Genomic DNA, 114,474 nt, shown 5'->3' on the forward strand with positions numbered 1-114,474 from the left:
GGCAAGGAATACGAAAAGCCGGCCTGGGCGCTCGACGATGTCGAGGTGGATGGCCACTCGCTGCCCATCATCGAACGCGAGGTGCTGAGCAAGCCGTTCTGCCGCCTGCTGCGCTTCAAGCGCTTCAGCGACCATGTCGAGCTGATCGGCACGATGAAGCAGCAACCGGCCGTGCTGGTGGTGGCGCCGTTGTCTGGCCACCACGCCACGCTGCTGCGCGACACCGTGCGGACCCTGCTGCGCAACCACAAGGTCTACGTGACCGACTGGGTGGACGCGCGCATGGTGCCGCTGGAAGCCGGCGCGTTCCGGCTTGAGGACTACATCGCCTACATCCAGGAATTCATTCGCCACATCGGTGCCGAGCGCCTGCATGTAGTGAGCGTGTGCCAGCCCACCGTGCCGGTGCTGGCGGCGGTGTCGCTGATGGCGTCCAACGATGAGCCCACCCCGCGCTCGCTGGTGATGATGGGCGGGCCGATCGATGCGCGCCGCAGCCCGACCCAGGTCAACAACCTGGCGACCGAAAACGGCATCGAGTGGTTCCAGAACAACCTGATTCACACCGTGCCGTTCCCGTATCCGGGCCATGGCCGTCAGGTGTATCCAGGCTTCCTGCAGCACGCCGGCTTCCTGTCGATGAACCCTAACCGGCACGTGATGTCGCACTGGGATTTCTACACCGACCTGGTCAAGGGCGACCTGCAGGATGCGCAGGCGCACCGCCAGTTCTATGACGAATACAACGCCGTGCTGGACATGCCGTCGGAGTACTACCTGGACACCATCCGCGTGGTGTTCCAGGAATTCCTGCTGCCGCAAGGCAAGTGGAAGGTGGATGGCCAGCTGGTGATGCCGTCGGCAATTCGCAACACCGCATTGCTGAGTATCGAAGGCGAGCTGGACGACATCGCCGGCCTGGGCCAGACCGAAGCCGTGCACGATCTGTGCACCGGCATCGACGCGGCGCACCGTCGCCACCTGGTGGTGGAAGGCGCCGGCCATTACGGCATCTTCAGCGGCCGTCGCTGGCGTGAGGTGGTGTACCCGCAAGTGCGCGAGTTCATTGCCCGCTACGACGCCGACCCGGTTGGCAGCCGCGACCCGGCCACCGTCACGCCGATCCGCAAACGCGGCAAGCGCGCCTGATCGCCGCCGTAGGCGCTCCCGGTCTTTCGATCGGGAGCGCTTTTTTATGCCTTTTTTCTAGCAACACTTCCGCGTGAGCGCGTTGGTCTGCAGCATGCGTTTGGCTGCTGTTGATCGGGCTTCACAGTGCATGGTTGGTCGCGCATGGCCTGCAGACTGATCGCCTGGTTCTAGCGTCCATCAAACCATCGTAGCGGCGCTGGCTGCGTTGTCGTTCGGGGCACGTGCACCGAGGATCACTGCCCTGCACTGCAGGTCGCCCGTGGCCTTGCCGTAAAAACACGTCAACAGCGACGGCAATCATCACGGTGATCCAGGCATTGGCACTGCCGTCGCAAGCGCCATCGCACCTCTTCGCCGAATGCGAAACGACCTCACGCGCGAATGCACTCAGCCCTCGCCGCTCTTGACCAACAGATGCTTGGCCAGCATGCCGTGCAAGCTGCCAAGTCCACGCGCCAGGTGCAGCGTTGCGAACAACAGCAGGACGCCGAGCACGCACACCGGCACCGACAGCCATCCACTCGCATACGCCGTGTCGCCGAAGGAAAACAGCACGCCGGTATCCAGCAACGCCAGCAGCGGTGCTGCGGCAAAGCCCAGCGACAGTGACAACAAGGTCACGATCACGGTGAAGTAGATGCTGCCCAGCGGCAGCATCAGCAGGAAGTACAGCATCGTGCTCCAGGTGCGCGCGTCGGTGAACATTGCGCCGATGCGCTGCAACCAGCTACCCGGGATGCCCGGATGTGGCGGCCGACGCGGCATGCGCACGCCCAACAGGGTTTCCACCACCCGCCCTTCCACCAGCGACAGCAGCCGCACCGAGCCGAAGAACAGCACCAGCAGCGGCACGCCAATGATCAAGATCAGCAACCCTGCCGACAGACTCGCACCGGTGACCACCCAGCTGAAATAGAACACGCCGGTGACCAGCGACAACAGCAGATAGAACAGCGCGCCATAGGTACGCGGATCGGCGGCCACGCCGAAGAAACTGCCGATCCACGAACTCCGCTTGGGCGGCAGTGGCGAGCGCAACGCACGTGTCACTGTGACTTCGGTTTCGCGGTAGATCTCGGCCACTTCGTCGGGCGCGCCGTAGCTGCCGGCCACACCGGCAATCACCTCGGCCTCGCTCTTGCCGGCTTGCTCGGCCAGTTCGGCGCGCAGGTATTCCTCGGCGTCGTAAAGCGCGTCCTGAATCATCGCCGGGTCCGCGCCGGCCAACGCGTGACGCAACTGCGTGAGGTAATCGGGAATGGTGGTCGGCAGCGGACGCGGTGGCGTAATCGTGTTCATGAGTGGGTCCCTTCCAGCACAGAGTCGACGGAATCGCGGGTGGCACGCCAGGCGGCCGTCCACGCGCGCAGGCAATCACGCCCGGTTTCGGTAATGCGGTAATAACGACGTGGCGGGCCGGACGCCGATGGCTCGACATGGCTCTGCAACAGCCCGGCCCCTTCCAGGTTGCGCAGCACCGGATACAGCGCGCTCTGCTTGCCGCTGAGCACACCGTCCAGCCGCTCCAGCCGCTTGGCGATGAGGTAGCCGTACAGCGGCGCATCGGCCTGGGCCAGCACCGCCAGCAACGCCAACGACACCGTGCCGGCGCTGAGCTCCTTCTGAAATTTCTTCAGATAAGCATCCGGATCGTTCATTGCCACCTCCGCACTAGGTCGAAGGCAATGCTATGTAGAAGTTGGGTATAGCGAATGTGCCGATAGTCATGTGGCGGGAATCGGGAGTGGGGAATCGGGAATCGCAACGGCGGTACACGTGATCTGTCAGTCGCGCGGCAAATCCACGCTTGTGATGTTCTGACGCATACGCGCTTTATGTGCGTAGGGCCCGCTTTCTTTTTAATCAGTCGACCTAGGCGACGACTGCACGCCTTTGCAATTCCCCATTCCCGATTCCCCATTCCCGATTCCCGGCCTGTCGCGCTCGCATTGCCAAACCCAAGTACGTTCATGAGCTTAGAACCTTTGGGTTACTGCCTTTCCTGTACGGCTCCACTACAGTCGGTGACCCCTGTGCCGATAAACCTCGCTCAGGTGGTTTTCACTTTTTGATGGGGTAACAAGATGCGATTTGCGCGTTCGGCACGGCCGTCCATGGCTGACACTTCCTTTGGCGCCACCAAGTGCCTGTGCCTGGCGATCGGGTTGTCGCTTCCGGGCGTGAGCGTTGCGCAGCAGGCGCAGACAGCCGCGCCCGCGATCGAACAGCCGCAGGCCGAACCGGCCAAGACGCCGGCACCGCCCGCCCCCACCGGTTATCCGCTGGAAGCGCAGGGCTGGGGTGCCAAGCAGGGCGGCAACATGTGGCAGGTGCGCTGGGCCGAAGACTGGTCGTATCTGAAAGACCCCTCCAAGCGGAAGAGCCCGTTTGATCCGCTCAAGTTCATTCCGTTGAGCGAGTCCGGCGATGTGTATCTGACGCTCAACAACGAACTGCGCGTGCGCAGCAACACCGTGACCAACCCCGGCCTGATTCCGGGCAGCCACTCGCAGCAGCAGTATCTGTTCCGTGCGTTCTTTGGCGCCGACCTGCACGTGGGCGAGCACTTCCGTCTTTACACGGAACTGGCCCATGGCAGCCTGGACGGGCGCAATGAAGGCGCCAAGACCGGCACGCAGGAAAACAACGCGATCCTGCAGCAGGTGTTCTTCGACGTGAAGGGCCAGGTTGCCGAAACCGACCTCGGCCTGCGCGTTGGCCGCCAGGTGTTTGTGGACGGGCCGACCACCTTGATGGCACTGCGCGACAACACCGACATCTTCGTGACCTTCAATGGCGTGCGCGCCTGGGCGATCGGCGAGAAGACACGTGTGGACGTGTTCGATTTCAACTTCAACCTGGATGGCACCGAGGGTTTGGGCGATGACCGCATCGACCGCTCGCGGCATTTCCGCGGCGTGGTGGGCGGCTATCGCCTGCCGACAGCCAAGCCGATGTATCTGGAGCCGTTCTTCTATCAATTTCGCAACGACAACCAGGTGTGGGGCCGCCAGACCGCCGAAGAAAATCGCAATTACTACGGCCTGCGGTTGTGGGGCAACGTGGGCAAGCTGCGCACCGATTCGTTCGTGACCGTGCAGCGCGGCAGCTTCGGCGGACGCGACCTGCGCGCCTACATGGCCAGCACTTCCAATGCCTGGACGTTGAGCGACAGCGGCTGGAAACCGCGCCTGGGCTTCCATAGCGAAATCGCCTCCGGCGGCGGTGGCACCTCCGGCACCGGCACCTTGCGCAACAACAATTTCCTCTACGGCAACACCATCTATTTCAGCTGGGCCACGTTCTTCGGCCCGGTCAATCTGGTGACCGCCGCGCCCACATTCACCTTCTCGCCCACCTCCAAGATCACCGTGAATCTGGAGTGGGAAACCCTGTGGCGGCAGACCACCAGCGATGCCATCTACAACAACCAGGCACGCGCCTACGCACGCACGCAGAACACCGGCGAGCGCCGTATCGGCACCATGCCGCGCATCAACGCCACCTGGAACATCGACCCGAACTGGTCGGTGACCTTCCGCGCCGAGCATCTGATGGCCGGCCCGGCACTGGAAAAAGCCGGCTACGGCGACTCCACTTTCGTGATGGGCTGGTTGAACTTCCGCTTCTAGGCAAGCGCGGCGCACCGCCGCACGATGCTGATCACACCGCGCAGCCGCCCGGAGCATTCCTGGCGGTTGTTGCGTGATCGGCAGCAGCGTTGCCTGGCGATGAGCAACACGGGCGCTGCGGTGATCGCCACGCAGTGCGCGTCAGCAGCGCGCTTGCACGCATCGATACCGAAGCCACGCAGTGCACGCACTGCCGCGATTCACTGTAGCGATACGGCCGGTGGATTCGCCAAGGCACTGCCGGCCATCGGGAACTGCAGGATCGCTTGCGTATGGCGCGCATAACGCGGCACCTGCACGGTCTGCCCTTGCGCTGCAATCGTGATGGCATGTGCTGGCCGCACCAGTTCGTCCGGGAGCTCCTGCAGGCGCTGCACGAGCGGGCGCGCATCAGGGTGCTCGCGTAGCCACAGCACCACGCCAATCAACCGCATCGCCGCGGCAGTGTCCTGCAACTGACGCTGATAATGCCACCATCGCTGTACTGGGCGTCCGCCAACACACACCCGACGGCGTTGGCCACGCAGGCAACATCCTTCGCAGGCGGCGGCGCCAGGGCACTGCCGTCAACCCGTGCATCCTGCACCAGCTGCTTGCGTACGGCATCGCTGCAGGCCCAGGTGTAGTTGGGCGCTGTCAGTGCACGCGTGCGCTCGGCATCGAAAAACAGCACAGCGCGGTCGTACCAACGCTGCGCGCGTTGGTCCATTTCGCCGTGCATTTGCGCATATACCGCATCGACGATCCTGGCCTCGCCATGCAGCGCGCCACACAGGCTGCTGTCCTCGACGCGCAACGGTGCAAACGCGCTGGCGCACTGCGCCGGCAGGGCCACGTTGACAGGCAGTTCGCTGAGCATGCTCGCAAACAGGTCGGCATTGCCGCGTAACATCGCTCCACCAATCATCGTGACGATCAAACTCTCGTCGCTGCGCAACAACACGCGCGCCACCTGTGCATCGCTGCAGACAGCGGCCACCGCCTGCGCCTGGCGCCCCTGCACGAAGTCCAGTGCGTGCTGGGTCATCGACAACGTCAATCCCTGCAGTTCCGGCAGCGGCGAGTCGATACGGCGAGGAAACGGATCGCGGTAGTAGGCATGCTGCGAGAAACTCGCCATACGTGCCAGCAACGGCGCCTGTGGCGCCAGCGCAGCGGCATAGCTGCGCGATTGCGCTCGCACCTGGGCCAGGCATCCGGACGCGGCCCAACTGCACTTGGGCGGCGCAGTCGCCGGCCACGCCGGCGCGCGGGGATAGCGGCTCAGTTCACTGCGAAATCCGCTTGCGACCGGGGTGCGCTGGAAGCGCTGCAGGTCGCGCGCCAGCACCGCTGCCTGTTCCTCATTTGGAATCGTGTACGGCGATGCCCACAGCGCGACAAACAGATTGGACCCCGCCGGCGGCGCGGGCCGTGGCTGACGCAGTTGCGCCAGCGCCTGCTGCTGGGCCTGCGGGATCGGCCAGCGCGCCGAGAGCGCATAGGCTCCCACCAGCAACGCAACCACCACACCCACCGACAGCAGGGCCCATTTCAAGAACGTTGCGAGCATGGCAGCCACCTTCCCTGGAGAAGGCTGGCATCTTGGCGGGGGCCACCTACCGGATGCGTTTGCCCGAATGGCGGCTGTACCGCACCACGCTACCGACGCGAACGCGCCACGCGCTGGCCGAACCACACACCCACCGGCCGCAGGCGAATGCCTACAATGCGCGCATGTCTGAATCCTCTGCTCCGCATCGTCCGTCCGTGCAACGGGTCTTCCTGACCGGCCTGCTCACCTTGCTGCCGGTCTGGCTGACCTGGGTGGTGGTGAAGTTCGTGTTCTCGCTGCTGTCTGGCATCAGCAGCCCGTGGGTGGTGCCCTTGTCCGGACGCATTGCGGCCTCGTTCCCGCATTACCTGGGCTGGATCACGGCGCTGTGGGTGCAGAACACCATTGCGCTGATCGCCACGGTGGCGGTGATCCTGTTCGTGGGTGTCCTGAGCCGGCGCGTGATCGGCCAGCGGCTGCTGCGCTGGTTCGAAGCGATCATGCGGCGCATTCCGTTGGCCAGCGTGGTCTACGACAGCGCGCGCAAGTTGCTGGACATCCTGCAGACGCAGCCGGGTAGCACGCAACGTGTGGTGCTGATCGACTTCCCGCATCGCGATATGAAATCGGTCGGCCTGGTCACCCGCGTGATCAAGGAACAGGGCACCGGCCGCGAGCTGGCCGCCGTCTATGTGCCGACCACGCCGAACCCCACCTCCGGCTATCTGGAGATCGTGCCGGTGGAGCTGCTCACGCCCACCGACTGGACCGTGGACCAGGCGATGAGCTTCATCATTTCCGGCGGTGCCGTGTCGCCGGAGACCGTTCCATTCACCCGGACTGCGGACCGCTGACGCCATGACACACGTGCGTACCCTCGACGATCGTGCGGTACGGCTGTTCATCGCGCTGGCGGCGTTCTTCTGCGTCAACGCCGCACTGGCCGAGTTCATCGGCGTCAAGATCTTTGCGCTGGAAGACACCCTCGGCATCGCGCCATTGAACTGGAACCTGTTCGGGCAGACCGGCTCGCTCAGCTTCACCGCCGGCACCTTGCTATGGCCGGTGGTGTTCATCATGACCGACACCATCAACGAGTTCTTCGGCAGCCGCGGGGTGCGTTTCATCTCATGGGTGGCGGTGGGCCTGATCGGCTACGGCTTCGTGTTCGCGTTTGCGGCCATCGCGCTGGCACCGGCCGGCTGGTGGGTCACCGCCGCGCAGAGCCAGGGCGTGCCGGACTACCAGGCCGCCTTTGCGGCGGTGTTCGGGCAAGGCCTGTGGACCATCGGCGGCTCGCTGGTGGCGTTTCTGTTCGGGCAGTTGATCGATGTGTCGGTGTTCCACCGCATCCGCCGCGCCACCGGCGAAAAACACGTGTGGTTGCGCGCCACCGGCTCCACGGCGGTGTCGCAGCTGGTGGACAGCTTCGTGGTGATCTATATCGCCTTCGTGCTGGGCCCACAGCACTGGTCGATCGACCAGTTCCTGGCGGTGAGCACGCTCAACTACCTCTACAAGATGGGCTTTGCGATCGCGCTGATTCCGTTGCTGTATCTGGCGCGCCGCGCCATCGGCGCCTACCTGGGCGCCGAACGCTCCGAACAATTGCGCGAAGAAGCTGCCGCCGATTGAGCCAGGCGGCTGCGACGAGTGACCGAACCTGGCGTCGTCAACGCTTGCAGCACAAGCCGTGCGGCACGTTATCGCACCGCAGCATTTATTCCTCACGCGGCGCCCTGCCCGTGCCGTGCATGAATTGCACGCGCGGGCCATGACCCTGGTGGCTGGCCGTAACGGTGCGGATCGGGCAAGCTCCCCGCTCGCTTGTTTCCGGAGCCGGTAATGCCGCTTAGCTTTTCCCGCCTGCTGTCCCTGGCCATGGCCGCCGTGTTGAGCCTGTCGCTGGCCGCACCGGCCGATGCAGCCAAGAAGAAGACCGGCAAGGCACAGACCTCGCAAACGCGCGCGAAGGCGGGCAAGGCCAAGAAGTCCACCAAGCCGGCCAGGAGCACCAAGGCCAAGGCCAAGCCACGCGCGGTGGTGGCACCGGTGGTGCAGAGCAAGGCACAGCAACTCACGCTGCTGTACGACCAATACTGGGATGCCTCGCTGAAGCTCAACCCGTTGCAGGCCACCTTCCAGGGCGAGAGCCGCTACAACGACCAGCTGCCCAACTTCCTGTCGCCTGCGTTCCGCCAGCAGTCGCACGACTTCACCACGCTGTGGCTGGCCAGGGTGGAGGCGATCGGCCCGGATGGGCTCAGCGGGCAGGACCTGCTCAGCTACCAGATCTTCGTGCGCGATGCGCGCAGCGCCCTGGCGGCCGAGCAATTCCCGAGCTGGATGTTGCCGATCAACCAGTTCTACAACATCGCCAGCATTGCGGTGGTCATGGGCTCGGGCACCGGCGCGCAGCCGTTCAACACCGTCAAGGACTACGACAACTGGTCGCGCCGCGCGCTCGGCATCCCGGACCTGTTCGACCAGGCCATCACCAACATGCGTGCGGGCATGCAGGCCGGGGTGGTGCAGCCCAAGGCCTTGATGGAAAAAGTGCTGCCGCAGCTGGACGCCATCATTGCGCGCAGTGCTGAAGAAAGCCTGTTCTGGGGGCCGATCCGCAACCTGCCCGCCGACATGCCCGAGGCCGACAAACAACGCATCACGGCCGAGTACAAGCGGATGATCGAGTTCCGCATCATGCCGGCCTACCGCGCACTGCGCGGCTTCATCGCCACCGAATACCTGCCGGCCTGCCGCGACACCGCGGGGCTGGCCGCGCTGCCCAACGGCGCCGCCTGGTACGCCTACGACGTGCGCCAGAGCACCACCTCCGACCTGACCCCGGCACAGATCCACCAGACCGGCCTGGACGAGGTGGCGCGCCTGCAGGGCGAGATCCAGAACGTGGCCAAGCAGGTCAAGTTCCGCGGCAACCTGCCCAAGTTCTACAAGTTCATGCAGACCGACAAGCGCTTCGTGTTCCGTAGCGAGTCCGAACTGCTGGACGCCTACCGCGGCCTGCAGAGCCGCGTGCAAGCCGCGGTCCCCCGCCTGTTCGCCACCCAGGGCATCCCGGCCCTGGACGTGCGCCCGGTGGAGCCACAGCGCGCGCAAGCGGCGGCCAGCGGCTCGTACATGCGCCCCAACCCGCACGACAACACGCCGGGCATCTTCTACGTCAATACCTCCAACCTGCCCGCGCGCCCGCGCTGGGAGGGCGAAAGCCTGTTCCTGCACGAAGGCGTGCCGGGCCATCACTACCAACTCGGCCTGCAGCAGCAATTGACCGACCTGCCCAAGTTCCGCCGCTTCGGTGGCGAGACCGCCTTCATCGAAGGCTGGGGCCTGTATGCCGAATCGCTGGGCCGCGAACTGGGGCTGTACCAGGACCCGTACAACTACTACGGCTACCTGCAGAACGCGCTGCTGCGCTCGATCCGGCTGGTGGTGGACACCGGCCTGCATAGCCAGGGCTGGACCCGCGCGCAGGCCATCGACTACATGTTGCAGAACTCGGCCGTCACCCGCGAAGACGCCGAGGCGGAAGTGGACCGCTACCTGGCCATTCCCGGCCAGGCGCTGGCCTACAAGGTCGGCGAGATGAAGATCAGCCAGTTGCGCGAACAGGCGCAACGCGAGCTGGGGCCGCGCTTCGATGTGCGTGCCTTCCACACCGAAGTGCTCAAGGACGGTTCGGTGCCGCTGGAGATCCTGCAGGACAAAGTGCAACGCTGGATCGCCACGCAGAAAGGCTGAGCACGCTCAGCCAGCCGTACGCGCCGCCACCAGTGCGGCGATGTCGGCCGGCGTGGTGCGGCAGCAGCCACCAATCAAACGCGCACCGGCCGCATGCCATTGCGCGCGTTGCGTCGCCAGTGAACACGCCACTGTGGTTCCCGCATGCCAGCGCTTGTCGCTGGCGTCGTAGTGCTCACCGGAATTGGGATACACCACCAGCGGCAAGCTGGTGAGCGCGGCCAGCGACTGCAGCGCGGCGGTGACCTGCTCGATCGCAATGCAATTGATGCCCACCGCGACCACCTGCGGGCACGCGTCCAGAGCCGGAATCACTTGCGCCAGTGGCGTGCCATCGCTCAGATGCGCGGCATCGCGCAGGGTGAACGAAAACCACGCATGCACCTGCGGGAACTCCTCCAGCAACAGGCGCAGCGCGGTGATCTCACTGGCCGAGGGCAAGGTTTCGCAGGCCAATAGGTCCACGCCGGCATCCACCAGCGCCGCGATGCGCGGGCGATGGAAGTCGAGCATCTGCGCCACCGGCAGCGCGTAGTCGCCGCGGTATTCGGAACCATCCGCCAGATAGGCGCCATACGGCCCCACCGAGCCGGCCACCCACAGCGGCGCCGCCTGCGGATGCGCGGCCAGGTGGTCCGCGCGCGCCTGCGCCGCCAGCGCCACGCTGCGTGCGATCAACGCCTGCGACTGCGCCAGGCCCAGTCCGCGCGCGGCAAAGCCCTGCGGCGTGGCCTGGTAGCTGGCGGTGATCGCGCATTGCGCACCGGCGGCGAAGTAGTCGCGGTGCACCTGGTAGATCAGTTCCGGCTGCTCCATCAACACCCGTGCCGACCACAAGGCGTCGTTGAGATCACAGCCGCGCTGTTCCAGTTCGGTGGCCAGCGCGCCATCCAGCACCACCTCACCGTCGCGCTGCAAGACATCACTGAAGGGCGCACCTGCGCGCGGTTGGCGGGGCACAACGGTCATGGACGCACTCTCCGGGCTGCAAGCCTTTGGGTCACTGCATGGGCGCCGTAACACAGCGCCACAAAGGGAATCCCGCACCACAGCGCAATGCGCTGCTGCGGGTCAAACGCCAGCCCAGCGCAGGCCAGCACGCACAGCGCGCCACCAATCAGCGGCGTCCACGGATACCACGGCGCGCGGTAGGCCAGGCTGTCCAGTGCGATGCCGTCACGCAGCAGCTGGCGGCGGAAACAGTAATGCGAGGCGCAGATGCTCAGCCACACCACCACCACCGCAAACCCGGAGACTGCAGAAATCGCCACGAACACGGTGTCGGCCGCGTACACACCGGTCAGCAGCGCCAGCAGCCCGCCAAGCATGCTCAGCACCAGCGCAGGCAGCGGGATGCCACGCCGGGTCAGCCGCGCAAAGCGTGCCGGCAAGGTGCCCTCGTTGGCCAACGACCACAGCATGCGGGCCGCCGCATACAACCCGGAGTTGGCCGCCGACAGGATCGCGGTGAGGATCACCGCGTTGAGCAGACCTGCGGCATACGGAATGCCCAGCAGCTCGAAGGCGCGCACGAACGGGCTGGTCTCCACCGCCGCCGCGTGCGCCGGCAGCAACGCGGCCAGCACCAGCACGGTGCCGACGAACAGCACCACCAGACGGATCAACGTGGCGCGGATCGCCAGCGGGATTGCGCGTGCAGGCTGTGCGGTTTCGCCGGCTGCGATGCCGATCAGCTCGGTCCCGGAGAAAGCGAAATTCACCGCCACCATTGTCATCAGGATCGGCACGGTGCCGTGCGCAAACCAGCCATCGGCGCGCAGATGGCGCACTCCCGGCGCCGGGCTGCCGTCGGCCAGCGGCAGCCAGCCGACCACTGCCGCGCCGCCCAGCACGATGAACACCACAATGGTCACTACCTTGATCAGCGAAAACCAGAATTCGCCTTCGGCAAACCAGCGTGCCGACACCATGTTCAAACTGAAAATCAGCACGCAGAACAGCAGGCACCACGGCCACGCCGGGCTGTGCGGAAACCAGTACTGCATGCAGAACGCGGCAGCGGTGAGGCTCGACCCCAACGCCACCGTCCAGGTGAGCCAGTACAACCAGGCCACCACGTAGCCGGTGGCAGGCCCCAGATAGCGCGCCGCATACACATGAAACGCGCCGGTCTGCGGCATCGCCACCGCCAGCTCGCCCAGGCACTGCATCACCAGATACACCACCAGCGCGCCGATCAGGTACGCCAGCACCGTACCCAGCGCACCGGTGCTGGCGATGATGTAGCCGGTGTTGAAGAACAATCCCGTGCCGATCACACCGCCCAGCGACAGCATCACCAGATGGCGCACCTGCATGCTGCGCTGGAACTGCGGTGCGTCGGTGGACGAGGGCTCGGACATGCGTGGTTCTGATCGGTGGCGCCCCATCCTGCCACGCACGTGCAGGCGAGCACAGCCATGCGATGGTGAGCTGTGACGTGGCCCTGCCGCTCAGCGGCATGCGGGTATCCTGACGACTCGTTTTTGCCAGCTTGCCGCCATGCCATCCTGTGATCGCACTTACCACGCGGGCTCCCGCATCATCGATGCCCTGCCGCTGCCGCGCGCAGTTGAATCTCTCAAGATCGGCGCGCTCCGTGCTGCCGCTGCCGCGCGCTCCATCGAGCGCAAACGCCTGCGCACTGAACGCTGCGGCCTGTCGATTCTGTCGCCACTGGTTATCGCGCCGCAGGCCACCGCCAGGAGCGCCGCATGATGCTCGCCGGGATCCACCACGTCGCGATCATTGCCGGCGATTACGCACGTTCCAAGCAGTTCTATTGCGAGATCCTCGGCCTGCGCGTGCTCGATGAGCATTACCGGCAGGCGCGCGACTCCTGGAAGCTGGACCTGGCGCTGCCGGACGGCGGGCAGATCGAGCTGTTCTCCTTTCCGGGCGCACCCCTGCGCCCCAGCCGCCCGGAGGCGCGTGGCCTGCGCCACCTGGCCTTCCGCGTGCAGGATCTGGATGCGGCCGTCGCCCATCTCAACGCGCACGGCGTGGTCACCGAAGACATCCGCATCGACGAGTACACCGGCCGCCGCTTCACCTTCTTTGCCGACCCGGACGACCTGCCGCTGGAGTTGTATGAGTGGCGTGAGGCGAGTGCCGATCGCTGCTGAAGCAGCACACGGAAGGTTGTGAGCCCCGCCGGCCGGGTACGGTCGCGCCCGCCAGGCGCACCGACTTGGATGAATGCATGCCGCAGCGCGGCTTTCCGCCTCCATACTCCACGGTATACATTCGCGATCAGGCCGCCGACGGTGGCCACTGCACTCCCTGGGAGGGGACACATGCGCAAGACCTTCAAGACCCTGATCGTGGCCCTGCCGCTGGCCGCCGCCTCGCTGCTGGCCCAGGCCGCCGACTCGCCGGTGGGCCGCTGGAAGACCATCGACGACGAAACCGGCAAGCCCAAGTCAGTGGTGCAGATCGAGCAGGCCGCCAACGGCACGTTGAGCGGCAAGGTGGTCGAGATCCTGCAATCCAACCATGGGCCCAACCCCACCTGCGACAAGTGCGACGGTGCGCTCAAAGGCAAGCCGATCAAGGGCATGACCATCCTGTGGGGCCTCAAGCCCGACGGCACCGCCGTGTGGGGCGGCGGCTCGGTGCTCGACCCGGCCAAGGGCAAGACCTACAAGGCCAAGATCACCCTGACCGACAGCGGCAAGAAACTGCAGATGCGCGGCTATGTCGGCATTGAAGCCCTGGGCCGCACGCAGACCTGGATTCGCGAGTAAGCCAGCGGGCATAGGAATCCCGGTGGCGCGCAAGGCGCCACCGTTTGAATCGCAATGCGATCCAGCAGCCAGCGGAGCGCAGCCTGAGACCGGCAGCCGTGCAGTAGACGCCAACCAGCGCGAAGTACACCGATCTTCTGCCACCCGCAGATCTGGCGATCCGCCATCGGCGTGTCACTGCAGATGACTCCAACTGCCTAGTACCCAATCGCCTGGGATGAACCGCTCGGACGCAGGACGTCCGCGGCTGTTCGCTAGCGGATCCTTCGCGCGCCACGCGTAGCCCCTGCTTTATGTCGCGAAGAAGAAACGAAGCACCATCCCGATATACGAAACAACAGCACAACGCGTGCTTGTCAAGCGAGCACAACAGTGAGATGAATTAACCACTGGTTAACCAACCATTGAGGTTTTCATTGCGGTGACGCAAAGCGCTCCCGCATCACTTTGTCAGTTTGGAGAGAGAGCATGACCCATCACACCTGGCGGCTGACGCCGGCGCCGCTGAGCCTGGCCCTGGCTGCCGTGCTGTCCGCGTTTGCAGCCACGGCAACTGCGTCTTCGCCCGATCCGCAGACCACCGCCGACCAATCCGCTCCAGATCAGGCTGGCAACGCGCCGGACGCCAAGCAGCTCGACAGCGTCATGGTGACCGGCTCGCGCATCGGCCGGGTTGGGTTTGATTCGCTGGAACCGGCCACAGTGGTGGGCGCCGAATATATCCAGGGGTACGGCTTTACCAATATTGCCGACGCACTGTTCATCCAGCCCAGCTTCGGGGCTGGCGCAACCTCCCGCGGCGACCAGTCAGGCTACGGCGCAGGTGTCAATTTCATCGGGCGCTTCGGGCTGGGCTCTAACCGCCAGCTAACGTTGGTCAATGGCAGGCGTTTTGTGACCTCCAACCCGCCAACCGTGTTCGGTCCAGCTGGCGGCGGCACGCAGGTGGACCTGAATGTCATCCCGACCATCCTCATCGACCAGGTCGAGACGATCGGTGTTGGCGGTGCACCCACTTACGGCTCGGATGCAATTTCCGGTGTCAGTAATCTGATCTTGCGCAAAAATTTTGACGGTGCCGAAGTCCGCATGGGCTATGGGCTGACCGACCGCGGCGACAACGAGCGCTTTAACTATTCCGCCCTGCTTGGCAGCAATTTTGGCGAGGGCCGCGGCAACATCACGATTGCGCTGGATGCCGACAACAGCCAGGGCGTGCTCGGTACCGCACGCCGTTTCTACCGTGATGCCTACTCGACCCGCGCAAACCCGTCCGCCAGCGCGATCGCCAATTTCCAGCCTGGCCGCACGCCGGCTAACGACGGCCGCGTGAATCCTGGCATTGGCTTCAACACCGGCCCCAACGATGGCATCCCCGGACGCGTGTTGATCCGCAATCGCCGGATCAGCGACATGACGTGGGGTGGACTGTTGTTCCCGTCCGATGCTGGAACCGTGCGCGACGCCAGTGGTCAGCTACGCGGGTTTGGCGCCAATGAAGATCAATTCGTGCAGTTCGATCGCAACGGAAACCTGGTCAACTACAACCCCGGCACCAACTTCGGCATCAGTGATGCGTCAGGCGGCGACGGCGTGAACCTGCAGGAAACTACGCAGATCATTTCCGATCTGGATCGCAAGACGGTATTTGCACTCGGCAACTATGATTTCACTGACCAGGTCTCCGGTTTCTTCGAGGCCTCGTTCTACACCTCCACCGCACGCGAACTGGTGGACCAGAACGTTTACAACGCCGCTGGCTTCGGCGTTGGCTCCGTGGATGGCAGCGGCGATCAAAGCGGCTCGCTCAACTTCAACATCAACAACCCGTTCCTCACCGAACAGAATCGCCAGACGCTGCAGAACCTGGGCGTGGAGGACTTCGTTTTGTCGCGCTCCTCGCGCGACCTGGTGCAAAACCAGTCCAGCACCGACACCAACCTCTGGCGCGCTGTGGTTGGCCTGCAGGGCAGCTTTGATGCAGCAGGCCGCGGGTTCAACTGGGAAGCCAGTGTCAACCACGGCGAAGGCAACTTCGACTACTACAACGACAACCTGATCCAGCAGAACTTCATCAACGCGATCAATGTCACCCGCAATAGCGCCGGGCAGATCGTCTGCGACAGCAGCGCCGCAGGCACAACCGTCGATCCGAATTGCGCCCCCTTGAATTTGTTCGGCGAAGGCGTGGCCTCACGTGCCGCACGCAACTATGTGATTGCCCCGACCCACGCCGAAGCACAGATGAAGCAAACGGTCTTCAATGCCAACATCACTGGTGCAATCATCGACCTGCCCGGCGGCGAGTTGCGCTTCAATGCAGGGTACGAGCGCCGCAAGGAAGAAGGCAGCTTTACGCCCAGCACCTTCGAACGACTGGGCCAGGGCCGCTCGGTTCCCATCGCGGCCGCATCGGGTGAGTTCACCACCAATGAATACTTCGGCGAGATCCTCGCGCCGCTGGTGAATCCGGACGCCGGCATTCCCGGCCTGCACCGGCTGGACCTGACCGGCAAGATTCGCCGGGTCGAAAACACGGTCAACGGCTGGTTCAGCGCCTACACCTATGGGCTGCAGTACGAGCCTTTCCAGGGCGTCCAGTTGCGCGGCAACAAGACACGTTCGTTCCGAGCGCCATCCATCGCCGAGCTCTATACCAGCCAGCAGCCTGCGTATTACTTCATCCCCGAGCCCTGCAGTGCTGCACAGATTGGCAGTGGCCCTCGCCCAGGCGTACGCGCGCGCAACTGCCAAGCGTTCTTCGATTTCTACACCAATGCCGATCCTGCCTCGTTCGAAGAGGCGCCGAGCAGCCAGCTTGGCTCGGTCAGCGGCAATACACGCTTGCAGAACGAGCAAGCAGAATCGTGGACCGCCGGTATCGTGCTGCAGCCGGAATGGGTCAAGGGTCTGCGGATCGCGGCGGACTGGTACGACATCCAGATCACCAACTCGGTCACCACCCTGTCGGAGGAGGACATCACCTCAGGCTGCTTCGATAGCGACACCTTCAATGCCAATGACGTGCCCAACGCGAACAATTTCTGCAGCCTGATCACGCGCAATCCACAGACCGGGGTCGCCAACAGTATCCGGACCGAGTACACCAATGGCCCATACACCAATTTCCGCGGCTGGACCGCCGAAGTGAACTATCGCTTCGATCTGGCCGATGTGGACTGGGGCAAGGGCATCGTTGACCTGAGCTTCTACGGCTACTTCCCCAAGACCCTGGAAAGTGCCGCTGCGCCCGGGATCCCGCCGGACGAAGCGGTTGGCGAGATCGATAATCCCAAGCGTCAGTTCCAATGGAACGCGCGTTACATGACGAGCCACTGGAATCTCGGCCTCAGTGCCAATTACTCCAGCAGCGTGGTGTATGACCTCACCGATACCGTTGAGACACGCGCCCCACTGGGCGTCCCGAGCTATACGTCCTACGACGCAAACGTGGGCTACGCCTTCGATACGCACACCAGCGTCAATCTCGCAGCGCTGAACGTGACCGACAAGCTGGTCGCCTTCCCCAACGTCTACGACGGCCTGGGCCGGCGTTACATGTTCACGTTGAATCATCGTTTCTAGCAGTGGGAAGGCCCCAGCCACCCGGGGAATAACGCCCGGGTGGCTGGCGGTCGGGGCTGCCGCTCCCGGCAGTGGGCTGCGGCGCCTGGACCCGTGCGCAGCCGTGCGATAATCACGTGTCCCCCGCATTACGCCCGCCATGACCCGCACCGCACTCGTCACTACCGCCCTGCCCTATGCCAATGGGCCGCTGCATCTTGGCCATCTGGTCGGTTATATCCAGGCCGACATCTGGGTGCGCGCGCGCCGGTTGCGCGGCGACAAGACCTGGTTCGTCTGCGCCGATGACACCCATGGCACGCCGATCATGCTTGCGGCTGAAAAGGCGGGCGTCACGCCGGAAGCCTTCATCGCCAACATCCAGGCCAGCCATGAGCGCGATTTCGCCGCGTTCGGGGTGACCTTCGATCACTACGATTCGACCAATTCGCCGGTCAATCGCGAACTCACCGAAGCCTTCTACACCAAGCTCGAGGCCGCCGGCCATATCAGCCGCCGCTCGGTGGCGCAGTTCTACGATCCGGCCAAGGGCATGTTCCTGCCGGACCGCTACATCAAGGGCATCTGCCCCAACTGCGGCAGCGCCGACCAGTACGGTGACAACTGCGAAGTCTGTGGCGCGACCTATGCGCCGACCGAGCTGAAAGAGCCCAAGTCGGTGATCTCCGGCGCCACGCCCGAGCTGCGCGATTCGGAGCACTTTTTCTTCGAAGTCGGCCATTTCGACGGCTTCCTGCGGGAGTGGCTGGATGGCGACGTGGCATTGCCGGGCGTCAAGGCCAAGCTCAAGGAATGGCTGGATGCCGAAGGCGGCCTGCGCGCGTGGGACATCTCGCGCGACGCGCCGTATTTCGGTTTCCAGATTCCCGGCCAGCCCGGCAAGTATTTCTACGTCTGGCTGGACGCGCCGATCGGCTACCTGTGCAGCTTCAAGACCCTGTGCGCGCAGATGGGCGAAGACTTCCAGGCGCATCTGGCGGCCGGCACGCAGACCGAACTGCATCACTTCATCGGCAAGGACATCGTCAATTTCCACGGCCTGTTCTGGCCGGCGGTGCTGCATGGCACCGGCCACCGCGCGCCAACCCGGCTGCACGTCAACGGCTACCTGATGGTGGACGGCGCCAAGATGTCCAAGTCGCGCGGCACCTTCGTGATGGCGCGGACATTCCTGGATGTCGGCCTGGAGCCGGAGGCGCTGCGTTATTACTTCGCCGCCAAATCCTCCGGTGGCGTCGACGACCTGGACCTCAACCTGGGCGATTTCGTTGCGCGGGTGAACGCGGACCTGGTCGGCAAATTCGTCAATCTGGCCAGCCGCTGCGCCGGCTTCATCGGCAAGCGCTTCGACGGCAAACTGGCCGACGCGCTGCCCGATCCGGCGCAGTACGCGCGCTTTGTCGAGGCACTGGCGCCGATTCGCGAAGCCTACGAGCGCAATGACCCGGCCAGTGCGATCCGCCAGACCATGGCGCTGGCCGACGAGGCCAACAAGTACATCGACGACACCAAACCGTGGGTGATCGCCAAGCAGGAAGGCGCCGATGCGCAACTGCAATCGGTGTGCACGCAGGGCCTGAACCTGTTCCGCCTGCTGGTGGCCGCGCTCAAGCCGATCCTGCCGCGCACCGCCGCCGAGGCCGAGGCCTTCCTGTCGGCACCGATGACCAGTTGGGAGGACGTGAGCCGCCCGCTCACTCGCCATGTCATCCAGCCCTACACCGCCCTGTTCACCCGCATTGACCCCAAATTGATCGACGCCATGACCGACGCTTCCAAAGACACGATGGCCGCACCTGCGGCACCGGCTGCGACCACCGCCAGCGCTGAAAAGGTGGCCAAAATCGATGCAAAAGCGGCTACGCCGGCCAATCCCCCCGCCTCCGTCGCGAATCCAGGTCTTATTGGCATGGACGATTTCGCCAAGCTCGATCTGCGCATCGGCAAGGTGCTGGTGTGCGAAGCGGTGGAAGGCTCGGACAAGCTGCTGCGCTTCGAACTGGATGCCGGCGAGCTGGGCAAGCGCCAGATCTTCTCGGGTATCCGCGCAAGCTACGGCGAACCTGAAACGCTGGTCGGCCGCAGCGTGGTGTTCATCGCCAACCTGGCCCCGCGCAAGATGCGCTTCGGCATCAGCGAAGGCATGATCCTCTCGGCCGGCTTCGACGGCGGCGCCCTGGCGCTGCTGGACGCCGATGCGGGCGCACAGCCGGGGATGCCGGTTCGGTGAAGCAGGGAATCGGGAGTGGGGAATCGGGAATCGCAACGCACGCGGCCCTGTCCCTCACGCCTGCTCGGCTTCCACAGTGCAACGCAGCGCGAACGACACTCTGACAGCAGACGACGCATTTCCCACTCCCGAATCCCCAATCTCCGCCCCAATGCAACTCGCCCTGTTCGATTTCGATCACACCGTGACCACCTGCGACACCTACGCGCGGTTCCTGCGCCAGGTGGCCAGCCCGGAACAGCGGGCGGCGGCACGGTGGCAGGTGGGGCCCTGGGTGGCGGGTTATCGGCTCGGGCTGGTGTCGGCGCCGCGCCTGTGCGGGCGGGTGACGCGGCTGGTGTTCACGGGCCGCGCCCTGGACGAGATGCAGACGCACGGCGCCAGCTATGCACGCACCGACCTGCCGGGCGTGTTGCGCCCGGAGGTGATGCGACGCATCGACTGGCACCAGGCCCAAGGCCATGAGGTGGTGCTGGTCTCGGCATCGCTGGACCTGTACCTGCAGCCGTGGTGCACGCAGCATGGCCTGTCGCTGATCTGCAACCAGCTGGAGCACGCGGCCGGCCGGCTCACCGGCCGCTACGCCGATGGCGATTGCGGCCCGCACAAGGCTGCGCAGATTCGCCTGCGCTACGCACTGGCGCAGTACGACTGTGTGCATGCCTATGGCGACAGCCGCGAAGACCGGCCCATGCTCGCACTGGCGCAGCAGCGCTGGTACCGCGGCCAGCAACTGCACTGACACGCCGCGCAATGCCCACCTCGCTCCCCACGCTGGTCGAACGTCTGGACCGCCTGTTGCCGCAGACCCAATGCGGCCAGTGCGGGTTCGACGGCTGTCGCCCCTATGCGCAGGCGATGGCCGAGGGCAAGGCCACGATCGACCACTGCCCGCCCGGCGGCGATGCGGGCGCGCGGGCGCTGGCGCAGGTGCTGCAGGTGCCGGCGCGCCCATATGACCGCAGCCGCGGCACCCATCTGCCCCCGCAGGTGGCCTGGATCGTGGAAGCCGATTGCATCGGCTGCACCAAGTGCATCCAGGCCTGCCCCGTGGATGCCATCGTAGGTGGCGCCAAGCATATGCACACGGTGATCGCCCCGCTGTGCACCGGTTGCGAGCTATGCGTGCCGGCCTGCCCGGTGGATTGCATCGAGCTGCGTGTAGTCGGTTAAGCGCAGCGGTCGAAAACGGCCGCGCAGGTCCGCAGGCATAGTCCGCGCCTATTCGACGATGTCCGCGCCCTGGCCGCCAACGGCGATGCCGAGCAGACGGAAGACGGAATGACGGCATCGCCCAAGCGCATGAACCACGCGCCCCAGGGCCCTCTGCGCCTTCGCCTCTACGTGGCGACACGTCGTCAGATCCCCGAATGCCGAAGGGCACTGAGTGAAGCCGGGGGTGGCGAGACCCACATCGCTGAACGCGGTTGTTCGCCCGCTCCAGGCATCAGTATCAGCACCAGTTCCCCACCCCCGCCAGCCTGCCCGCGTCACCCCGACGACACCACGCACCGGCCACGTGCGCCGATCACTGTCACAGACGCTCGCCGCCCGCTCATCCTCCGACGTCAGGAACCCCCTGACGCCTCCCGCCGCATCCGTGCTGCGGACGCGCTCGTATCAGGTCAGGACTGTCATCGAGGAACGCGCCGATGCGCCTGCCCGCCGCCGTTACCAAGCTCGCCACGCTTTGCCGCCCCACACCGCCGTTGCTGCTATTGGTGCTGGCCTGCCTGCCGTTGGGCGCTGCCGCCGCGGTCACCCGCGTCGACGGCGATGCCTTCGATGGCGACAGCGGTGCGCTGCGCTACCGCGAGTCGCATTGGCTGCTCGATGACGGCGGGCGGTTGGTGCTGTACCGCTGCAAGGACGGGCAGCCTTTCGCGCGCAAACAGGTCGATGGCGGCAGCAGTGCGCCCAATTTCAGCCTGGTCGATGGCCGCGATGGTTATCGCGAAGGCGTGCGGCAGCGCGACGGTGTGCGCGAGATGTACCAGCAGCTCCCGGGCAAGCCGGAACGCCGCACCGCACTGCCGGCGACCGAGACGCCACGCGTGATCGATGCCGGCTTCGATGCGTATCTGCGCACGCACTGGGCCGCCCTTGGCAGCGCTGCGCAGCAGGTGGAATTCGTGTTGCCCAGCCTGCAGCGGCAACTGACGTTCCGCGTGCAACGCATCGGCGAAACCGCCGGGCAGCGCCGCTACAAGGTCAGCCTGGATGCCTGGTATGGCGCGGCGCTGCCGGCCCTGGAAGTCACCTACGCCATCGCCGACAAGCGCCTGCTCGAATTCCGTGGCGTGGGCAATCTGCGCGATGCCAATGGCCGCTATCCGCGCGTGCGCATCGTGTTTCCCGACACACCGGCGCAGCCGGCCAACGCCGAGTCGCTGCGCCAGGCCCGCGAGCAACCGCTGGTTGCGCGATGCGACGTGCCGTGAGCACCGCCGCCCTCTTCACACCCGCCCACACGCGCTTGCGTACAACGGCCCGGGCAGCCCTTTCCCCTGCAGGAGCATCGTCATGGCCAAGGCCTATCTCTGGATCAACGCAGTGCTCTATGTCGTCCTGGCGATCTGGTGCACCCTCTCGCCAAGCAAGACCGCCACGGCGGTGGGCTACACGCAGCTGTCGCCGGCTGGCCAGTCCGAATACCTGGTCATCTATGGCGGGCTGCAGTTGGGCATGGCCTTCCTGTTCGGCTATTTCGCCTGGATCGATCAACCGCGCACCGGCCTGCTGGTCGCACTGGCGTTCTACGTGCCCATCGTGCTGTTCCGCACCGTCTCGCTCTCGCGCCTGTGGCCGGTCTCCGCGCCAACGGTGGCACTGGCGGGTGTGGAAATCCTGCTGCTGCTCGCCGCCGTGCTGCTGTGGTTCAAGCACCGATGAAAGACTCTTTCGGCTCAGTCCGGTACGATCGGCGCCACCTCCGCCAACGCCCGACCGCATGAGTGCCATTCCTGGCCACGACGACGATGAGACCGGACGCCTGCTCACCGCAACGGCGGGCGGCGACCGCCACGCCTTCGAAGCGTTGTACCGGCAAACCTCGCCCAAGCTGTTCGGGGTGTGCCTGCGCATGATCCCGCAGCGCGCCGAAGCCGAAGAAGTGCTGCAGGACGTGTTTACGCTGATCTGGCACAAGGCCGGGCAGTTCGACCCGAGCCGTGCGCGCGGGCTGACCTGGCTGGCGATGATTGCGCGCAACAAGGCCATCGACCATCTGCGCGCCACCGCGCCGCAGCGCCGTAACGTGGCGTTGGACGATGCCGGCGAACTGCGCTCGGCCGATGCCTCGCCGTTGGAGCGCGCCGAACGCCTCACCACGCGCCGCCGCATCGATCACTGTCTGGCCGAACTGGAACCGCCACGCAGCGAGCTGATCCGCACTGCGTTCTTCGAAGGTATTACCTACGAAGAACTGGCCGAGCGCACCGATACGCCGATTGGCACGGTCAAAAGCTGGATCCGCCGGGGTCTGGCCAAACTCAAGGCATGTCTGGAACGATGAGCACGCCCTTTCCCATCGACCAGGAACCACCCCGCGACGTGCTGGCCGGCGAGTATGTGCTGGGCCTGCTCAGCGCCGACGACCGTCTGGCCGTTGAGCAGCGCATCGCCACCGATGCGCAGTTCGCGCAGGCAGTGGCGCAATGGCAAGAACATCTGGCGCCGCTGCTGGAAGAAATCGCCGCGGTGACACCGGCCGACCAGGTCTGGACGCGTGTGCGCCAGGCACTGGGCTTCGACACACCGTTGCATGCGGTGCCCGCATCCGGCGTGCAGGCAGCGGCGCCACCGGCATCGGTTCCGCTATGGAACAGCGTGCGCTTCTGGCGCTGGGCCAGTGCCGGTGGCCTGGCCACTGCAGCGGTCTGTGTGCTGGCCTTGCTCAGCGTGCGCACCCCGCCGACCGCGCCGCCGTCTGGCCCGGTGCAGAACACGCCGATCGTGCAGACACCGCCGGCCAAGCCCCCGGTCACTCCGCCGGCAACCGGCATTGCGATGACCTCCACACTGGCCACCGCCGATGGGCGCCCAGGCTATGTGGCGTTGATGGATGCCGACAAGCAGGTCATCACCGTGACGCCGCTGGATCGCACCGCCACCGCCGGCAAGGTGCCGGAATTGTGGCTGATCACCCCCGATGGCAAGGCGCACTCGATGGGCGTGTTCGACGACCAGCGTGCGCGGCGTGCGTCCATCCCGGCGCCGTTGATGCCGATGCTCAGCAACGAGGCGATCCTGGCCGTCACCCTGGAACCACCGGGTGGTGCGCCGGGCGGCGTGGCCACCGGCACCGTGGTGGCCAAGGGCGGCATCAGCACGTTGGCCATGGCGCCTTGATCGCCTGAGTGCAGCGGCATCCGTCAAAGGATGCCGCTGGCAGCGTCATTGGCAAACACCTCGCGCGCCGTCGTCCAGCAGCACGGACCATGCCCACGCACGGCATCGTTCGAGCGAGCTGCTGCACCTGCGCACCGTCAGTGCCTGCCTCGCAGCCGTGCAGCCGTGTTTCTTCTTCTGGCAAAGCAGACTCGTCCGCGCGCACGCACTTTGCGCGGATGTTTTTGTGTGCGCCGCCACGCGAATCGCTTGCGCTCCCAACCGTAGACGCCGGATGCGTGCGACGATCAAGCGGACTGGTGCATCTGTTTGTCGGCAGCATCCGTAAAGGGTCCCATCCACCACGGAGAACCATGCGTGCCGAGCTCTGGACTCGACCCCCGCGTCGCACCCACGCCCCACCCCGCCCCCCCGCCACAGCGCGCGGACAAGGCCCGGCGGTTCGGCAGCCTGCGTCGCTGGGTGGATTCGCAAACCGACGAACCGCTGGACGAAGCCCGCGCGGACCGCATCGACTGGCTGCGTGCGCTGCCGTTCATCGCCTTGCACCTGGCCTGCTTTGCGGTGTTCTGGGTCGGTGTGTCGTGGTTCGCAGTGGGCATGGCCGTGGCGCTGTACGCGCTGCGCATGTTCGCGCTGACCGGGTTCTATCACCGCTATTTCTCGCACCGCGCATTCAAGACCTCGCGCGTGGTGCAGTTCGTGTTCGCCGCGATCGCCGCCACCTGCGTGCAACGTGGGCCGCTGTGGTGGGCCGCACATCATCGCAACCATCATCGCCATACCGACACCGGCCGTGACCCGCATTCGCCGGCACAGCACGGCTTCTGGTGGAGCCATACCGGCTGGTTCCTGACCCCGCGCAATTTCCGCACCGATTGGGAAGTGATTCCGGATCTGCGCCGCTTCACCGAACTGCGTTTTCTGGACCGCTTCGACATCGTGATGCCGGTGCTGCTGGCACTGGGACTGTACCTGCTGGGCGACTGGCTGGCGGCTGCAGCGCCTGGCCTGCAGACCAGTGGCGTGCAGTTGCTGGTCTGGGGCTTCGTGCTGTCCACGGTGGCGTTGTTCCATGCCACCTTCACCATCAATTCGCTGGCGCACCGCTTCGGCAGCCGACGCTTCGACACCCGCGACGACAGCCGCAACAACTGGCTGCTGGCGCTGCTCACCTTCGGCGAAGGCTGGCACAACAACCATCATTTCTTCCCCGGCTCGGCGCGCCAGGGCGTGCGTTGGTGGGAATACGACATGACCTGGTACGGGCTCACGGTGATGTCGTGGGTGGGCCTGGTGTGGGATCTCAAACCGATGCCCGCCATGCTGACGCGACGCGCCGGACGGGTGGCGCGATGAGCGGTGGCAGGATCGCGGTGGTCGGCAGTGGAATCGCTGGCCTGGGCGCCGCATGGCTGCTGTCGCGGCGTTACGAAGTGACGCTGTTCGAGGCCGCCGATTATCTCGGCGGCCACACGCACACCCACGACATCCAGCTGGAGGGCCAGCGTTACGCGGTGGACAGCGGCTTCATCGTGTTCAACTCGCAGCACTACCCCTTGCTCACCCGGTTGTTCGCCGAAATCGACGTGGCGTCGCAGTCCACCACCATGAGTTTTTCGGTGCACGATGCGCGCAGCGGGCTCGAATACAACGCCGGCTCGCTGGGTGGGCTGTTCTGCCAGCGCCGTAACCTGCTCAGCCCACGCTTCTGGGGCATGCTGGCCGACCTGCGGCGTTTTTACCGGCAGGCGCCTGCGGTACTGACCAGCGACGAGCGTTTCAGCACGCTGGGCGAGTACCTGCACCGGCATGGCTATTCGGACACCTTTCGCGACCAGCACCTGGTGCCGATGGCCTCGGCGCTGTGGTCCTCGCCCTCGCAACGCATTCTCGAATTTCCGATGGGCCAGTTGATCGGCTTCATGGCCAATCACCACATGCTGCAGATCAGCGGACGGCCGCAGTGGCAGGTGGTGCGCGGTGGTTCGTCGAGCTATGTGCGCGCGTTGCGGCGGCGTTGGCAGGTGCAGGAACGCCTGTCCACGCCGGTGCACGCCGTCCGCCGGGCCGGCAATGGCGTGGTCGTGACCTCGTTGCGCGGCGACGAGCACTTCGACGAGGTGGTGCTTGCCTGCCATGCCGACGATGCATTGGCCCTGCTCAGCGATGCCACGCCTGCCGAACAGCAGATCCTGGGCGCCATCACCTACCAGAACAACGACACCGTGTTGCACACCGATGCCAGCGTGCTGCCGCGCGACCGCCGCGCCTGGGCGGCCTGGAATGCGCACGTACCGGCCGACCCGCAGGCGCCGTGCACGGTGAGCTACTGGATGAACGCGCTGCAGTCGATCAACGCACCGCAGCCGTTCATCGTCAGCCTCAATCGTGACCAGGACATCGCACCGGAGAAAGTGCTGCGCCGCATGCGCTACCGCCACCCGGTGCAGAACGCCGCCGCACTCGATGCGCAGGCACGCAAGGCGCAGATCCAGGGCCAGCGGCACACCTGGTTTGCCGGCGCGGCGTGGGGCTTCGGCTTCCACGAAGATGGCCTGCGCAGCGGCGTGGACGTGGCACACGCACTGGGAGTGCCGTGGTGACCCAGCTGCTGCGCGAAGCGATCACCGATGCCGTTCCACTGCCGCCCACCGAGGGCGGTGGTGCCGGACGGCTGCACGGCCCGTTGCGCAGCGCCATCTATACCGGCTGGGTGCGGCACCGCCGTTACGCCCCCAAGCCGCTGCAATTCCGCTACCGCCTGTTCCTGATGTATCTGGATCTGGCCGAGCTGGAGCACGTCTTTGCACGCCGCTGGCTATGGTCGGTGGGCCGCGCGAATCTGGCGCAGTTCCGCCGCAGCGACTACCTGGGCGACCCGCAGGTGCCGCTGGACCAGGCCGTGCGCGACTGCGTGCAGGCGCACACCGGCGACCGCCCGGACGGTGCGATCCGCCTGCTCACGCACCTGCGCTACTTCGGCCATGTGTTCAATCCGGTCAGCTTCTACTACTGCTTCGACCGCCACGACGGGCTGCGCTGGATCGTGGCCGAAATCACCAACACGCCCTGGCAGCAGCGCCACACCTATGTGCTGCCGGTGGCGCAGGCGCGCAGCCATCGCGATGTGCATGCCTGGCGCTTCGATAAACGCTTCCACGTGTCGCCATTCATGGGCATGCAGCACCACTACGACTGGCGCTTCAGCGTGCCCACCGAACACCTGCGCGTGCACATGGATGTGCTGGATGCCATCGACGCCACGCCGCAAGCCCCTGCGCAGCAGGCGCGCCGCTTCGATGCCACGCTGGTGCTGCAGCGCCAGCCGCTGACCGCAGGCACGCTGGCGCGCACGCTGCTTGGCTACCCCTTGATGACCGTGCAGGTGGTGCTGGCCATCCATTGGCAGGCACTGCGCCTGTGGCTGCGCGGCAATCCCATCCACGATCACCCCACTCCGCCTGTGCGAGAACGCTCATGAGTGCCACCTCCCTGCCCGACACTGCCGCGCCGCGCGCGGCCTCGTGGACCGATCGTCTGTTGCGCAAGCGGCTGCTGGCCACACTGGGCGACCTGCGCGATGGGCAGCTGCAGCTGCATGAAGCCGATCGCGTCACCACGCTCGGCAATGCCAGCGGCGTGCAGGCGCTGCAGACCCAGTTGCGGGTGACCGACCCGCGCTTCTATCGGCAGGCCGCGCTCAACGGCAGTGTCGGCGCTGGCGAGGCCTACATGGATGGCGATTGGCAGTGCGACGATCTGGTGACGCTGATGCGCCTGCTGCTGCGCAACCGCGACCGACTGGACGCGATGGAGACCGGCACCGCCCGCCTGGGCGGCTGGGCCATGCGCAGCCTGCATACGCTGGCACGCAATACGCGCAGCGGCAGCCGGCGCAACATCGCCGCGCATTACGACCTGGGCAACCCGCTGTTCCGGTTGTTCCTGGATGCCAACCTGATGTACTCTTCGGCCATCTTCGTCGACGGCGAAGAAGCGCAGGGCGAGGCGGCGCTCGAGCGCGCGGCCACCCGCAAGCTGGAACGCATCTGCGAAAAGCTGCGCCTGGGGCCGCAGCACCATGTGGTGGAAATCGGCACCGGCTGGGGCGGGTTTGCGCTGCATGCCGCACGCGAACATGGCTGCCGCGTCACCACCACCACCATCTCGCGCGAACAGTTCGAACTGGCCACCCAGCGCATCGCTGCAGCCGGCTTGAGCGAGCGCGTGACGGTGCTGCTGCGCGACTACCGCGACCTGGAAGGCCACTACGACCGCGTGGTGTCGATCGAGATGATCGAGGCCATCGGGCACCAATACCTGGACACCTACTTCGCCAAGGTCGGCAGCCTGCTGACCGACGAGGGCGAGGCGCTGATCCAGGCGATCACCATCGAAGACCATCGCTATGCGCAGGCACTGCGCTCGGTGGACTTCATCAAGCGGCACATCTTCCCGGGCAGCTTCATTCCCTCGGTGGCGGCCATGACCGGCGCCATCGGCCGCGCCAGCGATCTGCGCCTGTTCAATCTGGAAGACATCGGCCCCAGCTATGCACTGACCCTGCGTGCGTGGCGGCAGCGCTTCATGGCGCAACTGCCGCAGGTGCGCGCACTGGGCTACGACGAGCGCTTCATCCGCATGTGGGAGTTCTATCTGGCCTATTGCGAAGCCGGTTTCCTGGAACGCTCGATCGGCGATGTGCATCTGTGGTTGAGCAAGCCGGGCGCACGTCCGCCGCAGTTCGTGCCCGGGTTGAGCAGCGCCGCATGAAGCAGCTGGGCAACTACGTCGGCTTGCAGGTGCTGTGGCTGGTGGCGGTCAGCTCAGCCGCGCGTGGGCGGGTGTGGCCCACGCTGCTGGCGTTGGCGCTGTTTGCGCTCTACCAACTGTGGCCCACGCGGCGCGCGCGCGGCGACTGGCAGTTGCTGCTGGCCGCCATCGCACTGGGGCTGTTGCTGGACACCACACTGGCCGCAGGCGACTGGGTGCGCTACGCCGCGCCGTGGCCGGGCAGCGTGCTCGCGCCTGCGTGGATCCTGGCGCTCTGGCTGGGATTTGCGCTCACGCTCAATCATTCACTGGCAACGGTCATGCAGCGCCCGTGGCTGGCGGTTGTGCTGGGCGCGGTCTTCGGGCCGCTGTCGTACTGGCTGGCCGAGCGCAGCTGGCAGGCCATCGAATTGCTGGCACCGCAGCGCAATGCGGTGCTGGCGCTGGCGATTGGCTGGGGCGCGGCCTGCGGCCTGCTCTCGCTGTATGCCCGCCGCCTGGCACGCCCCGCCTTTGAACCCATCGCTGGAGACCCGCAATGACTGTCTGGCCGCTGCTGCATGTCGGCGTGTTCGCCGCCGTGGTGATGGTGTTGGGTTGGCTGTGGCAACGCCGCAGTGGCAACGCCGGCCCGGTGGACGTGTTGTGGGCGGGCTGCCTGGCGGTTGCTGCGCCCTACTGCGCGTGGATGTCCGATGGTGCGCTGCTGCCACGCGTGCTGGTGGCGGTGCTCGGCGGCGTGTGGGGCGCACGGCTTGCCTGGCACCTGGGCGTGCGTGTGTTCGGCGACCCCCACGAGGATGGCCGCTACCGCGCCCTGCGTGAGCACTGGAACGGCGATCAACGCAAGTTCCTGGGCTTTTTCCTGGCCCAGGCGGTGGTGGTGGTGCTGTTCTCGGTGCCGTTCCTGGCCGCAGCCAGCAACCCGAACCCGGCATGGAGCGTGTGGAGCAGCCTGGCGATTGTGGTGTGGTTGATCGCCGTCGGCGGCGAGGCGCTGGCCGACCGGCAGTTGTCTGCGCACAAGGCCAACCCGGCCAATCGCGGCAAGACGTGTCGCACCGGGCTCTGGCGCTATTCGCGGCATCCCAATTACTTCTTCGAATTCGTGCATTGGTTTGCGTATCTGGCCCTGGCGGTCGGTGCGGGGCCGTGGCCGGTGGCGCTGTGTGCGCTCGGCCCGGTGGTGATGTTCGTGTTCCTGTATCGCTTCACCGGCATTCCCTATACCGAGCAGCAGGCACTGCGCTCGCGTGGCGAGGACTACGCCCAGTACCAACGCAGCACCAGCGCATTTTTCCCGCTTCCCCCTTCATCCTGATTCGCCTGGAGAGTCGCATGTCCACTGTCACCATCCCGCCCTCCGCGCATCCCGAAGAAGGCTTTGCCACCCGCCTGGCCGAATCCGGCGTGCTGCCCGATGCCGCGTTGCGTTACGGCATCCGCCGTCTATGCGCGCAGCGCCTGCTGGACGAACGCCGCGATGGCGCCGATGCCAGCGGCGAGCGCCAACGCGCCTTCATCGACAGCCTGCGCGGCAGCGCCATCGCGATTGAAACCGATGCTGCCAATCGCCAGCATTACGAGCTGCCGCCGCAGTTCTTCACCCTGTGCCTGGGGCGGCGCCTGAAATACAGCAGCTGCTACTGGGACGCGACCACGCCGGACCTGGACGCGGCCGAACTGCGCATGCTGGCGTTGTACGGCGAGCGCGCCGAGCTGGCCGATGGCCAGCGCATCCTGGAGCTGGGCTGCGGCTGGGGCTCGCTCACCTTGTGGATGGCCGAGCGCTATCCGAATGCCAGCATCACAGCGGTGTCCAATTCGCGGCCGCAGCGCGCGCATATCCTGGAACAGTGCCGCGTGCGCGGGCTGAGCAACGTGCAGGTCATCACCGCCGACGTCAATGCGCTGGCACTGCCCACCGACAGCTTCGATCGCGTGGTCTCGGTGGAAATGTTCGAGCACATGCGCAACTACCGCGAACTGCTATCGCGGATCGGCAGCTGGCTGGCGCCGGGCGGCAAGCTGTTCGTGCATATCTTCTGCCACCGCGACCTGGCCTACCCGTTCGAAGTGGCCGGCGAAGACAACTGGATGGGGCGGCACTTCTTCACCGGCGGGCTGATGCCGGCGGCCGATACGCTGCTGCAGTTTCAGCAGGATGTGGTGATCGAACAACGCTGGGTGTTGTCCGGCGAGCATTACGAAAAGACCGCCAATGCCTGGCTGGAAAATCAGGACCGGCACCGCGAACAGATCATGCCGCTGTTGCGGCAGACCTACGGCGAGGATGCACAGCGCTGGTGGCAGCGCTGGCGCATGTTCTGGCTGGCCTGCGCGGAGCTGTTCGGCTATGACGAAGGCCGCGAATGGGGCGTGGCGCATTACCGCTTCGCCAAGCGCTGACCTGCGCCGATTGACCAGCTCGGTCAGTCGGCAGCCATGCTGCCGACCGGCCCGCAGCGCGATGCCGCAGCACCGCGCGCAGTGATTGATCAGCCAATCAGCTCGTTGCTGCGGTGATCACGATCTCCACCTTCCACTCCGGGCGCGCCAGCTTGGCTTCCACGGTGGCGCGTGCCGGGGTGAAGCCATGCGGCACCCACTCGTCCCAGGCCTTGTTCATGCCGTCGAAATCGGCGATGTCGGCAAGAAAGATTTCCGCACGCAGAATCTTGGTCTTGTCGCTGGCGGCCATCGCCAGCAGCTTGTCGATCTCGGCCAGCACCTGACGGGTCTGCCCGGTGATGTCTTCGCTGGTGTCGTCGGCAATCTGCCCGGCGAGGTAGCACACGCCGCCATGGACGGTCATTTCGGACATACGCGGGCCGGTATCGAATCGCTGCAGCATCTTCAGGCTTCCTACGGTTGGTTGACCCGGGCATTGTCACGCGAATGCGATGAACGTGCAGCGCGTGCCAGCCAACTGCCCACCAGCGTCAACCAGATCACGATCAGCACGATGGCGGTCTTCTGGCTGATGCCGCGTGGCGCGGTGTGCACGCTCACGTTGAACAGCAAGACCGCAAACGCAACCAGGCCCAGGCCGAAGGCCGGCACGAAGCGGCTGCGCCAGCGTGGGTCGTTGCGGAAATACCACGACTGCAGCAGCAGCCCGGCAATCACGCATAGAAACGCGGCCTGCGCGGACAACAGATGCACCATCAGCGCCGCGTTCGGCGCCAGCGTTGGCATCCAGCTGTCGCCGATCGCGACTGCGCTCAGGCCTAGTGCTGCGGCCCAGAACAAGCCCAGCACGGTGCGGCTGCGCGCGTTTGGCATCAGCGCGGCGTGCAGGCCCAACGCCAACCACGCCATGCTCGCGGCCAGCACGCAATAAGCGGTGCGCAGTACCAACCCGTAGGGCCCGTGCAGATACAGGCTCAGTTGCGCGCCCACCCAGTCCAGGTCGGCGCGCATCAGTTGCAGGGTCAGCACCAGCGCGACGAATGCCACGCCAACCACGGCGGCGGTACTGCCGGCATGCGCGCTCCAGCGCGGCGGCGCGCCTGGCACGGCCTGTGCATCAGCTCCCCTGCCTTGCGCCACCTCACGTTTCAACATCCTGTCTGCACCTTCACTGCATCGCTTTGCATCGTTTCGTTCCAACCGCACGCATGCGCCCGTTTGGCCTATGATGCGCGCGGCCGTCCAGGGCCGACAATGTGTCGGCCAGATCGAACCCTGTGTTCACCCTCCACCGGCGCCCACGCGACCACGCTACATGCATTCCAACGTTGTCCGGCCCATGCAGATCCTTCGCACTTGCTGCCTCCGCGGCGCGTGCGCACTCCCCTCCTTTCAGCAGATCCCGTTGCCCCCATGACGGATACCCCCGTGCCTTCCGAAGCGACCGCCAGCGGCTGGCGCCGTGCGCTGCCCGTGATCATCAGCCTGGCGATCCTGGCCATGGCGCTGCACGCGCTGTCCTCGCAATTCACCGATCACGGCTACCGCCAGATCCGGCAGGCGTTCCGCGCACTCGGCGCCGGCCAGATCGCGCTCACCTTGCTGCTTGGCCTGAGCAGCTATGCGTGCCTGGTGGGCTTTGACTGGGTGGGCCTCAAGCGCACCGGCAAGCGCCTGCATCCGGCGCGGGTGGGCATCACCGCCTTCATGGCGCACGCGGTGGGCCAGACACTGGGCTTTGCGGCACTCACCGGCGGCGCGGTGCGCCTGCGCGGCTACGGCAGCGTGGGGCTGACCCTGGCCGAGATCGGCCAGGTGGTGCTGATGAGCACGCTGGGCTTCATCTTCGGCGCCTGGGTGCTGCTCGGCATTGCGCTGATGCTGGAACCCGAAGCGGCGGCGCGTGCGCTGCCGATCGCCGCCGAAGGCATTCGCATCGCCGGCATCGCGCTGCTGGCCGGTTACCTGGCGATGCTGGTGCTGGTGGGCCGGCACGGACGCGAATTCGGCATCCGCAGCCATCGCTTCTGGCTGCCCGACCGCACCACCGTGCTGGGCGTGACAGCGCTCAGCGTGGTCGAACTGGGCCTGGCCGCGGCGGCGTTCTACGTGCTGCTGCCGCCCGATCCGGGCACCGGCTATTTCGGCTTCATCGGCATCTGGCTGGTGGCGGTGGTGGCCGGGCTGATCTCCACCGTGCCGGCCGGCCTGGGCGTGTTCGAGTGGAGCCTGCTCAAGCTGCTGCCGCATGTCACCCCGGCGGCGGTGTTGGCGGCCGCGCTGGCGTACCGGGTCACGTATTACATCGTGCCGTTGCTGATCTCGGTGGCCATGGCCGCGGCCACCGGCCTGCGTGCACCGGTGCGCGCCAGCGCCAGCACCGCACGCACGGTGTGGAAGACCTTGCGGCCGTGGCTGCCGCAGATCCTGGCCTTGGCGGTGTTTGCGGTAGGTGCGGCGCTGGTGATCGACGGCACCCTGCCCACGCCACGCGCACGTCAGGAGGTGGCGCCGCTGCCGCTGATCGAGACCTCGCACCTGCTGGTCAGCCTGGGCGGCATGCTGCTGTTGCTGATCGGCCAGGGCCTGCAACGCCGCAGCCATTCGGCCTGGGTGCTGGCACTGGGCGTGTGCGTGTTGCTGCCGCCGCTGTCGCTGCTGCGCGGCAGCCATATCTCCGTGTCGCTGTCGGCCGCACTGGCCGCAGTGGCATTGTGGGCGGCACGCCGGGAGTTCTATCGCCAGGGCGCGCTGCTGGACGAAGCCTGGTCGTGGCGCTGGCTGAGCAATCTGGGGCTGGTGCTGGTGGCCACGTTCTGGCTGCTGTTCTTCGTCTACAGCCATGTCGAATACAGCAACGACCTGTGGTGGCAGTTCGCCACCTCGGCCAATGCGCCGCGTGCGCTGCGTGCGCTGCTGATCCTGTGCGTGGGCGTGGTCCTGTTCGGCACCGCACGCCTGTTGCGCGGCGGTCGCCGGCCAATGCCGCCAGCCGATGCGCAGGCCCTGCAGGCCCTGGCACCGGTACTGGCCAGCAGCACTGACACCCAGGCCTGCCTGGCGCTCACCGGCGACAAGGCGTTCCTGCGCGATGAGAAGGGCCTGGGCTTTGTGATGATGCAGCGCTACGGCGGCTCGCTGATCTCGATGGGCGACCCGGTCGGGCCGCCGGAGGTTGCGCGTGCACTGATCTGGCGCTTCCGCGAAGAGGCCGACCACATGGGCCTGCGCCCGGTGTTCTACCAGGTGGGCGAAAAATACTGGCAGACCTATCTGGACATGGGCCTGACCCTGGTCAAGCTGGGCGAAGAAGCGATCGTGCCGCTGGAGGGCTTCACCCTGGAAGGCCGCGACCGCGCCGACCTGCGCCAGGCCTGGAACCGCGGCAAGCGCGGCGGCCTGAGCTTCCGCATGCTGCAGCCCGAACGGGTGGATGCGGTGATGGCAGAGCTGGGCGAGGTCTCCGAGCAATGGCTGGACGAAAAGGCCGGAGAAGAGAAAGGCTTCTCGCTGGGCAGTTTCGACCCGGACTACCTGCGCCGGTTTCCGGTGGCGGTTGCCGAGGCGGAGGGCAAGATCGTGGCGTTCGCCAATGTGTGGTGCGCGCCGGCCGGCGGGGAGTTGTCGGTGGACCTGATGCGGCACAGCGCGCAGGCACCCAAGGGCACCATGGATTTCCTGTTTATCGAGCTGTTCCTGTGGGGCCATGCCAACGGCTACACGCGCTTCTCGCTGGGCATGGCACCGCTGTCGGGCCTGGCCGAGCATCGGCTGGCCGGCCGCTGGAATCGCTTCGCCAGCCTGGTGGCGCGGCATGGCGAGCGTTTCTACGGATTCAGCGGGCTGCGCCGCTTCAAATCCAAGTTCGCACCGACCTGGCGCCCACGCTATCTGGTCGCGCCCGGCGGCATGCATCTGCCCGCCGCGCTGCTGGATGTCACTCGGCTGATCTCGGTAGACCCGGGCCGGCAGGACTGACGCGATAACTGACCCGCGCACCGCGTGCGATCACGCGGTGCGCTGCCCTGCTCGTTACGGTTTCGACAGCGCGTGCAGCTGTTCCATGATCACCTTCGCCAAAGTCGCGTAATCGCCCTTGAAGTGATGATCGCCCGGCAGCACGACGCGCTTGGCCGTCTCCGCCGGCAGGCTTGGGCACAGCGCGTCTTCATCGTCCTGGCCGTAAATGCACACGGTGATGCCAGGCGGCAGGCGCTGCACTTCCGGGGCGATCGGCAAGCCGTCGTCGTCCGACCCCAGCCAGTTGCTGACATGGAACTCGTAGTCGGCCAGCTTGCCAACCGACAACAGCGCGGTCATGCGCAGGTTTTGCTTGGTGGGTGCGGGCAGCTTGTTGATGGCCGCCGGCAGCACGTCGGCACCTTGCGAGAAGCCGATCAGCACCACCCGCCGGCGCTGCCAACGCTGCGCATAGAACCGCGCGATGCGGTCCAGGTCGGTGGCGAATCCTTGCGGCGTGCGTTCGCTCCAGAAGTAGCGCAGCGAATCCAGGCCGACCACCGGAATGCCCTGCGCCACCAGCGCATCGGCAACCTCCTCGTCCAGCCCCGCCCAGCCGCCGTCACCGGAGACGAAGATGGCGAAGGTGTCGTCGTCGTTGTCGCCATCGCCCCGGGCCGGCAGTTCGACCACGGGCAGGTCTTCCAGGCCACCCGGCGGTGGCGGCAAGGCCACGCCTTTCTGCTCGCCCAGCGAGCGCGCCGCTGCGCGTAGCCCCGGCAAAATATCGCCCTGCTTGGAGCGCCGGAATGTCCGGGCCTGCGGAATCTGCTTGAGGAAGGCGTCTTCGGCAGTGGACGGGCAGCGCGTGCCCTGGCTGCTGGCAAGCACCCACGGAATCTGCAACGGCGCCGGCACCAGGCTGTTGCTGCCCGGGCGCACGCCCGGCTGGCAGATCGCCTGATCGGACACCGCCGCCGGGCACAGGCCGTCGGTCAGCACGCCGGCGAGCGTGTGCGGCTTGGCCTGCGCAGCGATCGCGTAGGCCAGCGCGGCGCCTTCGCCATCGCCCACCAGCAGCGGCAGCCGATAGGTAGGGATGTGATAGAAGGCCTGCAGGTAGCGCGAGAAGTTCTCCACATCGCCCACCGAGAACGCGCAGGTGCCGCCATCCTTGCGCACCACGCCATACAGATGCGCGGTATCCACCAGCGCCACCATTGCACCGTCGGCACGCAACGCTTCGGCCTGGGCCTTACGGGTGGCCGTATTGCCGTCGCCGGCCAGCCAGATCACCACGCGTTGTGGCTCGCCCTTGGGCATCAGCACCGGAATCTGCTCGAAACGCCCGTGGCTGACCGCCTGCGGTGCCTGTGCGGCGGCCATGCCGGAGAGCGCCACTGCCGCCGCGCCGCAAAGCGCGCTCCACATCTCAAGTCGTCGCATGTCGCACCATCGGGAAGAGTGGGCCAAAGATAATCGTTCCACGTGCTGCCGCGAAGCGCGTTGCTTCGCTCACGGCGCAGCCGCAGGCTGGCGTGCTTGCCAGGCAGCCAGCGCAGCGCGGTAACGCGCCAGCTCCTCGGCGTACAGGTCATGCACGCACAGGGGGCAACCGCTCTCGCAGCACTCGTTGGGGCCCGGCGGTTGCGGCGGCTGCGGGCGTGGATCGTGGTGAGAAGAAGCGCCGTCGTGCATGTGGCAAGTGTACCGCGCACGCTGACTGGGCCTTGGAACGCTCACGCAACGGAGCGAGCAATCATCAGGCGGGTGCGCACAGCGCGGCGGAAGCCAAGCGTGCGGGGAAGTGAGGATTTCGAACGCAGCCCGCGCCCGCCCGGAGGCTGCGCAATCGTGTTGATCGCTGCGTTTAGCCTAGCGGCCCAGCCGTCGGCGCAGGTTGGCACGCGCGGCGGCATCGCAGCGCGCGTGAAAGTCATCGCTGAGGAAGATGCGCGGGCGCTTGAGCAGCCCGGCCAGGAAACGGCCGCGGTTGAGCCGGAACAGCAGGCTGGGCACCACCCCACGGTATTCCTCGGCAATTCCGCGGTCGTAGGCGTCGAAGACCTCGGCCGGCGCAGCAAGAATGGCCATATCGCAATCCAGGAACAGCGCCGCGTCGGCATCCACGTCCTGCGGCTGCAGCTGGCCGTGCCGGGCGGTGAGCAGGATCAGCGCCTGGACCCGGGCCAGGTCCACCGGCGCCTGCGGCCACCATTGCGGAATACAGGCCAGCGCCCAGTCGGCCGAGCGGGCTTCGTTGTCGCTGCGGCCGGGCACGTACACCGCATCGTGGAACAGCACCGCCAGCCACACTTCCACCGGCTGCTGCCATCCTGGCCCTGCCGCAACCTCGGCGTAATGCTGCAGCACGGCCCGCACGTGGCCGAAGTGGTGGTAGGCGCGTGGCGGCGTGGCATAGGCCTGTTCCAGCGCGGCCAGATGGTCAGGCAATAACGGAAGCGGTGTGGAGTCCATGCGCGCAGGCTAACGCGTTGATGCCGGCGTGCACATCAGCGCAGTGACCAGCGCCCTTCGATCTGGTAACGCGACTGGCCAAGAAAGCTGCGCACCAAGGCGAAGTCGGTGACGGTCCAGCGCAACGGGTCGCAGCGGCGTTGCGGCAGCGACTGATTGCAGTAGAGCAAGGTCATGTGCGGGGTGTATTGCGCATCGCCGGCAATGCCCACGTGCGCCAGTTGCCGGCCCAGCGCGCCTTGCAGGTCGTACAGCCCGCGCACCTGCTCTTCGCCACGCAACACGCACGGCAGTTGCGAGCGGCGCCCGCCGAATGTGCCCACGCGGTCGAACTCCACCTCGAATGGTTGCTGCGCCACGCGTTCGGCCGCCTGGCTGGCACGCGCCACCAGCGATGGGGGCAGGCCGCCGGCGTAATCGCCCAGATGATGCAAGGTGACATGCAAGCGCTCCGGCGCCAGCGGCTTGCCTTCGACCAGCCCGGCCTGCAACAGCGCACTGCCGATCTGTGCGGCATGCGTGGCAGTGGCGGCATCGGCCATCACCGCAAAAAACAGGCGCTCGGTGGTCTTTTCTTCGCCCAGGCCCAGCGACAGCTGCGCTTCGGCGGAGGACAGGTACAGGAATTGCTGCTGCATGGGATCAATCCACGACCGCGGGCGCCGGCCTGCCTGAACAAGGGCGGCGGATACTAGCAGAACCGCTCACGCTGCAGAACACAGGGCGTGTTGGTGCTTGCTGATGACAGCGCTGATGCTGGGTGACTGGGGTCGTCAACGCATCGACACGCGCAACGTAGATGACGCGACGTGCCACATCGCCTGCGTCACCCAAGGCGAGCGACGTGCGCGCTGCGCATCGACAAAGTGCTGCCGGCCATACGCGACACATGCCCGTAGCACTGCTCGTACCACGCAACAACTCAGGACAACTCGCCAGCACCCACACAAAAAGAAACGGGCAGCTCGCGCTACCCGTTTCCGCCTCTATCGTTGACTTCCCGAAGCTGCACCATGCGGCGCATCCGGTCACGCCGTCGTATTACGCAGCGCTCTTCATTGCGTGCTTGCGGTTGCGCATGACGTCATGGCAAGCGCGCACTTCCGGCAGCAGGCGCAGCGCGGCATCGCGTGCGGCAGCCGGGGTGTCCTGGTCGGCGATGGTTTCGTCGAACGCCTTCAGCAGGCGGTCTTCGGACTCTTCCAGCTCGGCCACGTAGCCGTACTTGGTGTCGCCCAGCGTGGCGCGCACCTTGCCGTAGAACTGCTGCATGCTGCCGACCATGGTGCCGTGGGTTTCCGGCTTGCCGCCGACCGACGCAACCACGCTGCTCAGGTTGCTGACGATGTCGGACTTCACGCCTGCAATGCGGCGGAACAGCGTTGCCAGTTCGGCATCTCCCACCTTGCTTGCGGCTTCTTCGTAGAAGTCCTTGCCATCGCGGGAAATGGCGATCAGGTCGTTGAGGCTATGCTCGGTCTTGCTCTGGATGCTCATATGTCACTCCTGTGTTGCAGGTGGTCCAGCGCTGCGCACGCTCGTTACTGTGATGCGCTGCGGCGGAAGAAAGGGGTTTCAATCTTTCCGTGTCACTGCGGTGTCGCTGTGTACGGCCTCATCCTGGTCTTGCCGCCATAAGCCGTGTGTGAGTGATTGCCCCGCTGTCCTCACGCGGCCGTGCCTGCCATGAACATCGATTCATTCAATGCAAGCGGCCTGGACTGAAGTGATATGCATCAGCCGTCCTTGGGCAATTTGCTGGCCCACATGTTGTCGACCAGATTGGGATAGCGCCGCCCCGCCGCATCGGCGCGCGCCTTGGCTGCAGCCTTCTGTGCATCGCTCAACGGCGTGCTGCCGGTACGGCGCTTGGGCGCTGCACGCGTCCAGGGTGGTGGAGTCGGAGTGGTCACCGCGGCACGCTCACTGTGTTGGAAACCAGCAGTCTCGGCAGCGCGCCGTGAGCTAGCCGTGCAGCGCTGCATGTGCGCGTTTGCAACTGCGCGGCGCCATATCGCATGCAGCGCCGCTGCGACTTAGAGCAGCTATCAAAACTACTGCGCAGCCGCCAGGTTTTGTTAGACGCTCTTAGTAGCTGCCTGCCAGCGCGCGCTGGCGACGTTCCTGCCACACCGCGCAGCTGTAGACCAACAAACCGCCCAGTGCGGTGGCCGCACCGACATAGCCGGTGGAGGTCCAGCCCCACCCCGCCGTGATCGCCATGCCCCCCAGCCACGGCCCCAAGGCGTTGGCGGTGTTGAACGCGGCATGATTGGACGCGGCGGCCAGGGTTTGCGCTTCTGCGGCCACGTCCATCAACCGGGTCTGCAGGGCCGGCGCCAGTGCGCCCATGGTGCCGACCGCCACGATCGACACGAACACCCAACTGCTCGACAACGCCGCCAACGGGAAGGTCAACATCACCACGATCGACCACACCAGCAACACCGGCACCGCGCGGAACTGCATGCGGTCGAACAACCACCCGCCAAGGATGCTGCCGAGCACGCCGCCTACGCCGAAGGCCGCCATGGCCAGCGGAATGCGCGCAGGCGCCACACCGGTCACGGCGGTAAGCGTGGGCGCCAGATAACTGAAGACGCAGAACATGCCCGAAAAACCTACCGCGCCAATTGCCAGCGCAAACCACACCTGCGGCTGATTGAACGCGCGCATCTCGCGCAGGGGTTGTTGGCGCGGTTCGTCCGGTGCCGGCGGCAGCAGCACCGCAACTGCAGCGACCGTGCCCAGCGCAATCACCGACACCGCCGCATACGCCCAACGCCAGCTCAGGCTCTGGCCAAGCCAGGTGGCCAATGGGTTGCCGACCAGCAGCGCCACACTCAGGCCCAGCAACACGCGCCCCACCGCAGTGGCGCGCTGGTTGGGCGGGCTGATCGACGCCGCCACCAACGAGGCCACACCGAAATACGCCCCATGCGGCAGGCCGGCAATGAAACGGCACAGCAACATGGTGTGGTAGCTCGGCGCCAATGCGCTGGCCAGGTTGCCCAGCGCATAGAACACCATCAGCAGCAGCAACAAGGTGCGTCGCGGCCAGCGCGCACCCAGGATCGCCAGCAGCGGCGCACCCACCACCACACCCAGTGCGTACGCGCTGATCACATGCCCCACCTGCGGCTCGCTGATGTGCAGCCCGTGCGCAATCTGCGTCATCAGGCCCATCGTGGAGAACTCGCTGATGCCGATGGCAAACCCGCCCATCGCCAGTGCCAGCAGGATCAGCACGTAGTCACGGCGAGGCACGCGCGGCGTTGAAGCATCGTTGGAAGACATGCCCGGGTCCACAATGGCGAGCCGCCCATTATTGTGCAATGCAGCATCTAGCGAAAGGCGCGCCATCGCCTTGGTTCAGCACATGCCTCGTGACACATCACAGAATGCGCTGAAACACGTTACAAAAGACGCACTGTCCCATCGGTGCAGCCTCGAATACAGATCAGTCCGCCACCATCGCTGGGAGGCCTACGTCATTGGCAAGATCGCGACGTACGCATTTTCTCCTTCAACCTGGCGACCGATGTCCACTTCCACTCCTTCCCCGTTGTTTTCGCCGGTGCGCCTGGGCGCGCTGGATCTATCCAACCGCGTGATCATGGCGCCGCTGACGCGCAACCGCGCCGTTGCTGGCGCAGTGCCGTCGCCGCTGGCGGTGGAGTACTACGCCCAGCGCGCCACTGCCGGCCTGATCATCGCCGAAGGCACCCAGATCAGCCCGCTCGGTCAAGGCTACCTGGATACCCCCGGCATCCACACGCCCGCGCAGGTCGAAGGCTGGCGCGCGGTCACCGATGCTGTGCACCGGCAGGGCGGCAAGATCGCGCTGCAGCTGTGGCACGTGGGCCGCGTCTCGCACACCAGCCTGTTGCCGCCGGGCGAAGTGCCGGTGGCCCCTAGCGCCATCCGCTCCACCGGCAAGACCTTCACCGCGCAGGGCTTTTCTGATGTCTCCGAGCCGCGTGCACTGGCGCTGGAGGAAATTCCCGCGCTGATCGAGGACTACCGCGCAGCCGCGCGTAACGCCATCGACGCCGGCTTCGACGGCGTGGAAGTGCACGCGGCCAACGGCTACCTGATCGACCAGTTCCTGCGCGACGGTTCCAACCAGCGCACCGATGCCTACGGCGGCGATATCGAAAACCGCACGCGCCTGCTCACCGAAGTGGTGCAGGCCATTGCCGACGAGATCGGCGCCGAGCGCACCGGTGTGCGGCTCTCGCCGGTGACGCCGGTGTATGACATGCACGACTCCGACCCGCAGGCCTTGTTCGAGCGCGCGGTGGAGCGGCTGAACCTGATCGGCGGGCTGGCTTTCGTGCACGTGATCGAAGGCGCCACCGGCGGCCCGCGCGACAACATCGCCTTCGACTACACCGCACTGCGGGCCAAGTTCGATGGCGCATGGATCAGCAATAACGGCTATGACAAGGCGATGGCCGAACAGGCGATCAGCCGTGGCGACACCGATGCGGTCTCCTTCGGCCGTGCCTACATTGCCAACCCGGACCTGGTACGCCGCCTGCGCGAGGACGCGCCGCTGGCGGAACCGAACCAGGCCACGCTGTACGGCGGCGGCGCCGAAGGCTACACCGACTACCCGGCACTGCCGGCGTAACCGCACCGCTGCCCGGTCGCCACGAGTGGTGATCGGGTAGCGGCGTTTTTTCTTTGAGCAGCCGCAGCCGAGTGTTGCCGCTGCAAACAAACGCAGCAAGTCACAAGCACACGCGCGCGTGGCTCATCGACACAGATGACTGCGATAGCGCTGATCGCGCGCCGGTGCCGTTACGCATGCACGACAACACCGGGCGGCAACGCCGGTGCCACGCCCAACCTGCACACGCTGCGTCGCAACGCGCACGGTGGACACCGACAGCGCATGGCAGACCGCACCTGGCTCCCGCGCCCTTCAACCGTCGTCTTCGCACCGACATCAGCAACCAACAGCGCATCGCCTAAAGCGCCACCACAACCTGCGCGCACATGACGCACACGCGCAGCCCGGCTAGGATCGTGCGACATGATTTTCGGGAATGCCCATGCGCCGCCTACTCCCTGCCCTGCTGTTGTGTGCACTGTTGTTCTGCGACCAGGCAGCTGCGGTGCCGTTCTGGGGCGCGCGCCAATCCAGCCCTGCCGAAACCCCGCCGGGCCAGCTCAAGCCCGGTGAATGGATCTGGGGTGGCGTGAGCAAGGGCTGGGGGCCGATGGCGGTGATCGTCAGCCTCACCGAGCAACGCGCCTATGCGTATCGCAACGGCATCCTGATCGGCGTGTCCACCATCAGCTCCGGCAAGCCTGGGCACGAGACGCCTACCGGCGTGTTCACCATCCTGCAAAAGGACAAGGACCACCGTTCCAGCATTTACAACGCCGCGCCCATGCCCTACCAGCAGCGGCTCACCTGGGATGGCGTGGCGCTGCATGCCGGCGGCCTGCCCGGCTATCCGGAATCGCATGGCTGCGTGCATCTGCCGTCCGAGTTCGCCCGCCTGCTGTTCGACAACTCCAACATGGGCATGGTGGTGGTTGTGGCGCAGGCCGGGGTGGATGCCGATGCGGTGGTGCACCCGCGCGCGCTCAGCCCGATCGACCCCTCCACCGGTGCACAGCGCCCGCTGTTGCCGCTGCCCAGCGGGCAGACCTATGCCTGGCAGCCCGAGCTTGCGCCCACCGGGCCGATCTCGATGCTGGTCAGCAGCAGCGACCAGCAACTGGCGGTGTATCGCAACGGGGTGGAAATCGGCCGCGCCCGCGCGGTGCTGCACGCACCTGCCGATGCCGCGCCACTGGGCACGCAGGCCTTCATCGTTGGCCAGGGCTTCTTGCCCGGCGAGGTGCCAGGGCTGCCCGGCGTGCGCATGCCCAACTGGATGCGCATCGGCATTCCCGGCAGCGCAGCGGCCGCTGGGCAGGCGCTGGATGCGAACACCATCGCGCGGCTGCAGGTGCCGCCGGCCTTTCTCGCCAACCTGCTGCCGCTGCTGACGCCGGGCGTGGTGCTGGTGGCCACCGATCAACACATCCTGCCGGAGACCACTGGCGGCAAACTGCAGGTGCTGGATTCGGATCCGCCGGAAGCACCCTAGCGCGGGCAATGGCCGGTGAGAATCGCCGGGATACCTCGACCTACGGCGTACCGGAATGACGCACGGCATGACCGAAGCGACATCGGTCGGGGTGCGCACGTAGTCGCCTTCGACGAAGTTGCAGCAGAGCACACCGAGCGGCGTGGTGGCGAACTCGCCTACGGCAGTCAGCGGCTTATCGACTGCCCCGATAACGCGCAAGCGGCGTGGCGTCCGACCAACCGAATGGTTGGAACTTCAGTAAGAGCGGCTAACAAAACGTAGCGAGCAGTCGTCAGGTGGGTGCGGACCGCGCGGAGGAACCGGAATGTACGGGGGTACATGCCGATTCCGAGCACTGGCCGCGCCCGCCTGGCGGCTGCGCAGTCGTTTTGATAGCTGCTCTAAGTCGTTGCGCGTGCCACCCTGCAGCTCAAGGCCGCGATCACTGCCACGGTCGCCGCGCTCAACGCCGGCTTGGCCGCCGCGAACGATCCAGCGTGACTCTGCACATCGCGCCACAGCATGCGCCAAGCAGCACGCTCCCACGTGGTAGTCAGGCAGCGGATGCGCAGCGGCGCACGCACGCTTCGCCGTGCCTCCAGACCGCTAAATACGCCACCGTTCTCCTCCCCAACCAACGCTGCAGTCGCGATTGCCACACCGGCGCAGCGCGGTAATGATGCAGTCACTTCATTGCCAAGGATGTGCGTGATGCGCCAACGATGGCTCGCCCTGTTGTGTGCCGCGTTGTACGCGGCCGCGTCGCCATCGCGCGCCGATGAGATGCGCCCGGCTGCGCCCGACGCCACTTGCCTGGATGCACGCCAGGTGGCCGAACTGCAGCAGGCCGATGCCCGCACGTTGGCGGTGACCGGCCAGCAAGGCCGCCTGTTCCGCCTGCGCCTGGCCGAGGACTGCCCCGACATTGCCAACCAGACCGGCGCGTCGTTACTGGCTGCGCATGGCTGGGTCTGCAACGGCGCGGCCGCGTTTGTGGGCACCGGCACGCAGCGCTGCGCCATTACCCAGGTGGAACCGATCGATGCACGGACATACGCCAGCATCGCGCGTTACCGCGCAACCGATGGCACCGCCACGCTGGATCCGGTGACCGTCCGGCAGAGCCGCCGCCGCAACTTCGCCGGTTCTTCCAGCTATTGTTTCAATCCCAGCATGCTGCGCTCGTGGTCGGAGGACCCCGATGGCCTGCTGGTCGAAGTCTCCGCGCGCCATCCCTGCACACACCGGTACTACCGTGTGGAGCTCCTGGACAGTTGCCGTGAGCTCAGCGGCGCGCCGCCCATCCAGTTTGTTTCCGGCATGGGCATCAATACCATCTGCGGCAATCCAGGCGACAAGGTGACCGTGCTCGACGAGCTCAGCCTGGCCGGCGCGGCGGCCGGCTCCGGCCAGCAAGGCGAGTTCGCCACCAGCCGCGGCGGGATGCTCGCCCGCCTGCGCCAGAGCTGCACCATCGCAGCGGTGTATCCGCGCGATTGAGTCGTCCAACGTCGCGATATACACCCGCCGACGTAGGAGCGCGCTTGCGCGCGATGGAGCGTCACCGGTAACACCCCATCGCGCGCAAGCGCGCTCCTACAACGCGTTCCAGATCCAACAAGCGCTCTAGATCGCGGCTCAGGCCTTGCGCAGGAAGCAGGTCTTCAGCACCAGACCCTTGATCTTGTCGGAGTTGCCTTCGATGTGCTCGGCATCGTCCTCGACCAGGCGGATATTGCGGATCACCGTGCCCTGCTTGAGCGGAATCGACGAGCCCTTGACCTTGAGATCCTTGATCACGGTGACGGTGTCGCCGGCGTCGAGCACAGTGCCGTTGCTGTCGCGCACGACCACCGCGTTAGCGGGCGCCTCGGCGGCGCTCCACTCGAAACCGCAATCGGCGCAGATCCACAGCGCGCCATCGGCATAGGTGTTGTCCAGACTGCATTGCGGACAGGCGGGCGCGGTGGACATGGGCTTCCTTACGAACACAAAGAGGGCGTGGATTGTAGCCGCAGCCTGCCGCGATCACGCATCGGCCACGGCAGCGGCGCGATAGTGCGTCGCCTCCCCCGGTTGTCGCAGGTTGCCCGTGTCCAGCAAGCCCAGTGGTTCGCATCTGGTCGTCTACGTGGCGTTGGCAGGCAATCTGGCCATCGCCGTGGCCAAATTCATCGCCGCCGGCATCTCCGGCAGCTCGGCCATGCTCAGCGAAGGCGTGCACTCGCTGGTGGACACCATCAATGAAGTGCTGTTGCTGTACGGCCTGCGCCGCGCGGCACGTGCGCCCACGCCCACGCATCCGTTCGGCTACGGGCGTGAGCTGTATTTCTGGAGTTTCATCGTGGCGCTGCTGGTGTTCGCGATGGGTGCCGGCGTTTCGCTGTACGAAGGCATCGTGCATCTGCGCAATCCCGAACCGGCCAGCAGCCATTGGCTGGCGTATAGCGTGCTGGGTGTGTCGATCGTGTTCGAGGGCATCTCGTGGGTGGTGGCGTTTCGCGAGTTCCGCGCCAAGAAGGGGCGCATGGGTTATTTCCAGGCGTTTCGGCAGAGCAAGGACCCCAGCACTTTTACCGTGCTGCTGGAAGACAGCGCCGCGCTGGTCGGCCTGTTCATGGCGTTGCTGGGCGTTGCCGGCGCGCAGCTGTTCAACATGCCCCAGCTCGATGGCATCGCCTCCATCGGCATTGCCTTCGTGCTGGCGTTCACGGCGTTTCTGCTCGCACGTGAGACCAAGGGCCTATTGATTGGCGAACCCGCACATGCGCACGTGACCGACTCATTGCTGGCCATCGCCGCAGCCGATCCAGACGTGCGCGCGGCCAATGGCGTTCTCACCATGCAGATGGGCCCCAACCAGGTGGTTGCAGCGCTCAGCGCCGAATTCGAAGACAGCCGCACCACGCCGCAGATCGAAGCCTGCATCGGCCGCATCGAAGCGGCGGCCAAACAGAAACATCCCGAAGTCACCGCCCTGTTCGTCAAGCCGCAGACGCCGGAAACCTGGTGTGCACGGCGTGCGCAGATCGAGCGCGGCGCGCAGGCCGAGTAGCGCAGACGCTTGTGCACCAAGCTGATCCTGCCGTAACCCGCACGCGCGGTCGCGGTTGCATCGGCTGTATCGATTGCCTACCGTTGTGGTGCGCCATCGTCTCGCATCGTGATCTGACCGATGCACTCCCCTCGTACTCAATCAATGGAGGTTTCCCATGGAAATCACCCAGGGTCGCGTTGCGACCATTCACTACACCCTCTCCGATGACAGTGGCCAGGTGCTCGATCGCTCCACGCCCGACACCCCGCTGAGCTATCTGCACGGCGCCGGCAACATCGTGCCGGGCCTGGAACAGGCACTGGACGGCAAGCGCACCGGCGACACGCTCACCGCCGATGTCGCGCCGGAACAGGGCTACGGCCCGCGCCATGCGCAACTGATCCAGCACGTGCCGCGCGAAGCCTTCCCGAGTGACGTGGACGTGGTTCCGGGCGCGCAGTTCGAAGCGCGCACCCAGCAGGGGCCGGTGATGGTCACCGTCACCGAGGTCGGCCCGGAGCAGGTCACCGTGGACGGCAATCACCCGCTGGCCGGGCAAACCCTGCATTTCGCCGTGGAAGTGACCGCGGTGCGCGAGGCCACCACCGAAGAACTCGACCAGGGCCACGTCACCGACATCGCCGCCTGAGGCGCTGCGCCGCGCGCCAGTGGTGCGCGGCGCTCCCGCCAGCGTAGGCCGCAGACCGGCCGTGAGGCCTGCCGCAACGGCAGGCAGGCAGCCGTAGTAAAGTGCGCGGCCCGCTCACAGGCGCGCCCGCATGAAACTCGGCATCGACTTCGGTACCAGCAACTCCGCCGCGGCGGCCATCGTCGACGGCAAGGTGGTCCCGGTGCGCTTTGGCGAGGCATTGCAGTTCCGCACCACCGTGTATTTCCCCGAGATCATGCGTGACCCGGACGATTTCAGCCTGACGCCGGCGCTGGAATACGAACTCGAACGCCTGATCGATGCCGGACGCCGCGACGCGGCCGCCGCCGGGCGCAGTCCCAGCCAGGACAGCCTGCGCCGCGACGCCCTGCGGGTGGTGCGCCGGCAATGGATGGAAGAACAAGTACGTGCGCCGCGCAGTTCCGCGGCATTGCTGCAGAACGCGGTCTATGGCGACGAAGCGCTGGATGCGTATTTCCTGGAAGGCGAAGGCAACCTGGTGCAGAGCCCCAAGTCGATGCTGGGCTACAACCTGCATCCGCGCGCGCGCCAGACCATTACCGGCATTGCCACGCATGTGCTGGAACACATCCGGCTGACCGCCTCGCAGCAATTCGATCACAACATCCGCAGCGCCACGCTGGGCCGCCCGGTGCAATTTCGCAGCTCCATCGGCGAGGCCGGCAACGCGCAGGCGCTGGAGATCCTGCAGACCGCAGCGATCGCCGCCGGCTTCGACCAGGTGGATTTCCTCGAAGAACCTGCGGCCGCAGCAATGCATTACCACGTCAGCCATGCCACCCGGCACGACACGGTGGTGGTGGATATCGGCGGCGGCACCACGGATGTCGCGCATGCCAGCGTGGGCGGCAGCGCGCCACCGCAGGTGCACCGCGCGTGGGGCATCGCGCGCGGCGGTACCGACATCGACCTGGCCTTGAGCCTGGCCGCCTACATGCCGTTGTTCGGGCGCGGCATCACGCGTGTCCCGGCGCATCACTACGTCGAGGCGGCAATGGTGCAGGACATGACGCGCCAGCGCGAATTCCGGCTGCACAAGTATCAGGACGTGCCTGCACCGTTCGACCGTCGCCTGAAGGCCCTGCAGGACACTGGCAATACCGCGCGTCTGTACCGCGGCGTGGAAGCCTGCAAGATTGCGTTGAGCGAGCACGACCGGCACAGCGCAGCGCTGGAGTTCATCGAGCGCGACCTGACGGTGGACGTCGACGCGGCCGCCCTGGTCGGGGCCGCTTCCAGTTACCTGCGTGAACTGGAAGGCCTGTTGGCCCAGGTCAACGCAGACCTGAGCGCCGCGCCGGAAACGGTGTTCCTGACCGGCGGCATGTCGCGCGCCGGCTATATCCGCGACACCGTGGCAGCAGCGTTCCCGGCCTCGCGCCTGGTCCATGGCGACCCTTCGTTCGGCGTGGTGCAAGGCTTGGCCTGGGCCACCGCGAGTGCCGGCGAGGCCCAGCCCACAGTCGTTTAACGGAACTCTACATCACCCCGACTAGACTGCGCGGTTGCTGCCGGACGCACCGCCGTCTTGCCTGCAAGGCACGCTCCGCCGTGCCGCCGTGACCACGCACCGAACGTGATCGCACTCTTCGACACCGCTTCCGCGCGCGCACCCTAGCCGCACGCGGTGTCCTTGCACTTCCCCGCTACAGGAGGCCACATGGCACGTCCCGCGACCAAGCAGAAATCCCAGCCCAGCATCGCTCGCAGCGAAGGTAAGTCGCAGCCGCTCAGCCGTGAGCGTATCGCTGCCGACATCGCCGCGTTTCGCAAGACCGGCGGCCGGATCGAAGTGCTCACCACCAACTTCGGCCCCGCCCGTAACGACGGCGACAAGAGCGCCTGAGTTCGACCGACGTGCTGCCCTGCGGGGCGGCACGTCGTGCTGCACTGTCATGCGAGGTTGCCGGTGCCACAGGCAGCTGCCCTCAGCGGATCTGCAACACCTCAGTTGCCGTAATCGACCCGCACCGAGCCGGAATGCGACTCCAGTTTGATGTCGCCATTGCCCGCGCCCAGTGTCGTTTTCAGGCTCTTGCCTGGGCCGTACTCCGGCCGCTCGACCCGCCCGGCCACCGCGCGGATGTCGCCGCTGAAGACCTCTATGTTCAACGCCGCCGATACCGTGCGCGGCACGCCCAGCGCGATCTCTCCGCTCACACTTTCCGCCGCGATACTGCCGCCCGGCGCCAGGCCTGCCACCTTGAGCCCGGTTGTGCCGGATACGCTCTGCGCACGCAGCTGCGCCACCTGCCCGGTGCTGAGGTTGATATCGCCGGACACCGACTCGGCACTCACCTGGCCACTGGCACCGCTTGGCGCCGCGATCTCGCCGCTGACAGTGCTCAGGTTCAAACGCGTGGTGGCCACGGTGCTGCGCACATCGCCGCTGACCGACTCCAGACGCGCTTCCTTGGCGCGCCCGGCGGCCACCACCTCGCCGCTGACCGACTTGAGCTGCAGCCGCGCCAGATCGATCTGATCCACATCCAGACCGGCGCTGACCACCTCTGCCTGCAACACCGCGCCGCGCGGCACCCGCAGTTCGAGCTGCGCCCCGTTGCCGTTACGGCTGCTGCGCGGATAGATCACCTCGAACTGCAGCCGGTCGGCACTTTCATTGACATCCAGCCGCTGGCCCGGCCCAAGCGTGCCGGTCAACGACACCTCGTCGCGGTCCCAGCCACGCACGCGTACCTGCCCGGCGATGTTTTCAATCTCCACGCGCCCACCGCGCGCCAGTGGATGGGTCTGCTTCACCGCAGTCTGGGCCGCGGCGGGCAGTGCGCAGACGGCGCTCAACAACAACAGGGATAAGGTGGCGTAGCGCATGGGTGGCTTCCTCAGCTGGGGACGTAGGCCTCGCCCTGTGCGGCGAGACGGGTCAATTGCAGGCGCTTCGCATAGGTGCGCTGCAACTGCGACAACAAAAACGCAGAGCGCGGGCTCTGCACGATGGCGGTGTGGATCGACTGCGCGCTGCGGTCCAGCTCGTTCAGTGCCGGCAACAATGCAGCCGGCGCCTGCTCCACGGGAACCGCCGCGATGGCCTGCTGGTATTGCCCGGCCAGGGCCTGCGCCTGCATCACCAGCGCTGGCGGCGCAGCTGCATGGGCTGGCGCGGTCGGCAGAGGCTTAAGCCCAGGCGCGATGGCGATCACTCCCAGCGCAGCCGCGAGCGCAAGGCCGGCCGCTGGCCACTGCCATGCGCGGCGCTGCCGGCGTGGTGCCAGCGCCGCGACCGTGTCGCCCGGCGGCAGTGCGGCGGCAATGTTTTCCCACAGCTGCGGCGCCGGCTGGCGCTGCGTGGGCAGGGCCTGCAGGCGCGCGACCAAGGCCGCATCGTCGGTGCCGGATGGAGGAAGGGATTGGGTCATACGGGTTCTCCCAGCCGCGCACGCAACAGGCCGCGTGCGCGATGCAGTTGCGCCTTGGAACTGCCGACCGCCATCTGCAGTTCTTCGGCGATTTCATGATGTTTCCAGCCCTCGATGTCGTGCAGCACCAGCACCGCGCGCGCGCGTGGCGGCAGCGTCTCCAGCGCGCGCTCCAGATCCATTTGGGTGGCCTGGCAGGACGAAGCACCGGGAATTGCCGCGAGCAGTTCGCCGTCGGCATCGTCGAGCTCGTGATCGCGCGAATGTGCGCGGCGACGCAACTCCATCAAGGCGGTATTGACCGCCAGCCGATGCAGCCAGGTGCCCAGGGCACTCTGAAAGCGAAACTGCGGCAAGGCCTTCCAGGCGGCGATGAAGGTCTCCTGCAAGGCATCGTCGGCGCGTGCGGCGTTGCCGCCGCACAGCCGCCACACCACCGCATACAGGCGTGGCGCATGGCGGCGGTAGATCGTCTCGTACGCCGAACGGCTGCCTGCCGCGGCTGCACGCGCCAATGCCGCATCGTCGCGGTCGGCGGAGCTGTCGCAAGCGGGGGCATCGGGGGGCACGGTGGTATCGAGCATAGCCAGTTCGATGCAGCGGGCAGCAAAAAGGTTTAAGCGCAGGCATCAACGCGACTGCGCAATCGCCAGACAAGCGCGGCAGACGCCCGAAATCGGCATCTCTCCCCGTACACGCCAGTTCCTCCGCACCGCCCCCACCCGCCTGGCGATTGCTCACTACGTTGGTTCGCCGCTCTACGCCCGGCGCAGCCATTTTTCTACCGGAGTTCTAAACCTTTCTGGCGCAGGGCGCATCGAAGGCTTCGATTGCACAGCGCCGCGCCGCTGTCTGGGCAGCCCCGCCCTGGCGTTATCGGAGATCCGCATGACCCTCATCGTTGGCTTGCTGCTGAGCCTGTGCCTGACCCACTGCCCTGGCCCGCTGCCCACGACCGCCTTACGCCTATCGCTCAGCCCACAGCGCGTGGAAGCCTGCGTGCTGCCCGCAAGCAGCGCTGCGACACCACGCTGTGTGCACGTGCCGTCGCCCAGTCACTGGGGCGCCGTGCGCACCCTGCGCGACAGTTGGCAGGCCGTGTTCGATCTCCGGGAATATCAGGCGATGCATCTACAGCGACGGTAATGCACTGCCAAGACCCGACACACATAACGAAGGGCACTCCTGCCGCATGACAGCGGTTGCAGAGGCCATCCCAGGCCCACGACCGCAGCGCTTCACGCGTTTGACCATGGATCACTGCACCACGCAGCACACGCAGATGAGCGCGCATTTAGAGCGGCTGACAAAACGTAGCGAGCAGTCGTCAGGTGGGTGCGGACGGCGCGGAGGAACCGGAATGTACGTGGGTACATGAGGATTCCGAGCACCGGCCGCGCCCGCCTGGCGGCTGCGCAGTAGTTTTGATAGCTGCTCTTAGCCCACGCACCCATTGCGCAGGGAGTAGCCCGTTACACTAGGCGCCCCCACGTATCCGCTTGAGCTGATGGCTGCACCAGACCCCCTTCCCGCGATGATCCGTAGTCTGTTGCCGCACTGGAACCCGCAGTGGCTGGATGTCGCAGTGCCCGCCGTCAAGATCGTCGTGATCCTCGCCGTCGCAGGCCTGATCCGGCTGCTATTGCGCCAACTGCTCAAACGCCTGTGCACGCGCTACAGCGTGCCGGCCGAAATGATGATCGGTATTCGGCGGGCGGGCGGCTTCATCATTTCGGTGAGCGCGCTGTTGATGGTGCTGCACGTGATTGGCGTCTCCGCCGGCACGTTGTGGACGGCGTTCACCGGATTCGCAGCGGTGGGTGCGGTTGCGTTCTTCGCTGCGTGGAGCGTGCTGTCCAACATCTTCTGCACGTTCCTCATCATCACCACGCGGCCGTTCCGGCTGCACGACCACATTGAACTGCTCGAAGGCGGTGACAAGCCGGGCCTCAAGGGCCGCGTCATCGACATCAATGTGATCTACACCACGCTGGAAGAAACCGGCGACCACGCTGGCAGCGTGCTGCAGGTGCCCAACAGCCTGTTCTTTCAGCGCACCACGCGGCGCTGGCGCGAGACCAGCGGGTTTCATTCGCCTTAAATAGCGGCACCCGTCAGCGCAGCTGGCTGTCCTTGCTGCCGCGCCGGTTGTAGCCGCCTTGCGCGGCTTGCGCATGGTCCTGCGCCTCCTGGCAGGTAACGCACAGATGCACACCCGGCACAGCGTTGCGCCGCGCCTCGGGAATACGCGCATCACAGTCTTCGCAGTGCGTCAGGCTCGGGCCCTGATGCAGCTGGCTGCGCGCCCGCTGGATCGCCTCGTCCACCGTGGCATCGATCTGGTCCTGCACCGCCCCATCACCCGCCCATCCGGTCGCCATGTCTGCATCACCTTGTTGGTCTGTTTCTGAAATGGGCACGCACGGCGCAAAATCCAAGCCGGCTCTGCACAGTGCCCTCAAACCGGGTGCTCTAGCATTCACCGATTCGCCGCCCACAGGAACCCCGCCATGGAACAACCCGTCCACCCGTTCTCCGAACTGTTTGCACAGCTCGGCCTGCCCTCCGACGAAGCCAGCATTCGCCGTTTCATCGCCGAACATTCGCCACTCCCGGGCGATGTACGACTGGAAGAAGCGCCGTTCTGGACACCGGCCCAGGCGCAGCTGCTGCGCGAAGAGCGCATCGACGATGCCGACTGGATCGTCACCATCGACCAGCTTAATATCGCCCTGCATACCGAAGCAGAAGACACCGGCGTATCGGCAGGCTGAAGTACGGCTCCACTAAAGCTAGAGCTCGTTTGTGCACTTGCCTGGCGATGGCTTGCAAGGCGCACAAAGCAGCACGCACAAACAAAAGGAGCGGCATTGCCGCTCCTTTTGTATCTCTAGCGCCTGCTAGCAGCGCTCGAAAGCGCTATTGCAGGCGATGGCAATCAGGTCACCTTTTTGGCGATCGTCATGCCCAGCACGAACAGCACGATGGCGATGATGATGCCGGCCCAGAACAGGAACTTGGCGATTCCCATCGCCGCACCTGCCATGCCACCGAAGCCCAATGCACCGGCAATCAGGCCGATGATGGCGAAAATAATGGCCCACTTGATCATGATGTCTCCTATCGGCAAAGCCGTTGCGTCAGTCGAGTGCTTTCAGCGGCGCAGTGCCGGAAAACATGCCGTGCACGCTACCCACCACCCTGTGCCGCACTCGTGAATACGCGTGACACACGACGACACAGTTGCCCGGCCGTTTAGCTGCGCGAACGCCTCTTCACATCGCTCGCAGACACAACGCGCATCGGCGATCATGCGGCCTGGGCAACGTTTGGATCACATGGACACGCTTCGCTATCTCACCGGTTACCCACCTGCAGTGCTGGAGCAGGTGCGCGCATTGATTGCGCAGGACAAGCTCGGCGCCGTCCTGGCGCAGCGCTATCCCGAGCGCCACACCGTGCGCACCGACCGGCAGTTGTACGACTACGTCAAAGAAATGAAGGAGCGCTACATGCGCTCCTCGCCCACGCTGCACAAAGCCATCTACGACAATCATTTGCAGGTAGTGAAGCATGCGCTTGGCACGCACACCGCCATCTCGCGCGTGCATGGCAGCCGCCTGAAAGCCAGCCGCGAGATCCGCATCGCCGCGATCTTCCGCGACGCACCCGCGCCCTTCCTGCAGATGATCGTGGCGCACGAACTGGCGCACCTCAAAGAGCCCGAGCACGACAAGGCCTTCTACCAGCTGTGCCACCACATGGCCCCGGATTACCACCAGCTCGAATTCGACCTGCGCCTGTATCTGACCCAGCTCGCGCTGAGCCCGCGCGACTGATTGCAAGCTTGGCCGGAACCCTGATCGTCCCGCTGCCGCTCCCGCCTGCTTCCCAACGTGGCACCGGCTCAGCACGATCCGCGTCTAGTTCAGTACCTTCAGGCCGGTGGTGCGGATTTGCGATACCACGCGCAGGTGCGGTGGTGTGCTTCGACAATCTGCTGGCCGACGGCACGCCTGATCCGGATTCGTTGCACGCGGGTCTGCCGGTGGATGCGGGCAGCAAATGGCTGGGTACGCTGTGGTTTCGGGAGCGCCGCTACCGGGATTGGTGAACACGTTCATACACATACACCGGCCAGCGTGGTTTAAAATGTTGCGGCGCGACGTGATCGGACAGGGTCTGGAGACGTCGCGTTTTTTGTTTCCCATTGCGCCGGCTGCAGGCCGGGCGTCAGGGAAGGCACATCACGCAGCCCCGCGGAGCCTTCGATGCTTTTCGAAACCCTCGATACCACCGGCCATGAGCAGGTGATTTTCTGTCACAACCGCGACGCCGGCCTCAAGGCCATCATCGCGTTGCACAGCACCCGTCTGGGGCCGGCACTGGGTGGGGTGCGCATGCGGCCGTATGCCAACAGCGAAGCCGCGCTCAACGACGCACTGCGGCTCAGCCGCACCATGACCTACAAGAATGCGCTGGCCGGCCTCAACGTTGGTGGTGGCAAGGCCGTGATCATCGGCGACCCGAAGACCGACAAGAGCGAGGCGCTATTCCGCGCCTTTGGCCGCTTTGTCGACACCCTGGGAGGCCGCTACATCACCTCCGAGGATGTGGGTACCGATGTCAACGACATGGAGCAGATCTACCTGGAGAGCGAGTACGTCACCGGCGTGCATCAGGTGCATCGCGGCTCCGGCGATCCCGCTCCGTTCACCGCCTACGGCGCGCTGCAGGCGCTGATGGCCTCGCTCAATCGCAAGCTCGGCCATGAAGAAGTGGGCAAGGCCAGCATCGCGATCCAGGGCCTGGGCCATATCGGCATGGAACTGGTGAAGTTGCTCAAGGAACGCGGCGCCAAGCTCTATGTGGCCGATCTCAATCCGGCGCTGGTGGATCGCGCAGTGTCCGAATACGGCGCCGAGGCCGTGCGCCCCGAAGAGATTCATGAAGTGCCCGCCGATGTGTTTGCGCCCTGCGCACTCGAAGGTGCCATCAACGAAGACACGCTGCCGCGGCTCAAGGCCAAGATCATCTGCGGCACGGCCAACAATCAGTTGTCCAGCGCAGCGATCGGCGAAGAGCTGCACAAGCGCGGCATTCTGTATGCGCCCGACTATGTGGTAAATGCCGGCGGCGTCATGAATGTGTCGCTGGAGATCGACGGCTACAACCGCGAACGTGCGATGCGCCTGATCCGCAGCATCTACCACAACCTGGAAAAGGTGTTCGACCTGTCCACCCAGCTCGGCATCCCGCCGCAGCAGGCGGCCGACCAGATTGCCGAAACGCGGATCGAAGCGATCAGCAAGCTCAAGCTGCCGCTGGGCCGCACCGCACCGCGCTTCCTGCACAAGTTGCGCGGCGAGTAAGCGCGCAAACGGGCGGGCCGCGGTTGACGACTGGTGCGATGACGCAATCCCCACCGCACACGTGACGCCCGGGCATTGCACCCGGGCGTCATGCACACCGATCAGAAATCGGCGCTGTACTTCAGGCTCAACGCGCGGTCGTCGCCACGCTCGCCCACCCGCTGGTCGTAGCCGAAACGCAGCGCGCCGCGCTCACCGAGCGGCGCGGACGCCGCAACCCCGAGCAGCCCGCCAGACCGCGCCGGCTGCATGCCGCGCAACGGCGCCCACGCATCCACGCCGATGAAGCTGGCATCCAGGCTCAGGCCCTCGCTGCTGAGCGCTTGCTGCCACTCGGCATAACCGCCCAGCTGCAGGCCGCGCCAGCGGTACGCCGAACGCAAACCAGCCAACAGCTGCGTCCGCGCAGAGGTGCTGGCAGCGGCACGCAGACCGAACCCTCCCCCCCCCTGTTCGCGGAAGCCTTCGCTGGCCAGGCGCACGTAGTCCACGCCCAGGTACGGCGTCAGTGAAGCAGCGACTTCACCGAAGCGATAGCCGGTTTCCAGGTTGCCGCTGAGATAGCTGCCGCTGTAATCGCTAAAGGCGGCACTGCGGTCCAGGCCAAACTGCAGGCTGCGCTCGATCTGCCGACGCACATTGCCAAAGCCCATCTGGCCCAGCGCATACCCCGGCACGCGCGTGGTGCCCCAATACAGTTGGGCATGCACCTGGCGGTCGCGCCCACGCGCGCCATCCAGATCGCCCAGGCTGTTGGAGCGCGTTTCGCCGAAGGCAAACCCGGCCACCGCACCGGATGCCATGCGCAGATCGTTGCCCATCATCCAGCCCGAGGTGGCGAAGCCATTGCTGGTCGCACCACCCTCGCCCGGCCCGCCCAGTGCACGCTGCCAGACACCAAGCAGGCGCGGTTGTTGCGAGACGCCATCAAAATGCGTGGCCAGCGCGCGTCGACTCAGATCAATCGTGTCGAAGGTCATCGCCGCCGATTCGGCATGCGCGCGGCCGGACAGGCTGCGCAGCGAATCCGCAGCCGTCTCACCGGTTGGCGACTGCTGCAGCGCGGCCGCAGCCTGGACAAACCCGCTACTGATCGCGCCGCTGCCCTGCAACAGCTGCACGTCCACTTGCTGAAATGCCTGTTCAACGCGCACGGCAGAGTCCATTGCCGTCGTGCCGGACAAGCCGAGCGTGCTGGCAACGGCAGTGGCTGTCAGACCGCGCAGCGCCAGGTACGCATTGTTGCTGTCGTAGGTCAGGCTTGCATCGAGAAAGGTCACCGCCGGGCCGCGCGTAACCGTCCCGAACGTGCCCTGCAAGCCACCGGCTGCCTGCAACAAGGTGTAAGTGGCGTTGTCGACCACGTAATCGCGGCGCCCCAGCAATTGCAGCTCGCCCGCGATGCTCGCCGTGCCGGTGACGTTCAAGCGGTCGCCCACGTTCAAGGCCAAACGGCCGGTGCTGTCCTGGATGTAATTACCCGCGACCGCCAGCGTTGCGCCGTTGACCTGCACGGTGCCTGCATTGTTGAGGGTTCCGGCGATCCGGCCACTGCCAATCAAGCTGGCGCCGCTGGCCACGCCGACGCGCGCACTTTGCAGACTGGCGGTCTGCAAGGTACCGCCCAGCACCTGGGTGTCGCCAATAAAGGTATTGGCGGTGCTGCTCAACACCAACGTGCCGCTACCGCGCTTGGTCAACCCACCGTTGCCACTGATGTCGTTGGCCCAGGTCGAACGTAAGGTCATGACCTCGACATCCACCGTGCCCCAGTCGAAACGCGCCGGCCCCAGCACCGCCTTGCCCACGTTGAGCAGGCCATATCCGAACGTTGGATCGACGCCTGCGGCGCCGAGGTCGGTCGCCGTGCCCAACAAGGTCTGGCGCACCAGGTCGTTGTTGAAATACGGGTACGCCTGCCACACCAGCGCGGCGGCGCCGGACACCAATGGCACGGCAAACGAAGTGCCGCTGCCATAGAAGTAGCTCAGGTTACCGGCGGTACTGTCGGGGCCGACATACACCGACGTGCCCGGTGCCACCAGGCAATACCGCATCGTTACACCGCAGGCATTCGAATACGACGCCAGCTGGGTCGGATTGGCGGTATCCACTGCACCAACGACTAGCCAGCCGCGCTCTAGATCGGCAGCCGGCCGCGTGCCATTGGGGCCGGGCTGGCTGGGCAATGCAGCAGTATCGGATGGCTCGGTGCGCGATTCATTGCCGGAGGCGAATACCACCAAACCATCGTTGCCGATCACGAACGCACGGTATTCCTGTGCGACCGGGTTGGTCACGTTGGGGTCGGTCCAGTACAGCCCGCCCCATGAGTTATTCATGATGCGCGTGCCTGCGCGGATCAGGTCCGCATGCACGGCCTCCAATCCAAGCGGCCCGTCGATCTCATTGCCCTGCCCGCTGCCGTCATCCGTAGGCGCCTTGTCGGCAATGATGCGCGCCGAGACCAGCGTCGCACCGGGCGCAATTCCGCCCGGCCATTGCCCCACCGCGCCTCCAGCCGCCAACTCAGCTACTACCGTGCCGTGTCCTAGCACGTCACCCACCGCGATATTGTTTTCGCGCGGATCGACATAGATGAAGCTGTCGGATAACCGCCCCTGCAACGCGGGATGATTGCCGTTGATGCCGCTGTCGACCACGCCGATGCGGTAACCGGCGCCGGTGAAGCCGAGCGCCTGCGCGGCAGGCGTATTGGTCAGCGCCAGGTGCGCATCGAACGCGGGCTGCGGGGTCGGTACGGTCGTGGGGGGCGGCGGCGTAGGGGCGGTTGTAGGGGGCGGCGGCGGTGAGGTGGGCGGTGGCGGAGGTGGTGGCGAGGTCGGTGGCGGTGCAGTCGGCGTGCTCGGACGAATACCGCCCCCACCCCCACCACCGCCACACGCGGTCAATGCCACGGCCAGCGCCGAGGCCAGGACAGTCCTGGCGACGTCTGTCTTCTTCATCTTGAGTTTTCCCCAAACCAATCCATGGATCGGGCCCAACCCCGGGCCCGAATATCGCTTTTATACGTCACGTGAAGCCACCACTCCAGCGCGGTGCGCGCTGGCGCGAATCGGCCACGAGGCAGATAATCGTTTCACTTTAAACGGTATCCACTCATGTCCGACATCGTCATCGTTGCTGCAAAACGCACTGCCATCGGATCGTTCCTTGGCCAGTTCAATGGCGTCCCCGCCCCCACGCTTGCTGCCGCCGCCATTGAAGGCGCGCTGGCGCAGTCGGGCGTTGCCGCGGCCGATGTCTCCGAAGTGATCGTCGGCTGCGTATTGCCCGCCAACCTGGGCCAGGCGCCGGCGCGCCAGGCCGCCATTGCGGCCGGCATCCCGACCTCGACTGGCGCCACCACCATCAACAAGGTGTGCGGTTCGGGCATGAAGGCAATCATGTTCGGCCACGACCTGATCAAGGCCGGCTCGGCCAGCATCGTGGTGGCCGGCGGCATGGAGTCGATGAGCAACGCACCGCACCTGCTGCCGAACTCGCGTACCGGCAACCGCTACGGCAATTTTCAGGCGGTGGACCACATGGCGTGGGACGGCCTGACCAATCCCTACGATGGCCAGGCGATGGGCGTGTTCGGCGAAGCCACTGCAGAGAAGTTCGGCTTCTCGCGCGCCGATCAGGATGCCTATGCCATCGCCTCGGTGGAACGTGCGCAGGCTGCGCAACGCAACGGCGCATTTGCCGATGAAATCGTGCCGGTGAAAGTCGCCACCCGCAAAGGCGAGATCGTCGTGGACAGCGACGAGCAGCCCGGCAAATCCGACGTGGCCAAGATCCCCACCTTGAAGGCCGCTTTCAAAAAGGATGGCACCGTCACCGCCGCCAGCTCGTCGAGCATTTCCGATGGCGCCGCAATCACCGTGCTGATGGCGGCCGATGAGGCGCAGCGCCGCGGTATCACGCCGCTGGCGCGCATCGTGGGCCATGTCACCCATTCGCAGGCACCGGAATGGTTCACCACCGCGCCGGTGGCCGCGATACAGTCGCTGGTCGGCAAGATCGGCTGGACGCTGGACGACGTGGACCTGTTTGAAATCAATGAAGCGTTCGCCGTGGTGGCGATGACACCGATCAAGGAATTGGGAATTGCACACGAGAAGGTCAACGTGCACGGCGGTGCCTGCGCGCTCGGCCACCCGATTGGCGCATCCGGTGCGCGCTTGGTGGTGACATTGGTGAATGCGTTGCGCAGCCGCGGCGGCAAGCGCGGAATCGCGACGCTGTGCATCGGCGGCGGTGAAGCAACTGCCATTGCTATCGAATTGATTTGATTGGCATTAACAGCGAATTTGCAAAGCTGAATGCGCGCGCGCTTGACACTAGTCTTCGGGCCGTCATCATGTCGGGGGCGCGCAATAGCGCGTTGCCTAATCTAATCGACGAGGATTGAAACAATGACCATCAACAAGCTGCTGATCGCAATGGCTCTGGGCCTGGCCCTGACCGCTTGCTCGAAGCCGGAACAGGCTCAGGACGCTGCTGCTTCGGCTAACGAAGCTGCAACCGACGCTCAGACTGCTGCTGACCAGGCTGCTGCCTCGGGCTCGCAGTCGGCTGACGCCGCTCAGGCTGCTGCCAACACCGCCGCTGCTTCGGCTGACACCGCTGCTGACGCTGCCCAGGCTGCTTCCGGCGCCGCCACCGACGCTGCTGCTGACCAGGCTGCTGACGCTGCCAAGACGGCTGAAGACACCGCCGAAGCTGCTAAGGACACCGCTGAAGAAGCCAAGAAGTAATCACTTCTTAGCTCCAAGCGCGTTCGGAGAAAGCCGCTGGTTTCCAGCGGCTTTTTCTTTGCCTGGGTGTTGAGTGTTGCCTACCTCACGTCCGCGCGTACTGCCCAACGCGTATCTATGCGCGCATAACCGCACTGCGGCTCTACCGCTTCTGTTCGCGCAGCTGAATGCGGCCACGCGGCATTGACACCGGCTGCATCCGGGTCTGCATAAGCTCCGCTTTCCAATCGGAACCGGAACAGGACCCACCCATGAACAAGATCCGCATGCTGTCGCTGAGCGCCGTTGCTGTTGCTGTGGTCACCCTCGCCGCCTGCCAGGGCCCGGATGCCGAACAGGCACGCCGCGATGCCGCTTCTGCCGCAAAGCACGCCGCCGCCGCGACCGAGCAAGCCGCCGACCGCGCTGCCGTGCAGGCCAAGGAAGCCACTGCCGATGCACGCGTCGCCGCACGCGACCTGGCCGCCGACGCCAGCCGCGCTACCGCCAACGCCGCCGATGCCACTGCGGACAAGACCCGCGAGATGGCCAACAAGGCCGAACAGAATGCGGCCGAAAAGAATGCCGAGCACGACGCGCAGCATTGAGTGCAACCGCAACGCCTGAGCGCGCACGCAAGTAGCGACGCGCTTCGCAACTCCTGCATGCACCGGTAATATCTGCCCGGTGCATGCAGCCCCGGACAAGCAGCCGGCTCGTGTTGTCGAGCCTGGCACGCTAGGATCTGCGGATGCCTTCTTCCTTTACCTCGCGGCGCCGCAATCAGCTGGCGCTGGCCTTCTCTGCGCTCATCTTTATCGCGATCGGGATCGGCATCTTCGTGGGTGCGCGCCGCTCCCTCGCCGATGCCGCGCTCGTCTCGCATACGCATGAAGTCATTGGCCGCGTCGATGAGATCCAGGCGCGCGTGCTCGATGCCGAATCGGCCGAGCGCGGTTACCTGCTCACCGGCAATGACGCGTACCTGCTGGACTATCAGACCAGCGTGGAGCGGCTGCCGATCCTGATCGGCAACTTGCGCCGCAAGATCGCCGACAACCCTTCGCAGGTGGCGCATCTGGATCAACTGCATCATCTGGTCGACACGCGGCTCAAACAGATTCAGCACGTGCTCGACGTCTACGCCGACAGCGGCCTGGAGCCGGCGCGTACCAGCATTCGCCAGACCGCGTTTCGCACCACCAGCGCCATCCGCGAACAGGCACTGACCATGGTGCAGCGCGAGCAGGAGCTGCTGGCATTGCGTGCGGAAAGCAGCCGCCAAAGTGCGTTGTTGTTGCTGATCCTGGCGCTGGCCGGCATCCCGTTAGGGCTGGCCGTGGTCGGCACGGTGTACGGCCTGCTGATGCGCGAACTGCGGCATCGCGCGCAGGCCGAGCGGCATGCCGCACGTGCCAACCAGGAACTGGGCGAGAGCATCGGCGCCCTGCAGCGCAGCGCGGCCGATCTCAATTTGCTCAGCCGCTACACCGGCCTGCTGCAGAGTTGCGTCAGTGCCGAAGAAGCACTGGATGTCACCAGCCGCACGCTCGCGCATTTGCTGCCCGGCATTGCCGGCAGCGTGTATCTGCTGCGCGCCTCGCAGGACCGCGCCGAGGTGATCAGCCATTGGGGCACGCCGTTGGTGCACAGCGCCTCGCACCTGCTGCCCGAAGAGTGCTGGGCACTGCGCCGCGGCCAGCCGCACCTGATCGAAGACCTGGCGCGCGATGCGCCGTGCGCGCACATCGACCTGCCCGATGCGAGCGTGGCAATCACCACCGCCTGCCTGCCGATGTCGGCACAGGGCACGCAGCTGGGTTTTCTGTTCCTGTCCGCGCCCGGCCCGGCGCCGATGCCCCGCCTGGAGATCGCCGAAGCGGCTGCCGAGCAGTTGTCGCTGGCCTTGAGCAATCTGCGTCTGCGCGAATCGCTGCGCCGGCAGTCCATCCGCGATGCGCTGACGGGGTTGTACAACCGCCGTTATCTGGAAGAAGCGCTCAGCCACGAACTGGCGCGCTGCGCACGCCGCGATCTGCCGCTGTCGGTACTGATGCTGGATGTGGACCACTTCAAGCAGTTCAACGACGGCCAGGGCCATGCCGGCGGCGATCTGTTGCTGGCCGCAGTGGGTGAATTGCTGCTCACCCGCCTGCGCGCCGAGGACGTGGCCTGCCGCTACGGGGGCGAGGAATTCACCGTGATCCTGCCGGAAACCGACGGCGAGGAAGCGATGCGCGTGGCCGAACAGATCCGCGGTCACATCGCTGCGCTGGCGGTCAGCGACGGCCAGCGCGCGCTGCCACGGGTCACCGCGTCGATCGGCGTGGCCAGCTTCCCGGCCGATGGCGAGCTGGGATCGGCCTTGATCCAGAAGGCCGATGCGGCGTTGTACGTGGCCAAGCGCCAGGGCCGCAACCGGGTGGAACGGCACGGCGTGGTGGCGGTGAATGCCGAACCGGGTGGCACAAACGGCGCGATTGTTTGAGATTCGTCACACAAAAGATGCTCTAGCGCAGCGATAGTCGGCGTGACCCATCCAAGCGAGGCAGTCCCGATGTCGATGTGGCGCGATCAAGGTCCCAACAAGAAAGACGGCGTTCCCGCAGCGCCCGAGGTTCCGCCGGCCGACGGCCGCTTGTTCAATGCCGAACCCACCCCCGCCCCGGCCGCTGCAGCGGCGGTGACGCCAACTCCGCCGGTGGCGGCGACGCCGGCGCCAACCCGGCAGAGTGAGGCCAAGGAATCCCTGATCGCCGCCGACATCAGCATCGAAGGCAAGATCGAAGGTGCCGGACACGTGCGCCTGGCCGGCCGGTTCAAGGGCGACGTCAACGTCAAGGGCGATCTCACCATCGAACGTGGCGCCAAGCTCAACGGCGGCGTGCGCGCCAACAAGGTGATCATTGCCGGGGAACTGGAAGGCAATATCGAATCGGCTGCGCAGGTGGAGTTGCAGGCCTCCGGCGTGCTGGTCGGCGACGTCAAGGCCGGTAGCCTCACTGTCGCCTCCGGGGCGCGCATGCGTGGCCAGGCCGACTTTGGCTGGGGCGAGGACACCGGCAGCAAGCCGCCGGCCAAACCGGTGGTTGCGGCCGGAGACAGCGACGCCACATGAGTGCACCCCGCCCGGGCACGCCCGGCGCCACGCGCAGCTGCCCGCATTGCAAGGCGACGATCCTGGAAAGCGCGGTCGTCTGCCCTGCCTGCCGGCACCATCTGCGCTTCGATTCGGCGGCGGCGCAGCACACCCAGCCGGCGCCGATCGTGCCGCTCAAGGTCGACGGCACGATTCGCCACCCCGCCGATGGCGATGCCTGGGAATACACGGTGGTGGTGGTGGTGCGCAACGGCAAGGGCGAGGAAATCCGCCGCCAGGTGGTGGACGTGGGCGCCATGCAGGGCGGTGAGGAACGCGGCTTCACCCTGGCGGTGGAGGCCACGGCGGTGCGTACTCAGGGGCGTCGTACGCGGCATTAGCTGCGCTGCGTAATGGCGGTGCGGCGTGGCCCGCAGTCGGTGCCGTGCGCCTCCTGGGTCGGCAGTTGCATCAGCCTGTTGCGGTTTCCGGCGATCAGTCCGGACACAACGACCATGGTCAGGGTCGAACACGCGCAGGACCAGGTCGGCTGCTACCGAGACGGCGCAGCTCCTTTGCTAGCCCATCGCGCAAGAAATGGTTGATCCTGTCCCTCGTGCACCTGGATCGCGCTGGCGGTACCGGCGCCTTGTTGCAACACCTGCCGAATGCGTGCGTGCTCGCGGTGCAGTCGCCACGCGCAGCTTCGTGACGCGGCTGCATCGTCGCCCACTGGCGACCAGCAATCCCTCCACCGCGCGGGGTTCTGTGCTCCCCATCGCTGCCCTCCACACCCAGACGCCTGACACCGCCGCGCAGGCCGCATCTGCGCAACACAGGCAGCATCTCGCACGCACCGCCGCCATTCTCAGGATCTGCACATCGGCTTGGCCAGAGTTGCCGCATGCACAACGGCAATGACACACGCGGCGATCTGGTGGTGCTTGGGCCCGAAGGGCTGTACTGCCCACAAGGCGATTTCCATATCGATCCATGGCGGCCGGTGCCGCGCGCGGTGATCACGCATGGTCATGGCGACCACGCACGCGGCGGCATGGGCGAGTACCACTGCACGCGCGAAAGCCTGCCGATCCTGCAATGGCGGCTGGGCGAGCAGGTCTATCACCCGCATGCCAATGGCGAGGCCTTCACCCTGGGACGCGCGCGAGTGTCCTTGCATCCGGCCGGTCATGTGCTGGGCTCGGCGCAGGTGCGCATCGAAGTCGATGGCCAGGTGTGGGTGGCCTCCGGCGACTACAAGCGCCAACACGACCCCACCTGCGCGCCGTTCGAAGTGGTGCCGTGCGACACCTTCATCACCGAGGCAACCTTCGGGCTGCCCGTGTACCGCTGGCCGGACACCGCGCAGGTGGCGGCCGATATCGTGGCCTGGCGCCATGAGTGCGCCGCGCGCGGCGAGGCGGCGATCCTGTATTGCTATGCGCTGGGCAAGGCGCAGCGCGTGCTTGCTGAGTTACGCGCCTGGGACACGCAGCCAGCGCTGTTGCATGGCGCAATCGCCGCCGGCGTGGATGTGTACCGGCACGCCGGCATCGCCATGCTGGAGACGCAACCGGTGAGCGAACACGCACGCGGCGCCGACTACGCCGGGCAATTGGTGCTGGCCCCGCCATCGGCGGCCGGCAGCCCGTGGATTCGCCGCTTCCGGCATGCACAGCAGGGCTTTGCCTCGGGCTGGATGCGCATCCGCGGCAACCGGCGCCGTCGTAATTACGACCGTGGCTTTGTGGTGTCCGATCATGCCGACTGGCCCGACCTGCTGCGCACCATCGCCGACACCGGCGCGCGCCGGGTCATCGCCACACATGGCAACACCGATGCGTTGATCCAGCACCTGCGCGAGCACGGCGTAGCCGCCGAAGCCTTCCGCACCGACTTTGGAGCCGAGGAATGAATCCGTTGCCTGCAAGCCGCTATGTTCGCGCGCGGCCGCGGATCCGGCTGAGTGGCGCACTGGCGTTTCGCCGGCATGCGCTGGCCTTTTGTGTGCATCGCGCCACCCCCGCCGCCACGCTGGGGCCACCCCGCCCGCAACGGCGCCCACGCACGTTGAGTGCATTCACCCGCGCTGCCTTGCGTCTGCGCGCGACACCGCTGCTGGCCAGCGCGGATGCAGCGCCGTGAAACGGTTTGCGGCGTTGTACCGCACTCTGGACCGCAGCACCGGCACGCTCGACAAGCGCGCCGCCTTGGTGGCGTATTTCCGCGCAGCGCCGCCGCTGGATGCGGCCTGGGCGCTGTATCTGCTCGCGGGTGGCAAGGTGGCCAGTGCGCGCATGCGCATCGCCGCCAGCGGCGAGTTGCGCGAGTGGATCGCCGAGGCCGCCGGGATCGCCGACTGGCTGGTAGCCGACAGCTACGATCATGTAGGCGATCTGGCCGAAACACTGGCATTGCTGCTGGATGATCCAGCCAGCGAGGCGGTGGATGTGTCACTGGCCGAGTGGATCGAACAGCGCCTGCTGCCGATCGCCAATCAAGACGTGGCGGTGCGCAAGCACTGCATCGTGCAGGCGTGGCGCACGCTGGCCTTCGACGAACGCCTGGTCTTCAACAAGTTGCTGACCGGCGCATTGCGTGTGGGTGTGTCGCAACGGTTGGTGCAGCAGGCCCTGGCCGAACTGTCGGGCGTGGATATCGCACGCATTGCCCAGCGCATGCTCGGCAGCTGGCGCCCGCATGCCACGTATGTGGCCGACCTGCTCACGCATGAGGAGCTGCCCGGCGACCGCCAGCAGCCCTATCCGTTTTTTCTGGCGTCGCCGCTGGAGGCCGATGTCGAAAGCCTTGGCGCAATCGACGACTGGCTGCTGGAATGGAAGTGGGATGGCATCCGACTGCAGCTGTTGCGTCGTGCTGGTGAAGCGGCGCTGTGGTCGCGTGGCGAAGAACGCCTGGATGGCCGCTTTCCAGAGATCGAACAGGCCGCCATGGGCTTGCCAGACGGCACCGTGATCGACGGCGAGCTGCTGGCCTGGCAACCCGAGCAACCGTTGCCGATGCCGTTCACCGCGCTGCAGACGCGTATCCAGCGGCTCAAGCCCGGGCCCAAGACGCTGGCGGCGGCGCCAGCGCGCGTGGTCGCTTACGACTTGCTCGAACTGGACGGCGAAGACCTGCGCGAGCGCCCGCTGCACGCACGCCGCGCACTACTGGAGCGCGTGCTCGCCACCCTCGCCGACCCACGCATTATCGCCTCGCCGCTGGTGCAACCCACCGATTGGCAGGCCGCCGCGCAGGTGCGGCTGGATGCACGTGCGCGCGGCGTTGAAGGGCTGATGCTCAAGCGCGCGCGTTCGCCCTACCAATCCGGCCGCCGCCGTGGCGACTGGTGGAAGTGGAAGATCGACCCACTGACCATCGATGCGGTGCTGCTGTACGCACAGGCCGGCCATGGCCGGCGCAGCACGCTCTACACCGACTACACCTTCGGGCTCTGGCACGGCGGCACGCTGGTGCCCATCGCCAAAGCATATTCGGGGCTGGACGATACCGAGATCCTGCAACTGGACCGCTGGATCCGCGCCAACACCACCGAGCGCTTCGGGCCGGTGCGCGCGGTCACGCCGCACCATGTGTTCGAACTGGGCTTTGAAGGCGTGAATCGCAGCACGCGGCACAAGTCCGGCATTGCGGTGCGCTTCCCGCGCATCCTGCGCTGGCGCCACGACAAACCCTTCGCCGAGGCCGACCACCTGAGCAGCCTTCAGGCACTGGCGCGGTGAGCCCGGCACAGCCACAGCGCGGCACGCCGTTGCAGCAATGGCGGGCCTGGTTTGCGCAGCGCGGCTGGGCGCCGTTGCCGTTTCAACGCGATGTCTGGAAGCGCTATCTGGATGGCGAATCCGGCCTGCTGCACACCCCAACCGGCAGCGGCAAGACCCTGGCGGCATTTGGCGGCCCGCTGCTGGAAGCGCTGGCCGCACGCGGACGCACGCCGCCGGCCACGGCGGTTGCACGTGGCCGGCGGCAGCCGCAGCGCAGCCTGCAGGTGCTGTGGATTACCCCGCTGCGCGCGCTCGCCGCCGATACCGCGCGTGCCCTGCGCGAACCGGTGGAGGCCTTGGGCCTGGATTGGCAGGTAGGCCTGCGCACCGGCGACGCCAGTGCGCGCGACAAACGCCTGGCCCGCAGCGGCAAGCTCGATGTCCTGGTCACCACGCCCGAATCGCTGGCCTTGCTGCTGTCGTATCCGGATACCGCGCCGCAGTTGGCAGCGCTACGCTGCGTGATCGTCGACGAGTGGCACGAGCTGCTTGGCAACAAGCGCGGCGTGCTGTTGCAACTGTGCCTGGCGCGCCTGCGCGGTTGGTCACCGGCGCTGCGCATCTGGGGGTTGTCGGCCACGCTGGGCAACCTGGCGCAGGCACGCGATGTGCTGCTGCCGCATCAACCGGACGCGGCCTTGGTGTCGGGGGTCAAGCCACGCGCCATGACCCTGGAAACGCTGCTGCCCGAGACCGGCGAGCGCTTTCCCTGGGCCGGCCATCTCGGTCTGGCGCAACTGGCGCGCGTGCTGCACAAACTGATGGAACAACGCACCAGCCTGGTGTTCACCAACACGCGCGCGCAGGCCGAACTCTGGCACCAGGCGCTGAGCGCAGTCTGGCCGGAGGATGCGGCCACACTGGCGCTGCACCATGGCTCGCTGGATCCGGCGCTGCGCACCGCGGCCGAACACGGCTTGCGCGACGGCAGCCTGCGCTGCGTGGTGGCCACCTCCAGCCTGGACCTGGGCGTGGACTTTCCGGCGGTGGACCAGGTGCTGCAAGTCGGCAGCCCCAAGGGCATCGCACGCCTGCTGCAACGCGCCGGCCGTGCACGGCACCGCCCGGGCGAATCTGGCCATGTGGTGTGCGTGCCCTCGCATGCGCTGGAATTGCTGGAATATGCGGCTGCGCGGCGCGCGATTGCACAGGGGCAGATCGAGGCACGCCCGCCACCGCGGCTCTCATTGGACGTGCTGGCCCAGCATTGCGTGACCCTGGCACTGGGCGGCGGTTTCCAGGCCGATGCGTTGCTGCGCGAAGTCCGCGGCACCGATGCCTTCGCCGCACTCGATGAGGCCACCTGGCAGGCCGTGCTCGACTTCATCGTGCAAGGCGGCAGCGCGCTCGCGCATTACCCCGATTTCCACAAGGTGGTGCGCGACGACGCCGGCATCTACCGCGTCACCGACCGGCGCGTGGCGCTGCGGCATCGCCTGTCGATCGGCACCATCACCAGCGATGGCAGCGTGCGCGTGCAGTTCCTGCGCGGCGGCCGGCTGGGCGCGGTGGAAGAACAGTTCGTCGGTCGCCTCAAGCGCGGCGACCGCTTCCAGTTCGCCGGGCGCTTGCTGGAACTGGTGCGGCTGGAAGACATGACCGCCTACGTGCGCATCGCCAAGGGCGGCAGCGGCGTAGTGCCCAAGTGGATGGGCGGGAGGATGCCGTTGTCCTCGGCGTTGGGGCGCGAGGTGGAGGCGGTGTTCGCCGATCCCGGCGACGCGCCGGAAATGCAGACGCTGGCACCGTTGCTGCACTTGCAGTCCAGCCTGTCCGCACTGCCCGGCCCCGGCCATCTGCTGGTGGAAACCATCAAGGCGCGCGATGGCCGCCACCTGTTCGTGTACCCGTTCGCAGGCCGCCAGGTCAACGAAGGTCTGGCCGCATTGCTGGCTGCGCGCTGGGGCCGGCGGCAGCGCAACACCTTCAGCTTTGCAGCCAACGATTACGGGTTTGTGCTGTCGCCGGCGCAGGATGTGCCGGTGGATGCCGCACTGCTGCAGGAATTGCTGTCGCCGGCACGGCTGTTCGAGGATCTGCGCGACAGCCTCAATCTGGGCGAGCTGGCACGCCGGCAGTTTCGTGAGATTGCGCGCGTCGCCGGGCTGCTCTCGCCATCGCTGCCTGGGCGTGCGCCGCGCAGCCTGCGCCAGCTGCAGGCCTCCAGTGGCCTGTTGTACGACGTGCTGCAGCGCTTCGACCCGGACCACCTGCTGCTGGCCCAGGCCGAGCGCGAAGTCTTCGAAGGCCAGCTGGAATTCGCGCGCCTGGCCCACGCGCTGGAAGACTGCGCAGCGCGCGTCTTGCGCCTGTGCACGCCGCGCAGCCTGACGCCGCTGTCGTTCCCGCTATGGGCCGAGCGCGTGCGCGGGCAACTCAGCACCGAAGACTGGAAAGCGCGCGTGCTGCGTGCAGCCGCGCAACTGGAACGCAAGCATGGCCGATAGCGTGCATCTCACCCTGGCAGGCGAGCCGGTGGAACTGCTCGGCGAGCGTGCGCTGTATCGGCCCGCGCGGCGCGCATTGCTGATCGCCGATCTGCATCTGGGCAAGGCCGATGTGTTCCGGCGTGCCGGCATCGGCTTGCCTGCGGGCGGCACCGAGCACGATCTGGAGCGGCTGGACGCGTTGCTGGCATCGCGCCCGGTGGACGCGCTCTGGATTCTCGGCGACCTGCTGCATGGGCCGGCACCGCGCGCGGCCTGGCACCGCCGCTGGAGCGCCTGGCGCGAGCGCCATTGCGCCCTGCAGGTGATTGCAATCCGCGGCAATCACGACCGCGCCTTGGCAGGCGCCGATCTGCACATCGAAGCGGCCGGCGAACAGGTGGAAGATGGCCCGTTCCTGCTGCGCCATGACCCGCTCCCGCACCCCAGCCGCCACGTGCTGTGCGGCCACCTGCACCCGCTGGCCGCGCTGCCGGGCCTGTCGCGCCGCTGGCCGGCATTCTGGTTGCGCGACGGCGTGACCATCCTGCCTGCGTTCTCGCACTTCACTGCCGGCATCGTGCCGACCCTGGTCGAAGGCGAGCGCCTGGTTGCCTGCGTCGAAGGCGATGCGATGGCGCTGCCGGTGCGGTGACAACGCGCGCACCGCGTTGATGCAACGGTGCGCGTGCGGCGCACCAACTTCACTTCATCAGTGAAGCCAACCGCACAGCGACTGCCGCTGCGCGCCACTACGCAGCCATGCCATCTCCTGCATTACTCGAACTTGGCACCGGCACCGGTTGCGCCAATGCATCGACGAACGCCGGGTCCAGCGCGAGCTTGCCGAACCAGCCGTGCTGGGTGCCGCTGAGCACGCGCAGCATGTGGCCGCGCCCACCCGGCACGCGGCCCATCGGCTGCAGCAGCAGATCGCGCCCGCGCGCCCACACATCGCGCTCGGACTGGAACAGCGGCGTGAGCCAGCGACTCCAGCGGTGATAGATCGCCACATGCGCCTGGCGTTCGCGCTGGTAGCGCTGCAATGCGGCATCCAGGTCCGCGCCGGCGCGCAAGGCATCGCGCATCGCCAGTGCATCCAGCAGCGCCATGTTCACGCCCTGCCCCAGCTGCGGGCTCATCGCGTGCGCGGCATCGCCGGCCAGCGCAAAGCGGCCGCGGTGCCAGCGCGACACCACCGCGTCGCGGTAGCTGGCACGCGCCAAGGCGCCATGCACCTGCACGGTCTGCAGGCGCGCAAGCGCGTCCGGCCACATCTGCGCCACTTCTTCGCGCCAGGCGTCCATGCCGCGGGTTTCCCATGCAGCGAAATCGCTGCAGGGCAGGCTCCAGAAAAAGCTCAGCCGCGGCGTGTCATCGCCCGGCCGCGTGCCCACCGGCAGCAGCCCGATCATCTTGCGTGCGCCGATGTAGCGCTGCCGCAACTCGTCCACGTACGGCCAGTCTTCGCGCGGCAACAAACACCACAGCGCGCCCCATGGATACACCCGATCCAGCTGGGTGCCCTGGGCCTGTGCGCGCAAGGTCGATGCCGAGCCATCGGCGGCGATGATCAGATCGTAGGGGCCATGCCATTGCCCGCGCTGGTCCTGCACACGCACGCCGTCATGATCGATCGCGGTGATCTGCGTGCCGATGTGCAGGTTGGCGTACTCGGGCCAGGCATCGCGCAGCAACGCGAACAACGCGCCGCGCTGCATGCCCAGGCCCATCAGGCGCGCATCCAGGTCGCGGTAGCGCATGTCCATCACCGCGCGCCCGCAGGGCGTCTCGCCATACAACCGCCGCACCGGTGCACCGTGCTGCAAGGCCTGCTCCAGCAGCCCCATCTTCCACAGCACCTGCAGCCCGCTCGGCTGCAACAGAAATCCTGCACCAACCGGCCCGGGCGCGGGCGCGCGTTCGAACACGTCCAGGCGATGCCCATCGGCACCGAGCAGCACGGCCAGTGCCTGCCCCGCCGTGCCGTATCCCACTACCGCAATTCGCAATGTCTGCTGCATCGTCCGTGCTCTGTCTGCGTCCTCACCAGCCCGACATGGACCGGCGCAAAAAAAACCCCGCCGAAGCGGGGTTCTTCAATCGCACAATCGAGTGAATCACTCAACCGGCGTGATGTTCGAAGCCTGGGCACCCTTGGGGCCCTGGGTCACGTCATAACTGACGCGCTGGCCTTCCTGCAGGCTGCGGAAGCCCTTGGAGTTGATCGCGGAGAAGTGCGCGAAGACATCGGCGCTGCCGTCCTCCGGTGAGATGAAGCCAAATCCCTTGGCGTCGTTGAACCACTTGACGGTACCGTTCGGCATGGTGATGCAAGACCTTTGCAAAATTAATGGGTGGTGTACGGCGGAGCGTACGCGCCGAGTATGCAAAGCTTATGCCCCGATGACAATCACCCGCGTGCAAGTTCGCCAATCAGCTCCGGCAGTCCGGACGAGGCCGCATCCACGTTCGACAGCACCTCGGCCATGGTGATTTCCTGCGCGTCGCCACAGCCCGCCGCCCAGTTGGCCACGATCGCCAAACACGCATATTCCAGGCCTTTTTCGCGTGCCAGCGCCGCTTCGGGCATGCCGGTCATGCCGACCAGATCGCAGCCGTCGCGACGCATCCGCGCGATCTCTGCAATCGTTTCCAATCGCGGTCCCTGGGTGGCGCCATAGCATCCACCCGCTACCAGCGTGACGCCGGTCACCTTGGCCGCGGCGATCACCTTGCTGCGGAACATCGGCGAATACGGGTGGCCAAAGTCCACATGCTGCACCTCGCTGCCGGCCTCTTCGCAAAAGGTGGAAATGCGGCCCCAGGTGTAGTCGATCAACTGGTCCGGGCAGGCCAGCACGCGCGGGCCAAACGCCTCGGTGATACCGCCGACAGTGTTGAGCGCCAGCACGCGGGTGGCACCAATTTGCTGCAGCGCAGCGATGTTTGCGCGGTAGTTGACCTTGTGCGGCGGCAGCGAATGACCTTCGCCATGCCGGGCCAGGAATGCCACGCGATGGCCGAGCAGCATGCCCACGCGGATCGGGCCGGACGGCGCGCCGTATGGGGTGTCGACCGCGTGCGTCTGCACCTGGTCGAGCTGGGCCAGCTTGTACACGCCGGTGCCGCCGATGACGGCCAATGCGATGGAATTGGAAGACACACAGACCTCTGCATCGAAAGACGAAAGAAGAACGCTGCACCGGCAATGGCGCAGTGCTGTACCCACCGGCGTGGGTAGGTGCGCTGACTTACTGCTTCATCGCATAGATGGCAGGAATGCCGCGCAGCTGCTCGTTGACGTCCATGCCGAAGCCGAACACGTAGCGGTCGGCCACTTCCACGCCCACGTAGTCGGCGGTGACGCCCGGCACGCAGCGGTCGTGGCGCTTGACGGTCAACACCGCCACGCGCACATCGGTGGCGCCCTGCTCCAGGCACCACTGGCGCACGCCCTGCAGGGTGTAGCCCTCATCCAGGATGTCGTCGACCAGGATCACCCGGCGGCCGAACAGCGCAGTGGCCGGGCGGTGCTTCCAGACCAGCTCGCCGCCGGTGGTTTCGCCGCGGTAGCGGGTGGCGTGCAGATAGTCGAACTGCAGATCCTGGCCGCGCGCGCCCAGCTCCAGCGCCAACTGGCCGGAGAACGGCAGCGCGCCGTGCATGATGGTGAGATACACAGGCACTTCGCCGGCGTAGTCGCGCGCGATCGCATCGGCGATGGTGGCGACGGCGGCATCGATGGCCGGGCGGTCGACCAGCAGATCGGCTTGGGCCAGGGCCTGGGAAATGGTGAGCGTGGACATCAGGCAAGTGTTCCGAAAGAGGCGGAAAGGGAGGTGGTGGGAGCATCGGCGAGCAGGCCATCCCAGCCCAGCGCGCCACGGCCGATCAGGCCGATCAGTGCGGCAGTGTTGAGCGTACGGCCGGCCACCGCCTGCAGGGACTCGGCGACCAGTTCGGGGTGACAGACCAGCACCACGTCGCAGCCGGCATCCAGGTGCGCGTGCACCCGTCCGGCGACGCCGCCGGCACTGAACGAGGCGGCCATGCCGATGTCGTCGGAGAAGACCACGCCGCGGAAGCCCAGTTGCCCGCGCAGGATCTGCTCGATCCAGCGCGACGCGTAGCCGGCCGGCTCCGGCGCCACCTGCGGGTAGACCACGTGGGCCATCATCACCGCGTCGGCACCGGCATCGATCCCGGCCACGAACGGCACCAGGTCCTCGGCCAGCAGGACGTCCAGCGGCCGTGGGTCGCTGGCGTGGTCGACATGGGTATCTTCCAGCACGGTGCCGTGGCCGGGGAAATGCTTGAGCGTGGCGCCCATGCCGGCGGCGTGCAGCGCCTGCACGTAGGCACGGGTGAAGCTGGCCACCACCTGCGGGTCGTCGCTGAAGGCGCGGTCGCCGATGGCGCGGTTGCCGCGTGCCAGGTCCACCACCGGGGCAAAACTGAGATCAACACCACTGGCGCGCACTTCGCTGGCCATCAGCTGCGCATGCGCGCGGGCCTGGGCAAGCGCGCCTTCCGGGTCGGTGGCATACAGCGCGCCAAAGCTCTGTAGCGGCGCCAAGGCGCTGTAACCCTCGCGAAAGCGCTGCACCCGGCCGCCTTCCTGGTCCACGCAGATCAATTGCGGGCGCGGCGCCGCGGCGCGGATGGCGGCCGATAACTCGGCCACCTGCGTGCGCGAGGCGAAGTTGCGCTTGAACAGCACCACGCCGGCGACGGCGTCGTGCTGCAGCCAGTCGCGTTCCTGTGCGCTGAGTTCGGTACCGGCAACGCCGATCAGAAGCATGTTGGGGACTCCCGGGCCAGGCGCCACGATGGCGCAGCGCGGCATTGTCGCAGATGCGCGCAGCATCGTCAGACCGCGCATTCAGGCAAGGGCGGCCGCGGCTGGCGGTTGCACGGGTGCTGGATATGGGCGCGGCGCCCGTGTTGGGTGCCGGAGGAGTCCTTTTCAGCGATTCTTTTGAGTCGCGTTGCTTGCAGGCGCCGTCGGCTGACTGGCTGCTGCGCTCTGCAGACCAGTGCCGGTGTGATTGCTTGTGCCGGTGTGGCACGCGGTAACGCTTCCGCGTGACCAGCCAGGTTGCATGTGCAGGCGCAGCCAAGAATTCCCCCTCAGGCTGAAAAAGGGATCCAGCCACCAACGGCACCGAACTCGCCCCGACGGCGCCCATTGCCGTGCTACCCAGGCGCCTACAGCACCTCCAAATGCGCGCGCCAATGCTCCGCCTGCGCCTGCAGCTGCGCCAGCGCCTCCGGCGCCATGTCGTCCAGTTGCCGGTATGGCAACACCAGCCGCTCATTGCCTCCCAACAGCGCGCGTTGGCGGGCCAGAAAATCCCAGTACAGCGCGTTGTACGGGCATGCGCGCGGGCCCACCCGCTGCTTGCGCTGATAGGCGCAGCCAGTGCAGTAGTCGCTCATGCGATCGATATACGCCGCGCCGCTGATATAGGGCTTGCTGCCGAGAAAGCCGCCGTCGGCGAACTGACTCATGCCAACCGTATTGGGCAACTCCACCCACTCGAACGCGTCGATGTAGACGCCCAGATACCAGCAATGCAAGGCCTGTGGATCCAGCCCCGCCAACAGCGCAAAGTTGCCAATCACCATCAGCCGCTGGATGTGGTGCGCATGCGCGTTGTTCAACGAATTGCCGATCGCATCGGCCAGGCAACGCATGCCGATCTGCCCATCCCAGAACCAGTGTGGCAGCGGCGCGTGCTGGCCTAGCTGATTGGACTGCGCGTAACCGGGCATCTGCGACCAGTACACACCGCGCACATATTCGCGCCAGCCCAGGATCTGGCGGATGAAGCCTTCCACCGACGCCAGCGGCGCGTGCCCGTCGCGCCACGCCGCCTCGGCACGTGCAATCACTTCGGCCGGGTGCAGCATCTTGACGTTCAGTGCGAATGACAGCAGCGAATGAAACAACCGCGGGCTGCGCGTGCTCATCGCATCTTCGTAGCGGCCGAATTGCGGCAGCGCGTGCGTGATGAAGTCGTCCAGCTGCTGCAGCGCTTCGTCGCGGTGCAGCGGCCAAGGCAAGGCATCGGCCTGCGGCACACCGAAACTGCGCACGCCAGCTGCCTCGATGGTCTGCCAGAGCGCGGCATGGTCGTGGGTCATGCGCCAGTCCGCCGGTGCCGGCGGCTCGCCCGGCCACGGCGCGCGATTGTCATGGTCGAAGTTCCAACGCCCGCCTTCCGGTGCGCCCGCGTGGTCCAGCAGGATGCGATGCCGTCGCCGCATGTGGCGATAGAAAACTTCCATGCGCCAGGCCGCACGCGCATCGAAGTATCCGGCCACGTCCTCGCGCTCGGTCAGGAAATGTTCGCTGCCCACCATGCGGCTGGCAAACGGCTGGGCTGCGCACCACTGCTCCAGCAGTTCATCCAGGCGCCACTCGTCCGGCGCCTGGTATTCCAGCCATTTGGCGCGGTAGTGCACCATCAACGCTTCCAGATTGGCGGTGATCGACTGCCGATTGCTGGGCGTGTCGATGCTGACGTAACGCACGCGGTGCCCGGCCTGCCGCAAGCGCGCGGCGAACGCGCGCATCGCCGCGAAAATCGCCAGGATTTTTTGCGCGTGATGCAACACGTAGTCGGTTTCCGCACGCACCTCCATTAGCACGTAGACCACACTGGCGTTGGGCGTCTCGAACCAGCTGTGCAGCGGATTGAGCTGGTCGCCCAGCACCAGGCGCAGCGTATGCGCCGGCACCCAGCGCTGCGGTTCGGCGCCCGTGTCTGCACCGCCTGCATCGTGTTCACGCATCGGCGGCACGCGACTCGTATCCGACGCGGGATGCGCATGCTGCTTGCTTCATCACGCAGTGCGCCCGGCGCCGCCTGCTGTCATCGCGATATGCCCGCTCAACCTGATCCGCCATACGGCTGTGCTCCTAAACCTCTCCCCTGCAATACGCGGAGTGGCAGCCGATGGATTCAGTCGCGACCGCCTGCGTCATACGCGCAGATGCGTTGCGCCAGCGCGGCTCCGCTACACCAGGCGCCCTCGACCTTGCCGCCTGCCAACCAATCGCCGCACAGCCCTGCCGCCGATGCTGCATCCCACACGCACGCATCGGCCACGGCCGGGGATTCGGTACTGGCCGCTTCCCAGAAGAAGGCCTCACATGCCAGCGGCGCGGGTAAGCCGAGCGCCGGTAATTCCGGCAGCAGCTGGTCGATCACCTGGGCTGGCGTGGCATCCCGATGGGCGTGGCTCCACACCGCGGTGGCGTGCAGCAGCCAAGTCTCCGCACCGACACGGCCAGGCTTGCTGGAATTGCGGGCGATCCAACGCAGTGGGCCGGCATTGACGAACAACCCGTCGTAACCCGCCTCCACCGGCGCCGTAAAACGTGCAACCACGGCCCAGGCCGGTTGCATGCGCCCGCGGGCAGCAACGCGTGCCAGGTCGCTCGCAGCCGTCTCCAGCAACGCAGCGGCCTGCGGCGCGGGCAGTGCCAGCACCAGCAGTTCGGTATGCACGGCTTCTGGCAGACCAGCACCTCTCAGTGCCCAGCCGTGTTCGGTGCGTTGCAGCGCATCGATGCGCGTTTTTGTACGCAGGTCCAACCCAACCGCCAGCGCACGCGCCGGCGCCGCCATATCCGGCACTCCGACAAAGCGTTGCAGCGTGCCACGCGAGGGCTGCAGGGTGGTGCCATCCCAACTGGCCAGACGCGCAGGCCAGGGCGCAGCACAGTCATTTGCTATCCACGCCCTTACCGCCAACATGAAGTCCGGATCACGCGCAGTGAAGTACTGAGCGCCGTGATCGCAGTGCCACTGCTGGCCTGCAAGTGCGCGCATGCGTCCACCTGGCGCCGGTGCCTGCTCGAAGACCGTCACGGCGTAGCCGGCCGCCTGCAACACGCTGGCGCAGCGCAGGCCGGCCAGCCCGGCGCCGATCACCGCCACCCTGCGCCGCGTGCGGGGCCCGCGCATCAGGGTGTGGCGACCGCGGCCGCGCGCATCAGATCGCGCAACCGTCCGGGCCGCAGGCATCCCCGGTTGCGGCGGCCGGCGCGGATTCGGCGGCCAACTGCAGCAACGCCTGTGCCATGACATCGGCCGGTTGCGCACCCTGGAGCAGGCTGCGTCCGTCGATGACGAAACTGGGCACCGCGCGGATACCGATCTGCGCGGCCTGCTGCAGCTGCGCCTGCACCTGCGCACTGCCCTCGTCGGACGCCAGCAGCGCCTGCACGCGTGCCGGCGCCAACCCGCCAGCCGCACCAGCAGCGATCAAGGTGTCGGCCGCCGCAAGATTCCTGCCTTCGGCAAAGTGCGCATGGAACAGCGCTTCGATCACCGGCTCGACATCACCCTCGCGCGCCGCCAACCAGATCAGCCGGTGCGCGGGCAAGGTGGTGACCTGTACCTGCCCACGCGAAAAATCAAACGGCAGGCCTTCGGCGCGCGCGGTTTGCTGGGTCTGCGCCAGCAATTGTTCGGTACGTTCGGCGCTGCCGAACTTCGGCAGCAAGGCCTCGCGCAAGGGCACCGGCTGCAGGCCACTGTCTGGATCCAGCTGGAAGGCGTGGTAGTGGATTTCCAGCGCCGGCAAGCGCTCACCAAGCGTGGCCACGGCCTGCTCGAAGCGGCGTTTGCCGATCCAGCACCACGGGCACACCACATCGGACCAGATATCGATTCTCATGACGGGTGTGTGTATCGCATGGTTGAGTTAGGTTGCAGCATAGACGCTGCGCCGCGCGAACAGATCCCCCGCGCCTTGCGGCCGGTGGAACTCAGCGTACCGACCACTGCGAAAATGGCTGCGATGCCAACGCCAGATTGTAGTAGCGCGCCTCGTCGGTGACTTCTGCGCCGATCCAGTCTGGCAGTTGCAGCGCTTCGTCAGCGTGCTCCAGCTCGACCTCCGCCACCACCAGCCCGGCGTTGTCACCCAGGAATTCGTCCACTTCCCACACATGCCCGGCGTACTCAACCAGATGCCGGCGCTTGTCGATCAGCCCACCCACACACAACGCCAACAACGCACGCGCATCGTCGAGCGGAATCGGATATTCGAACTCCTGACGGGTATGCCCGAGCTCGCGCGACTTGAGGTTGAGGAATGCCGCATCGCCCTGGATGCGCACACGCACCGAGGCATTCTGCGCACCACTGCGCAGCGACGCCTGATCGTTGATATAGCCCTGCGCCATCGGGATGACCGCATGCGTGGCGGTACGCCAGCCGTCGCCGGTCACCAGAAATTTGCGTTCGATTTCGATACCCATGAAGGCAAGTATGGCCGGCCGCGCGGAAAAATGCCTGGCTATTGTGGGAGCCACCCACCTACACTCCGCGCCCCCACTGAAAGGATGCACGCCATGACAGGCCGTCGCCGTTACACACCGCAGATCGTTCTTGCCACAGCACTGCTGCTCGCCGCCAGCGGTGCCAGCGCCGCGGCCGCAGCGCCCTCGCTCGCACAGGCCCAAGCCGCGCTGGACACAGCGATGCAGAAGGACGCGGCAGGCAACCCCGACCAGGGTGACGACCTGATGGGCGAGCTGTTTCGCCCACGTTTGACGGCTCTAATTGGCTGCCTGCCAGCCGTGGAGCAGACGACCCCAGGCGCAGTCGATTGCCTCGTCACCGGACAGGCCGGACCCAGCGAAAAGCACATGGCACTGCGATTCCTGCCAACCGCCAACGGCTGGCAGTTGCAGCACAGCGACACCGAGATGGAAGTCGCCGCACCGGTGCCCGACAACGCGCGCGTGCAGGTGCTGCTACGGGAAGATTTTTCCAAGAAGCTGGTGGCCGAACGCAATGCAGCTGTGCGCAAGAGTCTCGAACAGGCGGTCAGCACGGCGCAGGTCCTTGCGGTGGAGCGCTGCGCCGTCTCCGAGCACGCACCGGTGGTTGCCTGCACTGTCCAGGCCAGTGCTGCCAACGAGCGCGGCGAATTGCAGATGCAGTTCGCCCTGGTCGATGGGCAGTGGCAGAACGCCACCCCCGCATACTGACTGACGCGGCGTATGCGCCTCGCTGCAGTAGTTCCGACGCGCTCACCACCACTGGGTGCGCGGTTGAAAGCAGCCCACACACATCCCGACCGGGATGTGTGCTGCATCAGCTGCCATTGCAGGTACGCTTCGGATCAGCACACGTGACGCGTGACGCAAACGCGCAAGCCTCGCGCTAGCGCTTCTCAAACACCGCGATGCTTTCCACATGGGCGGTGTGCGGGAACATGTCCATCGCACCGGCACTAAGCAGGCTGAAGCCCTGCTCGTTCACCAGGTAGCCGGCATCGCGTGCCAATGACCCTGGGTGGCAGCTCACATAGACGATGCGCTTGAACTGCTTCAGCGGCAGCTGCTGCAACACGTCGATGGCGCCGGAGCGTGGTGGATCGAGCAACAGCTTGTCGAAGCCCTGGCGCATCCACGCAGTCTGCCGCTGATCTTGTGTGAGGTCCGCTGCGTAGAACTGCGCATTGTCCAGCCCGTTACGCTGTGCATTCTCGCGTGCACGCGCCACCAAACCGGCGTCGCCCTCCACGCCCACGACTTCGCGCACGGTACGCGCCAGCGGCAGGGTGAAATTGCCCAGACCACAGAACAGGTCCAACACCCGGTCATCGGGCTTGGCATCGAGCAATTCCAAGGCGTGGGCAATCATCTTCTGATTGAGCGAGGCATTGACCTGGATGAAGTCCAACGGACGAAACGCCAGCTCCACATCCCACTGCGGCAATCGGAAGGACAAGGGCACCTCTTGCGGCCACAACGGATGCACGCTGTCCACGCCGCCAGGCTGCAGGAAGATCGCAAAATCGTGCGCCTGGGCGAACTCCACCAAGGCCTGCTCGTCACGTGCGCTGAGCGGCTGCAGATGGCGGATGGTCAGCGCCACGGCATCGTCGCCGGCGATGAATTCAATCTGCGGAATGTCGCGCTTGCCGTCCATGCCTTCGACCAGCGCCGCCAGCTGCGGAATCTTCTCGCCAATCTGCGGAATCACCGTGTAGCAGACCGACAGGTCGGCCACGAAGCGCGGGTCCAGTTCGCGGAAGCCGACCAGGGTCTTGTCCTTCTTCTCGACCCGGCGCACCGAAAAGCGGCCCTTGCGGCGATAGCCCCAGGTATCGCCCACCAGCGCCGGCAGCACCGTCTGCGGCGTGACGTGGCCGATGCGCTCCAGGTTGTCCATCAGCACGCGCTGCTTGGCCACGATCTGCTGCGATTCTTCCAGATGCTGCAGCACGCAGCCGGCGCACACACCAAAATGCGGGCAGCGCGGCGTCACCCGCTGCGGCGATGCCTGCAGCACTTCCACCGTTCTGGCCTCATCGAAATGGCGGCTGCGTGCGGTGGGCTCGGCGGCAACCACCTCACCTGGCAGCGCGCCACTGATGAAGGTGACCTTGCCGCCCTCGCCATCGCGGCGCGCCACACCGCGGCCGTCATGGCTCAGGTCGGTGATCGCGGTCTGGAACGGGGTACGGTCGAAACGGTTTCTGGATCTGGCCACGTGGCGAAAGCTGCGGGCAAAAAGGGTGCGTATTGTCGCAGATGCGATTGCCGCCGGTCGCCATACGGGTGCGAGCAATTGTCGCGCCCCGCAAACCAGTGCACACTTCGGAAGCTCGCGCTACGCGCAGTACGCGGCACGCTGACAAGGAGGCAGCATGAACATGGCAACACGTCAGGAACCCCAGCCGCGCGTTCTGTTGGTCGAGGACGACCCGATCAGCCGTGGCTTTCTGCACGCCGTGCTCGAAAGCCTGCCCGCCCAGGTCGACTGGGCCGACTCCTTGTCTTCGGCACTGGACCGCGCGCGCGCGCGCCGCCATGACCTGTGGCTGATCGACGTCAACCTCCCAGACGGCACCGGCAGCGACCTGTTGCGCGCCCTGCGCCTGCTGCACCCGGATGTCCCCGCGCTGGCGCATACCGCTGACGGCAACGCGGCCATGCAACGCGGGCTGCAATCGGACGGCTTTCTGGAAATGCTGGTCAAGCCGCTGACCTCCGAACGGCTGCTGCAGGCGGTACGCCGTGGCCTGGCACGTGGGCGCTACAGCGTGGCCCCGGTGGGCGTGGTGGATATCGCCGCCAGCGACTGGGACGAGGCCGCCGCACTGAGTGCGCTCAACGGCCAGCAGCATCACCTCAATGCCTTGCGCGAATTGTTCCTGGCAGAGCTGCCTGGCACCCGCGACGCCGTAGATTCGGCGCTGCTGGTCAGCGACGAGCTGGCGCTGCGCAATCACTTGCACCGTCTGCAGGCCAGCTGTGGATTCGTTGGTGCCGCCCGGCTTGCTGGCGCAGTGCGGTTGCTGCGTGGCGATCCGCAGTCGCGCATTGCACAGAACCAGTTCCATGCCGCAGTGGCCGCGCTGCTGCACTGACCCGCTGGCCGGCATCTCCGGGGCACCCCCCGGGCATCGACCGGGCGCAACGCCATCTACGCGCCGCGTCGCGCCAATTCTTCCAGCATCTCCCAGGACTTGAGTCCGCGCCCGCTCAGGTGGTGCAGCAAGACTCCGCGCATGCTGCGGCGCAGCCCCGGCATGTCCTCGGCGGCCGGTAGCCGGTCCTCGCCCAGCGCCAGCAGCGCCGCACCAGTCACGGTCTCGCGGCGATCCTGCGCCAGCCGCTCGCTCAATACCCGCCGCGCGCCATCCTGCGGATCGAGCCGGTAACGGGCGGCCGGATCGATCGGCTGGCCGTCACTGTCGTGTTGCAGATCGAAGCCGAACCCCAGCCCGTCGAGCACGTCGCGCTCGAACTGCCGCAATCCCCATGCCAGCGCGGCACCGGAAGCCAGGTGCGCACGCGCCTGCGCATAGCAGTCGAACAGCTCCGGCACCGGCGCATGGCGCGGTGCAAGCCGCAGCAACAGTTCGCTGATATAGAAACCCGCCAGCATCGCTTCGCCAAGCAACCGCGGCGCGGTATCGATGGCCTCGGCCTGGCGCAGCTGTGCCAACTCGCCACGCTGCACCGCAGTGAACTGGATCAATTGCAGCGGCTGCAGCGCAGCGCGCAACGCCTGCTTGCGTGGCCCGTGCACGCCCCGCGCCAGCAATCCCACGCGCCCGTGCTGCTCGGTCAGCACTTCCACCAGCAAGCTGGTCTCGCGCCAGGCGCGTACGTGCAGGACAAAGCCGCGCTCGTGTTCGATCAGCATGACAGTGTGCTCCGCCTGTGACCGGCGTGGCGGCCGCTGACCGCCGCACGCCGGGACAGCGAAATTGCAGACGCCTGTCGCGTGAACTGACACATCAGCACAGGTCGGAACCTCTCACACAAGCACCGGTATGGGCGCGCACCTGTTAACCGTGGACACTGGAAGCATTGGCCTCAAACAGAATCAGCCCCGTGCACACGCGCGCCTGGCGCTTGCGCGCTCGACTACCCTGCCTCTGCTCAGTCGTAACCGAAGGCCTTCAGCGCAGCCTCGTCATCCGACCAGCCTTCGCGCACGCGCACCCAGGTTTCCAGGAACACTTTTGCACCGAACAAGCGCTCCATCTGCAGGCGCGCCTTGCCGCCGATGTCCTTCAGGCGAGTGCCGCCCTTGCCGATCACGATGGCCTTCTGTCCCTCGCGCTCGACCCAGATCACCGCGCCGATGCGCAGCAGCGCACCGTCCTCGGCAAAGCGTTCGATCTCCACGGTGGTGGCATACGGCAGTTCTTCGCCCAGTTGGCGCATCAACTGCTCGCGCACCAGTTCGCCGGCCAGAAAACGCTGGCTGCGATCGGTGATTTCGTCTTCGCCGTACATCGCCTCGGCTTCGGGCACCAGCTTGAGCAGGTCGCTCACCAATGCCTCCAGGCCCTTGCGCTTGAGCGCCGAGACCGGATGCACAGCGGCGAACGTGCGCCCTTCGCTGACCTGCGCCAGGAACGGGAACAGCGCGGTCTTGTCCTTGAGCCGGTCCACTTTATTGACCACCAGCACCACCGGCACGTCAGCGTCGCTGAGCACGCGGAATGCCAGGGTGTCTTCTTCGTCCCAGCGGCCTGCCTCGATCACCAGCACCGCGGCATCCACGCCTTCCAGCGAGCCGCGCGCGGCGCGATTCATCACCCGGTTCATCGCGCGCTTCTGCTCGCGGTGCAGCCCGGGTGTATCGACCAGCATCAGCTGGCCTTCCGGGAAGGTGGCAATGCCCAACAGACGGTGGCGCGTGGTCTGCGGCCGATTGGAGACGATGCTGACCTTGGCGCCAACCAGCGCATTGGTCAGGGTGGACTTGCCGACATTGGGACGGCCGATCACGGCAACGCTGCCGCTGCGGTGGGGAGAGGTTTCGCTCACGTGTTCGAATCCAGTTGTGCGATGACGGTGGCTGCGGCCTGTTGCTCGGCAAGCCGACGAGACGTGCCCTGCCCCTCGGCGCGGGCGGCTGGCTGCTCAAGGATGCAGGCGACATGGAACTGTTTGGCGTGTTCGTCGCCGCTTTCGCTGATCAGGGCGTACTGCGGCAATGGCAATTGCCGGGCCTGCAGCCATTCCTGCAGCCGGGTCTTGGGATCTTTCTCGGCCTTGCCGACCGGCAACGCCGCCAGCGACGGTTCGAACCAGGGCAGCACCACCGCGCGGCAACGCTCGAACCCGCAGTCCAGATAGATCGCCGCGACGATCGCTTCGACCGCGTCGGCCAGGATCGAATCGCGGCGATGCCCGCCGGATTTCAATTCGCCCGGGCCCAGCGTCAAGCGCTCGCCCAGGTTGAGGGTGCGCCCAATGACGGCCAGCGCGCCCTCGCGCACCAGCTCGGCGCGCGCACGAGTCAAGGCGCCTTCGTCGGCCTTGGGCCAGCGCTGATACAACGCCTCGGCGATCAGCAGATTGACGATGCCATCGCCCAGGAATTCCAGACGCTCGTTATGCGGCGTCCCGGCGCTGCGATGACGCAGCGCCTGGGCGAGCAGACCCGGATCGGCAAACGCATGTCCGATCGGATCACCGCGCTGGAAAGTTCTATTCGACACCACGCCTCGTCAGATCCTGCTCGGTGTCGAACTTGCCGACAACATCGAGATTGCCGACCAGCTCACGCCGCACTTCGTAGTTGACCTTCATCCGCCAGCCGCCTTCGATGCGCTCGAACTTGACGTCCTCTTTCTTGACGTTGTCCGAGTAGTTGATGTACAGCCGCTTGAAGAACATGTCCTGCAATTTGGACGGGTCCATGTCGGCACTGCCCGTTTCATTCGCAAGACCCTTCATCGACGTACGGACTGCGTAATATTCCTGATACATCGGGAACAACTTCATCCCCAGATATAACGCAAACCCCACCACCGCCAGCACCACCACGAACGACGTCAACGTCATACCGCTTTGCTTGCGCTTCATTGTGTGTCCCCCGGCACGCACCGCGTGCATTTACTGGATTCCAGTCCCGATCCGCGATGGATCGAAACTCCCCTTGCAGAACCACCCTTCACAATTGAGCCAGATCAGGAACGCCTTGCCGCGGAGATTTGTCTCCGGCAGGAAGTGCGTCTGCGTCCAGAATCGGCTGTCCTCGCTATTGTCGCGATTGTCCCCCATCACGAAATAGCTGTCTGCCGGCACCGTCCAGTCGCCCTGGCCGGCCGGCATGTTGCGATCCACCCACTCCAGCACGGTGTGGGTCCGCCCGGGCAGGTCCTCCACCAGCAGCGTGGTACCGGTCATCTCGGCGCCCTTGCCCTTGCCGATGTACTCGCCCTTGACGGTGTAGCGCATCGGCTTGTCGTTGATGTACAGCGTGTCGCCGTGGAAGCCGATCTTGTCGCCCGGCAGGCCGACCACGCGCTTGATCCAGTTCTGGTCCGGCGCATGCGGCGGCTTGAACACCACCACGTCGCCGCGCTTGGGTTCACCGGTCGGGATGAACTTGGTGTTGGTGATCGGCAAACGGAAGCCGTAAGCGAACTTGTTGACCAGGATGAAATCGCCGATGAGCAGATTGGGCATCATCGAGCTGGACGGAATCTTGTACGGCTCGGCCACGAAGCTGCGCAGGATCAGCACCACCGCCAGCACCGGAAAGAACGCACGCGAGTAGTCGATGATCGCCGGCTCGCCGTCCAGCAGACCGGCGCGCGCCGCGCGGCGCTTGGCCAGGAACAGCTTGTCCAGTAGCCAGATGAAGCCGGTGCCCAGCGTCAACACAACCAGGGCGATTTCAAACCATTTCATTGATGTTCCTTCGGAAAGGGAATCGGGAATCGGGAATCGAGAATCGGAACAGCAGGAGCGCGCACGCCCTGACCATTCCCGATTCCCGATTGACCATTCCCTGCTACTTATCCATCTGCAGAACGGCCAGGAAGGCCTCCTGCGGAATCTCCACGCGGCCGACCTGCTTCATGCGCTTCTTGCCTTCTTTCTGCTTTTCCAGCAGCTTTTTCTTGCGCGAAACGTCGCCACCATAGCATTTGGCCAACACGTTCTTGCGCATCGCCTTGACCGTCGAACGCGAGATGATCTGCGAGCCGACGGCGGCTTGAATTGCCACGTCGAACATCTGCCGCGGGATCAGCTCCTTCATCTTTTCGCACAGCTCGCGGCCGCGCCGATCGGCGTAGCTGCGGTGCACGATGATGCTCAGCGCATCGACCTTGTCGCCGTTGATCAGCGTGTCCACGCGCACGAACGGGCCGGCATCGAAACGCAGGAAGTGATAATCCAGAGAGGCGTAACCACGCGAGACCGACTTGAGCTTGTCGAAGAAGTCCAGCACCACTTCGGCCATCGGCAGCTCGTAGCTGATCTGCACCTGGCTGCCCAGGTAGTTGATGCCGATCTGGCTGCCGCGCTTTTCTTCGCACAGCGTGATGATGTTGCCGACGTAATCGGGCGGGGTGAGGATATTGGCGCGGATGATCGGCTCGCGGATCTCTTCCACGTGGTTGAGCGGCGGCAGCTTGGACGGGTTATCCATCGGGATGATGGTGCCGTCGGTCTTGAGCACCTCATAGACCACCGTCGGCGCGGTCGAAATCAGATTGAGGTTGTACTCGCGCTCCAGCCGTTCCTGCACGATTTCCATGTGCAGCATGCCCAGGAAGCCGCAGCGGAAGCCAAAGCCCATCGCCTCGGAGCTTTCCGGCTCGAAGCGCAACGCGGCATCGTTCAGACGCAGCTTGTCCAGCGCTTCGCGCAGGTCCGGGTAGTCCTCGGCATCGACCGGAAACAGGCCGGCGAACACGCGCGGCTGCATTTCCTGGAAACCGGGCAATGCGTGCGGCGCCGGGTCGGCCGCCAGGGTGAGGGTGTCGCCGACCGGCGCGCCGTGCACGTCCTTGATCGAGGCATTGATCCAGCCCACTTCGCCGGCGCCCAGTGATGCCAGTTCCTTGCGCTTGGGTGTGAACACGCCGACCTTGTCGACCAGATGTGTACGGCCGGTGGACATCACCTGGATCTTGCTGCCCGGCTTGATCTCGCCCTGCATCACGCGCACCAGCGACACCACACCTAAGTAGTTGTCGAACCACGAGTCGATGATCAACGCCTGCAGCTTGTCGGTATCGCGCGGCTTGGGCGGCGGAATCCGGTGCACGATCGCTTCGAGCACCAGATCGATATTGAGCCCGGTCTTGGCACTGACCGCCACCGCATCCTCGGCGTCGATGCCGATCACCGCTTCGATTTCAGCCTTGGCCCGCTCGATATCAGCGGTGGGCAGGTCGATCTTGTTGAGCACCGGCACCACTTCCAGGCCCTGCTCCACGGCGGTGTAGCAGTTGGCGACCGACTGCGCTTCCACGCCCTGCGCCGCATCCACCACCAGCAACGCACCTTCGCAGGCCGCCAGCGAGCGGCTGACTTCATAGGAGAAGTCCACGTGCCCGGGGGTGTCGATGAAGTTCAGGAAATAGGTCTGCCCGTCCTTTGCCGTGTACGGCAAGGACACCGACTGCGCCTTGATCGTGATGCCACGTTCGCGCTCAATCGGGTTGGAGTCGAGCACCTGGGCTTCCATCTCGCGCGCCTGCAAACCGCCGCACAGCTGGATGATCCGGTCGGCCAGGGTGGATTTCCCGTGGTCGACGTGGGCAATGATGGAGAAGTTGCGGATGTTCCGCATTGAATCAGAGGACATTGAGGTGGGCGCCGGCGGTGCCGTCGTCAGGGTAACGCCACATTATCGCACGGCTTGGCCTGCCAGGCCGGGATTGGGGAATCGGGAATGGAGAATCGTAAAAGCAGACGGCATGACCTGCCGCTGTTTCCGATTCCCCACTCCCAACTCCCGATTCCCTGCGTCTCAGCCGCCCGCCTTCAACGCCACATAGCTGGTGGCCTTGCCATCGGTGACCAGCAGCATCACCACGTCGCCCTTCTTGTAGCTGGCCAACGCACGGTTCAGCTCGGCAACGCTGCCGACCTTGGTGCGGCCGACCCGGGCGATCACCAGGCCTGGGGCCAATGGCGGCTGGGTACTGCGTGCAGCCGAGCCGGTGACCGAGGCAATGCGCACGCCCTCACCCGCTTCCAGACCCATGCGACTGCGCTCGGTGGCGGTCAGGTCCGCAACCTGCAGGCCCAGCAGCTCCACGCTGGCCGGCGCGGACGGCTTGCTGTCATCTGCCGCAGTGCGCGGGGCGCTGCTGCCAGATTCGTTTTCCAGCGCGCCCAGGGTGACGGTGACCTTGCGCGGCTTGCCATCGCGCAAGACGTCCAGCGTGACCTTGGTTCCCGGCGGCATCAGGCCGATCATTGGCGGCAGGTCGCTGGCCACCGCGATTTCCTTGCCGTTGACCGAGCGGATCACATCACCCACCTCGATACCGGCCTTGCCAGCTGGGCTGCCGGCCGGGATGTCGTTGACCAGCGCGCCGCGCGTATCCGGCAGGCCCAGGCCTTGCGCCTTCAGCGTATCGATCGGACCGACGGCCACGCCCAGCATGCCGCGGCTGACATGCCCGCTGGCCTTGATCTGCTCGGCCGCACTGAAAGCCAGGTCGATCGGGATCGCGAAACTAATCCCCATGTAGCCGCCCGAGGCGGAGAAGATCTGCGAATTGATGCCGACAACTTCACCACGCGTATTGAGTAGCGGGCCACCGGAGTTGCCCTGGTTGATCGCCACGTCGGTCTGGATGAATGGCACGTAGCGCTGGTCGGCGTATGGATTGCTGCGACCGGTGGCGCTGACGATGCCGGCAGTGACCGAATGATCCAGCCCGAACGGCGAACCGATCGCCACCACCCACTGGCCCGGCTTGAGCGTGTTGGAATCGCCGATGCGCACGGTCGGCAGGCCCTTGGCCTCGATCTTGAGCAGGGCCACGTCGAACTGCTCGTCGCTGCCGACCACCTTGGCCTTGAACTCGCGACGGTCGGTGAGCTTGACGGTCACCTCGCTGGCGCCATCCACCACGTGATGATTGGTCAGCACATAGCCGTCTGCGGAAATGATGAAGCCCGAACCCATCGACTTGCCTGCGATGCCGCCATCGTCATCGCCCTGTCCCGGCCCCTGACGCGGGCCGCCCGGCATCTGGAAATCCGGGCCGAAGAAGCGCTTGAAGAACTCCGGCATCTGCTCGTCGTCGGGCATCGCGCCGCCGCCACGCCCGCCCGGACCGCCGCGCTGCGAGCGCGCCATGGCGTCCTTGCGGGTGATCGTGGTTTCGATATTGACCACGCCCGGACCGACCTGCTCGACCAGATTGGTGAAATCCGGCAAGCCCGCCACCAGCTGCGGCGCCGGCGTGGTGCTGCGGTTGGCCGCGATCGGCGCGCTGGTCTTGGCTGGCGCTTCGGGTTGCTGCGCGCAGGCAGCCAACGGTAGGGTCATGGCCAACAGGCCGAACATCTGGGTGCGGATGCGGGGATTCATCAGGTTGCCTCCGATGGCAGGGCGACAAGCGCCCAGACCCGAGCAGTTGCACGGGCCGGACACGGTAACGGGAGCATGGATGCCGAACGGGTGGGGAACGGCGAGAACATCAGTCCTGCGGTGGCGGAGCCGGCTGTGCTCGGCCTGCCGCAGCGGCCGCCTGCGGGGCGGGCTCGAACGGATAGAACGCTGGCGCCTGCCGGCTTTGACTGAAGCTGGCGTTGAGCGGGCTTTCGCCCGACCCCGCCAGTGCGGCGCGCGGCCACGGGCGGACCTGCAGCGTGGTTTCAGGATGCGTGAACGGGTTTGCCGCCGCCGGCGAGGCGACTGCTGGCGTTGCAGCCGGGGCCGCAGCCGAGGCCACCATCCGGGCCGGTGCCTGCTGGTTGCGCGCCGCCACGCTGCGAGCGACCTGCTGATTGCGGGTCGCCGCGCCACGCCGGGCCGAGGCCAGCGCCGCCGCGGGCACGGCCGCCGCCAGGGCAACCACGTCGTCCGGCGCATCCGGGGCCTTCGGCGCCTGTGGGGCGGGAGTGGATGCGGGCAGCCGTGCGGTGGTGGCGAACACCTGCTCGGCGGGCGCGGGCGCGGCCACCTCAGGCAGCCGTTCGCGGGACACGAACAAGGCGATCGCGGCGACCGATGCCGCCAACGCAGCACCGCCCCCCCAACGCCAGCGCGCAGCAGGGCGGGCCGCCGGCGCTGCGGCAGGTGCCGGTTCTTCGGCCACGGCAGCGCGCACCTTGGCGGTGAAATCCAGCGGCGCCGGGGCACTTGCCGCGCCGCGCAGCACATCGCCGCAGAGCTGCCAGCGCTCCTGGCAGCCGGCCAACTCTTCGTCATGGGCCAGGCGCCGCAGCAAAAAGCGCGACTCCTCGGCACTCAGCTCGCCATCCACCAGCGCAGACAGCTGCTGGCGATAATGACGTTCGAACTTGTCGGTGGTGGACATGTCAGGGTTATTGGTCATACACGGTGTCGCTCACGGGTAGCGCTTTCGGTCTCCAGCAGAGGCCGTAGCTCGATGTCGATGGCCTCGCGCGCCCGGAAGATGCGCGAGCGCACCGTTCCGATCGGGCAATCCATCTTTCGCGCGATCTCCTCGTAACTCAGCCCTTCCACCTCGCGCAGGGTGATGGCCGACCGGAGTTCTTCCGGCAAGGCTTGGACCGCACGCATCACCGTTTGTTCCAGCTCCTGTCGCATCAATTCGCGCTCCGGGGTGTCGGTGTCGCGCAAGCGGGTCGCACCATCGAATTGTTCGGCGTCGCTGACGTCGATGTCATCGGTGGGCGGGCGGCGATTGTGCGCAACCAGGTGGTTCTTGGCAGTGTTCACGGCAATGCGGTGCAGCCACGTATAGAACTGGGCGTCGCCACGAAAACTGTTGATCGCGCGGTAAGCGCGCACAAACGTATCCTGGGCCACGTCCTGGCATTCGCTCCAGTCGGCGATGTAGCGCCCGATCAGGGCGACGATCCGGTGCTGGTACTTGCGCACCAACACATCGAACGCCGCACTTTCGCCGCGCTGCACACGCCGGACCAGTTCCAGATCCAGCTCCTGAGGTGTATCGACTTCGGCCATGTCGGGCCGCACTCCTGTCTGCCCACCGAAGTCGGGCAATGAGACCGCCATTGAAAAGAAAAGTTCCTACCGATCCAAACGATCGCAGCGCTGCCGCAAACGGCGGCGCCGACGTGTCGCTGGCGACGCCTTGCACTGGGCCGGCACCGTCCATACGACAGGTATGGGTATTTGACGTGAAGGAAACAACCTCTGGATGATAACGGCCTTTCCTTATATCGCCGGATGGCCAACCGCATGCTTCCAGGTTTCGACGGGCTCCGATTCAGCCATTGGCAGGCAGACCTGCGCGAGGACGGCGTGCTCGTGCTCAGCCTCGACCGCCAGGGCGCGGCGGTCAACGCCTTCTCGCAGGACGTGCTGCTCGAACTGGGCGATGTCATCGAACGCCTGGCACTGGATCCGCCCAAGGGCGTGGTGCTGCGCTCGGCCAAGGCCAATGGCTTCATCGCCGGCGCCGATCTGAAGGAATTCCAGGAGTTCGACCGCCGCGGCACCGTCAACGACGCAATTCGCCGCGGCCAGCAGGTGTTCCAGAAACTGGCCGAACTGCCCTGCCCCACGGTGGCCGCCATCCACGGCTTCTGCATGGGCGGCGGCACCGAGATTGCACTGGCCTGCCGCTACCGGGTGGCCTCAGACGATGGCAGCACGCGCATCGGGCTGCCGGAAACCAAGCTCGGCATCTTTCCCGGCTGGGGCGGCAGCGCCCGCTTGCCGCGCCTGCTCGGGGCACCGGCGGCAATGGACCTGATGCTCACCGGGCGCACGGTGTCGGCCAAGGCTGCGCGGGCGATGGGCCTGGTCGACAAGGTTGCTGCACCGGCGGTGCTGGTGGATGTGGCTGCGGCGCTGGCATTGGCCGGCACCACGCGCCCGTTCAAGCAACGCGCCACCGCCTGGGCGACCAACACCCTGCTTGCACGCAAGCTGCTGGCACCGCAGATGCGCAAGCAGGTCGCGCGCAAGGCACGCAAGGAACACTATCCCGCGCCGTATGCGTTGATCGCCACGTGGGAGCGCGCCGGTGGCGGCGGGATCCAGGCCCGCCTGGCGGCCGAGCGCAAGGCAGTGGTCAAGCTGGCCAGTACGCCGGCAGCGCGCAATCTGATCCGCATCTTCTTCCTGACCGAGCGGCTCAAGGCCCTTGGCGGCAAGGACACCGGCTTGCCGGCCATCCGCCACGTGCATGTCGTCGGTGCCGGCGTGATGGGCGGTGATATCGCCGCGTGGGCGGCCTACAAGGGCTTTGAAGTCACGCTGCAGGACCGCGAACAGCGCTTCATCGATACCGCCCTGGCGCGCGGCGGCGAACTGTTTGGCAAGCGCGTAAAGGACGAGACCAAGCGCCCCGCGGTGGCCGCACGACTGCGCGGCGATCTGGCTGGCAGCGGCGTGGCGCAGGCGGATCTGGTGATCGAGGCGATCATCGAAAACCCGCAAGCCAAGCGCGACCTGTACCAAAGCATCGAGCCGCACCTCAAGCCGGATGCGCTACTCACCACCAACACCTCCTCGATCCCGTTGACCGAATTGCGCGGGCACATCCAGCGTCCGGCGCAGTTTGCCGGCCTGCACTACTTCAACCCGGTGGCGATGATGCCGCTGGTGGAAATCGTGCAGCACGACGGGCTGGATCCGGCCAACGTGGCGCGGCTGGCCGCGTTCTGCAAGGCGCTGGACAAATTCCCGGTACCGGTCGCCGGCACGCCAGGATTCCTGGTCAACCGCGTGCTGTTCCCGTACTTGCTGGAAGCGGCCACCGCCTATGCCGAGGGCATTCCAGGACCGGTGCTGGACAAGACCGCGGTGAAGTTCGGCATGCCGATGGGGCCGATCGAACTGATCGACGCCGTGGGCCTGGACGTGGCCGCCGGCGTCGGTGCGGAGCTCGCCCCGTTCCTGGGCCTGCCGATCCCGGCAGCATTGGCCACGGTGGAGGCCGGCAAGCGCGGCAAGAAGGACGGCCAGGGCTTGTACAAATGGGAAAACGGCCGCGCGGTCAAACCCGAGGTTGCCAGCGGCTACGAGGTGCCGGCGGACCTTGAAGACCGCCTGATCCTGCCATTGCTCAACGAAGCGGTGGCCTGCCTGCACGAAGGCGTGGTGGCCGATGCCGACCTGCTCGATGCCGGCGTGATCTTCGGCACCGGCTTTGCACCCTTCCGCGGCGGCCCGATCCAGCACATCCGCAGCGTCGGTGCAGACGCGCTGCTGGCCCGCCTGCACGCCTTACAGACGCGGTATGGCGAGCGGTTTGTACCGCGGCCGGGTTGGGAGTCGCCGGTGTTGCGGGAGCCGGTGGCATAAAAGATCTCAACCCAAAACGCCACTACGCAGTGGCGTTTTTTTTAGCCGCCGCGCAGGATCGGTTGAGTGAGCGTATTGCGAGCGCACAGCTGCCTGGCTGCAGAGCAATCGTGATTTCCTGCGCGGCACGGCATTCGTCGTTATTTGTTGGCTAACTGCGTGTGCTGTGCGCAGGAGGCATGCTAGTGGGAATGATGATGCGCGCCCTGGCCATGCGCATGACTATGCGCGTCGCCCGCAGCAGCCGGCGTGGAAGGCGTGCCGCACGGATCGGCTCCGCAATCGCCGCTCTCCACCTGCAAGGTGACGTGGGCGATGTCGAAGCGGTCATGCAGCAGTTCGCCCAGCGTTTGACGCAGGCGGTCGCGGTCGATCGTTTCGCCAACCACCACGTGGGCCGTCAAGGCCGGGGTGCTGGAGGCCAGGGCCCAGACGTGCAGATCATGTACGTCTTCGACGCCGGGATGGCTGGTGAGCGCCTGCTGCACCTGGGCGAGGTCGATGCCTTTGGGAACACCTTCCAGCAGCACATTGATCGCTTCGCGCAGCAACACCCAGGTGCGCGGCAATACCCATAGGCCGATCAGCACCGCCAGCACTGGGTCGATCCACTGCCAGCCGGTCCAACGGATCAGCAAGGCGCCGATGATCACCGCGACCGAGCCGAGCATGTCGCTCCACACTTCCAGATAGGCGCCCTTGACGTTGAGGCTTTCGCCACTGCCGGCGTGCAGCAGCTTCATCGCGATCAGGTTGATCACCAGGCCCAAACCGGCGATCAGCAGCATGCCGTTGGAGGAAATATCCTGCGGTGCGCGAAACCGCTGCGCGGCTTCCCAGAGGATATAGGCGCCCACGCCGAACAGCAGCGCGCCATTGACCAATGCACCCAGCGCTTCAAGGCGCACGTAACCGTAGGTACGACGCGCGTCTGCCGGGCGCCGGCTGAGCCGGACCGCGACCAGTGCAATCATCAAACCCAAGGTATCGGTGGCCATGTGCGCCGCATCCGACAACAACGCCAGGCTGTTGGACACGAACGCGCCGATGACTTCGGCCACCAGGAAGGTGGCGGTGAGAGCCAGCGCCCACCAGAGCGGTGTTTCGTGGCGGATTTCGCTGGGTGCGTGGCTGTGATCGTGTCCCATGGGGTGTCGGCCTTGTGCAATGCGCGCACCTTAGGGCCACGCGGTTGCGGAGACTATTACACCGGCGCGTGATGAGATCACATCACGTAAGGGCGGCGCTGCGCCTTATTGCCCAGCCCGGATAGCAACCTGGGGCGGCTAACGAAAGCTCTCGAATACCGTCGCAATGGCGGCACTTGCTGACCACACTGCCTTCATTGGCGGGTGGAGTGGTGCCGTATTAACAGTGACAGTGCTCGGATGGAGAGTCTGACCAGACCGCCCCGCATCAGACGGCCGCACCGCTTGCAAGCATGCGTACAGACCATCTCGACAGATCCTTGCACCCACCGTCGCGTGACCTCATGCGGCATGGATGCCGCATAAGAACCTACACGGAGAGACTTGCGGTGTGTCCCGCGATGGTGGGCGGGCAAGGGCCTTGCAGCCAGGCCGCAGATCATCGCTCTGCAGCCTACGCCGCCCCGTTCGATCACCTACAAAACGGATGCCGGTGACAGCGATGGACACATAGCGGTGGGCGTACCAGCTTCATCAGCTGCCCTCACACCTTGGCCACCAGCTTGACCACGCTGGAGAAATCCAGCCCGCCATTGCCAGCCCGGCTGTTCATGGCATACAGGTTGCGTGCCAGTTCGCCCAGCGGAATCGATGCGCCCGCCTGCACCGCGGCCTCGGCGACCAGGCCGAGGTCCTTGAGCATGAGGTCATTGCCGAAACCGCCGCTGTAGCCGCGCGAGGCAGGTGCATTCTCCAGCACACCGGGCCACGGGTTGCAGACCTCGGTGGCCCAGCTGCGCCCGGTGCTGACCGCCATCATCTGCGACAACACCGCCGGGTCGAGCCCCTGCGCCACGCCCAGCGCGATGGCTTCGCCGGTGGCGGCCATGATCACGCCCAACGCCATGTTGTTGCACAGCTTGGCCACCTGCCCGGCGCCGTTGTCGCCGACGTGGAAGAGGTTCTTGCCCATCGCCTGCAGTACCGGACGCGCCCGTTCCAGCGCCTGTGCAGCGCCGCCCACGATGAAGGTCAGTGTGCCGGCTGCAGCGCCCGCTGTGCCGCCGGATACCGGCGCATCCAGCATGTCCAGACCGCGCGCCTGCGCAGCAGTGGCCACCGTGCGTGCCATTGCCGGCGCAATGGTGCTGCAATCGATCACCAACGCGCCGGCGGGAATGTGCGCAAGGATGCCGGCATCGCCCAGATACAGCCCTTCCACGTGCTTGCTGGCAGGCAACATGGAGATGACGACCTCCGCGCCGTGCAGGGTGTCGCTTGCGGAACTGGCCACCTGCGCGCCGGCGGCATGTGCGGTATCCAATGCACTGCGCACCAGGTCGAACACACGCAGCTCGTGCCCGGCCTTGATCAGGTTGGCGGCCATCGGCCCGCCCATGTTGCCCAGGCCGATAAAAGCGATCTTGCTCATGCGGTTGCTCTCCGGATTAACGCGCGCCAAGGTCGGCCAGCGGGTGTTGCCCTGCCGGCCACGGCGCAGTGAAGAAGGTGGCTGCCCAGGCTGCATCGGCCTGTTCCAGCGTTGGCGGTTGCCATGCGGGCTGGCGATCCTTGTCGATCAACAACGCACGGATGCCTTCGGCGAAATCGCCATGCGCAGCCGCGTGCAACGCCACCATGTATTCGGTGCGAAACGCGTCCGCCAGCGTGGTGGTGCCGGGATGGCGCTGCAGCTCCCACGCCAGCCGTGCAGAACCCGGCGCGCCAGCGGCAAAGGTGGCGCGCGCGGCCTGCAGCCAGGCGTCTTCGCTTTGCAGTGCCAGTAGCGCGTCGGCAACCTGCTGCAGCGTGCCGGCCGAGACGATGGTCGCGATCAGCGCAGCGTGCAGTTGCAGGGGGCCAGGTTCCACTGGCTGCGCCAGACCCTGCAGGAAAGCGCCCAGCTGCGCGCGATCGTGAGCGGCATCACCGGTCCAGGCATGCGCGCTCAGCGCATCCAGCACCGCATCATATTGCGCATGTTCCAGGCGCACGTCGGCCAGTCCGGCGTAGATGGCGTCGCTGGCGTTGAGCGGTGCGCCGCTGAGCGCGAGAAACAGACCGCTGCCGTGGGGCACGCGGCGCAGCAACCAGCTGCCGCCCACGTCCGGAAACAATCCCACGCTGATCTCCGGCATTGCCAGCCGCGAGCGCTCGGTGACCACGCGATGGCTGGCACCCGACATCAAGCCGATGCCGCCGCCCATCACAATGCCGTGCCCCCAGCACAACACCGGCTTGGGAAAGCTGTGGATGCGATGGTCGAGACGGTATTCCTCCTCGAAAAACGCCGCGGCATGCGCGTTGGCCTGTGGCTGCGCAGCGCGCTGCGCGATCTCGGGCACCGCCTCCGCATGCGCGCGCATGCTCTGGTACAGCCCATGCAGATCGCCACCGGCGCAGAACGCCTTTTCACCGGCGCCACGCAAGACCACGCAGGCAATCTGCGCATCATCGGCCCAGGCACGTAGTTGCGCGTCCAGCAACCGCGTCATCTCCAACGACAGACCGTTGAGGGTCTTGGGCGCGTTCAAGGTGGCGATGCCGATGGAGTGACCATCGGCGCAGGCACGTTGCTCGAACAGCACCGGTGAATGATCGGAGGCGTGTGTTTCCACCATCAGTGATCGCTCCACTGCGGCGCGCGTTTTTCCAGGAACGCGGCCACACCTTCGCGCTGGTCGGGATGTTCGAACAGGTCCACAAAAGCTTCGCGCTCTGCCACCAAGGCGGCCGCGTGCGTGCCATGGCGTGTGGCTTGCACCAGGCGCTTGCACGCCGCCACGCTCTGCGGGCTTTGCTTGCCGGCGCGTTGCGCCCAGGCGATGGCGTGCGCGCGTGCTTCGCCGGGGCCGACCACCTCTTCCACCAGGCCGATGCGCTGCGCGGTGGCGGCATCGATGCGTTCGCCCAGCAGGATCATGCGCTTGGCCCAGCCCTCGCCTACCAGCCGCGCCAGGTTTTGCGTCCCACCGGCGCACGGCAGCAGGCCGACGCTGGCTTCCGGCAATGCCAGGTGCGCCTGTTGTTCGGCAATGCGCAGGTCGCAGGCCAGTGCGCATTCCAGGCCGCCGCCCATGGCGTAGCCATTGATCGCCGCGACCGACACGCCGCGGAATGCGCTCAGGGCTTCGAAGGCCTCGCCGAAGCGGCGCGCTGCCTCGCGTGCCAGCGCCTTGTCGCCCTCGGCAAACTGCTTGAGGTCAGCGCCGGCACTGAAGAACTTGTCGCCGGCGCCGGTGATCACCAAGGCATAGATGCTGCGGTCGGCATCCAGCGTCAGCACCAGGTCGCGCAAGGCGGCCAGGCTGTGCACGGTCCAGGTATTGGCTGGCGGGTTGCTCAACGTCACGATGGCGACGTGGCCATCGCGCTCGAGCTGCAAACCGGTATGCGCGCGTCCTTCCCAGTCGCTCATCGCAACTGCTCCTCGCTGTTGAGCAGGTGGCGCGCGATGATCATGCGCATCACCTCGTTGGTGCCTTCCAGGATGCGATGCACGCGGCTGTCGCGCAGCAGGCGCTCGATCGGGTATTCGCGGATATAGCCATAGCCGCCGTGGATCTGCAGCGCCTCGTCGCAGATCGCAAAGCCGGCGTCGGTGGCGAAGCGCTTGGCCATGGCGCACCACACCGTTGCGTCGTGGCTGCCGGCGTCGAGCTTGCGCGCGGCGGTGTGCACCATCTGGCGTGCGGCCACCAGTTGCGTGGCCATGTCGGCCAGCTTGAATTGCAGCGCCTGGAAATCGGCCAACTTTTTGCCGAACTGCCGGCGCTCGCCCATGTAGCGGCGCGCCGCATCCAGTGCGCCTTGCGCGGCGCCCAGCGAGCAGGCGGCGATATTGATCCGGCCACCGTCCAGCGCCTTCATCGCCATCTTGAACCCCTCGCCTTCCTTGCCGAGCAGGTTGCCGGCGGGAATGCGCACATCGGTGAAGGTGATGCCACGCGTGGGCTGGCTGTTCCAGCCCATCTTTTCTTCCTTGCGGCCGTAGCTGATGCCCGGCGCATCGGCCGCCACCACGAACGCACTGATACCGCGTGCGCCGTCTTCACCGGTGCGTGCCATCACCACCAGCACATCGGTGGCGCCCGCGCCGGAAATGAAGGCCTTGCTGCCGTTGAGCACGTAGTCGTCGCCGTCGCGCTGGGCGCGGGTCTTCAACGAGGCAGCATCCGAGCCACTCCCCGGCTCGGTCAGGCAGTACGAGCCCAGCTTGGCGCCGCTGGTCATCGCCTCACCCCACTGCGCACGCACACCGTCATTGCCGTAGCTGGCAATCAACCAGGTGGCCATGTTGTGGATGGTGATGAAGGCCGAAGTGGACGGATCGACCGTGGCCAGCTCCTCGAACACGATGGCCGCGTCCAGGCGCCGCATGCCCAGGCCGCCAACGCCTTCGTCGGTGTAAAGGCCGCAAAAGCCGAGCTCGGCCGCCTTGCCGATGGCCTCGCGCGGGAAGTGGCTTTCCGCGTCCCAGCGCGCGGCGTGCGGGGCCAGTTCCTTGTCGGCGAAGTCGCGCGCGGCGGCACGGAAGGCCTGCTGTTCGTCGTTCAAATCCACCGGGTCGGTGGGCAGTTGGATCGCTGCGTTCATGGCTGTGGGCTAGGCTTATTTGAGGGAAATGGTGGTGTTGACGCCATGCCCCAGCGTCTCGTCGTCGAACCAGCGCGCGGTAATGGTCTTGGTCTGCGTGTAGAACATCACCACCTGCTTGCCGTACGGCCCCAGGTCGCCGAGCTTGGAAGCACGCGAGCCGGTGAAGGAGAACAGCGGCACCGGCACCGGGATTGGCACGTTGATGCCGACCTGGCCCACGTCGATGTCTTCCTGGAAGCGCCGCGCGGCCGCACCGGACTGCGTAAACAGCGCGGTGCCGTTGCCATTGGGATTGGCATTGACCAGTGCGATGGCCTCCTCCAGCGTGGCCGCCTCCAGGATCACCAGCACCGGCCCGAAGATTTCTTCGTCGTAGATGCGCATGCCCGGTGTGACGCCGGAAAAAATGGTGGGGCCGACGAAATTGCCGTGCTCCAGGCCAGGCACCTGCGGCGTGCGACCATCCAGTTCCAGGGTGGCGCCTTGCTCGACGCCCGAGGCAATCAGGCCCTCGACGCGCTCACGCGCCGCGCAGGAAATCAGCGGCCCCACATCGGTGCCCGGCGTGCTGCCGGCGCCGAGTTTCAAGCCCCTGGCCTTGGCCACCAGCGCCGGAATCCACTGCCGTGCCTCGCCCACCAGCACCAGCGTGGAGGCGGCCATGCAGCGCTGGCCGGCCGCACCGAAGGCCGCACCGACCATCGCATTGAGGGTCTGCTCCTGATTGGCGTCCGGCAGCACCACCGCGTGATTCTTGGCGCCCATCATGCATTGCACGCGCTTGCCGGCCAGCGAGGCACGCCGATACACATGCGTGCCCACCTTGGTGGAGCCCACGAACGACAGCGCCTTGATGTCGGGGTGGTCGCACAGCGCGTTGACCACTTCTTCGCCGCCGTGCACCACGTTGAGCACGCCCTTGGGGATGCCTGCTTCCAGCGCTAGCTCAACCAGGCGCATGGTCACCATCGGGTCTTGCTCGGAGGGCTTGAGCACGAAGGTATTGCCGGTGGCGATGGCCATCGGAAACATCCACAGCGGAATCATGGCCGGGAAGTTGAACGGGGTGATGCCGGCGCACACGCCCAGCGGCTGTAGCAAGGTGTAGGTGTCCACGCCATTGGCGACGTTGTTGGCCAGCTCGCCCAACTGCAGGTTGCCGATCGCCGCGGCGTGTTCCACCACTTCCAGGCCGCGGAACACATCGCCTTCGGCATCGGCCAGGGTCTTGCCCTGCTCGGCGCTGAGGATGGCGGCCAGCTCGGGCATGTGTTCGCGGATCAGCTGCTGATATTTGAGAAAGATGCGCGCGCGGGTTGCGATCGGCGTCTTGCGCCAGCCCACGAAGGCCTGCTGCGCGGCGGCCACGGCCGCGTCCACCTCGGCCGGCGTGGCAAAGGGCACCTGGGCCAGCACAGTCTGGTCGGCCGGGTTGACGACGTCCTGCCAGTGCGTGGTGGCGGAGGCGACCAGGGCGCCATCGATCAACAGGGAAACGCGTGGGACGGATTCGCTCATTGCAGGGCTCGCTTACAAAGGGGGCTGATCAGCTGCTTCGCATTGTTCGCATCCAGCCAGCGCCTTCCCAGTCTTGAACTGCTTAATCGCGCTAAGCTGCGGGCAGTCTTTTGCGAAGCTTGCGAATGCCCCAGTCCAGCGCCCTCCTCCGCCATCAGCTCGGCCTGCGTCTGCAGCGCCTGCGCCAGCGGCACGGGCTGACCCAGGCCGAACTGGCACGTCGGCTCGGCCTGTCGCCGAGCTATCTCAACCAGATCGAACGCAACCAGCGCCCGCTGACGCTGGCGATCCAGCAACGCCTCAAAACCGCGCTGGGCGACCTGGACGGCCTGCTGAGCGCGGACGACCCGGCGGCACTGGTCGAGCCGCTGGATGAGGCGTTACGTGCGCTCGGGCATGGCCTGTCGGCGGCGGAACTGCGCATGCTCACCGGCAACCTGCCGCAGGTGGCACAGGCGCTGCTGGACCTGCAGCGCGCGCATACGCATCTGCAAGAGCGCACTGCCGCGCTGGAAGTGCAGGTGGGCGCCGAACACGCCGCGTTGCCGTCGCTGTCGCCGGGCGAGCAGGTGCGCGACTACTTCAACCGCGCGCACAACTACCTGCCCGAGCTCGACGAACGCGCCGAGGCGCTCTACACCGAACTTGGGCTGACCCCGGAAAACCTGCGTCTGCGTCTGCGCCAGCGCCTGGCCGACCGCCACGGGCTGCTTGTGCAGGAAGCACCTGACCTGCACAGCGACAAACGCAGCGTGGATGTGCAGGCGCGCGTGCTGTGGCTGCCCGCCCATCTGCGCCCTGGCCAGCAAGCGTTCCAGATGGCGGCGCAATTGGCCTTGCTGGAATGTGGGCCGCTACTCGATGCGCGCATCGCCGATGCCGGGTTTGAGGATGCCGAACGCATTGCGTTGTCGCGGATCGGCTTGTCGAACTATTTCGCCGGCGCGCTGGTGATGCCGTACACGCCGTTCCTGCACAGCGCGCAGGCATCGCGCTACGACATCGAGTGGCTGGCCGACCGCTTCGGCGTCGGCTTCGAGGCGGTCTGTCATCGCCTGAGCACCTTGCAGCGGCGCGGTGCGGCAGGCCTGCCGATCTTTTTCATGCGCGTGGACCGTGCCGGCAATGTGTCCAAGCGCCACTCCGCCACCGACTTCCATTTTTCGCACGTCGGCGGCGCCTGCCCGTTGTGGATCGTCTACGAAGCCTTCAACCAGCCCGACCGCATCCTCACCCAGATCGCACGTATGCCCGATGGCCGTCGCTATTTCTGGCTGGCCCGGCAGGTGACCAGCGGGCCGCCCGGCTATGGGCGGCCACGCAAGACCTTCGCGCTGGCGATGGGCTGCGACCTGCGCCATGCCGATCAACTGGTCTACGCACGTGGCTGGGATCTGGGCGCAGTGGACGATGCAGTACGGATCGGCCCGGGCTGCCTGACCTGCGAACGCAGCGACTGTGTGCAGCGCGCATTCCCGGCGCTGCCACGGCTGCCGGGCACGCGTTAGTCCGCCGACGTGTGCGGCGCGACTACCTCATACGGATGCGATGCGGCGCACTGCGCCAGCGTGACGCAAGCGGGCGCTAGCGCTGCACTGCAGCATTCCAACGCGAGATAGCTCCCGCAAAATGCTTCATTGGAATGGAATGTCATGCGCTTCTACCCTGAAGCGGACACATGCAGTACAGGGGGCGCGCCATCGGGTCATGCGATGACGCGGCACGCATACCGCAGGTGCACCACTAGCGCATTCGCAACACCATCATTCCGCGTAGAAACACGCTAGCCGCGCGTTTCGCGCCACCCGGCCACACCGTGGCCGGCCTCATTTCGATTCGGCCGTTTTGTCCTGGGAGGGATCAAAAGATGCCTGTTCACCACTCCGCCCGCCCGGTCAGCCGGCACGCGCGCCCGCTGCCTGCCCGTGCAGTGCTGTGCACCACCATCGCCTGCGTGCTCGCCACCGCCTTCAGTGCCCAGGCCCAGGACAGCGCGCCGCCCGCGCAGCCGCCGGCCACTGGCACGACCACCGCCCAGGCGCCGGTCACGCTGGACAACATCACCGTGATCGGACAGCGCGCCAGCCTCAACCAGGCCGTGCAAGCCAAGCAGATGTCCGACCATGTGATGGAGGTGATCTCCGCCGACAACATGGGCCAGATGCCCAATGTCACCGTCGCCGAGGCGCTGGTGCGCCTGCCCGGCGTCAACGGCACCCGCGACCGCGGCAACGAGAGCCTGGCCACCGTGCGTGGCCTGGGCCCGCGCATGACCATGGGCACTGTCAACGGGCGCGAAATCGCCTCGTCCGAACCCAATCGTGCCGTGCGCTGGGAAGTGTTCCCCACCGAGATCGTCTCCACGGTCAAGGTGTACAAGACGCATTCGGCAGACCTGGTGGCCGGCGGTCTGGCAGCCACCGTGGACATCTCCACCATCAGCCCGCTGGACTATACCGGCGCAGGCTTTGTCGGCACCGCCGGCCCGGTGTTCTACGACCATGCCAAGGACGTGGACGGCTACAGCCCATGGGGTAACCGCTTCGGCGCCAGCCTGGTGCACAAGTTCAACGACAACCTGGCCGTGGCGTTTGGCGCCACCTACCAGAAGCAGAAGAACTCCAACTCGTCGATCGGCAGCTGGGGCTATACCGACGCCACCACCTCGCGCGATGTGGATGGCGATGGCACCGTGGACCCCACCCCGTTCGGCGCCGCCGACCAGCTCAAGCTGACCGAACAGACCCGCACCGGCGCGATGGGCACGGTGCAATGGCGCTCGGGCAACTTCGAGATGAAGTTCGACGGGCTGTATTCGCGCATCGAAATCGACGAGGACCAGCTGCAGAACTGGTTCAACGGCCTGGCCTTCAGCACGTTCTCGACCGGCGCCAACCCGTACACCACACCCGGCTCGTCCTACACCATCGTCGATGGCGACGTGGTGGCCGGCACGCTGGCCAACTCGAACCTGCAGGTCGACCATGTGGTCAGCCACTACAACGAGGTCAAGACACTCACTGCAGGCGGCTTGAACGCCAAGTGGAACGGCGATGTGTGGACACTGGCCAGCGACCTGTCGTTCTCGCAGGCCAAGCGCGACAACACCTGGCAGGCGGTGCGCTTCGGCAGCAACCCAGACACGGTGTCGTTCGATTTCCGCCGCAGCGTCACGCCCACCATCCGCACCAGTTCGGACACGCCCGAATACGGCATCGCCGGCCAGACCGAGCCGCAGGCATTGCGCGACAAGATCGCCGCGCTGGCGCTCGACGCCGGCCGCCAGATCGACATGGCCGCGTTCACCTCGGTGGAATTCGGCGTGCGCGCCGCGCGCCGCGAAAAACAGAACCGCCGCTTCATCAGCAACCAATCCGGCTACGACCAGCCGATTTCGGCGTACCAGAACCTGATCTACCCGGTGACCATGCCGGACTTGAACGTGCCCACGCTCACCGGCGGCAACATGGATGCCATTGCCGATGTCGGCTTCGGCGGGTTTGATCCGGCCACGCTCGACGAACAACTGCTCGACCACTGGAACGTCAAGGAAGACGTGCGCGAAGCCTTCGCCAAGGCGGTCTTCAGCTCGCAACTGTTCGGCACCGATGTCACCGGCAACATCGGCGTGCGCCTGGTCAACACCAAGACCACCAGCGACGGCTTCGATTCGGTTGGCACCACCGTGCAGGCCAGCAGCGACAGCAAGGAATACACCGACGTCCTGCCCAGCGCCACGCTCAACTTCCTGATCGACGACCAGCGCATCCTGCGCTTTGCGGTGGCCAAGGTCATCGCGCGCCCGCCGCTGGACGAATTGCGCACCGGCCGCCGCCTGGACGACCCCACCGTGACCGTCGGCCAGCTCACCGGCAGCGGCGGCAACCCGCAGCTGGACCCGTTCAAGGCCACCCAGGTCGATGTGTCGTATGAGTGGTACTTCCACAAGGAAGCGCTGGCCGCGCTGGCCGTGTATCGCAAGGAAGTGGACTCCAGCATCGGCTACCGCACCGACCGCGAAGTGATCAACGGCCTCGATTACCTGGTCAGCGCGCCGTTCAATGGCGGCGGCGGGCATATCAACGGCGTGGAGCTCACCTTGCAGACGCCGTTCTACTTCATCCCGCACATGGAAAACTTCGGCGTCTACTCCAACTTCTCGCTGGTGGATTCCAACCTCAAGGAATTCTCGCCGGCAGACAATCCGTTGCCGCTGAGCGGCCTGGCGCGCAAGACCGGCACTTTGGACCTGTGGTACAGCAACGGCACCTTCGAAGCGCGCGTGGGCTACAAGTACCACAGCCCCTACACGGTGGTGTACGGCTGGAATGCGGCGCGGCTTGCGCGTCTGCAGAGCGAAGGCACGGTGGACTTAAGCTTGAACTGGCAGTACAGCAAGCAGCTGGGCTTCCGCTTCCAGGCCGGCAACCTCACCAACGAACCGCTGCGCGCCTACACCGACAACAAGCCCAACCGTCTGGCCAACCAGGACGACGGCGGCTACCAGGTGTTCGGCCGCCGCTACGCGCTGGAAGCCACCTACAAGTTCTGAGCACCACCGACAGCCTGGCTGCGCAGTCGCATAGGCACGCAGCCGCAACCGCAGTGAATGTACGCACGTGCATTCCACTTCGCGTGACCGGCCGCGCCCAGGCGCGATGACCTGCGGCATGCTGTCGGCCGCTTCATGTTTTCGATCTGCCGAGGAATTGCATGCGCTCCACTCACCGCCTCTGGGCGCCGGCGCTGCTCGCGCTGGCACTGTCCACCGCCGCTTACGCCGCACCCGCCCCGAAAACGCTGTATCTGGGCGCGGACCTGTCCTACGTCAACGAGATGGAGGAATGCGGCGTGCAGTACCGCGAGAACGGGGTGGTGAAAGACCCGTTCGAACTCTTCCATACACATGGCGCCAACCTGGTGCGTGTGCGGCTGTGGAATGACGCACGCTGGACCAAATACAGCGACCTGTCCGACGTCAAGAAGACCATCCGCCGCGCGCGCGCGCAGGGCATGCAAGTGCTGCTGGACCTGCACTACTCCGATGATTGGGCCGATGGCGAAAAACAGCTGATTCCCAAGGCCTGGGCCAGCATCACCGACACCGACGAGCTGGCGCGCACGCTCTACGGGTTTACCTACGACACGCTGAGCGCACTCGATCGCGCCGGGCTGATGCCCGAGCTGGTGCAGGTGGGCAACGAAAGCAATTCCGATCTGATGGACAGCATCCCCTGGGACAAGAAACGCCCCATCGACTGGCAACGCAACGCCAAGCTGTTCAATGCGGGCATCAAGGCGGTGCGCGACATCAGCGCACGTTCGACCATCAAACCGCGGGTGATGCTGCATATCGCCCAGCCGGAAAATGTAGAGCCGTGGTTCGCCGCCGCCGCCAAGGCCGGCGTCACTGACTTCGATTTGATCGGCATCAGCTACTACCGCAAGTGGTCCACCCAGTCGATGGCCGAGCTGGGCAAGACCATCAAGCGCTTGCGCGGCCGCTTTGATGCCGACGTGGTGGTGGTGGAAACCGCCTACCCGTGGACGCTGGCATCAGGCGACACCTCGCACAACCTGCTCGGCGAAGACTCGCTGATTGCCGGTTACCCCGCCACGCCGCAAGGCCAGGCGCGCTACATGGTGGATCTCACCCAGCTGGTGATCGATACCGGCGGCGCCGGCGTGGTGTACTGGGAGCCGGCATGGACCAGCAGCAGCTGCAAGACGCGCTGGGGCACCGGCTCGTCGTGGGAGAACGCCAGCTTCTTCGATTTCCAGCACAACAACGAAGTGCTGCCAGCGATCAACTTCATGCGCCATCCGTACACCGGCGTGCCTGCATCGCATCAGCCCGAGGCAGGCAAGCCTGCTATCGACACGCGAGGCGACGCTGCCGACACCAAGAGGGCGCAGCCATGACCGGCATCAATCGCCGCGAGTTACTGCGCGGTATGTTGGCAAGTGGCGTGCGTGCCGCACTCCCGGTCGGTGCAGCCGGTGCGCTGTTGCCCGGCAGTGCGGATGCAGCGCCAGCCGTGGCGAAAGATGCAACGCCGCTCGCTCCGCTCGGCGACGCAAGCCTGGCACCACGCGAACGGCTGCTGTTCGACTTCGGTTGGCGGTTCCATCCCGGCCATGCCAGCGACCCATCGCGCGACTTCGAGTTCGGCACCTTCCAGCGCACCTTCGCCAAGGCTGGCAAGGACACCGCCACCGCCGCGCAACTGGCCTTCGACGACAGCAGCTGGCAACAGGTGGACCTGCCGCACGACTGGGCCGTGACCCTGCCGTTCCGCCCGGAGCCGATCTCCGCCTCGATGACCGAAGAAGACCCGGCAGCCGCACACGGCTACAAGGCGCTGGGCACGAGCTTTCCGGAAAACAGCGTGGGTTGGTATCGGCGCACGCTGCAGATTCCGGCCAGCGATCTGGGCAAGCGCATCTGCCTGGTGTTCGACGGCGTGTTCCGCGATTGCGTGGTGTTTTGCAACGGCCACATCGTCGGGCGCAATGCCAGCGGCTATTGCGGCTTCGAGGTCGACCTCAGCGAAGTGCTCGACTACGGCAAACCCAACCTCATCGCGGTGCGTGTGGATGCCACGCTCGGCGAAGGCTGGTTCTACGAAGGCGCCGGCATCTACCGGCATCCGTGGCTGCAGAAGACCGACCCGCTGCATGTGCCGCAGCATGGCGTGTTTGTGCGCAGCAGCCTGCAAGGCGACAACGCCACCGCGCAGCTTTCCACCGAAGTGCGCAACGACGGCACCGCGTCACGTCAATGCGCGGTGCAGGCCCGCATCACCGCACCGGATGGACGCATCGTGGCGCAAGCGGCTAGCGCAGCGGTCACGGTTGCGCCCGGTCAGGTACAGGTCGTCGAACAGACCGTGCCGCTCGGGCAGGCCGCGCTGTGGTCGATCGATGCCCCGCAGCTCTACACCCTCACCACCAGCGTGCACAGCGCAGGGGTTGCGGTCGATGCGCTTGCAACACCGTTCGGCGTGCGCAGCATCGCTTTCGATGCGCAACGCGGCTTTCTATTGAATGGCGAGCCGTTGAAATTGCACGGCACCAATAATCACCAGGACCATGCCGGCGTTGGCACGGCCATTCCCGATGCCTTGCACGCATGGCGCCTGCGCCAGCTCAAGTCGATGGGCTGCAACGCATATCGCAGCTCGCACAATCCGGCCACCCCCGAACTGCTCGCGCTGTGCGACCGCCTGGGCATGTTCGTGATCGAAGAAACCCGCCGCATGTCCACCGACCCTGAAGCAATGGGCGAACTGGAGACGATGGTGCGGCGCGGGCGCAATCACCCGAGCGTGATCCTGTGGTCGCTCGGCAACGAAGAGCCGCAGCAGGTCACCGAGCGCGGCGTACGGATCGTGAGCTGCATGCAGCAACGCGTGCGCCAGCTCGATCCCACCCGTCCTACGACGTTCGCCATGGACAAGGGCTTTGGCGATGGCGTCGGTCAAGTGGTCGATGTGGTCGGCTTCAACTACCGCACCAGCCAGATGGACGGCTTCCACGCGCAATACCCCAACATTCCGATCTACGGCAGCGAAACCGGCAGCACCGTCTCGGTGCGCGGCAACTACCAGCGCGACGATACCCGCGGCTACACCCGCGCCTACGACACCGACCACCCGTGGTGGGCCAGCACTGCCGAAGCCTGGTGGAGCTACGTCGCGCAACGCCCGTACATCGCCGGCGGCTTTATCTGGACCGGTTTCGATTACCGCGGCGAACCCACACCCTACAACCGCTGGCCGAATGTCGGCTCGCAATTCGGCGTATTGGATAGTTGCGGCTTTCCCAAGGACAACTACTGGTACTACCGCGCGCAGTGGACCAGCGAACCGGTGCTGCATCTGTTCCCGCACTGGAACTGGGACGGTCTGCTGCAGCCCGATGACAAAGGCCGCGTCGAGGTCTGGTGTCACAGCAATCTCGAAGCGGTGGAACTACTGGTCAACGGCGTCAGCCAGGGCCTGCAGCAGGTGCCTGCCTACGGCCATGTCGAATGGCGCGTGGCATACGCACCGGGCGTGATCGAAGCGCGCGGCTATCGCGGCGGCAAACTGGTGCTCACCGAACGCCGTGAAACCGTCGGCAAGCCGGCAGCGATCCGCCTGAGTTGCGATCGCAGCGCACTGCGCGCCGATGCCGAAGATGTGGCGGTGGTGAAAGTGGAGATCGTCGATGCGCAAGGCCGGCTTGTACCGAATGCCGACCACCTGGTGCACCTCGTCCTGCGTGGACCTGCACGTCTGATCGGCGTGGGCAACGGCGACCCCAGCAGCCACGAAGACGACAAGGCGCCGCAGCGCAAGGCATTTAACGGCTTGTGTATGGCGTTGCTGCAAAGCACGCGCAGCAGCGGCCAGATCCTGCTGCAGGCCACCGCGCCAGGCCTGACCTCGGCAGCGCTGCATCTGCAGGCTGCCACGTCGGCCTTGCGGCCGTCGGTCGACTGAACGTCGACCACCAGGCGCAGTTCGCCCCTGCACAGCCCGCGTGTCTGATCGGCGCGGGCTGTGGCGACTCCGGGCACCCCGGAGACGACAAGATACGGCAGCACAGGGCGTTCAACGGTTTGTGTCCGGCCGTACTGCAAACCGAATGGACTTCCGTCGAAGTGATGTCGGACGTTGATGTATCCGGCCTGACATCCCGGAAACCGCGCCTGACTGCGCCGCGTGAATCGTTGTGGCTTGAGTCGCCTGCGATCTTCTCCAGCGACACTAACGATCATCGCTCACTGCTGGCAGCACTTCCTGCCCAACGGCAAGCCGGGAAGCAATAACGCTGACGGACGCGCTTGCCGAGAGACAACCTCAGTGGCAAAGCAGTACTGGGCCGTTCTTGCACATGTCTTCGCTCCGACAACCAATCGAGCAGATGACCGCTTGTCCTCACGCGCCGATTTTGCACAAGGTCACGTTTCTCGGTCTGGACATCAACGCACATGGCGTTCTCCAGCCTCGTGCGTATTGCCGCCAAACGAGCCAACTCACAAGGCCATTCCGAGAGCGGGGCGCTGCGATCGTCAATACGTGTGCATCCCGGTGCGCGGCGGCACTGAACTTAGCGGCGCAAATATCGGGCAGAAAGGCGATATCCCTTGGCCGAAAGCGACACGATACAAATTTATTTTCTTGACTGCTGCAAATCGCTTGACGCGCCACTCTGTCAACGCCGGATGAGCCTCCGCTATTCCACAGCCTCATAAGACACACCTGGATTCGTCATGAGCGTCAAAAAAAACCAGCATAGGCCATCACATAATGCATCGCTTAAATCAAACCATCTTCGCAATTCGAGGTCACTTTCCCCCGCAAAGATCTGGTTATCTTTTGAGATCAACGAACGCCTTTTAGTCGCAATGGTTAACTGATTTCTGCATGCGACAGTTTACGTAAAGATAGTAACCGACTTTATCGCACCGCGTGGTGATTCGTGGCAAGAGCTGACACAGATAACGTTGCTTGAACATGTACGTTAATCGCAGGCAACAACAGTTCGAACCTGATTTGGATAAGCCATTACCAACTCGATCCAAACTATGCGAAGTCTCTGAACCGCACTAGCGGAGTCATGCCTTACAAATTAAAGGGGATCTAGCCACACAGTCCCACGTCGGGGATGCATTTGCGCCCCCTCAATGGATGCGCCTGACACGCATGCAAACGGCAATGTTCGTCGCTTTAATTTTCAAAAATCATTAAATATCCAGCGAATTATCCGCCCTAGGAAAATCAATGACTGAAAATACTAGATTGGCCCACCCCAGAAAGTCCGCCACGCCATTCATCATCGCAGGAGTCGTGGCGGTCATTGGGGCGTACTCACTGATGCATCTTGCAGTTCAATCAGGCAGCCACAAAACTGTTGACGCAAGCCGTATCACCCAAACGCCCCGTCCCGTCGAAGTTGGCCATGCAACGCATGCGCAGCATGCGAAGATGAATCGGGTTGAATTCAACGACCTCACAAATTCTGAAACTGGCAAGCCCTTCGAGGCGGGCGAGGTCCAGCAACGCCTACAGGATTTTTTTGATCGTTGGGATTCAGGCCATGCCATGTCCCTGGCAGAACGAGACATCTTCATGTCCCGCTTACTCAGCACAATCGATTCCAGCCCGGAGGCGCGAAAGGCCGTGGCTGACTATTACGCGAGAATACCCGCGAAAGACGCTGCGAACCGGGAAATTGTTCAGAACATGATCGTTCGCAGCGAGTCCGGCATAAAGATGATGGTAGACGAAGCGAATCGCATCTGGAAAAGCAAGGACTCCAGCCTCTAAACCGCAATGTATAAAACGTATGCAAACTTTCCTGGTACAGCTTCCAGGGAGGCACTATCTGAAGCGATGTCCACTCTCAATAGCCACGCGAGCGACGTACCTACATCGGTCGCTGCCTTGAACTTTATTGGCACGATCGAAGAAGACACATCCAAGGATGCAATGTCGCTCAGAAGCAATGCACTTTCCCAGCTGAACTCGGTTGCGACCGGAAACGGCGACGACATGGTGAAAGCACTGGCTGCGCAGAAGGTTTACCGACTCTCCGCCCCCGATGCCGCAGCAGATGCCGCAGTCAACTACCTGAGAGGCGGTGCAACCGAACCGCTGGTGAGACAGACGCTCAATGCGATCGCAAGCGGCGAAGTTGAGCTCACTCCCCCGCTAAGGTCGACCCTGCTGACCGCAGTCGCACGCCCCTCTGCGGCGCCTCAAGAACGGGAAGTTCTGGAATCTCTGCTACAGGGTCACAGCTGAGAGCACGCGTCCAACTCCAGCCACCACACACCCGCATTACCTAGCCATCTGTGCTGCGAGTCATGCGATAAATAATTTCAAATACCAAAATTCACCCGTTGATTTTTTCAAATCACATTGATCTGAACCAACCTGATCAATTGATAGCGCAGCAATGCACGTAACGCTTGAAAATAAGCCACACACACGAACAATAAAAATGCACCACTACTGGTTGCGCACCTGAAAATTATTGATACCTGGCAACACTTAACCCCCACTGGGTCGAGTCATCCAGAAATAAAATTCACCTCTAAAATCAAACAACCGCACGGAGACAATCGTGATTAAAAAGTTGAATAAGTATCTCTACCCCGCTCTCTTGGTGTTGACCATGGTGGGAACCGCCCAGGCATCGCCGGAAAAACACATGTTCACCACCTTCGGAGGATAGTTAGGAAAAACTCAAAAGTCCTTCTACGAAGATGCCGCCGATCTTTCGGTATGTTACGGGGACGAAGCACATTGCCCCACCTCCACGAAGTCCACAACGCGCGGCGCATGCCGAACCGACGGCTTCGAAATAGGCGGGAGCTGGGATTTGCCGATCAAGATTCCCGGATTATCCCTAGCGGGGAATTACAATTATAGCTGGACAGAATGCAATGAAAAAGCCGACGAGAACTCCTGCCCTCCGAAAGCGAACTCGAAATACGCTCCTGCGATCCTGGTCGGCGAACGTTGGGGCCGCGAACATGTCACAGGAGCCAATTCCGCATGGTTCCAGAATGGTGGTTGCGAGGCTGGCTACACAAAGAAATGGATGGGTGGCGCCAACTTTCGGTGCGAATACACTGGTGCGCCGTACTACAGGGACGGCTATCTTCCTGAATTTCGTTACGTCGGTTGCGAATATATCCCGATCTGAGGGGGCATATTAAGCAGCAACCAGCTCGTTTACACAAAGTCACGACCGCATTCGTGCCTGCTCTGTTGAGTAGGCACGAATGTCAGGAGAGGCCGTGACCAATAACACGCAGGCAGTGCTTATGACGGGCGCAGGCCGGAGCATTTAGCGGTTGACGGTGCTAGCGAGCGTAATAACACCTGCACGGCGAGTGCTTAATTCAGATTATGTCCGGAGCCACGGTAACGGTTACGCAAGCTGCACTGCCCGCTCCAAGCGCGGCTTCGCTTGTGGATCCCGACATAGTGCGACGCCTGGAGTGCCGACCTAAGGCGTATCAACGTCGCGCGGAAAATAGCGGTTGAGTTTTTCTTCCCATGCCTGGAATTGCTCCAGCGTGTAGGCATCCATCGGGCGCGGGTCGTCCGCCAGCGCTTTCTTCTGCGCAACGTAGGCGATGCGCTGGGACGACAGCTCATCCCACGCCTTTCTGAGCATGCCCGGATCCGGATGCGAGACCAGCATCGCTTCCAGCAACGTGGCCTGTGCCACGCGTGCGGCCAGCAGATCGCTGAGCGCCTCGGTCACCGCCTGCATCCACTCGTGCTGTTTCTGTTCCATACCCAACCACGTCGTTTGCGTCATGCGCCGCACACCATAGCGCGTCATCCGGAACGGCGGTGTGCAGGCACGGTTCAAGAGTCAGTTCACCACGTGATGCGAAGACGCGGTTTCTCTCTCCATCGCTTCGCCTGATGCATCTCAAGCCCGCGAAACGACCTCACGGCAACGGCGCGCCCCCGCACGGCGCATGGCCGCGCGGGCGCACAAGCGCTCATCGCAAGCGCGAGAACGCGCCGATACCCGCGATCGCCAACCGGTCGGCGGGCACCGCCGTTTCCGCGAACGACAGCCGCAGGTAGCGAATCTGGCGGACCTCGGGAAAATTCAGGCGCTGGGTCGAGAGCGCATAGGCGATATTGGACAGCTCACCGGCGCCGGCCAGCTGCCAGCGCTGCCCATCTTCGCTGGTTTCGGCACGATAGCCCTTCGGTGGCGCCACACCGTTCATCACCGTGCGCGAGGGGGTGAGGCTGAAACCGGCAACCTGACGCAGCGCACCGAGGTCGATGGTCGCTTGCGCGGGATGGCCCGGCGTGGGCGCGGGCGTGATCCAGATCGTGCCGGCATCGTCGTCGAGCAACGTGTCCGCCCCTGGCGCGCTCGCCGCGACGATGCGCCAGCCAGCGCTGGACAGCACGTCTGGCGCGTTTTCCGTGGGCCGCGCGACCGGCACTGGCGCAACGGCGCGGAACAGCGCGAATTCGCTGATTGCCGGGCACACCGGCGCCTCAAGCACCACCAGGCGCACCCGGCGCGCGGCGACCGGGCGATCCAGCCGCACGATGCGCTGGGCACCGATGCACTGCGCTTCGGCCAGCCGACGCCATTGCCCATCGACCTCGGCTTCGACCGCAAAGCGGGTGACGCGCACGCCCAGCGGCAGATATTCGCGCAGCCGGATCAGGTCGAAACTGTGCAGCGCCGACAGCTCCAGCGTC

Annotated in this window: 103 protein-coding genes, 2 other RNA genes and 2 pseudogenes (2 of these 107 running past the window's edge); 57 read left to right on the forward strand and 50 right to left on the reverse strand. The window is 65.6% G+C overall.

The window, feature by feature from the left end; genetic code table 11:
• Window positions 1-1,149, forward strand: the 3' portion of a protein-coding gene (locus ACD584_RS11880; RefSeq protein WP_012438824.1) for a polyhydroxyalkanoate depolymerase. 159 nt of this gene lie to the left of the window's left edge; only the last 1,149 of its 1,308 coding nucleotides appear in the window; the start codon falls outside the window, past its left edge; the stop codon is at window positions 1,147-1,149.
• 390 nt (window positions 1,150-1,539) lie between these two features.
• Here ACD584_RS11880 and ACD584_RS11885 read toward each other — a convergent pair whose 3' ends face one another.
• The gene (locus ACD584_RS11885; RefSeq protein WP_076036087.1) at window positions 1,540-2,451 is read right to left on the reverse strand and encodes a sensor domain-containing protein; all 912 of its coding nucleotides are present in this window, start codon (window positions 2,449-2,451) and stop codon (window positions 1,540-1,542) included.
• Complete coding sequence (locus ACD584_RS11890) at window positions 2,448-2,810, reverse strand: PadR family transcriptional regulator (RefSeq protein WP_016944172.1); 363 nt, start codon at window positions 2,808-2,810, stop codon at window positions 2,448-2,450. Before ACD584_RS11890 ends, ACD584_RS11885 begins: the two co-directional genes overlap by 4 nt.
• Before the next feature lie 426 nt (window positions 2,811-3,236).
• Here ACD584_RS11890 and ACD584_RS11895 point away from each other — a divergent pair, with 426 nt between their 5' ends.
• A complete protein-coding gene (locus ACD584_RS11895; protein WP_175611532.1) occupies window positions 3,237-4,784 on the forward strand; it encodes an alginate export family protein in 1,548 nt (515 codons plus the stop codon).
• Between the two features lie 200 nt (window positions 4,785-4,984).
• Here the strand turns inward: ACD584_RS11895 and ACD584_RS11900 are convergent.
• Window positions 4,985-6,336: pseudogene (locus tag ACD584_RS11900) on the reverse strand (hypothetical protein).
• Between the two features lie 164 nt (window positions 6,337-6,500).
• Between ACD584_RS11900 and ACD584_RS11905 the strand changes: the two are divergent.
• From ACD584_RS11905 to ACD584_RS11915, 3 genes are all read left to right on the forward strand, one after another.
• Window positions 6,501-7,172 carry a DUF502 domain-containing protein gene (locus ACD584_RS11905; protein ID WP_011036539.1) on the forward strand — a complete coding sequence of 224 codons (672 nt, stop codon included), beginning with the start codon at window positions 6,501-6,503 and terminating at the stop codon, window positions 7,170-7,172.
• A gap of 4 nt (window positions 7,173-7,176) precedes the next feature.
• Entirely contained in the window at window positions 7,177-7,953 is a 777-nt protein-coding gene (locus ACD584_RS11910) for a queuosine precursor transporter (RefSeq protein WP_139328359.1), read from the forward strand.
• Between the two features lie 210 nt (window positions 7,954-8,163).
• Entirely contained in the window at window positions 8,164-10,080 is a 1,917-nt protein-coding gene (locus ACD584_RS11915) for a DUF885 family protein (protein ID WP_070692669.1), read from the forward strand.
• Between the two features lie 6 nt (window positions 10,081-10,086).
• Here ACD584_RS11915 and mmuM read toward each other — a convergent pair whose 3' ends face one another.
• Together mmuM and mmuP are read right to left on the reverse strand one after the other, a co-directional pair.
• The gene (gene mmuM / locus ACD584_RS11920) at window positions 10,087-11,049 is read right to left on the reverse strand and encodes a homocysteine S-methyltransferase (protein WP_012438832.1); all 963 of its coding nucleotides are present in this window, start codon (window positions 11,047-11,049) and stop codon (window positions 10,087-10,089) included.
• On the reverse strand, window positions 11,046-12,443 hold the full coding sequence (gene mmuP, locus ACD584_RS11925) for an S-methylmethionine permease (protein ID WP_076036092.1): 1,398 nt from the start codon (window positions 12,441-12,443) through the stop codon (window positions 11,046-11,048). Before mmuP ends, mmuM begins: the two co-directional genes overlap by 4 nt.
• A 351-nt stretch (window positions 12,444-12,794) precedes the next feature.
• Between mmuP and ACD584_RS11930 the strand changes: the two genes are divergently transcribed.
• The 17 genes from ACD584_RS11930 (at window position 12,795) to ACD584_RS12010 (ending at window position 31,176) form a co-directional block, all read left to right on the forward strand.
• Complete coding sequence (locus ACD584_RS11930) at window positions 12,795-13,205, forward strand: VOC family protein (RefSeq protein ID WP_057672928.1); 411 nt, start codon at window positions 12,795-12,797, stop codon at window positions 13,203-13,205.
• 171 nt (window positions 13,206-13,376) lie between these two features.
• Complete coding sequence (locus tag ACD584_RS11935; protein WP_076036093.1) at window positions 13,377-13,826, forward strand: DUF2147 domain-containing protein; 450 nt, start codon at window positions 13,377-13,379, stop codon at window positions 13,824-13,826.
• A 468-nt stretch (window positions 13,827-14,294) separates the two neighbouring features.
• Entirely contained in the window at window positions 14,295-17,411 is a 3,117-nt protein-coding gene (locus ACD584_RS11940; protein ID WP_076036094.1) for a TonB-dependent receptor domain-containing protein, read from the forward strand.
• 139 nt (window positions 17,412-17,550) lie between these two features.
• Window positions 17,551-19,641, forward strand: a complete 2,091-nt coding sequence (metG, locus tag ACD584_RS11945) for a methionine--tRNA ligase (protein ID WP_076036095.1) — start codon at window positions 17,551-17,553, stop codon at window positions 19,639-19,641.
• Window positions 19,642-19,792: 151 nt separating this feature from the next.
• Window positions 19,793-20,383, forward strand: a complete 591-nt coding sequence (locus ACD584_RS11950) for an HAD family hydrolase (RefSeq protein ID WP_076036096.1) — start codon at window positions 19,793-19,795, stop codon at window positions 20,381-20,383.
• 11 nt (window positions 20,384-20,394) lie between these two features.
• Complete coding sequence (rnfB, locus tag ACD584_RS11955) at window positions 20,395-20,814, forward strand: Rnf electron transport complex subunit RnfB (protein ID WP_011036529.1); 420 nt, start codon at window positions 20,395-20,397, stop codon at window positions 20,812-20,814.
• Window positions 20,815-21,293: 479 nt separating this feature from the next.
• On the forward strand, window positions 21,294-22,082 hold the full coding sequence (locus tag ACD584_RS11960; protein WP_014507209.1) for a hypothetical protein: 789 nt from the start codon (window positions 21,294-21,296) through the stop codon (window positions 22,080-22,082).
• 82 nt (window positions 22,083-22,164) lie between these two features.
• A complete protein-coding gene (locus tag ACD584_RS11965) occupies window positions 22,165-22,533 on the forward strand; it encodes a DUF4345 family protein (protein WP_014507208.1) in 369 nt (122 codons plus the stop codon).
• A gap of 58 nt (window positions 22,534-22,591) precedes the next feature.
• A complete protein-coding gene (locus tag ACD584_RS11970; RefSeq protein WP_011036526.1) occupies window positions 22,592-23,155 on the forward strand; it encodes a sigma-70 family RNA polymerase sigma factor in 564 nt (187 codons plus the stop codon).
• Window positions 23,152-23,991: an anti-sigma factor domain-containing protein gene (locus ACD584_RS11975; protein ID WP_070692657.1), complete on the forward strand. Its 840-nt coding sequence runs from the start codon at window positions 23,152-23,154 to the stop codon at window positions 23,989-23,991. Before ACD584_RS11970 ends, ACD584_RS11975 begins: the two co-directional genes overlap by 4 nt.
• Before the next feature lie 357 nt (window positions 23,992-24,348).
• On the forward strand, window positions 24,349-25,350 hold the full coding sequence (locus ACD584_RS11980; protein ID WP_175611534.1) for an acyl-CoA desaturase: 1,002 nt from the start codon (window positions 24,349-24,351) through the stop codon (window positions 25,348-25,350).
• Complete coding sequence (locus ACD584_RS11985) at window positions 25,347-26,597, forward strand: NAD(P)/FAD-dependent oxidoreductase (protein ID WP_076036101.1); 1,251 nt, start codon at window positions 25,347-25,349, stop codon at window positions 26,595-26,597. Before ACD584_RS11980 ends, ACD584_RS11985 begins: the two co-directional genes overlap by 4 nt.
• Window positions 26,591-27,475, forward strand: coding sequence for a DUF1365 domain-containing protein (locus ACD584_RS11990; protein ID WP_175611535.1), 885 nt, complete (start codon window positions 26,591-26,593; stop codon window positions 27,473-27,475). Before ACD584_RS11985 ends, ACD584_RS11990 begins: the two co-directional genes overlap by 7 nt.
• Window positions 27,472-28,767 (forward strand): cyclopropane-fatty-acyl-phospholipid synthase family protein, encoded by a 1,296-nt coding sequence (locus tag ACD584_RS11995; protein WP_076036103.1) that lies wholly within the window; start codon window positions 27,472-27,474, stop codon window positions 28,765-28,767. Before ACD584_RS11990 ends, ACD584_RS11995 begins: the two co-directional genes overlap by 4 nt.
• A complete protein-coding gene (locus ACD584_RS12000; protein WP_076036104.1) occupies window positions 28,764-29,309 on the forward strand; it encodes a DUF2878 domain-containing protein in 546 nt (181 codons plus the stop codon). Before ACD584_RS11995 ends, ACD584_RS12000 begins: the two co-directional genes overlap by 4 nt.
• Window positions 29,306-30,088, forward strand: a complete 783-nt coding sequence (locus ACD584_RS12005; RefSeq protein ID WP_076036105.1) for a DUF1295 domain-containing protein — start codon at window positions 29,306-29,308, stop codon at window positions 30,086-30,088. The genes ACD584_RS12000 and ACD584_RS12005 overlap by 4 nt, the downstream gene beginning before the upstream one ends.
• 17 nt (window positions 30,089-30,105) lie before the next feature.
• The gene (locus tag ACD584_RS12010) at window positions 30,106-31,176 is read left to right on the forward strand and encodes a cyclopropane-fatty-acyl-phospholipid synthase family protein (RefSeq protein ID WP_042595938.1); all 1,071 of its coding nucleotides are present in this window, start codon (window positions 30,106-30,108) and stop codon (window positions 31,174-31,176) included.
• A gap of 97 nt (window positions 31,177-31,273) precedes the next feature.
• Here the strand turns inward: ACD584_RS12010 and ACD584_RS12015 are convergent, their stop codons facing one another.
• Together ACD584_RS12015 and ACD584_RS12020 are read right to left on the reverse strand one after the other, a co-directional pair.
• The gene (locus tag ACD584_RS12015) at window positions 31,274-31,621 is read right to left on the reverse strand and encodes a RidA family protein (RefSeq protein WP_011036517.1); all 348 of its coding nucleotides are present in this window, start codon (window positions 31,619-31,621) and stop codon (window positions 31,274-31,276) included.
• Window positions 31,622-31,632: 11 nt separating this feature from the next.
• Entirely contained in the window at window positions 31,633-32,334 is a 702-nt protein-coding gene (locus tag ACD584_RS12020; RefSeq protein WP_175611536.1) for a DUF998 domain-containing protein, read from the reverse strand.
• 258 nt (window positions 32,335-32,592) lie between these two features.
• Here ACD584_RS12020 and mprF point away from each other — a divergent pair, with 258 nt between their 5' ends.
• Complete coding sequence (mprF, locus tag ACD584_RS12025) at window positions 32,593-35,157, forward strand: bifunctional lysylphosphatidylglycerol flippase/synthetase MprF (RefSeq protein WP_076036107.1); 2,565 nt, start codon at window positions 32,593-32,595, stop codon at window positions 35,155-35,157.
• A gap of 54 nt (window positions 35,158-35,211) precedes the next feature.
• Here the strand turns inward: mprF and ACD584_RS12030 are convergent, their stop codons facing one another.
• The 7 genes from ACD584_RS12030 to ACD584_RS12060 all read right to left on the reverse strand — a co-directional run bounded on the left by ACD584_RS12030 (window position 35,212) and on the right by ACD584_RS12060 (window position 40,914).
• Entirely contained in the window at window positions 35,212-36,585 is a 1,374-nt protein-coding gene (locus ACD584_RS12030) for a virulence factor (protein ID WP_076036108.1), read from the reverse strand.
• Between the two features lie 69 nt (window positions 36,586-36,654).
• Window positions 36,655-36,837, reverse strand: coding sequence for an oxidoreductase-like domain-containing protein (locus tag ACD584_RS12035; RefSeq protein WP_012438846.1), 183 nt, complete (start codon window positions 36,835-36,837; stop codon window positions 36,655-36,657).
• 177 nt (window positions 36,838-37,014) lie between these two features.
• A complete protein-coding gene (locus tag ACD584_RS12040; protein WP_076036109.1) occupies window positions 37,015-37,617 on the reverse strand; it encodes a hypothetical protein in 603 nt (200 codons plus the stop codon).
• A gap of 35 nt (window positions 37,618-37,652) precedes the next feature.
• The gene (thpR, locus tag ACD584_RS12045; protein ID WP_042599345.1) at window positions 37,653-38,255 is read right to left on the reverse strand and encodes an RNA 2',3'-cyclic phosphodiesterase; all 603 of its coding nucleotides are present in this window, start codon (window positions 38,253-38,255) and stop codon (window positions 37,653-37,655) included.
• Window positions 38,256-38,658: 403 nt separating this feature from the next.
• Window positions 38,659-39,114 (reverse strand): PA2169 family four-helix-bundle protein, encoded by a 456-nt coding sequence (locus ACD584_RS12050; RefSeq protein ID WP_011036511.1) that lies wholly within the window; start codon window positions 39,112-39,114, stop codon window positions 38,659-38,661.
• A 239-nt stretch (window positions 39,115-39,353) separates the two neighbouring features.
• A complete protein-coding gene (locus tag ACD584_RS12055) occupies window positions 39,354-39,530 on the reverse strand; it encodes a hypothetical protein (protein WP_011036510.1) in 177 nt (58 codons plus the stop codon).
• A gap of 175 nt (window positions 39,531-39,705) precedes the next feature.
• Entirely contained in the window at window positions 39,706-40,914 is a 1,209-nt protein-coding gene (locus ACD584_RS12060; protein WP_175611537.1) for an MFS transporter, read from the reverse strand.
• A gap of 244 nt (window positions 40,915-41,158) precedes the next feature.
• On the opposite strand from ACD584_RS12060, the gene ACD584_RS12065 reads away from it, so the two are divergent.
• Window positions 41,159-42,253, forward strand: coding sequence for an alkene reductase (locus ACD584_RS12065; RefSeq protein WP_040941578.1), 1,095 nt, complete (start codon window positions 41,159-41,161; stop codon window positions 42,251-42,253).
• A 418-nt stretch (window positions 42,254-42,671) separates the two neighbouring features.
• Window positions 42,672-43,727, forward strand: coding sequence for a L,D-transpeptidase (locus ACD584_RS12070; RefSeq protein WP_070692622.1), 1,056 nt, complete (start codon window positions 42,672-42,674; stop codon window positions 43,725-43,727).
• Window positions 43,728-43,975: 248 nt separating this feature from the next.
• Here the strand turns inward: ACD584_RS12070 and ACD584_RS12075 are convergent.
• Window positions 43,976-44,050, reverse strand: a non-coding RNA gene (locus ACD584_RS12075) — sX9 sRNA.
• A gap of 361 nt (window positions 44,051-44,411) precedes the next feature.
• Here ACD584_RS12075 and ACD584_RS12080 point away from each other — a divergent pair.
• Window positions 44,412-45,209 carry a DUF6491 family protein gene (locus ACD584_RS12080; protein ID WP_175611538.1) on the forward strand — a complete coding sequence of 266 codons (798 nt, stop codon included), beginning with the start codon at window positions 44,412-44,414 and terminating at the stop codon, window positions 45,207-45,209.
• Between the two features lie 138 nt (window positions 45,210-45,347).
• Here the strand turns inward: ACD584_RS12080 and ACD584_RS12085 are convergent, their stop codons facing one another.
• Entirely contained in the window at window positions 45,348-45,683 is a 336-nt protein-coding gene (locus ACD584_RS12085; protein WP_050912344.1) for a zinc ribbon domain-containing protein YjdM, read from the reverse strand.
• A 118-nt stretch (window positions 45,684-45,801) separates the two neighbouring features.
• Here ACD584_RS12085 and ACD584_RS12090 point away from each other — a divergent pair, with 118 nt between their 5' ends.
• From ACD584_RS12090 to ACD584_RS12105, 4 genes are all read left to right on the forward strand, one after another.
• Window positions 45,802-46,764 carry a cation diffusion facilitator family transporter gene (locus tag ACD584_RS12090; RefSeq protein ID WP_175611539.1) on the forward strand — a complete coding sequence of 321 codons (963 nt, stop codon included), beginning with the start codon at window positions 45,802-45,804 and terminating at the stop codon, window positions 46,762-46,764.
• Between the two features lie 157 nt (window positions 46,765-46,921).
• Entirely contained in the window at window positions 46,922-47,395 is a 474-nt protein-coding gene (locus ACD584_RS12095) for a peptidylprolyl isomerase (protein WP_011036503.1), read from the forward strand.
• A 130-nt stretch (window positions 47,396-47,525) separates the two neighbouring features.
• On the forward strand, window positions 47,526-48,908 hold the full coding sequence (locus ACD584_RS12100; protein WP_076036111.1) for an Hsp70 family protein: 1,383 nt from the start codon (window positions 47,526-47,528) through the stop codon (window positions 48,906-48,908).
• A 189-nt stretch (window positions 48,909-49,097) separates the two neighbouring features.
• Window positions 49,098-49,283 (forward strand): hypothetical protein, encoded by a 186-nt coding sequence (locus ACD584_RS12105; RefSeq protein ID WP_008578219.1) that lies wholly within the window; start codon window positions 49,098-49,100, stop codon window positions 49,281-49,283.
• Between the two features lie 101 nt (window positions 49,284-49,384).
• Here ACD584_RS12105 and ACD584_RS12110 read toward each other — a convergent pair whose 3' ends face one another.
• The 3 genes from ACD584_RS12110 to ACD584_RS12120 are packed head-to-tail and all read right to left on the reverse strand — an operon-like array spanning window position 49,385 to window position 51,398.
• Window positions 49,385-50,269, reverse strand: a complete 885-nt coding sequence (locus tag ACD584_RS12110) for a DUF4097 family beta strand repeat-containing protein (protein ID WP_076036112.1) — start codon at window positions 50,267-50,269, stop codon at window positions 49,385-49,387.
• A gap of 11 nt (window positions 50,270-50,280) precedes the next feature.
• Window positions 50,281-50,814, reverse strand: a complete 534-nt coding sequence (locus tag ACD584_RS12115) for a hypothetical protein (protein WP_076036113.1) — start codon at window positions 50,812-50,814, stop codon at window positions 50,281-50,283.
• Window positions 50,811-51,398: an RNA polymerase sigma factor gene (locus tag ACD584_RS12120; protein WP_040941583.1), complete on the reverse strand. Its 588-nt coding sequence runs from the start codon at window positions 51,396-51,398 to the stop codon at window positions 50,811-50,813. The genes ACD584_RS12115 and ACD584_RS12120 overlap by 4 nt, the downstream gene beginning before the upstream one ends.
• Window positions 51,399-51,702: 304 nt before the next feature.
• Between ACD584_RS12120 and ACD584_RS12125 the strand changes: the two genes are divergently transcribed.
• A complete protein-coding gene (locus tag ACD584_RS12125; RefSeq protein WP_076036114.1) occupies window positions 51,703-51,960 on the forward strand; it encodes a hypothetical protein in 258 nt (85 codons plus the stop codon).
• A gap of 155 nt (window positions 51,961-52,115) precedes the next feature.
• Here the strand turns inward: ACD584_RS12125 and ACD584_RS12130 are convergent.
• A non-coding RNA gene (locus tag ACD584_RS12130) (sX9 sRNA) lies at window positions 52,116-52,190 on the reverse strand.
• Between the two features lie 131 nt (window positions 52,191-52,321).
• On the opposite strand from ACD584_RS12130, the gene ACD584_RS12135 reads away from it, so the two are divergent.
• A complete protein-coding gene (locus tag ACD584_RS12135) occupies window positions 52,322-52,915 on the forward strand; it encodes a mechanosensitive ion channel domain-containing protein (protein WP_042599338.1) in 594 nt (197 codons plus the stop codon).
• A 13-nt stretch (window positions 52,916-52,928) separates the two neighbouring features.
• Here the strand turns inward: ACD584_RS12135 and ACD584_RS12140 are convergent, their stop codons facing one another.
• Window positions 52,929-53,195: a DksA/TraR family C4-type zinc finger protein gene (locus tag ACD584_RS12140; RefSeq protein ID WP_057672947.1), complete on the reverse strand. Its 267-nt coding sequence runs from the start codon at window positions 53,193-53,195 to the stop codon at window positions 52,929-52,931.
• A gap of 129 nt (window positions 53,196-53,324) precedes the next feature.
• Between ACD584_RS12140 and ACD584_RS12145 the strand changes: the two genes are divergently transcribed.
• Complete coding sequence (locus ACD584_RS12145; RefSeq protein ID WP_011036496.1) at window positions 53,325-53,588, forward strand: DUF2789 domain-containing protein; 264 nt, start codon at window positions 53,325-53,327, stop codon at window positions 53,586-53,588.
• A 164-nt stretch (window positions 53,589-53,752) separates the two neighbouring features.
• Here ACD584_RS12145 and ACD584_RS12150 read toward each other — a convergent pair whose 3' ends face one another.
• A complete protein-coding gene (locus tag ACD584_RS12150; protein ID WP_003489471.1) occupies window positions 53,753-53,926 on the reverse strand; it encodes a DUF1328 domain-containing protein in 174 nt (57 codons plus the stop codon).
• A gap of 199 nt (window positions 53,927-54,125) precedes the next feature.
• On the opposite strand from ACD584_RS12150, the gene ACD584_RS12155 reads away from it, so the two are divergent.
• From ACD584_RS12155 to ACD584_RS12165, 3 genes and pseudogenes are all read left to right on the forward strand, one after another.
• The gene (locus ACD584_RS12155; protein ID WP_029629006.1) at window positions 54,126-54,653 is read left to right on the forward strand and encodes a M48 family metallopeptidase; all 528 of its coding nucleotides are present in this window, start codon (window positions 54,126-54,128) and stop codon (window positions 54,651-54,653) included.
• Between the two features lie 125 nt (window positions 54,654-54,778).
• Window positions 54,779-54,928 (forward strand): annotated as a pseudogene (locus ACD584_RS12160) (2OG-Fe(II) oxygenase); the annotation flags it as partial.
• A 157-nt stretch (window positions 54,929-55,085) separates the two neighbouring features.
• On the forward strand, window positions 55,086-56,186 hold the full coding sequence (locus ACD584_RS12165; protein ID WP_011036492.1) for a Glu/Leu/Phe/Val dehydrogenase dimerization domain-containing protein: 1,101 nt from the start codon (window positions 55,086-55,088) through the stop codon (window positions 56,184-56,186).
• A gap of 101 nt (window positions 56,187-56,287) precedes the next feature.
• Here ACD584_RS12165 and ACD584_RS12170 read toward each other — a convergent pair whose 3' ends face one another.
• Window positions 56,288-59,152 (reverse strand): S8 family serine peptidase, encoded by a 2,865-nt coding sequence (locus ACD584_RS12170; protein WP_372357289.1) that lies wholly within the window; start codon window positions 59,150-59,152, stop codon window positions 56,288-56,290.
• Window positions 59,153-59,308: 156 nt separating this feature from the next.
• Between ACD584_RS12170 and ACD584_RS12175 the strand changes: the two genes are divergently transcribed.
• From ACD584_RS12175 to pdeM, 11 genes are all read left to right on the forward strand, one after another.
• Window positions 59,309-60,484, forward strand: a complete 1,176-nt coding sequence (locus ACD584_RS12175) for a thiolase family protein (RefSeq protein WP_012438862.1) — start codon at window positions 59,309-59,311, stop codon at window positions 60,482-60,484.
• A gap of 123 nt (window positions 60,485-60,607) precedes the next feature.
• Window positions 60,608-60,949, forward strand: a complete 342-nt coding sequence (locus ACD584_RS12180) for a hypothetical protein (RefSeq protein WP_011036489.1) — start codon at window positions 60,608-60,610, stop codon at window positions 60,947-60,949.
• A 251-nt stretch (window positions 60,950-61,200) separates the two neighbouring features.
• Window positions 61,201-61,536, forward strand: a complete 336-nt coding sequence (locus ACD584_RS12185) for a hypothetical protein (RefSeq protein WP_011036488.1) — start codon at window positions 61,201-61,203, stop codon at window positions 61,534-61,536.
• Between the two features lie 143 nt (window positions 61,537-61,679).
• A complete protein-coding gene (locus ACD584_RS12190) occupies window positions 61,680-63,416 on the forward strand; it encodes a diguanylate cyclase (protein ID WP_070692595.1) in 1,737 nt (578 codons plus the stop codon).
• A 69-nt stretch (window positions 63,417-63,485) separates the two neighbouring features.
• The gene (locus ACD584_RS12195) at window positions 63,486-64,046 is read left to right on the forward strand and encodes a polymer-forming cytoskeletal protein (RefSeq protein WP_076036117.1); all 561 of its coding nucleotides are present in this window, start codon (window positions 63,486-63,488) and stop codon (window positions 64,044-64,046) included.
• Window positions 64,043-64,408, forward strand: a complete 366-nt coding sequence (locus ACD584_RS12200) for a hypothetical protein (protein WP_116923844.1) — start codon at window positions 64,043-64,045, stop codon at window positions 64,406-64,408. Before ACD584_RS12195 ends, ACD584_RS12200 begins: the two co-directional genes overlap by 4 nt.
• 503 nt (window positions 64,409-64,911) lie before the next feature.
• Window positions 64,912-65,922, forward strand: a complete 1,011-nt coding sequence (locus ACD584_RS12205) for a ligase-associated DNA damage response exonuclease (protein ID WP_076036118.1) — start codon at window positions 64,912-64,914, stop codon at window positions 65,920-65,922.
• Window positions 65,919-66,152 carry a hypothetical protein gene (locus ACD584_RS12210; protein ID WP_076036119.1) on the forward strand — a complete coding sequence of 78 codons (234 nt, stop codon included), beginning with the start codon at window positions 65,919-65,921 and terminating at the stop codon, window positions 66,150-66,152. Before ACD584_RS12205 ends, ACD584_RS12210 begins: the two co-directional genes overlap by 4 nt.
• Window positions 66,149-67,753, forward strand: coding sequence for an ATP-dependent DNA ligase (locus tag ACD584_RS12215; RefSeq protein ID WP_076036120.1), 1,605 nt, complete (start codon window positions 66,149-66,151; stop codon window positions 67,751-67,753). The genes ACD584_RS12210 and ACD584_RS12215 overlap by 4 nt, the downstream gene beginning before the upstream one ends.
• Window positions 67,750-70,242 carry a ligase-associated DNA damage response DEXH box helicase gene (locus ACD584_RS12220; protein WP_076036121.1) on the forward strand — a complete coding sequence of 831 codons (2,493 nt, stop codon included), beginning with the start codon at window positions 67,750-67,752 and terminating at the stop codon, window positions 70,240-70,242. The genes ACD584_RS12215 and ACD584_RS12220 overlap by 4 nt, the downstream gene beginning before the upstream one ends.
• Entirely contained in the window at window positions 70,232-70,876 is a 645-nt protein-coding gene (gene pdeM / locus ACD584_RS12225) for a ligase-associated DNA damage response endonuclease PdeM (RefSeq protein ID WP_076036122.1), read from the forward strand. Before ACD584_RS12220 ends, pdeM begins: the two co-directional genes overlap by 11 nt.
• 97 nt (window positions 70,877-70,973) lie before the next feature.
• Here pdeM and ACD584_RS12230 read toward each other — a convergent pair whose 3' ends face one another.
• The 9 genes from ACD584_RS12230 to ACD584_RS12270 all read right to left on the reverse strand — a co-directional run bounded on the left by ACD584_RS12230 (window position 70,974) and on the right by ACD584_RS12270 (window position 79,501).
• Window positions 70,974-72,245 (reverse strand): NAD(P)/FAD-dependent oxidoreductase, encoded by a 1,272-nt coding sequence (locus ACD584_RS12230; RefSeq protein ID WP_070692576.1) that lies wholly within the window; start codon window positions 72,243-72,245, stop codon window positions 70,974-70,976.
• Window positions 72,246-72,341: 96 nt separating this feature from the next.
• Window positions 72,342-72,548 (reverse strand): cold-shock protein, encoded by a 207-nt coding sequence (locus ACD584_RS12235; protein WP_003488188.1) that lies wholly within the window; start codon window positions 72,546-72,548, stop codon window positions 72,342-72,344.
• A gap of 86 nt (window positions 72,549-72,634) precedes the next feature.
• A complete protein-coding gene (locus ACD584_RS12240; protein WP_076036123.1) occupies window positions 72,635-73,387 on the reverse strand; it encodes an S-methyl-5'-thioinosine phosphorylase in 753 nt (250 codons plus the stop codon).
• Window positions 73,388-73,475: 88 nt separating this feature from the next.
• Window positions 73,476-74,030 (reverse strand): hypoxanthine-guanine phosphoribosyltransferase, encoded by a 555-nt coding sequence (locus tag ACD584_RS12245; RefSeq protein WP_011036478.1) that lies wholly within the window; start codon window positions 74,028-74,030, stop codon window positions 73,476-73,478.
• On the reverse strand, window positions 74,030-75,025 hold the full coding sequence (gene nagZ / locus ACD584_RS12250; protein ID WP_011036477.1) for a beta-N-acetylhexosaminidase: 996 nt from the start codon (window positions 75,023-75,025) through the stop codon (window positions 74,030-74,032). The genes ACD584_RS12245 and nagZ overlap by 1 nt, the downstream gene beginning before the upstream one ends.
• Window positions 75,026-75,432: 407 nt before the next feature.
• Window positions 75,433-77,022 (reverse strand): cryptochrome/photolyase family protein, encoded by a 1,590-nt coding sequence (locus ACD584_RS12255; protein ID WP_076036124.1) that lies wholly within the window; start codon window positions 77,020-77,022, stop codon window positions 75,433-75,435.
• Window positions 77,023-77,192: 170 nt separating this feature from the next.
• Window positions 77,193-78,260, reverse strand: coding sequence for an NAD(P)/FAD-dependent oxidoreductase (locus tag ACD584_RS12260; RefSeq protein ID WP_254843736.1), 1,068 nt, complete (start codon window positions 78,258-78,260; stop codon window positions 77,193-77,195).
• Window positions 78,229-78,915, reverse strand: coding sequence for a DsbA family oxidoreductase (locus ACD584_RS12265; protein WP_014507159.1), 687 nt, complete (start codon window positions 78,913-78,915; stop codon window positions 78,229-78,231). The genes ACD584_RS12260 and ACD584_RS12265 overlap by 32 nt, the downstream gene beginning before the upstream one ends.
• Window positions 78,916-79,006: 91 nt before the next feature.
• Window positions 79,007-79,501, reverse strand: coding sequence for a CYTH domain-containing protein (locus ACD584_RS12270; protein ID WP_076036127.1), 495 nt, complete (start codon window positions 79,499-79,501; stop codon window positions 79,007-79,009).
• Window positions 79,502-79,594: 93 nt separating this feature from the next.
• On the opposite strand from ACD584_RS12270, the gene ACD584_RS12275 reads away from it, so the two are divergent.
• Window positions 79,595-80,236, forward strand: a complete 642-nt coding sequence (locus ACD584_RS12275) for a hypothetical protein (RefSeq protein ID WP_175611540.1) — start codon at window positions 79,595-79,597, stop codon at window positions 80,234-80,236.
• Window positions 80,237-80,411: 175 nt separating this feature from the next.
• On the opposite strand, the gene rlmD is transcribed toward ACD584_RS12275, so the two are convergent.
• Window positions 80,412-81,746, reverse strand: coding sequence for a 23S rRNA (uracil(1939)-C(5))-methyltransferase RlmD (gene rlmD, locus ACD584_RS12280; RefSeq protein WP_076036129.1), 1,335 nt, complete (start codon window positions 81,744-81,746; stop codon window positions 80,412-80,414).
• A 157-nt stretch (window positions 81,747-81,903) separates the two neighbouring features.
• Between rlmD and ACD584_RS12285 the strand changes: the two genes are divergently transcribed.
• Window positions 81,904-82,626 carry a response regulator gene (locus ACD584_RS12285; RefSeq protein WP_076036130.1) on the forward strand — a complete coding sequence of 241 codons (723 nt, stop codon included), beginning with the start codon at window positions 81,904-81,906 and terminating at the stop codon, window positions 82,624-82,626.
• Window positions 82,627-82,682: 56 nt separating this feature from the next.
• Here ACD584_RS12285 and recO read toward each other — a convergent pair whose 3' ends face one another.
• From recO to rpoE, 9 genes are all read right to left on the reverse strand, one after another.
• The gene (gene recO, locus ACD584_RS12290) at window positions 82,683-83,408 is read right to left on the reverse strand and encodes a DNA repair protein RecO (RefSeq protein ID WP_076036131.1); all 726 of its coding nucleotides are present in this window, start codon (window positions 83,406-83,408) and stop codon (window positions 82,683-82,685) included.
• Window positions 83,409-83,647: 239 nt separating this feature from the next.
• A complete protein-coding gene (gene era, locus ACD584_RS12295) occupies window positions 83,648-84,544 on the reverse strand; it encodes a GTPase Era (protein WP_011036468.1) in 897 nt (298 codons plus the stop codon).
• Window positions 84,541-85,221, reverse strand: coding sequence for a ribonuclease III (gene rnc, locus ACD584_RS12300; RefSeq protein ID WP_011036467.1), 681 nt, complete (start codon window positions 85,219-85,221; stop codon window positions 84,541-84,543). The genes era and rnc overlap by 4 nt, the downstream gene beginning before the upstream one ends.
• Window positions 85,211-85,618: a DUF4845 domain-containing protein gene (locus tag ACD584_RS12305; protein ID WP_075287710.1), complete on the reverse strand. Its 408-nt coding sequence runs from the start codon at window positions 85,616-85,618 to the stop codon at window positions 85,211-85,213. Before ACD584_RS12305 ends, rnc begins: the two co-directional genes overlap by 11 nt.
• On the reverse strand, window positions 85,619-86,419 hold the full coding sequence (gene lepB / locus ACD584_RS12310) for a signal peptidase I (RefSeq protein WP_076036132.1): 801 nt from the start codon (window positions 86,417-86,419) through the stop codon (window positions 85,619-85,621).
• Between the two features lie 103 nt (window positions 86,420-86,522).
• Complete coding sequence (lepA, locus tag ACD584_RS12315) at window positions 86,523-88,313, reverse strand: translation elongation factor 4 (RefSeq protein WP_162277289.1); 1,791 nt, start codon at window positions 88,311-88,313, stop codon at window positions 86,523-86,525.
• Between the two features lie 180 nt (window positions 88,314-88,493).
• Window positions 88,494-90,071 carry a DegQ family serine endoprotease gene (locus ACD584_RS12320; RefSeq protein WP_076036134.1) on the reverse strand — a complete coding sequence of 526 codons (1,578 nt, stop codon included), beginning with the start codon at window positions 90,069-90,071 and terminating at the stop codon, window positions 88,494-88,496.
• A 109-nt stretch (window positions 90,072-90,180) separates the two neighbouring features.
• Window positions 90,181-91,041 (reverse strand): sigma-E factor negative regulatory protein, encoded by an 861-nt coding sequence (locus tag ACD584_RS12325; protein WP_076036135.1) that lies wholly within the window; start codon window positions 91,039-91,041, stop codon window positions 90,181-90,183.
• Complete coding sequence (gene rpoE, locus ACD584_RS12330) at window positions 91,038-91,658, reverse strand: RNA polymerase sigma factor RpoE (RefSeq protein ID WP_011036461.1); 621 nt, start codon at window positions 91,656-91,658, stop codon at window positions 91,038-91,040. Before rpoE ends, ACD584_RS12325 begins: the two co-directional genes overlap by 4 nt.
• Before the next feature lie 237 nt (window positions 91,659-91,895).
• Between rpoE and ACD584_RS12335 the strand changes: the two genes are divergently transcribed.
• Window positions 91,896-93,968, forward strand: coding sequence for a 3-hydroxyacyl-CoA dehydrogenase NAD-binding domain-containing protein (locus ACD584_RS12335; RefSeq protein WP_076037742.1), 2,073 nt, complete (start codon window positions 91,896-91,898; stop codon window positions 93,966-93,968).
• A 182-nt stretch (window positions 93,969-94,150) separates the two neighbouring features.
• Here the strand turns inward: ACD584_RS12335 and ACD584_RS12340 are convergent, their stop codons facing one another.
• The 6 genes from ACD584_RS12340 to ACD584_RS12365 form a co-directional block, all read right to left on the reverse strand.
• Entirely contained in the window at window positions 94,151-95,116 is a 966-nt protein-coding gene (locus tag ACD584_RS12340) for a cation diffusion facilitator family transporter (protein ID WP_076036136.1), read from the reverse strand.
• Window positions 95,117-95,660: 544 nt separating this feature from the next.
• Complete coding sequence (gene mmsB / locus ACD584_RS12345) at window positions 95,661-96,548, reverse strand: 3-hydroxyisobutyrate dehydrogenase (RefSeq protein ID WP_050912357.1); 888 nt, start codon at window positions 96,546-96,548, stop codon at window positions 95,661-95,663.
• 16 nt (window positions 96,549-96,564) lie between these two features.
• Window positions 96,565-97,752 carry an enoyl-CoA hydratase/isomerase family protein gene (locus tag ACD584_RS12350; RefSeq protein ID WP_372357290.1) on the reverse strand — a complete coding sequence of 396 codons (1,188 nt, stop codon included), beginning with the start codon at window positions 97,750-97,752 and terminating at the stop codon, window positions 96,565-96,567.
• On the reverse strand, window positions 97,737-98,534 hold the full coding sequence (locus tag ACD584_RS12355) for an enoyl-CoA hydratase (RefSeq protein WP_011036456.1): 798 nt from the start codon (window positions 98,532-98,534) through the stop codon (window positions 97,737-97,739). Before ACD584_RS12355 ends, ACD584_RS12350 begins: the two co-directional genes overlap by 16 nt.
• Window positions 98,531-99,712 carry an acyl-CoA dehydrogenase family protein gene (locus ACD584_RS12360; RefSeq protein WP_011036455.1) on the reverse strand — a complete coding sequence of 394 codons (1,182 nt, stop codon included), beginning with the start codon at window positions 99,710-99,712 and terminating at the stop codon, window positions 98,531-98,533. The genes ACD584_RS12355 and ACD584_RS12360 overlap by 4 nt, the downstream gene beginning before the upstream one ends.
• A gap of 15 nt (window positions 99,713-99,727) precedes the next feature.
• Window positions 99,728-101,233: a CoA-acylating methylmalonate-semialdehyde dehydrogenase gene (locus ACD584_RS12365; RefSeq protein ID WP_076036138.1), complete on the reverse strand. Its 1,506-nt coding sequence runs from the start codon at window positions 101,231-101,233 to the stop codon at window positions 99,728-99,730.
• Window positions 101,234-101,358: 125 nt separating this feature from the next.
• Between ACD584_RS12365 and ACD584_RS12370 the strand changes: the two genes are divergently transcribed.
• The 7 genes from ACD584_RS12370 (at window position 101,359) to ACD584_RS12400 (ending at window position 112,933) form a co-directional block, all read left to right on the forward strand.
• On the forward strand, window positions 101,359-102,741 hold the full coding sequence (locus ACD584_RS12370) for a short-chain fatty acyl-CoA regulator family protein (RefSeq protein WP_011036453.1): 1,383 nt from the start codon (window positions 101,359-101,361) through the stop codon (window positions 102,739-102,741).
• A gap of 359 nt (window positions 102,742-103,100) precedes the next feature.
• Complete coding sequence (locus ACD584_RS12375; protein ID WP_076036139.1) at window positions 103,101-105,785, forward strand: TonB-dependent receptor; 2,685 nt, start codon at window positions 103,101-103,103, stop codon at window positions 105,783-105,785.
• Window positions 105,786-105,946: 161 nt separating this feature from the next.
• Window positions 105,947-107,155: an arabinogalactan endo-1,4-beta-galactosidase gene (locus ACD584_RS12380; RefSeq protein WP_070692534.1), complete on the forward strand. Its 1,209-nt coding sequence runs from the start codon at window positions 105,947-105,949 to the stop codon at window positions 107,153-107,155.
• Window positions 107,152-109,719: a beta-galactosidase GalA gene (galA, locus tag ACD584_RS12385; RefSeq protein ID WP_076036140.1), complete on the forward strand. Its 2,568-nt coding sequence runs from the start codon at window positions 107,152-107,154 to the stop codon at window positions 109,717-109,719. Before ACD584_RS12380 ends, galA begins: the two co-directional genes overlap by 4 nt.
• Before the next feature lie 1,284 nt (window positions 109,720-111,003).
• Window positions 111,004-111,549, forward strand: a complete 546-nt coding sequence (locus tag ACD584_RS12390) for a hypothetical protein (RefSeq protein WP_057672976.1) — start codon at window positions 111,004-111,006, stop codon at window positions 111,547-111,549.
• A gap of 66 nt (window positions 111,550-111,615) precedes the next feature.
• Window positions 111,616-112,026: a hypothetical protein gene (locus ACD584_RS12395; protein ID WP_076036141.1), complete on the forward strand. Its 411-nt coding sequence runs from the start codon at window positions 111,616-111,618 to the stop codon at window positions 112,024-112,026.
• A gap of 580 nt (window positions 112,027-112,606) precedes the next feature.
• Window positions 112,607-112,933 (forward strand): hypothetical protein, encoded by a 327-nt coding sequence (locus ACD584_RS12400; protein WP_012438874.1) that lies wholly within the window; start codon window positions 112,607-112,609, stop codon window positions 112,931-112,933.
• Window positions 112,934-113,239: 306 nt separating this feature from the next.
• Here the strand turns inward: ACD584_RS12400 and ACD584_RS12405 are convergent, their stop codons facing one another.
• Both ACD584_RS12405 and ACD584_RS12410 read right to left on the reverse strand, forming a co-directional pair.
• Complete coding sequence (locus tag ACD584_RS12405; protein ID WP_162277290.1) at window positions 113,240-113,581, reverse strand: hypothetical protein; 342 nt, start codon at window positions 113,579-113,581, stop codon at window positions 113,240-113,242.
• Window positions 113,582-113,747: 166 nt separating this feature from the next.
• Window positions 113,748-114,474, reverse strand: the 3' portion of a protein-coding gene (locus ACD584_RS12410; protein WP_076036142.1) for an alpha-L-fucosidase. The gene runs 1,202 nt beyond the window's last position; only the last 727 of its 1,929 coding nucleotides appear in the window; the start codon falls outside the window, past its right edge; its stop codon occupies window positions 113,748-113,750.

Source organism: Xanthomonas sp. NCPPB 2922, assembly GCF_041520885.1.
Lineage (GTDB): Bacteria > Pseudomonadota > Gammaproteobacteria > Xanthomonadales > Xanthomonadaceae > Xanthomonas > Xanthomonas campestris.

Coding starts and splice junctions, on each gene's coding strand:
- ACD584_RS12125 (WP_076036114.1), top strand. CDS start 51,703: ATGACCCTCATCGTTGGCTTGCTGCTGAGCCTGTGCCTGACCCACTGC.
- ACD584_RS11895 (WP_175611532.1), top strand. CDS start 3,237: ATGCGATTTGCGCGTTCGGCACGGCCGTCCATGGCTGACACTTCCTTT.
- ACD584_RS12010 (WP_042595938.1), top strand. CDS start 30,106: ATGTCCACTGTCACCATCCCGCCCTCCGCGCATCCCGAAGAAGGCTTT.
- ACD584_RS12275 (WP_175611540.1), top strand. CDS start 79,595: ATGACAGGCCGTCGCCGTTACACACCGCAGATCGTTCTTGCCACAGCA.
- ACD584_RS12165 (WP_011036492.1), top strand. CDS start 55,086: ATGCTTTTCGAAACCCTCGATACCACCGGCCATGAGCAGGTGATTTTC.
- ACD584_RS12150 (WP_003489471.1), bottom strand. CDS start 53,926: ATGATCAAGTGGGCCATTATTTTCGCCATCATCGGCCTGATTGCCGGT.
- ACD584_RS12105 (WP_008578219.1), top strand. CDS start 49,098: ATGGCACGTCCCGCGACCAAGCAGAAATCCCAGCCCAGCATCGCTCGC.
- ACD584_RS12110 (WP_076036112.1), bottom strand. CDS start 50,269: ATGCGCTACGCCACCTTATCCCTGTTGTTGTTGAGCGCCGTCTGCGCA.
- ACD584_RS11970 (WP_011036526.1), top strand. CDS start 22,592: ATGAGTGCCATTCCTGGCCACGACGACGATGAGACCGGACGCCTGCTC.
- ACD584_RS12260 (WP_254843736.1), bottom strand. CDS start 78,260: ATGCCTGCGGCCCGGACGGTTGCGCGATCTGATGCGCGCGGCCGCGGT.
- ACD584_RS11960 (WP_014507209.1), top strand. CDS start 21,294: ATGCGCCTGCCCGCCGCCGTTACCAAGCTCGCCACGCTTTGCCGCCCC.
- ACD584_RS12050 (WP_011036511.1), bottom strand. CDS start 39,114: ATGAGCATCCAGAGCAAGACCGAGCATAGCCTCAACGACCTGATCGCC.
- ACD584_RS12015 (WP_011036517.1), bottom strand. CDS start 31,621: ATGCTGCAGCGATTCGATACCGGCCCGCGTATGTCCGAAATGACCGTC.
- mmuP (WP_076036092.1), bottom strand. CDS start 12,443: ATGTCCGAGCCCTCGTCCACCGACGCACCGCAGTTCCAGCGCAGCATG.
- ACD584_RS12145 (WP_011036496.1), top strand. CDS start 53,325: ATGGAACAACCCGTCCACCCGTTCTCCGAACTGTTTGCACAGCTCGGC.
- nagZ (WP_011036477.1), bottom strand. CDS start 75,025: ATGCTTCTGATCGGCGTTGCCGGTACCGAACTCAGCGCACAGGAACGC.
- ACD584_RS12285 (WP_076036130.1), top strand. CDS start 81,904: ATGAACATGGCAACACGTCAGGAACCCCAGCCGCGCGTTCTGTTGGTC.
- ACD584_RS12005 (WP_076036105.1), top strand. CDS start 29,306: ATGACTGTCTGGCCGCTGCTGCATGTCGGCGTGTTCGCCGCCGTGGTG.
- ACD584_RS12080 (WP_175611538.1), top strand. CDS start 44,412: ATGTGCGTGATGCGCCAACGATGGCTCGCCCTGTTGTGTGCCGCGTTG.
- ACD584_RS12365 (WP_076036138.1), bottom strand. CDS start 101,233: ATGAGCGAATCCGTCCCACGCGTTTCCCTGTTGATCGATGGCGCCCTG.
- ACD584_RS12195 (WP_076036117.1), top strand. CDS start 63,486: ATGTCGATGTGGCGCGATCAAGGTCCCAACAAGAAAGACGGCGTTCCC.
- ACD584_RS12060 (WP_175611537.1), bottom strand. CDS start 40,914: ATGTCTTCCAACGATGCTTCAACGCCGCGCGTGCCTCGCCGTGACTAC.
- ACD584_RS12155 (WP_029629006.1), top strand. CDS start 54,126: ATGCGGCCTGGGCAACGTTTGGATCACATGGACACGCTTCGCTATCTC.
- ACD584_RS11915 (WP_070692669.1), top strand. CDS start 8,164: ATGCCGCTTAGCTTTTCCCGCCTGCTGTCCCTGGCCATGGCCGCCGTG.
- ACD584_RS12175 (WP_012438862.1), top strand. CDS start 59,309: ATGTCCGACATCGTCATCGTTGCTGCAAAACGCACTGCCATCGGATCG.
- lepA (WP_162277289.1), bottom strand. CDS start 88,313: ATGCGGAACATCCGCAACTTCTCCATCATTGCCCACGTCGACCACGGG.
- ACD584_RS12230 (WP_070692576.1), bottom strand. CDS start 72,245: ATGCAGCAGACATTGCGAATTGCGGTAGTGGGATACGGCACGGCGGGG.
- galA (WP_076036140.1), top strand. CDS start 107,152: ATGACCGGCATCAATCGCCGCGAGTTACTGCGCGGTATGTTGGCAAGT.
- ACD584_RS12255 (WP_076036124.1), bottom strand. CDS start 77,022: ATGCGTGAACACGATGCAGGCGGTGCAGACACGGGCGCCGAACCGCAG.
- ACD584_RS12305 (WP_075287710.1), bottom strand. CDS start 85,618: ATGCACGCGGTGCGTGCCGGGGGACACACAATGAAGCGCAAGCAAAGC.
- ACD584_RS12115 (WP_076036113.1), bottom strand. CDS start 50,814: ATGACCCAATCCCTTCCTCCATCCGGCACCGACGATGCGGCCTTGGTC.
- ACD584_RS12120 (WP_040941583.1), bottom strand. CDS start 51,398: ATGCTCGATACCACCGTGCCCCCCGATGCCCCCGCTTGCGACAGCTCC.
- ACD584_RS12035 (WP_012438846.1), bottom strand. CDS start 36,837: ATGCACGACGGCGCTTCTTCTCACCACGATCCACGCCCGCAGCCGCCG.
- ACD584_RS12135 (WP_042599338.1), top strand. CDS start 52,322: ATGGCTGCACCAGACCCCCTTCCCGCGATGATCCGTAGTCTGTTGCCG.
- mprF (WP_076036107.1), top strand. CDS start 32,593: ATGACGGATACCCCCGTGCCTTCCGAAGCGACCGCCAGCGGCTGGCGC.
- ACD584_RS12205 (WP_076036118.1), top strand. CDS start 64,912: ATGCACAACGGCAATGACACACGCGGCGATCTGGTGGTGCTTGGGCCC.
- ACD584_RS11910 (WP_139328359.1), top strand. CDS start 7,177: ATGACACACGTGCGTACCCTCGACGATCGTGCGGTACGGCTGTTCATC.
- ACD584_RS12375 (WP_076036139.1), top strand. CDS start 103,101: ATGCCTGTTCACCACTCCGCCCGCCCGGTCAGCCGGCACGCGCGCCCG.
- ACD584_RS12180 (WP_011036489.1), top strand. CDS start 60,608: ATGACCATCAACAAGCTGCTGATCGCAATGGCTCTGGGCCTGGCCCTG.
- ACD584_RS12030 (WP_076036108.1), bottom strand. CDS start 36,585: ATGCGACGACTTGAGATGTGGAGCGCGCTTTGCGGCGCGGCGGCAGTG.
- metG (WP_076036095.1), top strand. CDS start 17,551: ATGACCCGCACCGCACTCGTCACTACCGCCCTGCCCTATGCCAATGGG.
- rpoE (WP_011036461.1), bottom strand. CDS start 91,658: ATGGCCGAAGTCGATACACCTCAGGAGCTGGATCTGGAACTGGTCCGG.
- ACD584_RS11940 (WP_076036094.1), top strand. CDS start 14,295: ATGACCCATCACACCTGGCGGCTGACGCCGGCGCCGCTGAGCCTGGCC.
- ACD584_RS12245 (WP_011036478.1), bottom strand. CDS start 74,030: ATGTCCACGCTCACCATTTCCCAGGCCCTGGCCCAAGCCGATCTGCTG.
- ACD584_RS12200 (WP_116923844.1), top strand. CDS start 64,043: ATGAGTGCACCCCGCCCGGGCACGCCCGGCGCCACGCGCAGCTGCCCG.
- ACD584_RS11985 (WP_076036101.1), top strand. CDS start 25,347: ATGAGCGGTGGCAGGATCGCGGTGGTCGGCAGTGGAATCGCTGGCCTG.
- ACD584_RS12065 (WP_040941578.1), top strand. CDS start 41,159: ATGTCCACTTCCACTCCTTCCCCGTTGTTTTCGCCGGTGCGCCTGGGC.
- ACD584_RS12270 (WP_076036127.1), bottom strand. CDS start 79,501: ATGGGTATCGAAATCGAACGCAAATTTCTGGTGACCGGCGACGGCTGG.
- ACD584_RS11905 (WP_011036539.1), top strand. CDS start 6,501: ATGTCTGAATCCTCTGCTCCGCATCGTCCGTCCGTGCAACGGGTCTTC.
- ACD584_RS12210 (WP_076036119.1), top strand. CDS start 65,919: ATGAATCCGTTGCCTGCAAGCCGCTATGTTCGCGCGCGGCCGCGGATC.
- mmuM (WP_012438832.1), bottom strand. CDS start 11,049: ATGACCGTTGTGCCCCGCCAACCGCGCGCAGGTGCGCCCTTCAGTGAT.
- ACD584_RS11995 (WP_076036103.1), top strand. CDS start 27,472: ATGAGTGCCACCTCCCTGCCCGACACTGCCGCGCCGCGCGCGGCCTCG.
- ACD584_RS12000 (WP_076036104.1), top strand. CDS start 28,764: ATGAAGCAGCTGGGCAACTACGTCGGCTTGCAGGTGCTGTGGCTGGTG.
- ACD584_RS12370 (WP_011036453.1), top strand. CDS start 101,359: ATGCCCCAGTCCAGCGCCCTCCTCCGCCATCAGCTCGGCCTGCGTCTG.
- ACD584_RS12325 (WP_076036135.1), bottom strand. CDS start 91,041: ATGACCAATAACCCTGACATGTCCACCACCGACAAGTTCGAACGTCAT.
- ACD584_RS12100 (WP_076036111.1), top strand. CDS start 47,526: ATGAAACTCGGCATCGACTTCGGTACCAGCAACTCCGCCGCGGCGGCC.
- ACD584_RS12405 (WP_162277290.1), bottom strand. CDS start 113,581: ATGACGCGCTATGGTGTGCGGCGCATGACGCAAACGACGTGGTTGGGT.
- ACD584_RS12265 (WP_014507159.1), bottom strand. CDS start 78,915: ATGAGAATCGATATCTGGTCCGATGTGGTGTGCCCGTGGTGCTGGATC.
- ACD584_RS11930 (WP_057672928.1), top strand. CDS start 12,795: ATGATGCTCGCCGGGATCCACCACGTCGCGATCATTGCCGGCGATTAC.
- ACD584_RS11885 (WP_076036087.1), bottom strand. CDS start 2,451: ATGAACACGATTACGCCACCGCGTCCGCTGCCGACCACCATTCCCGAT.
- ACD584_RS12335 (WP_076037742.1), top strand. CDS start 91,896: ATGCTTCCAGGTTTCGACGGGCTCCGATTCAGCCATTGGCAGGCAGAC.
- ACD584_RS11965 (WP_014507208.1), top strand. CDS start 22,165: ATGGCCAAGGCCTATCTCTGGATCAACGCAGTGCTCTATGTCGTCCTG.
- ACD584_RS12170 (WP_372357289.1), bottom strand. CDS start 59,152: ATGAAGAAGACAGACGTCGCCAGGACTGTCCTGGCCTCGGCGCTGGCC.
- thpR (WP_042599345.1), bottom strand. CDS start 38,255: ATGCAGCAGCAATTCCTGTACCTGTCCTCCGCCGAAGCGCAGCTGTCG.
- ACD584_RS12395 (WP_076036141.1), top strand. CDS start 111,616: ATGTCCACTCTCAATAGCCACGCGAGCGACGTACCTACATCGGTCGCT.
- ACD584_RS11975 (WP_070692657.1), top strand. CDS start 23,152: ATGAGCACGCCCTTTCCCATCGACCAGGAACCACCCCGCGACGTGCTG.
- ACD584_RS12140 (WP_057672947.1), bottom strand. CDS start 53,195: ATGGCGACCGGATGGGCGGGTGATGGGGCGGTGCAGGACCAGATCGAT.
- ACD584_RS12390 (WP_057672976.1), top strand. CDS start 111,004: ATGACTGAAAATACTAGATTGGCCCACCCCAGAAAGTCCGCCACGCCA.
- pdeM (WP_076036122.1), top strand. CDS start 70,232: ATGGCCGATAGCGTGCATCTCACCCTGGCAGGCGAGCCGGTGGAACTG.
- ACD584_RS12360 (WP_011036455.1), bottom strand. CDS start 99,712: ATGAACGCAGCGATCCAACTGCCCACCGACCCGGTGGATTTGAACGAC.
- ACD584_RS12185 (WP_011036488.1), top strand. CDS start 61,201: ATGAACAAGATCCGCATGCTGTCGCTGAGCGCCGTTGCTGTTGCTGTG.
- recO (WP_076036131.1), bottom strand. CDS start 83,408: ATGCTGATCGAACACGAGCGCGGCTTTGTCCTGCACGTACGCGCCTGG.
- ACD584_RS12380 (WP_070692534.1), top strand. CDS start 105,947: ATGCGCTCCACTCACCGCCTCTGGGCGCCGGCGCTGCTCGCGCTGGCA.
- ACD584_RS11950 (WP_076036096.1), top strand. CDS start 19,793: ATGCAACTCGCCCTGTTCGATTTCGATCACACCGTGACCACCTGCGAC.
- ACD584_RS11935 (WP_076036093.1), top strand. CDS start 13,377: ATGCGCAAGACCTTCAAGACCCTGATCGTGGCCCTGCCGCTGGCCGCC.
- ACD584_RS12070 (WP_070692622.1), top strand. CDS start 42,672: ATGCCCATGCGCCGCCTACTCCCTGCCCTGCTGTTGTGTGCACTGTTG.
- ACD584_RS12320 (WP_076036134.1), bottom strand. CDS start 90,071: ATGAATCCCCGCATCCGCACCCAGATGTTCGGCCTGTTGGCCATGACC.
- ACD584_RS12355 (WP_011036456.1), bottom strand. CDS start 98,534: ATGAGCGACTGGGAAGGACGCGCGCATACCGGTTTGCAGCTCGAGCGC.
- ACD584_RS11890 (WP_016944172.1), bottom strand. CDS start 2,810: ATGAACGATCCGGATGCTTATCTGAAGAAATTTCAGAAGGAGCTCAGC.
- ACD584_RS12085 (WP_050912344.1), bottom strand. CDS start 45,683: ATGTCCACCGCGCCCGCCTGTCCGCAATGCAGTCTGGACAACACCTAT.
- rnfB (WP_011036529.1), top strand. CDS start 20,395: ATGCCCACCTCGCTCCCCACGCTGGTCGAACGTCTGGACCGCCTGTTG.
- ACD584_RS12020 (WP_175611536.1), bottom strand. CDS start 32,334: ATGTTGAAACGTGAGGTGGCGCAAGGCAGGGGAGCTGATGCACAGGCC.
- ACD584_RS12235 (WP_003488188.1), bottom strand. CDS start 72,548: ATGCCGAACGGTACCGTCAAGTGGTTCAACGACGCCAAGGGATTTGGC.
- ACD584_RS12340 (WP_076036136.1), bottom strand. CDS start 95,116: ATGGGACACGATCACAGCCACGCACCCAGCGAAATCCGCCACGAAACA.
- mmsB (WP_050912357.1), bottom strand. CDS start 96,548: ATGAGCAAGATCGCTTTTATCGGCCTGGGCAACATGGGCGGGCCGATG.
- ACD584_RS12190 (WP_070692595.1), top strand. CDS start 61,680: ATGCCTTCTTCCTTTACCTCGCGGCGCCGCAATCAGCTGGCGCTGGCC.
- ACD584_RS12040 (WP_076036109.1), bottom strand. CDS start 37,617: ATGGACTCCACACCGCTTCCGTTATTGCCTGACCATCTGGCCGCGCTG.
- lepB (WP_076036132.1), bottom strand. CDS start 86,419: ATGAAATGGTTTGAAATCGCCCTGGTTGTGTTGACGCTGGGCACCGGC.
- ACD584_RS12095 (WP_011036503.1), top strand. CDS start 46,922: ATGGAAATCACCCAGGGTCGCGTTGCGACCATTCACTACACCCTCTCC.